Consider the following 82,232-nt stretch of genomic DNA (forward strand, 5'->3'; position numbering starts at 1 on the left):
GTAGGACCCGTCCTCACGTGTGCGACCAATCCACTCACGTACAACCTCACTCAGGAGTGTTGTGGTGAGGTCCACGACGGTCAGGCTTCTGTGGCTCCCGGAATGGTTCAAATAAGAAAAGAAGCCATAGATAAGGTTGTGCAGGTGCGCTTCCTTTGTCCGGAGCCGTTGCCCCGCGCAGGCAGCAACTGACGCCTCCGCAAACGTTAGCGCGAGCTCCGGAGCAACCAACCACGAACTGCAGTCGACTATGACGCTGCTGCTCGTGCGCCGATCAACCAGTTGGACGAGCAGCGATACCTTCGCCGTGTCGTACATGACAACGTCACTTACCGGTGCCGATGTTCCGATGTCACGTGGTAGTTGCGCGCCGGTCGCGTCCTGTTTGACATGCCGTGATTTCGCCGACCCGCTCCTAGCCATCGAGGTCGCCTTCGAACATGTCAGTCATCAGCCTTCTCGCGTCCAGATAGACGTCGTAGAGTCTTGACTCGGCCAGAAGCGCGTACTTCAGGTAGGTGTCAGCAGTGGTCGAATAGTGAGCGTGACCAAGCTGGGCCTGAATATATTTGATGGGGTCGGTGTCGCGGGCACGCTTGCGCTCGAGATAGGTGTACACCGCGTACGAGTGACGAAGCACATGGAATCCATACAGTGGCGCTTCGCCAGATCCTGCCTGCGCTCCGATGGCACATGTCGCATTTCGCCGCAGCTGAGCTTCGCGAAATATGCGATTAAGTGTCTTCGGCGTCACCTGAGCGCCTCGTCCGGTGCGCGCATCCGCGCGGTTCAGGAACACGCGGTTCGGCGCGACGTAGGCGGCATCTTGCTTGAGGGCTTTTGCGGCGACCTCCGCTCGTTCGGTCGCCGCGTAATACTGCAGGGACAGGATCAACCATGTGGGCACGTTGACCGTGCGCCACTTGTTGCCCTTACCGTGCACTAGGATTTTCTGCAGGGTAAAGGGGTGCGTGTCCTCCGCAACCCTGATTGCATTGAGCCTGTCCAGCTCGAGATCGCACACTTCCTCGCGACGCAGACCCACATAGAACCCGCACTGAGCCATGAGCCGATCGCGATGCAACGCTCCTTCAATCGGCGCCTCTGGCACCCCGAGGCACTTCAAGGGCACCGGGGGACCAAGTGCGTCGAGGATCCCCTTCACCTCCGCCGACGCGAGCACGGTGACTCTTTCCGAAGGATCCGGTGCCGAGGGCACATCGACAGCAGGGGCAAACCTTTCCGTCTTTCTTGTCGACGGGAGATGCGCCAAGAATCTCCTGTCCATCGACCGCCTGGCTTTGACCTCCTCGATCAGGAACCGATGGCGAAGCAACCCTCTGTCTTGCGCCCACGAACAAAACATCTTCACGGTGGACAGACGCCGGATGATCGTGTTGCTGCTGTAGGGCTGACCAGTGACCGGAGACGGCGTGGACTCCATGGTCGACACGTAGGTGTTCAACGCGCGGTCGTCGACCGCGTCGAGGGCGAGACCGTTCCCGTCCAGAAAGTCGTAAAAATCCTTCAGGTCGTCGGCAAGTGCCTTCCGGGTGTGAGGGCTTTTTTTGAGGTTGTTTGGTTTGTTCAGCAAGAGCCGCCGTACCAACTTCCCTTCGAGGAAGAGAAGGACGGGTTCCACGACCTGACCGGTCGACCGCGACACAAGGATGTGCAGGCCATTCGGGACAGGCTTGACGTTCAGACCGCGGAGTTGGTCTTGATCTGCAGCTTCCAGATAGGTGCACCGCACGTAAACGTTTAGCTCGCGAAAAGCCACCACCTGCCCGGAAGATTCGGGCTCTTGCCCGGGGGTAACACCATACTCGTCCATGACCTTGCCCCGCCGTGAGTGCATGGGGCAAAGCCTACGCGCGAGCACAGTGGGTGCGACGATCGAAACTACCCTCTTATTGCGCTAGTTTCTCCCGGTCTCTGTCCAATACTTACTGGAGAGCGGGAAGCGTCCAAGCCGGCCGCAGGCACCCAGCCTGTCGACATCGGCAGGGTGCCGCTTCCGGGGCGGGGTGTTCACAGAATCGACTGACCAGTGAGGAAGGTGTTCACTCTCTGATTCCGCCAAAGTACCGTTTTTAAGGCCTTCCGTGCTGGAATTGGGCTGAACACTTACCAGTACGTCATACCATGCTCGCAGCCGCGGTACGGGTTGATCGCCTGGCTGAAGGCGATGTCGGGCGAATCGTTGCGGCTGATCACGCTGCGCGCGCGCTCGTCGGCGACCTCGGTGCGCGGGCGCGGCGCGTCCTCGTCCAGCAGCGCGCTCTGCCAGCCGTCGTCCTCCGCGTGGTGGCGGACCGACTCGAAGCGCCCTTCCGGGTTGGAAGCGGCGCCGCGCCCCTTGAGCGCGTGGGGCGAGAACGGATCGAGGGGACGTGCTGGCATGACGCCAGCCTAGCGGGCGGAGGTCTCAGCCGACGCGACACCGGCGGCCGGCGGCGCGAGCTGGCGGTACAGCGCCTGCGCCATCGCGTCGAGCGGGTAATTGCGGCCGAGCTGGCGCCGCATCTCGTCGAACACCGGCGCGGAGATCGCCCAGCCCAGCGGGATCGGGTAGTCGCCGGCGCACAGGCGGAAGTGCCACAGCAGGTCGCCGCGGACGAGATCGCCCGCATCCGGATGCAGGGCGCCGAGCAGCTGCGCGCGGGCATAGCTTCCGCGCGCGCTGCGGGTGTCCAGCAACGCTTCCAGCGGTGCCGTCGCTTCGCCGCTGGGCGCGTTGCGCGACGGCGTCGCCGGCTGCGGGCAGGCGGTTGAGTAGAACGGCATGAAATGCGCGGGATCATGGTTGTCGATGAAATCCCCCAGCTGCGGATCGTTGCTGACGTGCAGCACGATGAAGCGCAGGTGCCGGCCGCGCGCCGCGGCGATCGCACGTAGCTGCCGCATCACTTCGAGCAAGGTGGTGGTGCCGGAGTTCTCGAAGTAGCCGCCGTCGACCAGTTGCAGCGTGGCGGGCAGCGGCCGCGCGTTGCCGGCGGTCTCCAGCGTGCCGGCCGGGCTGACGTAGGTGAAGCGCGCGCTGTTGAGCACCGCCTCGCTCAGCGGCACGCGCGGGTCGAGCCAGGCAGAGCCGTCGAAGGCGGCGGTCCACGGCTGCTCCCGCGGCGAGGCGATCGGGCGGAACGGATGCTCGATGAAGCGCTTGCCCTCGACCACCGTGGTGCTGTTGAGGAACAGCGCCGGCACATCGGTATCGAGGCTGCCGTCGGCGCGCCGGTAGAGCGCGCTGAACGGCTGCGCGAAGGCTTCCACGCCCTGCCTGCGCGCCGCGTCTTCCCAGGCCAGGGTCAAGGCGCGCGAGCGGTCGTCGAGCCAGGCGCCCGGCAGCCAGCGCTGGGTGAAGTCGACGAAGAACATGTTGGCCAGCGTCGGCGCGAGGAAATCGTGGCTGAGCATGGCCTGGGCGCGCGTTTCCAGCGCCTCCGCACCGGCGCTGGGCGACGGCTGCCGCAGCAGCGCGACGTAGCTGGCCAGGCCGAGGCTGCCGCCGGAGACGCCGCTGCCGGCGAACAGGTAGCGCGCCAGCAGCGGTTCGCCGGACGGCCCCGCCGGCCGCTGGCGCTCCACCTGGGCGGTGAGCCGGGCCAGCACCAGGGCCGTCCACGCCGCGCCGCGGATGCCGCCGCCCTCGGCCGAGGCCAGCACCACCGGGCACGGGTCGCGGCCGGTGCAGCGCTGCTCCAGCCAGGCGTCCGCATAGTCCGCGAACGCCGGCCGCGTGTCCGGCGGCGGCGCGGCCGGGTCCTGGTGCGTGCTCATCGCCGCGTACTGGCGCACGCGGTGGTTGTCGTTCAGATGCAGGGCATGCAGCAGGCCGCTGAGCAGCAGCAGCACGCTCAGCAGCGGCCAGCCGCGCCGGTCTGCGAGCATGCACAGGAAACCGCCGGACAGCGACATGAAGCCGGCCGCCAGCAGCAGGATCGCCAGCGGGCCGCTGCCGTCGAGCAGGGTCGGCCGCCACGCCACCAGCACGGTCGCCGCCACGTTCAGCGCGATCGCGCCGGCGAAGATGCGCAGCGGAACGCGTCCCAGCGCACGCACCCGCCGCAGGCGCGGCTCATCGGCCGGACGCGCAGCCAGCGACGGCGGCGCGCCACGACGGCGGCGCCAGCGGTTCACCATGCGCCGCCGGCCGACGAAGAAGGCGACCAGCGCGCCCGTCTCCAGCAGCAGGCCGAGCGTGCGGCCGTTGCGGCGCAGGCAGTCGTCGGCCGCGTGGCAGGCGCCGTGCGGCACCGACCACAGCGCGAGCAGGTAGCCCAGCAGCACCAGCGCCGGCACCGCCGCCCCGAGCACCCGCGGCAGCCAGGCGCGCAGGCCGGCGGCACGGGGGTCCTGCAGCGCCGGCCAGCGCGGGTAGGCCAGCCGGTAGGCGCTGCGCGCCGCGTACCACATCGACAGGCCGGCCAGGGCGCTGCCCGCCAGCAGCCAGGCATAGCGGGCGGTGCTGGGATCGGTCCACACCGCGATCAGGAACAGTTCCGCGGCCTGCTCCACGCCCACCGCGACGAACCCGGCCACCGCCAGGATCAGCAGCGGCACCCGGATCGGCCTGAGATGGTCGAGCACGATCGCCACCCAACTGCTGAAACGCAGCCCGGCCCGGTAGGCGCGGCGCCAGAGCGGCGCGCGGGGCTGCGGCGGGGGCGCGGCTTGCGGCATCTCGACCCTTGCGGCAATGGCGGTGTCCGATGCGCTCATCTTAGAGCCTGTTCAAAGGCTTCCAGGTATCCCTCTATGAAGCGTCATCCCAGAAACGTCATCCCAGCGAAGGCTGGGATCCAGCGTCGTTGGGTTTCCAGAGAAACAGTCGCTGGATTCCTGCTTGACCGGCCCTGCGGCCGTTGAAAGCCGCAGGAATGACGATGAAGCGGATGAACCGGCGGATGGATCGCGAACAAGCTCTTAGAGCGTGCTCCCGCTCGCTCCACGGCGCATTGCCCTGGCCCGATTGCCAGACTGCGGTGCCGCTCACGGAGTGGCGCCGGCCCGTCACCGGCCGCACGGAAGCTGGCTATGATGCGCGCGTCCGCCGGCCACCCGCCGCGGCATCGCCCACGAGGTCCGACATGCGCTGGTTCCTGCTCGCCGCCACCGTGCTGTCCCTGCTGCTGTGCTTCACCCGCCACAGCGGCGGCGCAATGGCGATCTGGCTGCTGCTGGGCCTGGCCGGCCTGTTCGCCACCGCGCTGGCCTTCGCGCAGGCGCGCATCGCCGCGCGGTCGCGCGAGGAAAGCCTGTCCGACTTCGACCTCGAACGGCTGCGCGCCGGCAAGCCGCCGCTGCGCGACCTCTGAGCCCGGCGGCCGGAAATCACGCACGCTGCACATCGCAATCCGGAAGCTGCCCCGGTACGGCCGCCTGGCGCGGCGTACGTTCCCGCAATGGACAGGAGTTGGGGCGATGACTGCTTCGGGCTTGATCGTTTTCCTTCTGGTGGGCGCGATTGCCGGCTGGCTGGCCGGGCTGATCGTGCGCGGTTTCGGCTTCGGCCTGCTCGGCAACATCGTGGTCGGCATCGTCGGCGCGTTCCTCGCCGGCTGGCTGCTGCCGATGGCGGGCATCGTCATCGGCGGCGGCATCGTCGCCGCGATCATCAATGCGCTGATCGGCGCGATCATCCTGCTGGTGATCATCGGCCTGATCCGAAGAGCATGATCCGGGCCTGACCGGAACCGCAGACGCAAGCGCACCGGCATCGCTGCCGGTGCGCTTTGCTTTGCCCCGGGCGGAACCCGCCCGGGCGGCCGGCCGTCAGGCGGTGATGTCGACGTCCTTGGTCTCGCGCACGAAGAACAGGCCGATCACGAAGGTCATCGCCGCGATCACCACCGGATACCACAGGCCCGAGTAGATGTTGCCGGTGGCCGCCACGATGCCGAACGACACCGAGGGCAGGAAGCCGCCGAACCAGCCGTTGCCGATGTGGTACGGCAGGCTCATCGAGGTGTAGCGGATGCGGGTGGGGAACATCTCCACCAGCCAGGCGGCGATCGGGCCGTAGACCATCGTCACGTAGATCACCAGGAGGGTCAGCAGCAGGAGCAGCATCGGCGTGTTGATCTTGGCCGGGTCGGCCTTCGCCGGGTAGCCCGCCTCGTTCAGTGCCGCCCCCAGCGTCTCGCCGAACACCTTGCCCTGCGCGGCGAAGTCGGCCTTGGACAGCGCGCCGCCCTCGAACGAGGCGATGTCCCTGCCGCCCACCGACACCACCGCCAGCGCGCCCGGGCCGGCGGCGACGTTGCCGTAGGGCACGCCGCGCTTGGCCAGGTAGCTCTTGGCGACGTCGCAGGAGCTGGTGAAGGTCTTCTTGCCGATCAGGTCGACCTGGAAGGTGCACGCGGCCGGGTCGGCCTGCACGCGCACCGGCGCTGCCGCGCTGGCCGCCTCGATCGCTGGGTTGCCGTAGTGGGTGATGCCCTTGAAGATCGGGAAGTAGGTCAGCACCGCGAGCAGGCAGCCGGCCAGCACCACCGGCTTGCGCCCGATCTTGTCCGACAGCCAGCCGAACACCACGAAGAACGGCGTGCCGATCAGCAGCGCGCCGGCGATCAGCAACTGCGCGGTGGTGGCGTCGATCTTCAGCGTGGTGCCGAGGAAGTACATCGCGTAGAACTGGCCGCAGTACCACACCACCGCCTGGCCCGCGGTGGCGCCGAGCAGGGCCAGGATCACCAGCTTGAGGTTGCTCCAGCGCGCGAACGACTCGGTCAGCGGCGCCTTCGACGCCTTGCCCTCGGCCTTCATCTGCTGGAACACCGGCGACTCGGCCAGTTGCATGCGGATGTACACCGACACCGCCAGCAGCAGCGAGGACAGCAGGAACGGCACGCGCCAGCCCCAGCTGTCGAACGCGTCGCCGAGCAGCCACTTGCAGCCGAGGATCACCAGCAGCGACAGGAACAGGCCGAAGGTCGCGGTGATCTGGATGAAGCTGGTGTACAGCCCGCGCCTGCCCGGCGGCGCGTGCTCGGCCACGTAGGTCGCCGCGCCGCCGTACTCGCCGCCGAGCGCGAGGCCCTGCAGCATGCGCAGCACGATCAGGATCACCGGCGCGGCGACGCCGATCGCGCCGTAGCCGGGCAGCACGCCGACCAGGAAGGTCGACAGGCCCATGATGATGATGGTGACCAGGAAAGTGTACTTGCGCCCGACCAGGTCGCCGACGCGGCCGAACACGATCGCGCCGAACGGCCGCACCGCGAAGCCGGCGGCGAACGCGAGCAGGGCGAACACCAGTTGGCTGGCCTCGTTCAGGCCGGAGAAGAACTGCTTGCCGATGATCACGGCGAGCGAGCCGTACAGGTAGAAGTCGTACCACTCGAACACGGTGCCCAGGCTCGATGCGAGCACGACCCGCTTGTGGCTGGTATCGAGCGCGGTGGACGCGCCGATCGCGGTGGTTGCCATGGTGATCTCTCCCCGAAGTGGTGGACCGGCCCGCCTGCCCTCGAAGCGGGCCCGGACCGGATGCGGCGGCGCCTTTCGCGCCATCGCACCCGCGCCCCGGCCCCGTGCCGGCGGCGCGCGAACTGCACGGCAGGCGGCGGGCCCTCGCCGGGCGCGCCGCCATGCGTCAGAACTTGTACAGGCCGCTCAGGCTGACCTGGTTGCCGCTGGTGGTGCGGCGGTTCTCGCCGTTGGTGGTGGAGTCGAGCTTGTCGTACATCCACTCCACGCCCAGCTCGTAGGCGCCGGCCGCGTACTGCAGGCTGAGCGCGGCCTGGCGGTTCTTCAGCAGGCCGCTGGAGCCGTTGCCGAGCCAGCGCACCACGTCGCCTTCCTTCGGCTTGCTCATGGCGTAGAACGCGTTGAGGCTCCAGTTCGGCGTGAAGCTGTAGCCGGCCTGCACGAAGCCGCCGGTTTCCTTGATGTCGCCGAACTGCGACAACCCGCCGAAGATCTGGCCCAGGCCGTTGCCGCTGTAGACCAGGCCCTTGAACATCCACGGGCCGGGCTTCCACTGGCCGCCCAGCTCGTAGCCCACGCTCTTGATGCTGTCCTTGATCGGCACCGGCGCGGTGCCGTCCACGCCGCGCAGGTCGATCTCGCTGTAGTGGCCGACCAGGTAGGCCACCCAGGTCTTGTCCTGCACGCGCAGGCGCGCCTCCACCTGCGGGCGGAAGCCGGCGTTGCCGGCGGTCTTGTAGTTGGTGTTGTTGACCGCGCCGTCGGGCCCGCTCCAGGAGCCGTCGAACGCGCCCAGGTCCAGCCGCCACTTGGCGCCGTCGCTGCCGTGGTTGAGGTCCTGCATCCACACCACGCCGGGGAAGCGCCAGCCGACGAAGCCGGCGGCGAAGCCCAGCGGGAAGGCGATGTGGGTCAGCGAGGTCGGCGTGTTGTCGACCGGGAACATCAGGTCCCACTGCTGGCCGATGCGCACCGTGCTGCCGGTGTTGGGGTTGGTCAGGTCCATGTAGGCCTGGCGCAGGCGCGGCGTCGGCTGCTGCCGGCTGTAGGCGCCGGTGCCGTTGAAGCCGCCGAAGAAGTCCATCTCGATGCGGCCGCCGCCGCCCCAGTCGCCGGCGAGCTTGGCGCCGCTGAAATCCAGCCAGAAGCGCGTGTTGCGCACGTCGAAGCCGCTGAGCGAGCCCTTCGAGCCGGGCACCGGATATTCGGCGTTCTGGCCGTTGCCGTAGGTGAAGCTCTTGTCCTGGCCGAACGCGCTGGCGCTGACGAAGCCGTGCAGGGCCACCGACACGCCCGGCGCGCTGGTGAACACCGGCTTGGCCGACGGCGCGGCCGCGACGGTCTGGGACGGCGCCTGCGGCGGCGCCGGCTGCTGCGCGGCGGCGGTCTTCTGCGCCTGGATCATGCCCTTCAGTTCGGCCAGTTGCTGTTCGAGCTGGGCGACCCGCTGTTCGAGCTGCTGCTCGCGGCTGTCCTGCGCATGGCCGGCCAGCGGCAACGCCAGCGCGCAGGCCACGCTCAGGGCCAGCAGCCGGCTGCGGCAGGTTGGTGATGGCGACGTCATGGCTTGCCTCTCCCCAGGTGAAGTCCAGGCGAGCATGGTCATGCTGCGGCGCGGGCGACTATTCGCCATTGGTCGAAACTCGACCAAAGTCGAAGCGGCGGGCGCCACGCAGGGCGCTGCGCGGGGCTACACTCGATGCGTGCCGGCGTTCCCGGCAACTTCCCCTTCTCCGCGTTGCCGCGCCCTATCTGCAGGAGGCATCCATGTCCAAGCTCTACCCCGTCAAGCCCGAGTTCGCCGCCAGCGCGCGCATCCGCGAGGACGACTACGCCCGGCTGTACGCCGAGTCGGTGGCCGATCCGGAAGGCTTCTGGGGCCGCGTCGGCCAGCGGCTGGACTGGACCCGGCCGCCGACGCGGATCAAGGACGTCTCGTTCGACCGCAACGACCTGCACATCCGCTGGTACGAAGACGGCGAGCTGAACGTCAGCGCCAACTGCCTCGACCGCCACCTGGCCAGGCGCGGCGACAAGCCGGCCATCGTGTTCGAGGGCGACGACCCGAAGGACTCGCGCACGATCACCTACCGCGAGCTGCACGCGGAAGTGTGCAAGTTCGCCAACACGCTGAAGAACCTCGGCGTGGCCAAGGGCGACCGCGTGGCGATCTACCTGCCGATGATCCCCGAGGCGGCGGTGGCGATGCTGGCCTGCGCCCGTCTCGGCGCCACCCATTCGGTGGTGTTCGGCGGCTTCTCGCCCGACTCGCTGGCCGGGCGCATCGCCGACTCGCAGGCCAAGGTGGTGGTCACCGCCGACGAGGGCCTGCGCGCCGGCAAGCGCATCCCGCTCAAGGTCAACGTGGACGCGGCGCTGGAGCGCCCCGGCACCAACAGCGTGGAAACCGTGATCGTGGTGCGCCACACCGGCGGCGCGGTGAACATGCAGTCGCCGCGCGACCGCTACTGGCACACCCTGATGGAAGGCCAGTCCGCCGACTGCCCGCCCACCCCGGTCGAGGCCGAGCACCCGCTGTTCGTGCTGTACACCTCCGGCTCCACCGGCAAGCCGAAGGGCGTGCAGCACAGCACCGGCGGCTACCTGGTGTACACCAGCTACACCCACGAGCTGGTGTTCGACCTGCGCGAGGACGACGTCTACTGGTGCACCGCCGACGTCGGCTGGGTCACCGGCCACAGCTACGTGGTGTACGGCCCGCTGTGCAACGGCGCCACCACGGTGATGTTCGAGGGCGTGCCGAACCATCCCGACCACAGCCGCTTCTGGCAGGTGGTCGACAAGCACAAGGTCACCCTGTTCTACACCGCGCCCACCGCGATCCGCGCGCTGATGCGCGAGGGCGAGGGCCCGGTGAAGAAGACCTCGCGCGCGTCGCTGCGCCTGCTCGGCTCGGTCGGCGAGCCGATCAACCCGGAGGCGTGGGAGTGGTACTACCACGTGGTCGGCGAAGGGCGCTGCCCGATCGTGGACACCTGGTGGCAGACCGAGACCGGCGGCATCCTGATTTCCCCGCTGCCGGGCGCCATCGACACCAAGCCCGGCTCGGCCACCCTGCCGTTCTTCGGCATCAAGCCGGCGATCGTGGACGCCGACGGTCGCGTGCTCGAAGGCGTGGCCGAGGGCAACCTGCTGATCACCGACTCCTGGCCCGGCCAGGTGCGCACCATCTACGGCGACCACCAGCGCTTCATCGACACCTATTTCAGCGCCTACCCCGGCAACTACTTCAGCGGCGATGGCGCACGCCGCGACGAGGACGGCTACTACTGGATCACCGGCCGCGTCGACGACGTCATCAACGTCTCCGGCCATCGCCTGGGTACCGCCGAGGTGGAGAGCGCGCTGGTGGCGCATCCCAAGGTCGCCGAGGCCGCCGTGGTCGGCTGCCCGCACGAGATCAAGGGCCAGGGCATCTACGCCTTCGTCACCCTGATCGCCGGCGAGAGCGGCAGCGACGAGCTGCGCAAGGAACTGATCGCCTGGGTGCGCAAGGAGATCGGCCCGATCGCCACGCCGGACCACCTGCAGTGGGCGCCCGGCCTGCCCAAGACCCGCTCCGGCAAGATCATGCGCCGCATCCTGCGCAAGATCGGCGAGAACCAGCCCGACCAGCTCGGCGACATCACCACCCTGGCCGACCCGGGCGTGGTGAAGAACCTGGTCGACGAGCGCTTGATCAAGTAGCGAGAAGCAAGAGTCGAGGAGTGAGAAAAGGAGAGAAGCCGCGCCACGCAGAGGCTCTCTCTCACTCCTCACTTCTCTCCCCTCGCTCCTGACCCTATGCCCGACGTCCTCATCGCCGACGACCACCCACTCTTCCGCGACGCCCTGCAGCGCGCCGTGCTGGCTGCCCTGCCGCAGGCGCGGGTGCACGCCGCCGACAGCGTGCACAGCCTGCTGGCGCTGGTCGAGCAGTTCCCGGAGGCGGACCTGCTGCTGCTCGACCTGCACATGCCGGGCGCGCGCGGGTATTCCGCGCTTGCGCACATCCGCGGCCAGTACCCGGGCCTGCCGACCATCGTGGTGTCCGGCCACGAAGAAGCGCAGGTGGCCCGCCGCGCGCTGGCCCACGGCGCCTCGGCCTACATTCCCAAGTCCACCGCGGGCGAGGACATCGTGCAGGCGATCCGCGCGGTGCTCGACGGCGACGTGTGGCTGCCGCACGAACTGCTCGGCGGCGAAGTGGCGCTGAAGACCGACGAGGCCGACGTCGCCGCGCGCGTCGCCTCGCTCACCCCGCAGCAGTTCCGCGTGCTGACGATGATCGCCGAGGGCCTGCTCAACAAGCAGATCGCCTACGACCTGGGCGTGTCCGAGGCGACGGTGAAGGCGCACATGACCGCGATCATGCGCAAGCTCGGCGTCAACAACCGCACCCAGGTCGCGCTGGCGGCCAGCCAGCTCGCGGTCGACCAGGGCGTGATGCAGTCGATGCCGCAGGACGAGGACTGAGCCGCCCGGCTCGCGGCTCGGAGCCTGCTCACGATCCTTTCATCAGCGCCACTCTATCTCGTCGTCGTTCCTGCGGCTTTCAACGGCCGCAGGGCCGGTCAAGCAGGACAAAAGCGAGCCTTGCGAGCGTTGAACAGCCAAAGGCTGGCCCCGCAGGGGCAAACGCAGCGAGTCATCCGGTGACTTTGATTGCCCCAAAGACGCTGGATCCCAGCTTGACCGGCCCTTCGGCCGTTGAAAGCCGCTGGGATGACGTTCATGTGGATACCCGCAAATCGTGGACGGGTCTAGGACCCGACCTTCTTGAACGAAAGGATGTTGTCCGAGCGCACCAGGTGGCCGGTGGCCTCGTTCAAGGTGTAGCTGCTCGGCACCTCGTCGTCCTGCACTTCGAGGAAGCCCTTCTCGACCACCGCCGGATGGGTCGATGCCCGCCCCGGCGTGCCGTCGTCGTCGGTCGGGTCGATCTCGCTCACCAGCAGCTTGCCGCCCTGGCGGACCACCTCGAGCCGGTAGCCGCTGCCGTCGGTGGCGATCCAGTGGCCGACGAAGGCGTCCGCCGCGTCCGCGGCGAAGCCGGACAGCAGCGGCAGGACGAGCAGCAGGGCGAGGAGACGTGCCGGGCCACGTTTCATGGGCGATCCCGTGTGGTTGGTTGTCCCCTGTCGCGCCCGAGCATACGTCGAGGCGCCGGTGGCGCGTCAAGCCGCCGGCGTCAGGACGCCGACTTGCGCAGGCGCGCGCTGAGCAGGGCGCGCAGGGCCGCCGGGCGCACCGGCTTGTGCAGCAGCGGATAGCCCAGCTCTCGCGCGCGCTGCTTCAGTTCGCTGCTGCCGTCGGCGGTGATCATCGCCACCGGCGGCAGCCGGCCCAGTACGCGGCGCAGGTGTTCGAGCGCCTGCAGGCCGTCCATGTCGTCGGCCAGGTGGTAGTCGGCCAGGATCAGGTCGACCGGGCCGCGCCCCAGTTCCGCCTGTGCCTGGGTCAGGTCCTCGGCGGTGCGGCAGTCCACGCCCCAGCGTTGCAGCAGGGCGCGCATGCCGTCCAGGATCGCCGCGTCGTTGTCCAGGCACAACACGGTCAACGGCAACTGTTCGAGCTGGGTCGGCAAGGTTGCGGTGCGCCGCCGCGGCACGCCCGCCTCGGCGCGCGGCACGACCACCGCGAAGCAACTGCCGTGGCCGACCCGCGAGGTCAGCGCCAGCCGGTGGCCGAGGATGTCGGCGATGCGCTCGCAGATCGACAGGCCGAGCCCCAGGCCCTTCTCGCCCCAGGGCGACGGCCGCTCCAGCCGCTGGAACTCGCCGAAGATGCGCGCACGCTGCTCTGGCGCGATGCCCGGGCCGCTGTCCCACACCTCGATGCGCACCGCGTTGCCGACCCGGCGCGCACCGAGCAGCACCCCGCCGCTGCGGGTGTAGCGCAGCGCGTTGGACAGGAAGTTCTGCACGATCCGGCGCAGCAGTTGCGGGTCGCTGTTCACCGCCAGGCGGGTCGAGGCCACGCGCAGGCGCAGGCCGCGCTGCTCGGCGAGCACGGCGAACTGCGCACGCAGCGAATCGAACAGGTCGGCCAGGGCGAAGCTGCCGACGTCGGCGTGGTAGCTGCCGGCGTCCAGCCGAGAGGTGTCCAGCAAGGTGTCGATGAGGTCCTCGGCGGCGCGGAACGAGGCGTCGATGCGCTCGGCCAACTGGCTCGCCTCGCCGTCCAGGCCCGGATGCTGGCGCAGCGCCGCGGTGAACAGCCGCGCCGCGTTCAGCGGCTGCAGCAGGTCGTGGCTGGCCGCGGCGAGGAAGCGCGTCTTCGATACGTTGGCGGTCTCGGCCACGCGCTGCGCCTGGGCGGTGGCGGCCAGCGCCTCGCTCAGCTCGGCGGTGCGCTGCCCCACGCGCTGCTCCAGGGTCTCGTTGGCCTCGATCAGCGCCTGTTCGGCATGCTTGTAGGCGGTGACGTCGCTGTAGGTGGTGACGTAGCCGCCGCCGGGCAGCGCGCGGCCGCGCAGCTCGATCACCGAGCCGTCCGGGCGGATGCGCTGGAACAGGTGCGGCGAGCCGGCCTGCATGTGGCCGATGCGCTTGGCCACGTGCGCCTCGACCTCGCCCGGGCCGCATTCGCCGTGCTCGGCGTTCCAGCGGATCAGGTCGGCCACCGGCACGCCCACGTAGACCATGCCGTCCGGGTAGCCGAACAGCTCCAGGTAGCGCCGGTTCCATGCCACCAGGCGCATCTGCGCATCGACCACGCTGATCCCCTGCGACACGTTCTCCAGCGTGGTGGAAAGCAGCTCGCGGTTGAAGCGCAGTTCCTGCGAGGCCTCGTCCATCAGCGCCATCGCCTCGGCGATGTCCAGGCCCGAACCCGACAGCGCGCCCATCAGGATGCGCCGCGCGCTGGCCGCGCCGACCGCGCCGGCGAGCAGGCGCTCGGTCGACTGGATCAGCGCGCGGTCGGCCGCCTCGCCCGGCAGCAGCGGCTTGCCGCGGCGCTGGCCGTAGTCGTCGAACGCGCGCTGCGTGCTGCGCTCGCCGACGATGCGCGTGGCGATCGTGCGCAGGTCGGCCACCGAGACGCGGCCGCGCCAGTCGCCGATGCCCTGGCGGCCCACCGCGTAGGGATCGACGAACACCGCCGCGTGCAGGCGCTCCTCCAGGCTCGGCCGGAAGCGTAGCGAAATGAACACCAGGCAGGCCACGTTGGCCAGCAGCGACCAGAACGTGCCGTGCATCACCGGGTCCCAGCCGCTGAGGTGGAACAGCGCCTGCGGGCGCAGCCAGTCGATGCCGAGCGGACCGTCGGCCAGCCAATGCCGGGAGCGGCTGACCGCCGGCAGCAGCAGGGTGTACAGCCACACCGCGAAGCCGCAGAACAGCCCCACCGCCACGCCGCGGCGGCTGGCCCCGCGCCAGTACAGCGCCGCCACGATCGCCGGCGCGAACTGCGCCACCGCGGCAAAGGCCAGCAGGCCGGTCGCGGCCAGGTTCTCCGCGTCGGCGGCGATGCGGTAGTACGCATAGGCCATCAGGGCCAGCAGCACGATGGCGATGCGGCGCACGCGCAGCACCAGTTGCGACAGATCGGCGCGCTGTTCCAGCCGCAGCCGGCGGATCCGCAGCAGGGCCGGCATCACCAGGTCGTTGCTGATCATGATCGACAGCGCCACCGCCGCCACGATCACCATGCCGGTCGCCGCCGAGAAGCCGCCGATGAAGGCCAGCACCGCCATGCCGCGGTCGCCGTGCGCCAGCGGCAGGTTCAGCAGCCACGCGTCGGCGGCGCCGTCGCGCACCCGCGGCAGATCGAGGCCGGCGGCGACGATCGGCAGCACCGCCAGGCTGATCAGCACCATGTACAGCGGGAACAGCCAGCGCGCGCGGCTCAGGTCGCGCGGGTCTTCGCACTCCACCACGCCGATCTGGAACTGGCGCGGCAGGCAGAACATCGCGCAGAACGCGAGCAGGGTCTGCGCCACGAATCCCGGCGAGGTCCCATGCGCGAGCTGCGTCGCCGGCAGTTGTACGGTGTGTTCCATGCCCGGGCCGCGCCATAGCGCGTAGCCGGCCAGCACCACGAACGCCACCAGCTTGATCAGCGATTCCAGCGCGATCGCCAGCATCATGCCGTGGTGGTGCTCGGTGGCGTCGATGCTGCGCGTGCCGAACAGGATCGCGAATACCGCCAGCAGCAGCGCGCACCACAGCGCGCTGTCGCCGGCGAGCGAAGGCGGTGCGATGCGCGCGTCGCCGAGCACGCCGAACGACATCGCCACCGCCTTGAACTGCAGTGCGATGTACGGCACCACGGCGGTCACCGCGATGATCGCCACCAGCGCGGCCAGCCCGTGCGAGCGGCCGAAGCGCGCGCCGATGAAATCGGCGATCGAGATGATGTTGCGCTGCCCTGCCACCAGCACCAGCCGGCGCAGCAGGCCGAAGCCGAACACGAACAGCAGCACCGGGCCGAGGTAGATCGGCAGGTAGCCGAGCCCGTCGCGCGCCGCCGTGCCCACCGCGCCGTAGAACGTCCACGACGAGCAGTACACCGCCAGCGCCAGGCTGTACACCAGCGGCCGCAGCCGGGGCTGGCGCGGGTACAGCGGCCGGCGGTCGCCGGCGTAGGCGACCACGAACAGCAGGCCCACGTAGAGCAGCGCGACGAGCAGCAGCAGCCAGCCGGCGATCAAGGTTCCCCTCCCTCAGGCAGCCCGGCCCGGCGGCCGCGATCGGCTTGTGCGGATCGTCCCGTTCCCGGCACCATGCGCGGATGACCGCGACGCAAGGCCATGTGCCGGCGAAAGTAGCAGAGCGCCTGCGCGATGACGAGGTACACGTCTGGCAACTGCCCTACGACCATCGGCAGGGCCGCGCGCCGTTGCGCGCGATGCTGGCCGCCTATCTCGGCCTGCCGGCCGGGGCGGTCGCGCTGCGCGAGAACGCATACGGCCGCCCTAGCCTCGACGACGCGCAGGCACGGTCGCTCGGCTTCAACTGGTCGCACAGCGGCGACCGCGCGCTGATCGCGCTGGCGCGCGGCCTCGCACCCGGCATCGACCTGGAGCGCCTGCGCGAACGGCCGCGCGCCCTGGCGATCGCGCAACGCTATTTCGACGCGGCCGAGGCCGAACGCCTCGCCGCGCTCGCGCCGGACCTGCGCAGCCACGCCTTCCTGGAACTGTGGACCGCCAAGGAAGCCGTGCTGAAGGCGCTCGGCCGCGGCCTGGCCTTCGGCCTGCACCGGCTCAGCATCGCCGGCGGCGACGAGCCGCTGCAACTGCGCCGCCTGGACGGCGAGGATGCGGCCGGCTGGCAGTTGCAGCGGCTGCATCCCGACGCGGAGCACGTGGCCGCCGTGGCCTGGCGGGGCGAGGCGCGGCCGGTCCGCTGCTGGACACTTGCCGCCGCCGACTGATTGCCGCACTGTTTCCGACCCGGTCCGCTTGCGCGCAACGGATCGTGGCCCCGATCCCACCATGGCCCGTCGTCACGATGACCCTGCTCAGCGTCAACCTCAACAAGATCGCCGTGCTGCGCAACTCGCGCGGCGGCAACGAACCCGACATCGTCCGCGCCGCACAGACCTGCATCGACGCCGGCTGCGGCGGCATCACCGTGCATCCGCGGCCGGATCAGCGCCACGTGCGGCCGGACGACGTGCGCCGGCTCGCGGCGCTGCTGCGCGGCCGCCTCGAATACAACATCGAAGGCAATCCGTTCGCCGCCGCGCGCGGCGCCTATCCCGGCCTGATCGCGCTGGCGCGCGAGACCCGGCCCACCCAGGTCACCCTGGTGCCGGACGACGACGGCCAGATCACCTCCGACCATGGCTTCGACCTGGAACGCGATGGCGAGCGGCTGCGCCCGCTGGTCGCCGAACTGCGCGGACTCGGCTGCCGGGTCAGCCTGTTCGTCGACGCCGGCCCGCAGGATTTCGAGCGGGCCGTGGCGATCGGCGCCGAGCGCATCGAGATCTACACCGGCCCCTATGCCGAGGCGTTCGCCGCCGGCGACGTCCACGCCAGCCTGGCCCTGTGCGTGGACACGGCCCGCCGCGCCCAGCAGGCCGGGCTGGCGGTGAATGCCGGCCACGACCTCAGCCAGGCCAACCTCGGCACCCTGCGCGCCGCCATCCCCGGCCTGGCCGAGGTCTCGATCGGCCACGCGCTGATCGGCGAGGCGCTGTACGACGGGCTCGCCGCCACCGTGCGCAACTACCTGCAGATCCTGCGCTGACCGCAGGGTACGCGACTTCGCCGCCACCGCCGCAACGGCGGCGGCACGCAAACGAAAACCCCCGCTTCGAGCGGGGGTTTTCGTCGAACGGACCGCGATGGCGGGATTACTGGCCTTCGGTGAAACCGATTTTGGTGAGGCCGTAGCTCTTCGCATCGGCAAGCACCTTGGCCACCGACTCGTAGGCCGTACCGTCGGCCGCGCTGATCTGCACTTCCGGCTGCTTGGCCGCGTCGGCCTGGCCGCCAATCACCGCGAGCTGAGCCTTCAGGCCCAGCTCGTCGATCGGCGTGTCGTTCCAGTACATCGCCCCGGCCTGGTCGATCTTCAGGCGGATCGGCTCGAGCGGGGTGTCGGGCTGCTGGATGTTCGGATTCGGCTGCGGCAGGTCGATCTTCACCTTGTGGGTGAGCATCGGCGCCGTGATCATGAAGATGATCAGCAGCACCAGCATCACGTCGACCAGCGGCGTGACGTTGATGTCGGCCATCGGGCCGCTGGAATTTCCGGAACTGAAAGCCATCGTCGTTACTCCTTGCCGGTCGTCATGAAACCGACATGGACCATGCCAGCGCCCTTGGCATCAGTGAGCACCTTGCCGACGTACTTCCACTCGATGCCCTTGTCCGCGCGGATCTGCAGCTCGGGCTGCGGCGACTTGGCCGCCGCCACCGCGAACTGCGCCTTCAGGTCGGCCTCGGTCACTTCCGCGTCGTTGAGATACATCGTGCCGTCGCTCTTGACGGCCAGATCCATCGGTTCCACGTAACCCGAATCCGGAGTCTTCGGGTTGGCGTGGGGCAGCTCGACCGTGATCCGGTGCGACATCAGCGGCGCGGTGATCATGAAGATGATCAGCAGCACCAGCATCACGTCCACGAGAGGCGTGACGTTGATCTCCGACATCGGACCGCCGGAATTGCCTCCGGTGCTCATTGCCATGGGTCAATCCCTCACTTGCCTTCGACGCGCGCGCCGGTGGCGAAGAAGTCGTGCAGGTCATGCGCGAATTCGTCGAACTGGGCGTAGGTGAGGCGGTTCGAGCGATTGAAGAAGTTGTAGGCGAGCACGGCCGGGATCGCGGTGAACAGACCGAACGCGGTCATGATCAGCGATTCGCCCACCGGGCCGGCCACGGCTTCCATCGAGGCGTTGCCGGACGCGGAGATCGAGATCAGCGCGTGGTAGATGCCCCACACCGTACCGAGCAGACCGATGAACGGTGCCGAGGAGCCGACCGTGGCGAGCAGGGTCAGGCCGCCTTCCAGGCGCAGGCTCTCGCGGGCAACGGCCTGGCGCAGGGCGCGGTCGATGAACTCCGAGCGGCTCAGCGACTCGGCCAGGCGGCCGCCGCCGGCCGAAGCCTGCTGGTGGTGGGCCACCGCGGAAGCGGCGTCCAGGGCGATCTTCGAGAACGGTTCGCCCTTGGGCTGGGCTTCCAGCTCGCGGATCGCGTCCTGCGTCGACGCGGTGTTCCAGAAACCCTGGATGACCTTGTCGGCGCGACGACGCACCTGGGCGTTGCGGATGGCGTTGGCGATGATGAAGTACCAGGAGGCGAACGACATCACCACCAGGACGATGAAGACCACCCAGCCGAGGAAGTCGAAGTTGTGGAGAAGAGCCTCGAAGCCCATCTGCTTCATGGCTTGGGCGTTGGAGGTGCCGCCGGTCGGTGCAGGAGTCTGTTCGAAAAACATAACGCTACCTTTAGAGATGTGTCAGGCGTGAACTTATTAACTGTAATCGGAATTACAGCTGATTGAGATTCCAGGCAACTGGAACGCGGACATAACCCTCAGACTTCTGTCCGTTCTTGATACTCGGATTGAAGCGCCATTTCTGGGCCGCTTCAATGGCCGCACGATCCAGCTCGCGATAGCCGCTGGAGGTCTCGACCTTGATGTCCTTCGGCGTGCCATCCACGCCCACCAGGATCAGCAGCGTCGTCGTGCCCTCGTGGCGCTGGCGGATCGCCTGCGGCGGGTAGCGCGGCTGGATGCGGCTGTTGTAGCTGATGTCCTGGCTGGCCGTGATGTCCGCCGGAGGCGCCGGAGGCGCGGGCGGAGCCGGCGGCGGGGCCGGGATCGGGTTGGTCGTCGCTTCCTCGACGGCCGGCGGCGGGGCCGGCGGCGGCGGGGTCGGCGGCGGCGTCACCTGCTGGATGATCTTCGGCGGCGGCTGCTTCGGCGGTTCCGGCGGCGGCGGCGGCGGCGGCGGCGGCGGCGGCGGCGGTTCGATGAAGTTCACCTGGACGATACGCTCCTGCTTCTTCGCATCCTGCTTCGGCGGCGCCATCGGCGCGACGAGAAGCAGGAACGCAAAGGCATGCAGTGCGACGGCTACCGCCAACGCCCAGGTTCGCTTCCAATTGAACGGCTCGCGGCCGGTTTCATCGTTACTTGAGGCCATCTGTCACTTTCTTGGAGCTAGTCAATTGAAATGACGTGGTCGCAGCATTCTGCGGCAGACTTCACCAAAAGGGTGACATCTGCCACTGGACACGTGCAAGGGATAGGGTTCTCAACGGTACAACAGCACCTGGCATTTGTATAGCACCTGCATGGCGGCGAAATGGACGTCCATTCGTCGCCTTGCAGCGCCCCGTGCCGTGTGTTACTTCGCTCCCGCCTGCTTGAGCCAGGCGTTGGCCTTGGCGGACGTGGCGGGGTCCTGGGCGGCCTTCTTCATGGCGGCGATCGCGCCTGGCTTGTTCTTCAGGCCGCGCTCGGCCTCGGCCAGCAGCATGTAGGCCGAGCCCTTGTGCGCCACGCCCTTGTCGATGCCCTGCTGGATCAGGCCCTTCGCCTCGCTGTACTTGTTCTGGCTGATCAGCAGCTGGCCCGCGCGCACGGCGGCTTCGCCGTCCTTGGCCATCGGCATCGCCTTCTTGTAGGAGTCGATCGCCTTGGCCGGATTGTCGCCCACGTAGGCGGCGTCGCCGAGCAGCTTGTAGTTGTCGTAGTTGGCCGGCACGGCGCCCTTGCTCATGCCCTCGTCGAGCACCTGCACGGCCTTGACCGCGTTCGGCTTCGGATCCGCGCTGTCCTGGCCGGTGACCAGGTACAGCTTGGCGAGGTTCACGTAGTCCTTCTCGGTCTTGAACGCGCCGGCGCTGCGCGCCTTCTCCATCAGCTCGATCGCCTGCGGGTACTTCTGCGACTGCATCAGCACGGCGACGGCATTGTTCAGCGCGGTGGAATCGTTCGGATTGGCGGCGAGCTGCTGCTGCGCCAACTGCGCGGCCTGGTCGCCCTGGCCGGACTCGGCGTAGCTGGCCATCAGGATCTGGTTCCAGGAGGGCTGCGGCTTGTCGGTCAGCGACTGCGCCTTCTTGATCGCGGCGATCGCCTCCGGGTACTTCTCCAGGCGGTAGTAGGCGTTGCCTTCCAGCGCGTACGACTCGGCGGTTTCCTTCTTGCCCTCGGCGCGCCACTTCGCGATGGTGTCCAGCGCCGGCTGGTACTGCTCGGCGGCGAGCTGGAACTGCGCCAGCATGTACTCGAGCTGGAAGTAGGTGTCGTTCGGCATCACGCCGAGCGCCAGCGACTTCTGCAGGGTCTCGATCGCTCCCTTCACGTTGCCGTCGTTGTACTCCAGGCTGGCCAGGCCCTGCAGGGCCAGCGCCTGGGCGTACTTGCTCTTGCTGTTGTCGATCAGCGGCTGGAGGATCTGGGTCGCCTTCGCCTTGTCGCCCTCGTTGACGGCGTCGAGGCCTTCGTTGAGCGCCTTCTGATCCTTCTCGCTGGTCAGGTCGAGCTTCGGCTCGGTGCGCGTCGCGTTCGGATACTGCGATTCCTTCTTGTCCTTGGAAGGGGTATCGCGCGCGATCGCCGGGCTACTCGCCACGGTCAGCGCAAGTGCCGCGCCGGCCAGCATCTTGATCAGTGGGGCATGCTTCATGGCGATCCTCTATGTCAGGTTTCACGCACAGCCGTGCGGGGGATTTCTGAGCGTAACCCGAGCCGGCGATGGATAACAAGTCGCAGTGCCGCAAGCAAGTTTCTTGTTAATCAAAGACTTGCAACATACGCGCAATCATGTGAAGCACAAAACCGCTGGAATCGCAGGAAAGTGGTCGCGCGGGTGCGCGAATTTGCCCTACTAATAGTGTATTAGCGTGTTATTACACGCTTGCAAAGCGGCCCGCCGGCAGGCGCATGCCCCACGACCGGGGCACGCGCCTGGCCGCCTCAGATGTCCAGGTTGGCCACCTTCAGCGCATTCGCCTCGATGAAATCGCGCCGCGGCTCCACCGCCTCGCCCATCAGCATGGAGAACATCTGGTCGGCGGCGAACGCGTCCTCGATGCCCACCTGCAGCATGCGCCGGGTCTCCGGGTTCACCGTGGTCTCCCACAACTGTTCCGGGTTCATTTCGCCAAGGCCCTTGAAGCGCTGGATGGTGCGGCCCTTCTTCGCCTCCTCCAGCAGCCAGTTGCGCGCCTCGGCGAAGCTGGCGACGCCGCGCGTGGCGTTGCCGCGGCGTACCACCGCACCCTCCTGGACCAGCCCGGCGATCTGCTGGCTGACGTTGAGGATCGGCCGGAATTCGGCGCCGGCGAAGAACGGCTGCGGCAGCAGCAGCGTATGGGTCAGGCCGTGCTGGTCGCGCAGGATCTCGATCGCCGCCTGCTGCTCGCCCTGTGCGGGACGCAGCGAAAGCTTGTAGCGCGGCTTGCCCAGGCCGCTGGCGGCCAGGCGCAACGCGGCGCCGTCGAGCCACGCCTGCATCGCGGATGCGTCGGCCCACAGTTCCGGCTTGATCGGCTCGTGCTCGAGCAGCGCGGTGAGCACGCTGGTGTCGAAGCGGTGGCCCAGGCGCTCGATCTGGTCGACCGCCACCTGGTAGTCGCGCAGCAGCTTCTCCAGCGCCTCGCCGCTGACCGGCGGCGCCTCCGGGCTGTAGACCAGCTCGGCGTTGTCGACCGCGCTGGAGATCAGGTAGGTGTTCAGGACGGTGTCGTCCTTGATGTACAGCTCCTGCTTGCCCTGCTTGATCTTGTACAGCGGCGGCAGGCCGATATAGACGTGGCCGCGCTCGATCAGCTCGGGCATCTGGCGGTAGAAGAAGGTCAGCAGCAGGGTGCGGATGTGCGAGCCGTCCACGTCCGCGTCGGTCATGATGATGATGCGGTGGTAGCGCAGCTTGTCCGGGTTGTACTCCTCCTTGCCGATGCCGGTGCCGAGCGCGGTGATCAGCGTGCCGACCTCGGCCGAGGACAGCATCTTGTCGAAGCGCGCCTTCTCGACGTTGAGGATCTTGCCCTTCAGCGGCAGCACCGCCTGGGTCTTGCGGTTGCGGCCCTGCTTGGCCGAGCCGCCGGCGGAGTCACCCTCGACGAGGAACAGCTCGGACAGCGCCGGGTCCTTCTCCTGGCAGTCGGCCAGCTTGCCCGGCAGGCCGGCGATGTCCAGCGCGCCCTTGCGGCGGGTCATCTCGCGCGCCTTGCGCGCGGCCTCGCGGGCGCGGGCGGCGTCGACCACCTTGGAGGCGATCGCCTTGGCCTCGTTCGGATGCTCCAGCAGGAACTCGCCGAGCTTCTCGTTGACCGCCTGCTCCACCGCGGTCTTCACCTCGGAGGAAACCAGCTTGTCCTTGGTCTGCGAGGAGAACTTCGGATCCGGCACCTTTACCGACAGCACCGCGATCAGGCCCTCGCGCATGTCGTCGCCGGACAGCGCCACCTTGGCGTTCTTCGCCAGCCCTTCCTTCTCGATGTAGTTCTGCAGCGAGCGGGTCAGCGCGGCGCGGAAACCGGTGAGATGGGTGCCGCCGTCGCGCTGCGGGATGTTGTTGGTGAAGCAGAACATCGTCTCCTGGTAGGAGTCGGTCCACTGCATCGCCAGCTCCACCGTGATGCCGTCCTGTTCGGCGGACAGGCTGATCACGTTGGGATGCAGCGCGGTCTTCAACTGCGCCAGGTGCTGCACGAAGGAGCGGATGCCGCCCTCGTAGGCGAAGGTGTCGCGGCGGCCTTCGCCGCGTTCGTCGACCAGGTCGATGGCGACACCGGAATTGAGGAAGGCCAGCTCGCGCAGGCGCTTGGCCAGGATGTCGTAATGGAATTCGATGTTGGAGAAGGTTTCCGGGCTGGGCAGGAAGCGCACGATGGTGCCGCGCCGGCTCGACGGCCCTGCCTCCTTCAGCGGGTACAGCGGCTCGCCCAGCGAGTATTCCTGCTGGTACTCCTTGCCGTCGCGATGGATGGTCAGCCACAAGTGCGAGGACAGCGCATTGACCACCGACACGCCCACGCCATGCAGGCCGCCGGAGACTTTGTACGAGTTGTCGTCGAACTTGCCGCCCGCGTGCAGCACGGTCATCACCACCTCGGCGGTGGAGCGGCCCTCCTCCGGGTGGATGCCGACCGGGATACCGCGGCCGTTGTCGTCGACGCTGACCGAGCCGTCCTCGAGGATGGTGACGGTGACATGGTCGCAATAGCCGGCCAGCGCCTCGTCGATCGCGTTGTCGACGACTTCGAACACCATGTGGTGCAGGCCGGTGCCGTCATCGGTATCGCCGATGTACATGCCGGGGCGCTTGCGCACCGCTTCCAGGCCCTTCAAAACCTTGATGTTGCTCGAATCGTAGGATGCGTTCATGCGTTGACCATGTTCGACGCCGACGGCCTGCCCGGCTTGGCGTCATGGGCGCCGGGCGAGGTGATGCCTGCGGGCAGGCATCCTTTCGATTATAGCAGGGGTGTCGCCTGGCCCTGTTCCACGTGGAACACGGTGGCCGGGGTGTCACCGATGGCCAGGGGAACCTCGGTGCCGGTCAGCAGGACCTGGGCCTGGGCGAGCCGGAGATGCTCGACCACGGCCGCCTGATGGGCGACGTCCAGTTCCGAGGCGAGGTCGTCCAGGCAGATCACCGGCCACTCCCCGCGCAGTTCCGCATACAGCGAAGCCTGCGCCAGCACGCAGCCCAGGGCCACCAGCTTCTCCTGCCCTCGTGACAGGTGCTCGCGCTGGGGGGCCTGCTCGAAGCTCACCGACCAGTCGGCGCGGTGGGCTCCCTGCGAGGTGTGCCCACGCGCCAGATCCCTGCCGCGCTGCGCATGCAGCAAGTCATCCAGCGCCTCGTCGTCGGGCCAGCCACGGCGGTAACGCAATTCGACGGCACCGAGTTCCGGCAACAACTGACCCATGCTGGCCGCAAGGAACGGACGCAGTCGGGCAAGATAATGCGCGCGCTGCACATCGATAAGCGCGGCGCACTGGGCCAGCTCATGCTCCCAGGGCTGGAACAGGCCGGGATCGGCCGGACCCGCCAGCGAGCGCAACAGGCTGTTCCGCTGCTTCAACGCACGCTGGTAGCGTCGCCATGCCGACAGGAAGGCGTGTTCCACGTGGAACACGCCCCAATCGAGGTACCGGCGTCGTTCCTCTGCTCCACCCGCGATCAGGGCATGCGAGCCGGGTTCGAAGCAGGTCACCGCGCAATGCGTTACCAGGTCGCCCACCGTGACTGCGGCATGATCGAGTCGTGCGGTCCACCGGCCACCTTCCCTGCCCAGTCCCAGGCGATGCGCCTGCCCGTCGATCCCCTGCAATTCGGCGAAGATCGACAGGCTGCTGGCGCCACGTTGCAACAAGGCATCCTTCGCGCCGCTACGGAACGAACGTCCATGCGAAAGCAGGAAGGCCGCCTCCAGCAGGCTGGTCTTACCGGCGCCGTTCGCGCCGACGAACAGGTTGATGCCCGGTGCCAGTTCCAGCTTCACCTCGACCAGGCTGCGCAGGTGCTGCACCTGTAAGCGGAGCAGCCTCATGCGGTCCACAACGGACAACGCCGGAGCGTCTTGCGACATCTCCGGCGTTGCCGTTCCATCCAGGCTGTGGCGTCAGCCACGCGCATCCGGGTCAGAGCCGCAGGGGCATGATGACGTGGCGGGCCTGGTCGTTGTCGTCTTCCTGCACCAGGCAGCTCGACTGGGCATCGCGCAGGTTCAGGCGAGCCTTCTCGCCCCGCAGTGCCGCCAGCGCGTCCAGCAGGTAGCCCACGTTGAAGCCCACGGCCAGGTCGGAAACGCCGGTGTCGGCCTCGACCTCCTCCACGGCTTCTTCCTGCTCGGGGTTGTGCGCCACGATCTTCAGCCTGCCCGGCGAGAGTTCCAGCTTCACGCCGCGGTACTTCTCGTTGGAAAGGATCGCCGCACGCTGCAGGGCGCCGCGCAGCACCTCGCGGTCCAGCGTGGCCTGCTTGTCGGCGCCCAGCGGGATCACCGCCTCGTAGTCCGGGAAGCGGCCATCGATCAGCTTGGAGGTGAACACCACGTCGCCGCGCCGTACACGCAGGTGGTTGCGGCCGAATTCCAGCTCGATCTGGCCGTCGCCGGTCTCGAACAGGCCGATCAGCTCGTTCACGCCCTTGCGCGGGATGATGATCTGGCGGCGTGCGGCCACCGAGCTTTCGAGCTGGGTTTCCTTCAGTGCCAGGCGATGGCCGTCGGTCGCCACGCAACGCAGGGTGTGCTCCTGCAGGTCCAGCAGCATGCCGTTCAAGTAGTAGCGCACGTCCTGGTTGGCCATGGCGAAGGCGGTGCGCTCCATCAGGTCGCGCAGGACTTCTTCCGGCAGGCTTACGCGCTCGACCAGTTCGATCTCGTCGATGGTCGGGAACTCGCTGGCCGGCAGGGTCGCCAGGGTGAAGCGGCTGCGACCGGCGTGCAGGGCGACACGGTCGCCGTTGAGCTTGAGGTCGATGCGCACACCATCGGGCAGTGCGCGCACGATGTCGAACAGCTTGCGTGCGGGAATCGTGATCTCGCCGTCGGCCAACTGCTCGGCCGCGGTCGTGGCCACCATCTCCACTTCCAGGTCGGTGCCGGTGAAGGTCAGTTTGCCGTCGGCGATGCGCACCAGCAGGTTCGCCAGCACAGGAAGCGTCTGCCGGCGTTCGACGACACCAACCACTTGCTGCAGGGGTTTGAGCAGAACTTCGCGTTGGATGCTGAATTGCATGGTCTGTGCTTCCTTTACTGCTGTTCTGTTTTTTAAAAGAAGTTAGGTAGTGGTTGTTGGTGCCGTGGATAACTCAAAAAATCAAAATTTCCGTTTATAATCAATGGATTTCATGATTTCCTGGGTGTGCCTGAAGGGCATGGCTTGCTGTGGGCCGATTGTGGATAAGTCACGGCTTCAAGCCATCCACCTATTATCCACAGCTTACCCCGGTGCTTTTCAAGCGGTTGCCGCCGCCGGAGCCGAAATCAGCCGGTCAGGACGCGGATGAGCTGCTCCCAGTCCTGGCGCATCCGCGTATCCGTCTCGCACAGCTTCTTGATGGTGCGGCAGGCGTGCAGCACGGTGGTGTGGTCGCGCCCGCCGAAGGCGTCGCCGATTTCCGGCAGGCTGTGCTCGGTCAGCTCCTTGGACAGCGCCATCGCGATCTGCCGCGGCCGCGCCAGCGAACGCACGCGCCGCTTGGACAGCAGATCCTGCAGGCGGATGTTGAAGTACTCGGCGACGATCTTCTGGATGTTCGGCACCGTGACGGCCTGCGCGTGCGTGGCGAGCAGGTCGCGCAGGGTCTCCTCGGCGAAGTCGATGGTGATCGGCTTGCCGTAGAAGTTCGCCCGCGCCGCCAGCGTGTTCAGCGCCCCCTCGAGGTCGCGCACGTTGGAGCGGATGCGCTTGGCCAGCAGCATCGCCACGTTCTCGCCCACCGCCACGCCCTTGTCGTGGGCCTTGGACAGCAGGATCGCCGCGCGCGTCTCGAAGTCCGGCGGCTCGATCGCCACCGACAGGCCCCAGCCCAGGCGCGACTTCAGCCGCGGCTCGAGCTTGTCCACTTCCTTCGGATAGCGGTCGCAGGTCAGGATGATCTGCTGCTTGGACTCGAACAACGCATTGAAGGTATGGAAGAACTCCTCCTGCGTGGTGTCCTTGCCGGCGAAGAACTGGATGTCGTCGATCAGCAGCGCGTCCACCGAGCGGAAACGCTGCTTGAACTGGTCCATGTTCTTGGTGCGCAAGGCCTCGATCATCGCGCCCACGAACTGCTCCGAACGCAGGTACATCACCTTGCAGTGCGGGTTGCGCTCGCGCATCAGGTTGCCGGCCGCATGCATCAGGTGGGTCTTGCCCAGGCCGGTGCCGCCGTACAGCAGCAGCGGGTTGTAGGCGCGGCCCGGGTTCATCGCCACCTGCATGGCGGCGGCCTTGCCGAGCTGGTTGGACTTGCCCTCGACGAAGGTCTCGAAGGTGTAGTGCGGGTCCAGGTTGTGCGGGAAGGCCGCAGGGACCGCCGCGGGTTCGGCGACCGCGCCGCCGGGAACGCCTGCCCGGGCGGCGGGCGCCGCCTTGCCGCCCGGCGGCGTCGCGCGCGGCGCGCTGGAGCCCACTTCCAGCCGCACCGGCAGGGCATGTCCGGCGAGCAGGGCGAGTACCGCCTCGATACGCGCCAGGTAGCGTTCGCGCACGGTATCCAGGGTGTACGGATTGGGCGCGAACAGCTGCAGGCCGGCCTCGTCGTCGCGCGCCTGCAACGGCATCAGCCAGGTATGCACGTCTTCGGCGCTCAACTCGCTCTCGAGACGCTCCAGACAGCGCCGCCACAGATCACTCATGGATACTCTTCAACCACAGCAGGGGCGCTTGTCGCGCGGGGTGGACCGGCAAGTCTAGCAGCATGCCGCCTGCCATACGCCCAGGATATCCACACCGCTGTCCACAGGCCGGGAGGCCCGCGGCCCGCCGCCGCACCGGCGGCGGTTTGACAGGTGCCTCGCCGGCACCGCATAATTTCCAACCTTTTTATCCACATACCCTTCTCTGGAGCAAGCCATGAAGCGGACCTACCAGCCCAGCAAGCTCAAGCGCGCCCGCACCCACGGCTTCCGTGCCCGCATGGCCACCGCCGACGGCCGCAAGATCCTGAACGCGCGCCGCGCCAAGGGCCGCAAGCACCTGATCCCGTAAGCGGCACGCGGGTCATGCGTGCCGCCGGCCTGCCGCGCGATGCGCGGCTTCGCCGCGCCGCCGACTTCGCCGCCCTGCGTCATGTCAGCGGTCGCCTCGGCGGCCGCTGTTTTTCTGTGCGCTACCGTCCGAACGGGCTGGACCACGCCCGGCTCGGCCTGGCCATTTCCAAGCGCGTGTCCAAGCGCGCCGTCGAGCGCAACCGCATCAAGCGTCTGCTGCGCGAATCGTTCCGCCGCGCACGCGCGCAGTTGCCGCCGGTCGACCTGATGGTGATGGCGCGCGAACAGGCCGCCGGCCTGCCCGGCCCCGAACTGCTGGCCGAGATCGATGGTCTGTGGAGCCGGCTGTGCGCATTGAAGCGGCAGGACGGCGCCGGCACAATCGTGCGTTGACCTTCTCCCACCCATCCTTACTTGCGCGGCCCGTGGGCTGCGACGCTACCGGATCAGTCTCGCGATGAATCAAACGCGCACGTTTCTCCTGTTCGCCCTGATGGCGGTGGCCTACCTCTTGTGGATGGCCTGGGAAAAGGACTACGGCCCGCAGCCGCCGGCCGCGACCGCCGCGGCAACCGCCAGCAGCGCGCCCGCGCCGGCGGCCGATGCCAGCGTGCCCGGCGCCACCGCGTCGGCGGCAAGCGCGATACCGTCCGCCGCCTCGCCGGCCGCCACCGGCCCGGCGACGCCGGCGCAACTGGTCACCATCAGCACCGACGTGCTGCGCCTGACCGTGGATACCCGCGGCGGCAGCGTGGTGCGTTCGGAGCTGCTGCACTACCCGGCCGTGCCGCGCACGCGCAAGACGCCCGACCCGGCTCCGGTACGCCTGCTCGACGACGCGCAGGCGCAGTACTTCGTGGCGCAGAGCGGCCTGGTCAGCAACCACGGGCCGGCACCCGACCACCGCACGGTGTTCCAGGCCGCGCAGAGCAGCTACGCCCTCGCCGACGGCCAGAACGAGCTGAAGGTCGACCTGACCTGGCAGGATGCGGGCGGCCTCAAGGTCACCAAGAGCTACCTGCTCAAGCGCGGCAGCTACGTGGTCGAACTGGACCAGCGCATCGACAACGGCGGCGCCACCGCCTGGCAGGGCAACGCCTACGAGCAGTTGCAGCGTGCCGAGCCGCCGGCCTCGGCCAAGAAGGGCTGGCTGCAGAGCTTCACCGATCCGGCGGCGCACAGCTTCTTCGGCGCGGCGTGGTACAGCCCGGAGGAGAAGTTCGAATCGCTGCCGTTCGCCGAGTTCGGGAAGAAGCCGCTCAACCGCGCGATCACCGGCGGCTGGCTGGAAATGATGCAGCACTACTTCTTCGTCGCCTGGATTCCAGCCGCGGACCAGCCGGCCAACTACTCCACCAGCGTCGTCAATCCCGACACCGCGCAGCCGAGCTACCTGATCCGCGCGGTGAGCCCGGCGCTCAGCGTGGCGCCGGGGCAGAGCGCCACCAGCAGCGCGCGCCTGTACGTCGGGCCGAAGCTGCAGGGCACGCTGGACCAGGTGGCCCCGGGCCTGGAGCTGTCGACCAACTACGGCTGGCTCACCGCGATCGCGCAGCCGCTGCACTGGCTGCTGTCCAAACTGCACGCGGTCAGCGGCAACTGGGGCGTCGCGATCATCCTGCTGGTGCTGCTGCTCAAGGCCGCGCTGTGGAAGCTCACCGCCGCGCAGTTCCGCTCCGGCGCGCGCATGCGCAAGCTGCAGCCGCGCGTCGCCGCGCTCAAGGAGCGCTACGGCGACGACAAGATGAAGATGCAGCAGGCCATGATGGAGCTGTACAAGAAGGAGAAGGTGAACCCGATGGCCGGCTGCCTGCCGATCCTGGTCACCTTCCCGGTGTTCCTCGGCCTGTACCGCGTGCTGATGGAGAGCGTGGAGCTGCGCCAGGCACCGTTCTTCGGCTGGATCCACGACTTGTCCGCGCCCGATCCGTTCTTCGTGCTGCCGGCGATCTACGTCGCGGTGATGCTGGCCACGCAGTTCCTCACCCCCACCACCGGCATGGACCCGACCCAGGCCAAGATGATGAAGGTGATGCCGATCCTGTTCGCGGTGATGTTCGCGTTCTTCCCGTCCGGCCTGGTGCTGTACTGGGTGATCAACGGCGCCACCAGCCTGGCGCAGCAGTGGTTCATCACGCGCCAGGTCGACCAGGCCGAGCTGAAGGCCAAGAGCGCCTGACCTGCTCCGGCCGGCATCCGCGGCAACCGCAGCCGCGAGGGGCAACCCTCGCGGCTGATTCATTTAAAGTCCCGCCATGAACCACCCCGCCACCGACACCATCGCTGCGATCGCCAGCGCCCCGGGCGCCGCCGGGGTCGGCGTGGTGCGCGTGTCCGGACCGGCGGTGCCGGCGATCGCGCGAACACTGCTCGGTGCCGAACCGCAGCCGCGCCATGCGCATTTCGCCGTGTTCCGCGATGCCGGCGGCGAGCGGATCGACCACGGCCTGCTGCTGCACTTCCCTGCCCCGGCGTCCTATACCGGCGAGCACGTGCTCGAACTGCAGGGCCACGGCAGCGGCGTGCTGCTCGATGCCGTGCTGCGGCGCGTGTGCGAACTGGGTGCGCGGCTGGCGCGGCCGGGCGAGTTCACCGAGCGCGCCTTTCTCAACGGCAAGCTCGACCTGGCCCAGGCCGAAGCAGTCGCCGACCTCGTCGCCGCGCGCTCCGAGGCCGGCGCGCGCGCTGCGCTGCGCTCGCTCGACGGCGAATTCTCGCGGCGGGTCGAAGCGCTGCTGGCCGAGCTGATCGCGCTGCGCGTGCACATCGAGGCGGCGATCGATTTCCCCGAGGAGGAGATCGACTTCCTCGCCGATCCGGCGATCAACGCCAGGCTCGTCGCCCTGCGCGAAAAGCTCGCTGCCCTGCTGAAGCAAGCCGAGCGCGGCGTGCGCCTCAACGACGGCTTGCGCGTCGCCATCGTCGGCCGGCCGAATGCGGGCAAGTCCAGCCTGCTCAACGCGCTGGCCGGCAGCGACCGCGCCATCGTCACCGCCATCGCCGGCACCACCCGCGACGTGCTGCGCGAAAGCCTCAGCCTGGACGGCATCGCGCTGGAGCTGGCCGACACCGCCGGCCTGCGCGACACCGACGACGAGGTCGAGCGCGAAGGCGTGCGCCGCACCCACGGCGAACTGCGCCGCGCCGACGTCGCCCTGCTAGTCACCGACCAGGAACATGCCGTGGCCGACCTGGCCTTCTTCGAGGCGCTGTCGCCCGCCGTCGAGCGTGTGGTACTGGTCAACAAGATCGATCTTGCCCGGGCCGCACCGCACGGCGAGACCCGCGACGGCATCCGCTGGCTGTGGGCCTCGGCCAGGACCGGCGCCGGACTCGACGCCCTGCGCGACCGCCTCAAGCAGCTCGCCGGCGCCGGCAGCGGCGAAGGCGCCTTCAGCGCGCGGCGCCGCCACGTGCTGGCCCTGCAGCAGGTGGCCCGTCACCTCGAACAGGTGGCAATCGAGCTCGCTCGAAGCCGCGCCGGCGAACTCGCCGCCGAGGAGCTGCGCCAGGCCCAGCACGCACTGGGCGAGATCACCGGCAGCTACACCAGCGACGACCTGCTCGGGGCGATCTTCGGTTCGTTCTGCATCGGCAAGTGATCAGCCGGCCTGCCGGCCGAGCAAGGCCTCGACCTCGTGCAGCCGCGGCATGCCGCCCTGCGCGCCGAGGCGGGTGACCGACAGGGCGGCGGTGGCGCAGGCCTTGCGCACGGCGTGCGGCAGGCCTTCGCCGAGGAAGACGGCGAGGGCGCCGTTGAAGGTGTCGCCGGCGCCGGTGCTGTCGACGGCTTCGACGGCGAAGCCGGCCTGGTGGCTGGCCCGGTCGTGGCCCTGGTCGCGATACCACGCGCCTTCGGCGCCGCGGGTGAGCACGACGGGGCATGGCGCGCGCTGCATCAGGGCGTGGAAGTCTGCGTCGGGATCGGCGTCCAGCACGGTGGCCAGCTCGTGCTGGTTGGGGGTGAGGTAGCGCACCTGGCGCAGCCAGTCCGCCGGCAGCGGGCGGGCGGGCGCGGGATTGAGGATCACCGGCACGCCCAGCCGCTGGCCCAGGCGCAAGGTGGCTTCGACGGTTTCCAGCGGGATCTCCATTTGCACCAGCACGGCGTCGGCGCGGCCGATGGCGCCGGCCGCCCGCTCTACCTGGGCCGGCCTGAGCAGGGCGTTCGCCGCGGGCACCACGAGGATCTGGTTCTCGCCGCCGGCGACGGTGATCGAGGCGGTGCCGCTGGCGCTGTCGGCCAGTCGCTGGACATGGTCCAGCACGATGCCCTCGCGCAGCAGGCCCGCGTGCAACTGGTCGCCGAAGGCGTCCGCGCCGAGCGCGCCGACCAGGGCGACCTCGGCGCCGAGGCGGGCCGCGGCTACCGCCTGGTTGGCGCCCTTGCCGCCGGGCACGGTGACGAAGCGTTCGCCCAGCAGGGTTTCGCCCGGGCCGGGGAAACGCGGCGCCTGGGTCACCAGGTCCATGTTGATGCTGCCGACGACGACGATCCGTCTCATGAGGTGCTCCCGGGTTGCGTGGCGTACCTTGCCGATGGGCACGAGAGCTTAGCGGCTGCGGCGGCGTGCCGGGCGTTGCGCACGTCCCCGACCGGGGTCGGGAGCCGATCCGGGGCCGGGGGCACGCGGGATGCCAAGTGCCGGAAACGAAAAGCCCGCCGGGTCAGCGGCGGGCTTCGTATATTCCTCAATAGGATGCGCGGCTGCGCTGCTCAGTGCGCGTGGCCGATGCCCGAGTCGCCCTGCTCCAGCGGCGGCGGCGTGCCGGCCACGGCGAGCAGCGACTGCGCATAGCCGTCCTCGATGCTTACCGTGGACACCTCGTCCCAGCTGAAGAACGAGGCCTCGCGCAGCCATTCCGCGTCGGGGCTGATTTCCTGCATGCTGAAGCCGTCTTCCTCCACGCCGACCAAGCGGCCGATGTAGCAGACCTCGGCCTCTTCCTCGCTGTCCACATGCACGCCGATCACCGGCGACATCGCGCCGGCCGCCTGCACCACCTCGCGGATGCCGTCGAGCGGGAAGCCGCGCGGCGGCCGCGGCAGCAACTGCTTGAGCTTGAGTGCCTTTTCCATGAACACGTGATGCTTGTCCGGCGCCTCCAGCTCGGAGATGTCGCGGTGGCGCATCACGTACATGCCGTCGTAGGTGATGCCGTCGCCGACCACCCACAGCAGCAGGAACTCGCGGCCGACGCCGCCGACGTAGCCGCAGAAGCTGCCGTGCTCCAACTCGCTCCGCCACAACCGGATCAACTGCTGGTTCTGCTGCGCCTCGCGCAATTGAGCGCGCTGGCCCGTGGTCTTGAATTCGATGATCTTGCCCATGACAGCGATTTTACCAGAGCGGGTCCAACGGCTTGTTTACAGGATGCTAATTACAGGATGTAGCGGCTCAAATCCTCGTCCTTGACCAGCGTTCCGAGGTTTTTGTCTACATGTTCGGCGTCGATGACGTACTTTTCGCCGGACTTGTCCGCCGCCTCGTAGGAAATCCTTTCCAGCAGCCGTTCCATCACGGTATGCAGGCGGCGGGCGCCGATGTTCTCGGTGCGCTCGTTCACCTGGAAGGCCACCTCGGCCAGCCGGTCGATGCCCGAATCGGTGAATTCGATGCCGACCCCCTCGGTGCCGAGCAGGGCCACGTACTGCTTGGTCAGCGCGTTGTGCGGCTCGCGCAGGATCCGCTTGAAGTCGTCCACGCTGAGCGCGGACAGCTCCACCCGGATCGGCAGGCGACCCTGCAGCTCGGGGATGAGGTCCGACGGCTTGGCCAGCGAGAACGCGCCGGAGGCGATGAACAGCATGTGGTCGGTCTTGATCGGGCCGTACTTGGTCGACACGGTGGAGCCCTCCACCAGCGGCAGCAGGTCGCGCTGCACGCCCTCGCGGCTGACCCCGGCGCCGCCCCACTCGGAGCGCTGCGCCACCTTGTCGATCTCGTCGATGAAGACGATGCCGTTCTGCTCGGCCGCTTCCATCGCCTGCGTGCGGACCTCCTCGTCGTTGAGCAGCTTGCCCGCTTCCTCGTCGATCAGCAGCGGGCGGGCCGTCTTGATCGGCAGCTTGCGGCTCTGCGTCTTGGCGCCGCCGAGGTTCTGGAACATCTGGCGCAGCTGCGCGCCCATCTCCTCCATGCCCGGCGGCGACATGATCTCCACGCCGACGTTCATGGCGAAGTCCAGCTCGATCTCGCGCTCGTCCAGCGCGCCTTCGCGCAGCTGCTTGCGCAGCTTCTGGCGGGTATCGCTGTCGATCGCCGGGGTGGCCGCGGCGTCGTGGCTCCAGTCGGCGGGCGGCTGGCGGCGCGGCAGCAGGGCGTCGAGGATGCGGTCCTCGGCGCGGTCCTCGGCCTGCGAGCGTACGCGCTTCATCGCCTGCTCGCGGGTGAGCTTGTAGGCCACGTCGGCGAGGTCGCGCACGATCGATTCCACGTCCTTGCCGACGTAGCCCACCTCGGTGAACTTGGTCGCCTCCACCTTCACGAACGGCGCGTTGGCCAGCGTGGCGAGGCGCCGCGCGATCTCGGTCTTGCCCACGCCGGTGGGGCCGATCATCAGGATGTTCTTCGGCGTCACCTCCTCGCGCATGCCCGGCTCCAGCTGCATGCGGCGCCAGCGGTTGCGCAGCGCGATCGCCACGGCGCGCTTGGCGTCGTGCTGGCCGATGATGTAGCGGTCGAGTTCGTTGACGATTTCGCGGGGGGTGAGTTCGCTCATGGGCTTCGCCGGGAATAGGGAATGGGGAATGGGAAATGGGGAATCGGAAGGGCGCGGTTACCGGGAAGTGCTTTGACTATTCCCTACTCCCCATTCCCCATTCCCAGCTCCTCGATGGACACGTTGTGATTGGTATAGATGCAGATGTCGCCGGCGATCTTCAGCGCCTTCTCGACGACGGTGCGGGCGTCCAGTTCGGTGTTCTCCAGCAGCACCCGGGCGGCGGCCTGGGCGTACGGGCCGCCGGAGCCGATCGCGATCAGGCCGTGCTCGGGTTCGAGCACGTCGCCGTTGCCGGAGATCAGCAGCGAGGCGTCCTTGTCGGCCACCGCGAGCATCGCTTCCAGCCGGCCGAGGCGGCGGTCGGTGCGCCACTCCTTGGCCATCTCCACCGCGGCGCGGGTGAGGTTGCCGCCGTGCTTGTCGAGCTTCTGCTCGAACAGCTCGAACAGCGTGAACGCGTCGGCCGTGGAGCCGGCAAAGCCCGCCAGCACGTCGCCCTTGCCGAGCCGGCGCACCTTGCGCGCGTTCGATTTCATCACCGTGTTGCCGAGCGTGACCTGGCCGTCGCTGCCGATGACGACACGGCCGTCGCGGCGCACGCAGACGATGGTGGTGGCGTGAAACGATTCCATGGACGCTCCGCAGTCTTTGCCTGAACCGGTGAAGTGGGGACGGGCGGGAGGGGCTTCAATGCGTGGACGGGATTCGGGATTGGGGATTCGGGATTTGCAAAAACCGGGAGCCAAGTGCTGGCGGGCACTGCTCTTACGAATCCCCAATCCCGAATCCCTAATCCCGGCTTTTACGCCTGGCCCGCGGATGCGCCGCGTCGTACACCTTGGCCAGGTGCTGGAAGTCCAGATGGGTATAGATCTGCGTGGTGGCGATGTCGGCGTGGCCGAGCAGTTCCTGCACCGCGCGCAGGTCGCCGGAGGATTCGAGCATGTGGCTGGCGAAGGTGTGGCGCAGCAGGTGCGGATGCACGTGCCTGGCGAAGCCCTGGCGCAGCGCCAGCGTCTTCATCCGCGCCTGCACCGTGCGCGGGCTGATCGGCGCGCCGCCGCGGCCGCGGAACACCGGCGAACCGGCCTCGCGGCCCTCGGCCACGCCCAGCGCGCGCAGCGCGTCCACCGCGTGCCGGCCGACCGGCACGATGCGCGTCTTGCCGCCCTTGCCGAGCACGCGCACCTCGCCCTCGTCGAGGTTCAGGTCGATCCAGCGCAGGCCGACCAGTTCGGACAGGCGCAGGCCGGAGGAATAGAACAGTTCCAGCATGGCGCGGTCGCGCACGCCGAGCGCGCCGTCGCCGCCGTGCTCGACCAGCGCGGCGGCCTCGTCGACGTCGAGCACCTGCGGCAGCTTGCGGTGCACCTTGGGGCCGCGCACGCCGGCCGCCGGGTCGTGCGCCATGAGGCCCTCGCGCCGGAGCTGGCGGAACAGGCTGCGGCAGGACGACAGCAGGCGCTGCAGGCTTTTCGGGGCGAGTCCGGCGCGATGCTCGGCGGCGACGAAGGCGCGCATGCGGTTGGCATCGAGCGCCTCGAAGCGGTCCAGCCCCTGCGCTTCCATCCAGCGCAGCAGCTTTTCCAGGTCGCGGCGGTAGCCGGCCACCGTATGCGCCGACGCCTGGCGCTCGCCGGCGAGCCGGCCGAGCCAGGCGTCGAGCTGGTCGCGCGGGCTCATCGCTGCCTCAGCCGAGATCCTGCGAGCGCATCAGGGCGGCGGTGACGGTGGCGGCGATCATCTTCAGGAACAGCGTGCCCATGCCGGGCTGGAAGCGGTCGGCGTCGGCGCTGCCGATCGCGAGCAGGCCCAGTTCGCCCAGCGGCATCAGCGCGGCCGAGCGGATCTCGCCGGCATGGTCGCCGAACAGCCGCTGCAGGCGCTCGGGCGACAGCCGCCCGGTCACCGGCTCGTGGTGGGCCAGGAAATCGGCGAACTCCGGCAGCGTCGCGCGGCCGCCCGGCTCCACCGCCAGCCATTCGGCCGGCGGCAGCTCGAGATGGTTGCCGAACAGCAGCAGGCGAACCTGCTCGGTCTGGAACTCGGTGCCCAGCTTGGCGATCACGCCGCGCGCGGCGATCGCCGGGGTGTTGGCGCGCAGCATGGTCACGTTGAGATCGTGCACGCGCTGCATCAGCCGCTCGTTCTCGGCGGCGATCGCAATCAGTTCGGCCAGGCGGCGTTCCAGTTCGGCGTTCTTCTCGCGCAGGTTCTGCAACTGGTACGCCGCCAGCGAGGCCACCGCGCCCTGCTCGCGCGGCAGGGTGAGCTGGGCGGCCAGGTCCGGGTAGGCGCCGAGGAACTCCGGATGGCGGCGCAGGTAGGCGGCCACGTCCTGGGCTTGCAGGGTGTCGTCGAGCAGGGCGTCGGTCATGCGCGGGTTCCTCGGGTCGGGGGACGGCCGTGGGGCGGAATGCGGTGGCCTGTCCCGAGTGTGCGATGGACGCGCCCGGGCATCAATGCGCGGAGGGCGGGTCCAGCCATTCGCCCTCGAACACGAAGGCGGCCGGGCCGGTCATCCACAGCGTGTGGCCGGGGCCGGCCCAGTCGATCCGCAGGCGGCCGCCGGGCAGTTCCACCTGCACCCGGTCGTCCACCTCGCCGCGGCGGTGCAGCACCGCCATCGCGGCGCAGGCGCCGGTGCCGCAGGCCAGCGTCCAGCCGCTGCCGCGCTCGTGCACGCGCAGGCGCAGGCGGGCGCGGTCGAGCTTCTGCACGAACCCGGTGTTGGCGCCCTGCGGGAAGCGGGCATGCGCGGTCAGCGCCGGCCCGAGGCGGGCCAGGGACGGCGCGGCCAGGTCGGCGACTTCCACCACGGCGTGCGGGTTGCCCATCGATACCGCGCCGATCTCCAGCGCGTCGCCGTCGGCCTCGATCGCGTAGCGGTCCGCTTGGGCCTCGGCCCGGAACGGCACGCGCGCGGGCTCGAACACCGGCTCGCCCATGTCCACGGTGACCTCGTGCGGGCCGAGCAGGCGCACGGTGACCGGGCCGGACGGGCTCTCGATGCGCACGGTGTCGCCGATCGCCAGCGCGCCGGCGCGGTGCAGCCACGCGGCGACGCAGCGCACGCCGTTGCCGCACTGGCCCGAGGGGCTGCCGTCGGCGTTCCAGATGCCGTAGTAGAACGCGCAGCCGGGATCGCGCGGCGGCTCCACGCTCAGCAGTTGGTCGAAGCCGACGCCGGCGTGGCGGTCGGCGATCGCGCGGATCTGCGCGGGATCCAGCGCGAACGGCCGCTGCCGGCCATCGATCACCACGAAATCGTTGCCGATGCCGTGCATCTTGGAAAAGCGCAGCGCCATGCCCGGTGCCGCCGGCTCAAGGCTGGACGGCGACGGGAGCCGGTGCGGTACTGGCCGGCGCCGGCGCGGTGGCCGGCGTCGCGGGCTTGGCCGGCGGCAGCACCAGCGGGCCCTTGTTGCCGCAAGCGGCGAGCATGGCGAAGGCGAGGCACAGCACGAGCAGCGGGATCAGTCGGCGCATGGGGGGAGTGTCCTGAGCAGTGGTCCGGAGTATAGCGAGCCGCGCCGCCGCTATGATTCGCCTCGCGCATGGCGCGCGGCGAGCGAGTGTGAGCGATGGACTGGACCACCCTGATGCACCTGCCGATGACCCTGCTGTTCGTGCTGGCCGGGTGCGTCCTGCTGTTCGCGCTGGTGCAACTGGTGGCGATGCTGCAGCGGCGGCGCGACGGCCGCCCGCTGGCCGCGGCGTGGCGGATGCTGCTGTTGCTGCTGGGGCTGGGGCTGGCCCTGCTGCTGGGCGGCGCCGGCTACGCGCTGCGCGGCTATCGCCTGCTGGCCGAGGAAGCGCCGGTGGTGCAGATCGACGCGCGCATCCTGTCGCCGCAGCGCTGGGCGCTCACCCTGACCTGGCCCGACGGCGGCACCCGCAAGGTGGCGCTGTCCGGCGACGCGTTCCGCATCGAGGCGGTGGTGCTGAAGTGGAAGCTGCCCGCCCTGCTCGCCGGCGCGCCGCCGCTGTATCGGCTGGACCGGCTGGACGGCCGCTACGACGATGCCGCGCAGGAGGCCGAGGCGCCGCGCACGGTGCTCGGCTTCGACCAGGCCGGTGCGTTCGACCTGCTCAACCTGCGCAGGCAGTACCCGCAATGGCTGTCCGCGGTGGACACGGTCTACGGCAGCGGCGCCTTCCTGCCGCTGGTCGACGGGGGCCACTACAGCGTCAGCCTGATGCGCAGCGGCGCCTTGGTGGCGCGGCCGGACGAGGCCACGGCCGCCCGCCTCGTCGATCCGTTCTGACCGCAGCGCGTCGATCCGAACCCGCAGGGAATCACCGGCTATGGATGGCAAGACAGGATGGTCCTACGGCCCGCGCTGCTATCGCGTGACGATGCGGGTGCGGGTATTCGCCACGGTTCTGGCCCTGCTGGCCTGCCTGATCGCCTGGATCGTGCTGCGCATGGCCGGGCGGTTGCATATGGACTCCGTGCAAGTCGGAGGCATGCTGGGGGCGGCCCTGGCCCTGGGGTTCGCCTTGGTCGCCTGGACCAGCCGGCTGCGGCTGGACGGGACCCGGCTGGCCTTGCGCAGGCCATGGGGCCGGCGCGAGATCCTCATGGCCGAGCTGTCGGGCCTGCGCAGCCGGTATGCGAGGGACGGTCGCCGGATACCGGGTTTCCAGCCCCGCATCGGCCGTACGCTATGGCTGTTCCTGCCCTACGCCACCGACCCGGCGTACGAGCGTTGGCTGGCCTGCCTGCCGGACGTGGACGCCGCGGACAGGCAGGCCTCGATGGACGCCACGTTGTCCGACCGTCGCCTGGGTGCCGACCCGGTCCAGCGCGCCAGGCGCATGGCGCGCTGGGAAGGGGTTAAGCGCTGGGAGGAAATCTCCTTCCTGCTGCTGATGCTGTGGACGCTGGTGCTTCCGCTCCCCTATGCGTGGCTGATGCTCGTGCTGGCGGCCGGGCCGTGGCTCGAGCTGGCGCTGGTGCGTGGATCGCAAGGCGCCTTGCGCATCGACCTCAGGCGCAACGAGGCGCGCCCGCTGACGGCGACGTGGCTGCTGGGCGCGCCGATGCTGCTCGGCCTGCGCAGCGCCTTCGACCTGGACCTGCTCGAGCCGGGCCGGGCCGTCTGGCTGGGCGCATTGGCGGGGCTGCCGCTGCTGCTGGCGGTATTCGCGATGGTGCGGGATCGCGCGGGCACCGCCGCGAAAGTGTTCTATGCGGCGATGTGCTGGCTCTACGGCTACGGCGTGGTGGCGCAGGGCAATGTGCTGCTCGACCGCGCCGCGTCCGGGGCGATTCCGGTGCAGGTCGTCGCCCGGCAGGCCACCCATGGCAAGAGCACGAACCACAGGTTGCGCCTGGCCGGTGAACTGCCGGCAAGCCACGGCGAATGGTTCGACGTATCCGCAAGCCGTTACGAGGCCAGTCCGCCGGGAACGTCGTTGTGCGTGTTCCGGCATCCCGGCCGGTGGGGGCTTGGCTGGCTGTCGGTGGGCGATTGCCCGGGCAAGGCGAGCGGCGACCTATAGCGTCTTCTCGTAGCGCCAGGCGTCGGCGCCGTCCGCGTAGTAATGCGCGTAGCGGCCGATGCGGCCGTAGCCGAGCTGCTCGTAGAGCCGGATCGCACCGGCGTTGTCGGTGCGCACTTCCAGCCGCAGCGCGCGGCAGCGGCGTTGCCGCGCGACGGCCTCGCTGGCGGCGATGAGCGCGGTACCGACGCCTTTGCCGCGCGCTTCCGGCCGGCTGGCGATCGAGTACAGCCGCGCCACCGAACTGCCCGCGCGAAAGAACACCACGGCCGTACCGAGGAACTTGCGATGGTTGGCGCTGGCCACCAGCACCTGCGCCGACGCGCTGTCGAGGTGGCGGCGGTACTGGCTGCGGCTCATGCGGTCGCTGTCGAAGGTGGCCTGCTCCAGCGCGACCAGGTCGTCGAGGTCGGACAGTTCGGCGCGGCGCACGCGCACGGCGGCGCTGGCGGGCATGGGGCGCATCGGCGGGTTCCAGGGGATGGAAGCCGGGCGGGCCCGGCGGACGGCGGGAGCGTTCACGTGGGCTCGCACTCTAGTCCAGCGCCCCGGCGAAAGCATCCGGTGCCGGCGGCGCACATGCGGAGGCCGCCATCGGCATTCATGCCGGCTTCAGTGCCGGCGCTTGTGCGCCGCCGCCGCTATGCCAAACTGCGCGCCTTGCGCCGTGCCGCCCCGTCTCCCGCGTGACGACACCCCGATATTCCGCCCCTGAGGTGTCATGACCCGGCTCGTGATCGTCGTCGAGAAGGCCTCCGACTGGAGCTCCTACTACCCTTCCGTCGACGTGGTGAGCGCGATGGACTACCTGCGCGAACCGATCGGCGGCGACGACGAGCGCACCCACGTCATCAACCTGTGCCGCAGCTACAAGTACCTGGGCACCGGCTACTACGTGTCGCTGCTGGCCGAGGCGCGCGGGCACCGGGTGATGCCGTCGGTGCGCACGGTGAACGACCTGCGCCGGCGCTCGCTGTACGGCCTGGACATCGACGACCTCAACGCCAAGCTCACCCACTTCCTGCCGGCCGGCGGGCGCGACACCACCGACTTCGGCATCCTGGTGTACTTCGGCGAGACCGCCTACCCGGCGCTGCAGGACCTGGCGCGGCAGGTGTTCGAGATGTTCCCCTGCCCGCTGCTGCGCATCGAGTTCGAGCGCGACCGCGTGTGGCAGGTCAGCTCGATCAAGCCGGTCGGCCTGCACACGCTGGACGACGCGCAGGAAGACGCCTTCGCCGAGGAGCTCGACCGCTTCTCCAAGAAGCTGTGGCGCAAGCCGCGCGCGCGCCGGCGCTTCCGCTACGACCTGGCGATGCTGGTCGATCCGGCCGAGCAGATGCCGCCGTCGAACAAGAAGGCGCTCAAATCGTTCATCGCCGCCGGCAAGGAGCTGGGCATCGAGGTCGACCCGATCGGCAAGAACGACTACCAGCGACTGGCCGAGTACGACGGCCTGTTCATCCGCGAAACCACCGCCAGCGACAACCACACCTACCGCTTCGCGCACCGCGCGGAGAAGGAAGGCATGGTGGTGATCGACGACCCGACCTCGATCCTGCGCTGCACCAACAAGATCTTCCTCAACGACCTGATGGTGTCGCGCAAGCTGGCGGTGCCGCGCACCGAGATCCTGTACCGCGACAACGCCAAGGCGACCGGCGACGTGGCGGCCCGGCTCGGTTTCCCGCTGGTGCTGAAGATCCCCGACGGCTCGTTCTCGCGCGGGGTGGTCAAGGTGGAGAGCGCCGAGGCGCTGGACAAGGCATCCGGCGAGCTGTTCCAGCACAGCGCCCTGCTGCTGGCGCAGGAGTTCGTCTACACCGAGTTCGACTGGCGCATCGGCGTGCTCAACCGCGAGCCGCTGTATGCGTGCAAGTACTACATGTCGCGCGGCCACTGGCAGATCTACAACCACGGCGCCAAGGGCACCGCGAAGTCCGGCGGCTTCGAGACCATCCCCGTGCGCGACGCCCCCTCCGAGGTGGTGAAGCTGGCGCTGAAGGCGACCCAGCCGATCGGCGACGGCCTGTACGGCGTGGACCTGAAGCAGGTCGGCGACCGGCCGGTGGTGATCGAGGTGAACGACAACCCGTCGATCGACGCCGGGGTGGAGGACGCCTACCTCGGCGACGACCTGTACCTGCGCGTGATGCAGGAATTCCTGCGCCGGATGGAACACAAGCGCTTGGGGATAGGCCGCTAGCTAGGTTCATGGCTGCCTTGTGCGAAGGGCAAGCTTCTGGGCCCTGGCCTCAGAAGTTGTTCAAAATCCCCTGGGCATTCCTATGAAACGTCATCCCAGCGAAAGCTGGGATCCAGTGCCTTTAGGTTTTGGGGGAAGAAAGTCGCTGGATGACTCGCTGCGCTCGCCCCTTCGGGGCCAGCCTTCGGCTGTTCAACGCTCGCAAGGCTCGCTTTTGTCCTGCTTGAAAGCCGCAGGAATGACGAGCAGGGGAACATGAAGGGATTCCAGTCCGACAGGGAGATTTTGACAGGCTCTCATCTACACCATCGGTTGTGGCGCGGCGAAACAACCTCTTGAAACATCACAGCTAGCGCACGTCTTCGGCGGCGGACACGAACTCGCCGGCCAGCAGCGCCGGCACCCGCTCCGGCGGCAGCGGCGGCATGAACAGGTAGCCCTGGCCGACGTCGCAGCCGGCCCGCTGCAGCCATTCGACCTGCTCCTCGGTCTCGATGCCCTCGGCGATCGTCTGCAGCCGCAGCCGCCGGGCCAGCGCGATGATCGCCTCGGTGATGTCGCGGTCCTCCTGGCTGAGGCCGGCGCCCTGCACGAACGACTGGTCGATCTTGATCGACCGCGCCGGCAGGTGGCGCAGGTGGCTGAGGCTGGAGAAGCCGGTGCCGAAGTCGTCGATCGCCATGTGGAAGCCCAGCGTCTCCAGTTGGCGCAACTGGCGCAGGGTGTGCTCGGCGTTCTTCATCGCCGCTGATTCGGTGATCTCGAACTCGATCGCCTCGTGCGGCAGGTCGAGCGCGGCCATCGTGCGCAGCAGGCTCTCGGCGAAGTGGCTGTCCTGGATCTCCTGCGGCGACACGTTGATCGCCACCGGCACCAGCGGCAGCGCCTGCGCCCGCCACTGGGTGATCTGCTGCACCACCTGGCGCAGGATCACCGAGCCGAGCCGCGCGATCAGGCCGCTGGTCTCGGCCAGCGGCACGAAGCTCTTGGGCAGCAGCAGGCCGCGCTGCGGATGCGCCCAGCGCGCGAGTGCCTCCAGCCCGACCAGCCGGCGCGTGCGCAGGTCGACCTTGGGCTGGTAGTGCACCAGGATCTCGCCGTGCTGCAGGGCCTCGCGTAGCTCCGCCGACAGCACCAGCCGGTGCCGCGCCTCCTCGGTCATCCGCTGCTGGTAGAAGCAGTAGCCGGCCTTGCCCTGCTCCTTCGCCGCGTACATCGCCAGGTCGGCGTGGCGCAGCAGGCTGGCGGCGTCCTCGCCGTCGCGCGGGAACATCGCCACGCCGATGCTCGGCGTGGCGGTGACGTTGTGCTCGGCCACCTGCACCGGCCGCCCCACCAGGGCGAGGATCTTCTCGCAGATGATGATCAGGTTGGCCTCGCTGCGGTAGCGCTCCAGCACGATCACGAACTCGTCGCCGCCGAAGCGCGCCACCGTGTCGCGCGGGCGCACCGCCGCGCACAGCGCCGAGGCGACCGAGCGCAGGAACTGGTCGCCCGCCTCGTGGCCGAGGGTGTCGTTGATCGACTTGAAGCCGTCCAGGTCGATGAACATCACCGCCACCTCGAACCGCTCGCGCTGCGCCTGCGGCAGCAGCCGCTGCAGCAGGTCGAGCACGTTGGCGCGGTTCGGCAGCCGGGTCAGCGCGTCGTGGAAGGCCTGGTGGGCCAGCGCGTCGCGCGCCGCGCGCAGCTCGCGGTGGATGTCGTCGGCATGGCGCTCCATCCGCCGGTGCGCCAGGCTCGCGCAGAGGGTGAGCAGCAGCAGCAGGCCGGAGGCGAGGCTGACGGCCAGGCCGAGCGCCGACCCGTGCAGGCCACTGAACGCGGCCAGGCTGACCGCGCCGTCGGGCAGGCCGGCGGCGGCGGTGCCGAGGTAGTGCGCGGCGGCGATGCCGCCGCCGATCAGGCCGACCGCCCACAGCCGGGACGACGGCCGCCGGCCGCGCCGGGACCGGGCGTTGAGCCACAGGCCGGCAACCGGGCCGAGCATACCCAGCAGCAGCGCCAGCGTCGCCAGCCGGCCGTTCCATGCGAACCCCGGCTGCATGCGCAGCGCCAGCAACCCCAGGCAGTGCATGCCGGCGAGGCCGGCGCCGAGCACCGCGCCGGGCAGCCAGATCGCGGGCGCGGCGCGGGTGTGGCGGGCCACCAGCCAAAGCACGGCGGCGGCGGCCAGCACGATCGGCAGCATCGACAGCAGGGTCAGGCCGATGCCGTAGCCCAGCGGCGTGCCCGTCCTGGCCGCCAGCAGGCCGGTGAAGTGCATCGCCCATACGCCCGAGCCCGTCGCCAACGCGCCGGCGACGGTCCACAGCAGGGCGGCGGGCCCGCGCGTCCGGGCGATGCGGCCGACCACGCTGAAGGCGACATAGGCGTCGAACGCGGCCAGCGCGATCGATCCCCCGACCAGCCAGGCGTTGTAGGTCAGCGCCATCATTGTTGCTGCGGCCTTCCCCCGGCAGAGCGCTGTGCAAGAGCTGACAAGCCAGCCGAGCTTGCAGCACAAGCATGGGGGCAGGCAAGCGCCGGTTGATGCCGGCCGGCGTCAGCCCGGGCGCGTCGGCGCCGCGCGGCGCAACTGCATGCCGGCCAGCAGGCTGAGCGGTGCGACCAGCAGCCAGAACAGCGGCGACCAGCCCAGCCGCTCGGTGTGGACGGGCAGGGGCGTCAGCGCCAGCAGGAAGCCGCCGAGCAGCAGCCAGCCGCCCGCGGCGAGCGCGAGCCAGTGGAACAGGTCGCGGGAAAGGGTGGCCATGGCGGTGAGACTCCGAAATGGGCGGGAGGCCAGCGTCGCGGCTGGCCGTCTCAGCGGCTGCGACCACTACAATGCGCCAACCCCCGCTGGAGCCCGCAATGAGCGAACCTTCCCGTTATGCCGTGTTCGGCCATCCGATCGGCCACTCGCTGTCGCCGCAGATCCACCAGGCCTTCGCGCAGCAGTTCGGCATCGCCCTGGGCTACCGCGCGATCGATGCCGCGCCGGCGGCCTTCGCCGGAGCGGTCCGGGATTTCTTCGCCGACGGCGGCCACGGCGCCAACGTCACCCTGCCGCACAAGGCCGCCGCGTTCGCGCTCGCCGACCGGCGCAGCGAGGCGGCGCAGCGCGCCGGCACCGCCAACGTGCTGACCCGCCTGCCCGACGGCCGGCTGGCCGCGCACAACACCGACGGCACCGGCATGGTGCGCGACCTCACCGAGCGGCACCGGGTGGACCTGCGCGGCCACACCGCGCTGCTGCTGGGTGCCGGCGGCGCCGCCCGCGGCGTGGCGTGGAACCTGCTCGACGCCGGGGTGGAGACGCTGACCATCGTCAACCGCTCGCCCGCCGCGGCCGATGCGCTGGCCGACGCGATCGGCGAGCCGGCGCGCGCGCATACGCGCTACTGGGAAGACCTGGCCGACATCGGCAGCTACGACCTGATCGTCAACGCCACTTCGGCCGGCGTGCTGGGCAGCGCGCTCGACCTGCCGTTCGCGCTCGCCGGCGCGCGCGCGCTCTGCTACGACCTGTCCTACGGCGCCGCCGCCGCCGGCTTCCTCGCCTGGGCGAAGGCCGCCGGCGCGCGCTACGCCTTCGACGGCCTCGGCATGCTGGTGGAAACCGCTGCCGATGCGTTCGAGCTGTGGCACGGCCATCGCCCGGACACCGAGCCGGTGTACCGCACGCTGCGCGAGCGCTACTGAACCTCCGCGCCGGGGCGGCGGCAGCCACCCCGGCCGTCACCGGCCTGACATACGCCGGCGCTACGTTGGCGGCCTCGCCCGGCATTCCCCAGACGCACGGGCGGCCACCTTCCTCCCGTAGCGACGCCATGCCCCGATCCCGTCCCGCCGTGTCCGCCCGGCGCGCTTCCGCCCTCGCCGGCCTGCTGCTGGCGGCACTGCTGGCCGCCGGCGGCGCGGTCGGCCTGCGCCGGCACGCGTCCGCCGCGGAAGCCGCGGTGGCGGCGCCGGCCGACGACGACAGCGGAGGCGTCGCCATCCTGCTCGGCCTAGCCGGCACGGCGGTGCGGGAGAAGCGCCTGGTGGCGCCGGCCGGCAGCAACGCCTACGAGTTCTACCTGAGCGTGCTGCAACTGGAACCGGACAACCGGCCCGTGCAGGACGCCCTGCGCCAGCTGTTCCCCGCCGCCACGGCCGAGGTGGAGCGCGCGATCAATGCGCTCGAACTGGACGAGGCGCAGCGCGAGCTGCGCCTGCTGCGCGAGTTCGACAGCACCAACTTCACCCTGTCGCTGCTCGGCGGCAAGCTCGACGCCCAGCGCCAGATCGTGATCCGCCAGGACGAGGAACGCGCCGCGATCATCCAGGCGCAGGCGGCCGCGGCGGCGCGCTGAGGCCGTTGCTGTCCGGCGCGGCAGCGGCCCGGCCTTCTTCCGCAGCAGGGCGACCAGCCCGGGCTGCATGCAGCCGTAGTCGTCGGGAATGCCGAGCACCGCGATGCGCTTGCCGCGCAGCCGCTCGCGATGGCGCGCCAGCAAGTCGGCGGCGATGCGGGGTTTCCATCGCCAGGATCAGCTCGGCCCGGTCCAGTCGCTCGGCCGGCAGCGACGTGTCGGCCGAGCCGGCGAGCCCGGCCGGATCCGTCTCCAGGCCATTGCCGCGAGCACGCGTTCGGCGGCGGGGTTGCGCTGGCGCATTGCTGGCTGCACAGGAACGGCACGCGGCGAGGTGCCGTTGGCGTGCCTTCTCAGAGACTGTTCAAAATCTCCCGGTTATGCCCCACGAAGCGTCATCCCAGCGGAAGCTGGGATCCAGTGCCTTTGGGTTTTGGAGAAAGGGAAAGTCGCTGGATGACCAGCCCTGCGGCTGTTGAAAAGCGCCTCGCAGGAATGACGAATGGCGAGCATGAGGGGATTCCGGTTCGACAGGGAGACCTTGAACAGGCTCTCAAGCCGGGTCGAGATAGTCGTTCTTCAGCCGCACGTAGTGGTCGGCCGAATAGCGCAACTGCTCGACCTGCGCCTCGCTGAGCAGGCGCACGAACTTCGCCGGGTTGCCCAGCCACAGCTCGCGCTTGCCCACCGTCTTGCCCGGCGGCACCACCGCGCCGGCGCCGACGAAGCCGTACTTCTTCACCACCGCGCCGTCGAGCACGCAGGCGTGCATGCCGATCAGGCAGTAGTCCTCGATGGTGCAGGCATGCACCACCGCGGCGTGGCCTACGGTGACGCCCTCGCCGATCAGGCAGGGATAGCCGCCGATCGAGTACGGGCCGTCGTGCGCGACGTGCACGATGCTGCCGTCCTGGATGTTGGTGCGGGCGCCGACGCGGATGCGGTTGACGTCGCCGCGCAGCACCGCGCCGGGCCAGATCGAGACGTCGTCGCCCAGCACCACGTCGCCGATCACGCTGGCGGCCGGATCGACGTAGACGCGCTGGCCGAGACGCGGCGCGATGCCCTTGTAGCTGCGTAGGTGGTTCATCCGCGCATGGTAGCCGCGGGCGCCGCGGCCGGCGAACTTCCATGCGGGAGCGGCCGCTACGCGCCGGTGCGCGCCTGTGCCTCCAGCACCTCGAGCGCGTGCCGGTAGCCGGCGTCCACCGCGCGGCGCCAGTCCTTCCAGTCGAGCACGCCGATATGCTCCAGCGGCGGCGTCAGCAGCAGGTCGGCGCGGGCGCGGCGCTCGGCGCTGGCGTCCTCGCTGTTGACCATCGCCGCGCGCACCAGGGTGGACACCAGGCCCGGCCGGTGGACGTCGTGGCGGCGCTGCCACAGCAGCCGCCACAAGGGCGGCGTGGCGAACTCCTCCACGCCGGCCTGCAGGATGATGTCGGCGCGCACGTCCAGCGCGGTGAGGTGCGCGATGCCGTCGGCCGCCATCACGTCGGTGGGCAGGTTGTTCATCAGGGCGCCGTCGATGAACACGTGGCCGTGGTGCAGCACCGGCGGCAGCACGCCCGGGATCGCGCTGGAGGCGCGCAGCCACAGCCATAGCGGGCCGTGCCGGTGCACCATCATGCCGTCGCCGGACAGGCTGGTGGAGACGCAGAAGAACGGCAGCCGCAGGTCCTCGATGTCCAGCGCGCCGAACGCGCGGCGCAGCATCAGCGCGGCGCGGTGGCCGCGGGTCAGCGCCACCAGCGGCAGGGTCCAGTCCGACAGCGGCCGGCCGGCGACGAAGGCGCGCACGCAGCGCTCGGCCACTTCGTCCGTCGACCAGCCGGCGGCGACGCCGGCGCCGATGATCGCGCCGATGCTGGTGCCGCCGACCGCGTCGAACACGCGGCCGGCCTCGTGCAGCGCGCGCAGCGCGCCCAGGTGCGCCAGCCCGCGCGCGCCGCCGCCGGCCAGCACCAGGCCGCGGCCGTGGCCGCCGATCAGCCGCGCCAGCCGCTCGATGTCGGCGTCGTTGCAGAGGTGGTGGTGGCGCAGCTCGCCCTCGAACTGCGCGCGCCAGCGTTGCGCCGCGCCGAGGCTGGCGCCATGGCCGGCATGCAGCAGCAACAGGTGCCGCGGCCGGTGCCGGGCCAGCTCGGGCCGGTGCGGCGCCACCTCCGGCCACGGCCGCGCCGGCTGGGCCGCCTGCGCCGGCAGCAGCAGCACGTCGGCCTGCCGCAGGCAGCGCTGGCGCCAGGCCGGGTCGCTATCGGCGTCCAGGTAGATCACGAAATGCCGCTGCGCCTCGCGCTCGGCGAACCAGTCGCTGCCGCGCCCGGCGCCGTGCCCGGCATCGATCACCGCGCAACTGCCGTACGGCTCCAGGGCTTTGGCCAGCCGCATCGCCAGCGCGCGTGCCGGCACGCTGGCGTCCACCGGCAGCAGCGCGAAGGTGCGTGGATTGCCCGGCGGTTCGTGTTCGCGCTCGCGCTGCAGCAACCGCGCCAGCGCCGTCCGGGTGATCCCCAGCATGGCCTGCGGGTAGCGGCCGACCAGCGCCTCGAAGGCGGCGCGGTCCAGCCGCAGCAGCTCGGAGTCGCGCAGCGCGCGCACGCCGCGGTTGCGCGCGCTGCCGCCGAGCAGGCTGATCTCGCCCACGCACTCGCCGGCGGTGACCAGGTGCAGCGGTTCGCCGGGATGCGCGCCGTCGTCGCCGGCGAACACGCCCAGGCTGCCGCTCTTGAGCAGGTACAGCGCGTCGGCCGGTTCGCCCGGCTCGAACAGCGGCCGCCCGCCGGGCAGGCAGAACCAGCCAAGCTGCGCCGACAGGCCTTCGAGCGCCGCGCGGTCGAGCATCGCGAACAGGGGATTGCGGGCCAGCAGGCTGACGATGTCGGGGACGCTCACGCGCCGATGGTACGACGCGTTTGGTGACAATGCGGCACCAAACGCCGTCACGCCGCACAGCTTGATTTCGCCGCGGCCGCTCGCCACGCTGGCGGCCTCCAAGGAGCCCCGCATGAGTCACGACACCAACCCGCTGCTGGCCGACGACGCCCTGCCGGCGTTCTCGCGGATCCGTCCCGAGCACGTCGCCCCGGCGATCGACGCGATCCTCGACGACTACCGCGCCGGCATCGACGCCCTCACCGCGCCGGATGCGCCGCGCGATTTCGCCACGGTGATGCTGACCCAGGAGCGGCTGGAGCAGCGCCTGGCGCGCGCCTGGGCGCCGGTGGGCCACCTGCACGCGGTCGCCGACAGCGAGGCGCTGCGCGCGGTCTACGGCCCGGCCGAGGAAAAGCTCACCGAGCACGCGATCGAGCTGGGCCAGAACCGCGACCTGTACGCCGCCGTGCAGGCGCTGGCCGACGCGCCCGGCTTCGCCGCCCTGCCGCGTCCCGAGCGCGCCCTGGTCGGGCATGCGCTGCGCGATTTCCGGCTGTCCGGCGTGGCGCTGGAGGAACCGGCGCGCAGCCGCTTCCGCGAGATCGGCGTGGCGCTGTCGAAGCTTTCCACCGAATTCTCCAACGCCGTGCTGGACGCCAGCGAGGCGTGGCACGAGCACGTCACCGACGAGCGCGACCTCGCCGGCATTCCCGAATCCGGCCGTGCGGTGCTGCGCCAGTATGCCGAGGACCAGGAACTGGACGGCTTCCTGGTCACCCTGAAGCAGCCCAGCGTGCAGGCGGTGCTCACCTACGCCGGCAACCGCGGCCTGCGCGAGCGCGTGTACTGGGCCTACCAGACCCGCGCCTCCGACCAGGGGCCCGACGCCGGCAAGTACGACAACGGCGCGCGCATCGAGCAGATCATGGCGCTGCGCCACGAGGCGGCGCGGCTGCTCGGCTTCGCCAACGCGGCGGAGGAATCGCTGGCGACCAAGATGGCCGTCTCGCCGACCGAGGTGATGGAGTTCCTGCACGATCTGGCGAAGCGCGCCCGGCCGGTGGCGCAGCGCGAGCTGGCCGAGCTGCGCGCGTTCGCCCAGCAGGAACTGAAGCTGGACAACCTCGAACCCTGGGACGTCGGCTACGCCGCCGAGAAACTGCGCCAGCAGCGGTACGCGCTGGACGAGGAGCAGCTCAAGTCCTACTTCCCGCTGCCCGCGGTGATCGACGGCCTGTTCGCGATCACCAGCCGGCTCTACGGCATCACCCTCGCCGCGCGCGACGGCGTCGACGTGTGGCATCCGGACGTGCGCTACTACGACGTGCGCGATGCCGACGGCCGCGTGTTCGCCGGCGCCTACGTCGACCTGTACGCGCGCAACGGCAAGCGCGGCGGCGCGTGGATGGACGTTTGCCGCGCGCGCTTCGACGACGGCGGGCAGCGGCAATTGCCGGTGGCCTTCCTCACCTGCAACTTCGCGCCGCCCACCGCGGGCAAGCCGGCCCTGCTCACCCACGACGACGTGCTCACCCTGTTCCACGAGTTCGGCCACGGCCTGCACCACCTGCTCACCGAGATCGCGCTGCCCTCGATCGGCGGCATCGAGGGCGTCGAGTGGGACGCGGTGGAACTGCCCAGCCAGTTCATGGAGAACTTCGGCTGGAACCGGCAGGCGCTGGACCTGTTCGCGCGGCACTGGCAGACCGACGAGAAGCTGCCGGACGAGCTGTTCGAGCGGATGCTCGCCGCGCGGCACTTCCATGCCGGCCTGTTCCTGGTGCGCCAGCTCGAGTTCGCGCTGTTCGACTTCACCCTGCACCTGGACTACGACCCGGCCGAGGGCGCGCGCACTCTGGCGGTGCTGGAGAACGTGCGGCGGCAGGTCGCCGTGCTGCATCCGCCGGCGTGGCAGCGCTTCCCGCATGCGTTCAGCCACATCTTCGCGGGCGGCTACGCGGCCGGCTACTACAGCTACCTGTGGGCCGAGCTGCTCAGCGCCGACGCGTTCGGCGCGTTCGAGGACGCCGCGGCGAACGGCGCCAGCGTGATCGACCGCGCCACCGGCGAGCGCTTCCGCCGCGAAGTGCTTTCGGTCGGCGCCAGCCGCCCGGCGCTGGAGAGCTTCGTCGCCTTCCGCGGCCGCCGGCCCGAGCCGGACGCGCTGCTGCGCAGCTACGGGCTGGATGCGTGAGCGCATGAAGCCGGCCGCCAGCCCGTGCGTCGTTCGGCCGGCCCGCATCGGCGATGCGGCGCAGGCGGTGCCCCTGCTGGTCGAGGCGCTCGACCACCTGGCGCTGCAACTGGCCGGCGTGTCCGCGCACGCGGAGGCGGTGCCGTTCTTCGCGCGGCTGTTCGAGGCGCGCGGCAACCGCTACAGCCACGAGCACGTGCTGGTGCTGGAATGCGATGGCGAGATCGCCGCGGCGATCCTGGCCTACCCGGGCGACGACGAGGCCGCGCTGGCCGCGCCCGTGCTCGCCGCGCGCCGCCGGGGCGAGCCGTCGGCGACGCACCGGCACGAGCCGGAAAGCGCGCCGGGCGAGTTCTACCTCGACGCCCTGGCGGTGGCGCCGCGGCATCGCGGCGCGGGCCTCGCCGCGCGCCTGATCGACGCCGCCTGCGCCCGCGCGGCGGCGGCCGGGTTCGATCGCGCCGGCCTGCTGGTGGATCTCGACAAGCCCGGCGTGAAGCGGCTCTACGCCCGCCTGGGCTTCACGGTGGACGGCGAGCGCGTGCTGGCCGGGCATCGCTACGAGCACATGAGCCGCGCGCTGCGGTAATCCCGCGACGTCCTCACAGCTGCGAACGTGACGCCTGCGGGCGGCGCCGGGGCGAACGGAAGGAACGCCGAGCGCGAAGCGGCCCCGCATTCGCGCCGACCCGCCGTCGCCAGGCCGGCATCCCGCCGGCGCATCCCGGAGGAACCGCTGCGTCCGTCGCGACGGCGTCCGCCGCCGCTGGCCTGCGTCGCCTCCGGGCGCCCGCGACGCCATCCTGCGACGCCGCGCCGTGCCGATCCGGTGCCGTCGCCCTACAATGCGCCGATGAAAATCGCCTCCTGGAACGTGAACTCGCTGAAGGTGCGCCTGCCCCAACTGACCCAGTGGATGGCCGAGGCACGGCCGGACATCGTGGCGCTGCAGGAAACCAAGCTGGAGGACGCCAAGTTCCCGGTGGACGAGATCGCCGCCGCCGGCTACCGCGCGGTGTTCTCCGGGCAGAAGACCTACAACGGCGTGGCGATCCTGGCGCATGCCGACGTCGCGGGCGGCTTCGACGACGTGGTCACCGACATCCCGGGGCTGGACGACCCGCAGCGGCGCATCCTCGCCGCCACCGTCGGCGGGCTGCGCATCGTCGACCTGTACGTGGTCAACGGCAAGGCGGTCGGCGACGAGAAATACGCCTACAAGCTGGACTGGCTGGCGAAGGTGCGCGAGTTCCTCGCGCGCGAGCGCGAGCGCCATCCGCACCTGGTGGTGCTGGGCGACTTCAACATCGCGCCGGACGACCGCGACGTGTACGACCCGGTCGCCTGGGGCGAGGACGTCCTGTGCTCGCCGCCGGAGCGCGCCGCGCTGAAGGCGATCACCGAGCTGGGCCTGCACGACAGCTTCCGCCTGTTCGAATCGGCCGGCGAGCACTATAGCTGGTGGGATTACCGGCAGGCGGCGTTCCGGCGCAACATGGGCCTGCGCATCGACCTGATCCTGCTCGCCGACGCGCTGAAGCCGGCCGCGCAGGCCGCCGCGATCGACCGCACGCCGCGCCGCTGGGAGCGCCCCTCCGATCACACCCCGGTAACGCTGGATCTGGATATCTAGGTCCCCTTTTTCCACGGACGACCGCCATTCCCACAGGCTGCCGATGAATACCACCAAGACCGACTGGCCCAGCTCGCTGGACGACAACGAACTGGACGAACTGGACCGCTACCTGCGTGCCCACGCCGACGACGGCCACCTGCTGCTGGACGGCGTGCACGGCCTGCTCTCGGCGCTCGCCGTGGGGCCGCTGCAGGTGCTGCCGGACGAGTGGCTGCCCGAAGTGCTGCACGACCCGTTCAGCGACGAGGACGAGGGCAACCGCGTGCTCGCCCTGCTGGCCAAGCTCAACGACTCGATCAGCGCGGAGCTGGACGTGGACGCCTACGAGCCGATCCTCGGCGAGGTCGATACCGAGACCGGCCCGGTGCTGTCCGCGGCCGGCTGGTGCGAGGGCTTCAGCCGCGGCATCGACCTGCGCGCGCAGCTCTGGGAAAAGCGCCTCGCCGACGACCCGCAACTGATGGAACTGCTCGGCCCGGTGATGGCGCTGGCGGTGGACGAGGGCGTGCTCACCGCCGACACCGACTTCGACAAGCTCAGCGACGAGGAATACGACGAATGCCTGGCCCAGGTATCCGCCGTGCTCGCCGCGGTGGCGCAGTACTGGGACGAGCATCCGGCCACCGAAGCCGAACTGGACGCCATCGCCCAGGCACCCGCCGCCGGCGACGACCACGACGGCCCGCCGCGCCAGCGCAGCGGGCATTGGGTGCATTGACGGCTGCTTGCTTTCCCCGAGCGATGGCGTCCGGCCCTCGCCCGGGGAAACCCGGCGCGAAGATTCAGAACGAGATGGCGAGCTGCGCTCTGGCGCCGTGGCTGCGTGAAGAGCCGGCGAACAGGCCTTCGTAGCCGAACGAGGCGCGGGCGTGCCTGCCGACCTTGAAGCTGGCGTCGAGCCCGACCTGCGCCGCGTTCCTCAGCATCGGCAAGCCTTGCATGGCGAATCCCTGGCCGCCCTCGGCGAATTGCTCTTGCGCGGTGGCGCGGCCGAGGCTGAAGGCATGGCGCCAGCCCAGCATGCCGGACCATCGCGCCGCGCCGGTGGCAACCGACCAGCGCCAACCTGCCGTGCCGAACGTGGCCTTGCTGGTGTCCTGGGCGATATCCAGCCGCGTGACGGCACCGTGTTCGTGCGCGGCACCGCTGTGCAGTCGTACGTGCGCCAAGGCCAGGAAAGGCTCCGACCTGCGGTTGGCGTCATCCCCCATGCGGTAGCCGACGTCGACGAATGCCTGCCCGGTGCGCGCGTTACTGTCGCTGACCAACTGCTGCGGGGCGGTGCCGACCGCATAGCTGCGACGCGTGCTCACGCTGTGCCAGCCTAAGCCCAACCCATAGCCGATGTCGAAGTGGCCTGTGGTGCTGCTTCCGTAGAGAGCCAGGTGGCGATCCTTCGTGTGCGCGGAAGCATTCTGGCCGAGTGCGCGATAGGACGTCCGGCCCAGACCCGCGGCGATACCCAGCCGCGTGGCGTCAGAGGTCATCGCGTCTACGCCGACCAGGCTGCCGGAGCTGTCGGAACGCACGTTCGCGAGGCCGTCGGGGCCATTCGTGCGGTTCCAGTCGCCTAGCGCATGGACCCACCAGGTCGTCGCCTGGGTGTCGGCGTCGGCGTTCCACAGCCGCTGTTCGAGTGCGTCGCGGGTCAGCCGGCTGTTGTCCAGCATCACACGGCGCAGGTCGGGGTGCAGGGTATCGGCCATCTGCTGGAACGTGGCCGCGGCCTGCTCGGTGGTGCTCAGTTGTCCATACAGCAACTGGCCCAGCGAGCCGCCTGCCGGCACGCTGTCCAGCGCGGCGCCCAGCGCCCGTACCTGCGGGGTACCGGCGACGCTGGCGAAGGAAACCGGGCTGCGCGTGAGGTCGAGCACAAGCTGACCGTTCCGGTAGCTGACGTCGTATCCCAGGAATGCCGTGATCTCGCCTTCGACGTTGTCGAACTGGCCCTGCACGTCGCCGCTGGCCTGCAAAAGCTCGATCTGCATGCCCGGGGTCAGGGGCTGATTGCCGATGTTCTGCACTTCCAGCTTGCTGCCAGGTTCGATAGTGACGTTGCCCGCCACGCGCACGCTGTCCGAGGTGCCTGCCGCCGGGTCGATCTGCGCTTCGTAGATCGACCCGCTGCGCATCCACAGATCGCCTGCCACGTTCAGGGTGCCGGGCGAATTGCCAGGTGCCAGCGTGCCGTCGACAGTGACGTTGTTGACCGTGCCCGTTCCCTGCAGGCGGCCGCCGGGCAGGACGTCGAGATCGCCGCCCAGGTTGCCGTTGACGCTCAGCGTGGCGCCCTGCTGCACGTCCACGTGGCCGGCGAACGCGCTGCTGTCGCCGGTGAGCATGGTGAAGCCGCTGGCCACGTCGATGCTGCCGTGGCCCGTGATGGCAGGGGTGAACTTATAGTCGTCCTCCGCGTGCTGGAAAACCAGCGAATACGCCTGTGGCGAGGCGGCCAGCGCGAGCGAGGGCGTATCCAGCAGACCCGGCAGGAAAGGGTGCCCCTGGGCGTCCAGGCCGCCGATCATCACGGAGCCCCGCGCCCCCACGTCGATGCCGCCGGCGACAGTCGCGCCGGCGCCGTTGCGGATCGTCAGGACGCCCTGGCCGGCACTGCCCACCTGCATGCGGGTATCCACCGTGAACACCGAGCCGGTGCCATCGACGGTCAGCCAGCCCGCGCCGGTGGCGGCGTGGCCCAGCAGTGCGCCGATGCCGTCGGCATCGCTGCCGTGGACAGCCAGGGTGCCACCTGCCGAAACCATGGCGATGCCTTTTGCCTGGTCGCCCAGGACGAGCCTCCCGCTCGCATCGAAGGCGCCATGATCGTCCACCTGCAATGTGCCGTCGCCTTCCCTGCCGACGATCAACTGGCCCGACCGGTAGATTGCAGTGTCGTCCGCCGCCGCGAGCGTCAACCGCGAGCCGGCGCCCGCCACGCGGACGCTGCCGGAGCCGGTGCGGGTCAGGCCCATCGGCTGGTGATTGAGGTCGTACAGTTCAGCCGTGCCGCCGAGCACCATTTCGCCGAGAAAGGATGCCGTACCGCCGTCCAGTACCTCCAGCGAGCCGTCGCCACCCTCGCCGACATGCAGACCGTTGACGCTGCTCCACTGCGAGCCCGCGCCCGCTACCGTCGCCTTGCCCGCGCCACGCATCTCGGGGAAAGTGGCGCCGTCCGCCGGCAGGCCATAGCCGAGCACGTCGAGCCAGAACGCTCCCTGGTCCGCCGCGCGGACGCGGCTTGCCAGCCGTCCGCCGCCGCTGACGGCCAGGGTGCCGTTGAGCACGTTCAGGCCGCCGGCGTAGTTCAGCGTCGAGCCGGCGCCATCGACCGCGATGGCACCGCTGCCTTGGGCGACCTCGGCGCCGCCCCAGCCGTAATAGCCCAGTCCCGCCACGATTTCGGCTAGCGCGGTGTCCAGGCCGAGGTTCGCCGTGCCACCCTGCTGGATCGCCAGCGAGCCGTGGCCGCCGCGACCCACCTGCGTACCGGCGCCGACGACGAGGGTCGAGCCGGCGCCGCCGACGGTCAGCCCGCCTTCGCTGTCGGCGGCGTAGCCCAGTGTCGAACCGATGCCGTCGGCATTATGGCCGTGGATGGTGAGGGTGCCTCCGCCTGAAACCGTGGCGATGCCTTTGGCTTGGTCGCCGAGAATGAGCTGGCCGGCGACGTCCACGGCGCCTTGATCGTCCACGGCCAGGCTGCCTTTGCCGCTGCCGCCGATCGACAGGTTGCCGTCGCCGGTCCGACCCGCCGTCACCGCGAGCGCCGAGCCTTGCCCGGATACCAGGATGGCGCCGTCGCCTTCCTTGCTGCCAGCCACCGATGTCGAAGTGCCGACGTCGTAGGTCATCCGGGTATAGCCGGCCTGTACGAATCCCTGGAAGCCGGCGGTGGCGCCGTTGAGGATCGACAGCAGCCCCGTTCCTCCATCGCCGATCCCCAGGCCGTTGACGCTGTTCCAGCGCGAACCCGCATCGGTGATCGTCACCACGCCATGGCCGTCGAAGGCCTGCACCGGGAACTGGCTGGAGGGGCTGCTGGCTACCCAGCCGACACCGATCATATCCAGCCAGGTATAGCTGCCGCCCCGGTCGTGGCTCGCCAACTGGCCGCCTTGGCTCACCGTGAGGCTGCCGTTGGCCACATTGAAGCCGCCGGCGTAGTTCAGGGTCGATCCGTCTCCGTCGACGACTACCGTGCCGCTGCCTGCGCCGGCGTCCGGACCGGTATAAGCACCCATGCCGAGGTAGAGCTCCGCGAAGCTGTTGGCGAGGCCAAGGTTGGCCGTGGCTCCCCCCGTCAGGCGCAGCGTGCCGTTGCCGGCACCGCCGATCTGGGTGGTCTGGTCGACGGTCAGCACCGTACCGCCGCGATGGATCGTCATCTCACCCTGGCTGCCGGCGGAAGCGCCCAGCAACAAGCCGATGCCGTCATTGTCGGAAGCGGTGATCCGCAGCGTGCCGCCCATGTCCATCGTAACGGCGCCGGAGGCAGCGTCACCGACGCGCAGGGTGCCGATCAGGAAATTGCCGCTGTCCAGCAGCGCCGGGTTGGGCGAGATGGCGTCGACGACTACCTGCTGGTCCCCGCCCGGCGAAACGCCTCTGGACCAGTTGGCAGGATCGTTCCAGTACGTCGAATGTGTGCCCAGCCAGCGATTTTCCAGCGCACTGGCGGGAGCGGAGGCGGCGCCCAATAACGTGGCGACGGCGATCGCCGCCGCGAGGGGGCGGCGGCGGGCGTTGGTGTTGGCCCGCAATGTATGGAGGTCAGCCATGTTGATTCCCCTGTAGTCCATTGAATCAAGTTCCGGATCGCGCGTGCTCGCGCGGCGTTTCGGGAGTGCGCGCCCGGGCTGGCTGTATGAAGGCGGCCGGGTCGAGCCGGCGCGCGGCTCGTTCGAGTCGCTTCGGGCGGAAGGCATTCCTGCCGCAAAGCTAGGCCGGGCGGCTTGGGGAATTCATGAGGTTTTCTTGAGAAAGCGGCCGGCAATCGTTGAAATGGCCGTCATCGCCGGTTATCCGCACCGGTGGCCAGGGCGGTCGCCGGTGCGTCGCTGAGGGCATCACGCCGTACCGGGGCACGGAGCCTTGAGCATCCAGGCAGCCCTGAAAGACAATCCGCCGGGGGATCATGGATACGCCGGTCCATGAACGACAGGGGGCAGGATTGCCGATGGACAAGTCGAGCGGGCAGGTCGTCTCGATCTGCTTCGACAACGTACGGATCGATCCGCAGCGACATGCGCTGTACGTATCCGATCGAGCCGTCCACCTGGAGCCCAAGGCATTCGCCGTGCTGTGGCTGCTGGCCAGCAGGGCGAACCAGATCGTCGGCAGGGACGAGATCCTCGATACCGTGTGGAAACACCGGCATGTCACGCCGGCGGTATTGAGCAGAGTCATCGTCGTGCTGCGCCGGTCGCTGGGCGAAGGCGGGCGCAAGTCGCAGTTGATTCGGACCATCCATGGCGTCGGCTACCGGCTGGACATTCCGGCCGATGCCGGAGGGCCGTCACCCACCGCAGCGGCGGAAGAGGCCATGCCCCAGGCAACTGCGCTGCCGGCGCCACCGCTGGTCCGGCCCGCGCCGGCCTGGCGGTGGCGTGGCGCACGCATGGCGGGCGCCTCTGTTCTCGCCGGGCTGATCGCCCTGGGGGGCTGGTTCCTAGTCCCACGGCCTCCAGCCATCACGGAGCCGCGGGTGGCTCTGGCGATACTGCCGTTGCGCACCGATACGGACAATGCCGAGCTTCGCATGAGGACCGAGGCCTTCACCGACAGCCTGATCGAAGGGCTTGCCGCCGTGCCCGCGCTGAAGGTGGCGAGCCGGGATGCGGTGCTTGCGCTTGGTCGCAGTGCCACCGACATGCGGCAAACCGCCGTGCGACTGAATGCGGACTACGTGCTGGCTGGTCAGGTCGTGCCGGCAGGCAAGGAGCTCAGACTGCACGCGGAGCTGTGGCGCAGCGACCGTCCCGCTCCGGTGTGGGTATTCGACCGCGATACGTCGCAGGCGGGCCTGTACGCACTCGAGGGGCCGCTGATGGAACGCGTCCACAGCACCCTGACATCGGCCGGGAGCGATCCCGTGCGGTCGACCGTCTCAGATGCGGCGCAGCGCCTGTACTGGATCGGCCGGCACTACTGGTACCAGCGGACGCCCGAATCGCTGGTGCAGGCACTGGACTATTTCCAGCGCGCGATCGCCGAGGACCCGCATTTTGCCCTGGCCTATTGCGGCCTGTCCGACACCTACATGCTGCTCTACCTCTATGCGGACCTCACGCTGGACGAGGCCGCTTCCAAGGCCGAGGCCGCTTTGGCCAAGGCGCGTGCCGCCGATCCGGGGCTGGTCGACATCCTGGTCTCGGAAAGCGAGGTGCTGAACGAGACGGGCCGCCCGCGACAGGCCATCGCCACCGTGGAAAAGGCCCTGCGCGCGAGCCCGCGACATCCGTTGGCGATCCTTTGGTACGGCTACTACCTGGAAGGCATGGGACGTATCCGCGATGCCGTGGATTGGTACCGGCATTTCGAGGGCGAACCGGGCAATGCCGCCTATTTCGCCAATTTCGGCAGTGCGCTGACGATGATGGGAATGCGCACCGAGGCAGAGACGGCCCTGCGACGTGCCATCGAGCTCAACCCCGAGCACGCCAGCATCTATTGGGACCTGGCGCTGTTCTACCGGATGCATGGCGATTTCGACCGGGCCATGGCCGTGTACGCCGATGAACAGCGCCGGCCGGACCACAATGGCTGGACCCCCATCATGGTCGCCCATACATGGCTGCAGCGTGGCGACGGTGCCAAGGCACTGGCCAGCCTGCAAGGCAAGGCCGGGCTATCGGCGATCGACCGGCTGGAAGTGCAGACGCGGGCTTGGTGCCTGCTGGGCCGCTGTGATAAAGCGCAGCAGCTCGTCGACGGTTTCGGATTCGACCCGGGCGACAAGGAGAACTACGAAACCATCCGCGCCTGGGTCTACCTGCTCACCGGCCGGCCGAATGACGCCAGACAGGTCTACGCCACGCTGTTCTCAAGCCCGGAGCGGGATATCCGGCGTTTCATGCGACTGTGGAAGTCGGACCTCAACCTGTCCGTGTACTCGGGCTGGGTGGCGGCCCAGCCGGCGGCTTCCCCTGAGCGTGCGGCTTCCCTGCGGGCCTTCGGCAACCTGCTGGACCGGCTCGACGAAGGCGGCCTGAAGCTGCCGCTGATGAGCTACGAGCGGTCAGTGCAGGCGGCGCTCGATGGTCGCGCGTCCGATGCCGGGAAGTTGCTGCGTTCGGCGATGGATGCCGGCTGGGTGGACCTGGGCACGCTCGATCTGGACCCGGCGTGGGTACCGTACCGCAGCGAGGCGTGGTTTCGCGCGTTGCGCGAGCGCATCGACATCCGCTCGCAGATGGCCAAGCCGCCGGAGTTGGCTGGTATCGGCCGGGAACCTTCTGCTGCCGCGAAGGACCGTCTTCGCCGCTGAAATCGGCGGCCGCAGCCGCAGGCGCGGAACGCACCGTTTCGCCGGTGCGCCATTGCGACCGCCGGCGCGGCGCCCATGTAGTTGGACACCACCAACAGCAGGGCTTTGCCATGAGCGATCGCCACATCACCCGCCGCATCCGCGGCATGGACACGTCCGATGGCGCCGGCGTGAAGCTGAAGCGGATCATCGGCCAGCCCGGGCTGGACATGCTCGACCCGTTCCTGCTGCTGGACGAGTTCCGTTCCGACAGCGCCGACGACTACCTCGCCGGCTTTCCCGAGCATCCGCACCGCGGCTTCGAGACCGTCACCTACATGCTGGCCGGCCACATGCGCCACGGCGACAACCACGGCAACCGCGGCGACCTCACGCCGGGCAGCGTGCAGTGGATGACCGCCGGCCGCGGCATCCTGCATTCGGAGATGCCGCAGCAGGAGAACGGCCTGATGTGGGGCTTCCAGTTGTGGATGAACCTGCCGGCGAAGGACAAGATGACCGCGCCGCGCTACCAGGACATCGGGCCGGAGCGGATCCCGGTGCTGCATCCGGCCGACGGCGTCGAGGTGAAGCTGATCGCCGGCTCGCTGGCCGGCGCCAGCGGCCCGGTCGAGGGCATCGCCACCGCGCCGGTGTACCTGGACATCGGCTTGCAGCCGGGCGCGCAGTACGCGTTGGACCTGCCGGCCGGTCACCATGGCTTCGCCTACGTGTTCGACGGCGAGTCGGCCCTGGTCGGCGGCGAGGCGCTGCGACGCAGCGAGCTGGGCGTGCTGTCCGAGGGCGAGCGGCTGCAACTGGCCGGCGGCGACAAGCCGTCGCGCCTGCTGGTGGTGGCCGGCCAGCCGCTGAAGGAAAGCGTGGCGCGCTACGGGCCGTTCGTGATGAACACGCCCGAGCAGATCCACGAGGCGATCGCCGATTTCCGCGCGGGCAAGTTCTGAGCGGGGAAGCCGGGTATTGCGTTGGCTCCCCCCGCCCCCTGAGAGGAGACGCTCGGGGTGGGTGGGAGCATCCGGCATTCGGCGCGAATCCGTCATTCCACCGCGCCGTCATCCCGGCGAAGGCCGGGGTCCAGCGCCTTCGAGGGCCATCGGAGCGCAAAATCGCTGGATGACCGGCCCTTCGGCTGTCGAAAAGCGCCTCCGGCTTGCGCTGGAATGACCGCCGGTTGGATGCATGCCGGAGGCTTCGGGGCAGCGGTGCGGCGATATGGGTCGACTGTCCGGTCGCAGGTCCCGCATCCCGGCGCGAATTCGTCATTGCACCGTGCCGTCATCCCGGCGAAGGCCGGGATCCAGCGCCTTCGAGGGCCATCGAAGCGCAAAGGCGCTGGATGACCGGCCCTTCGGCTGTCGAAAAGCGCCTCCGGCTTGCGCTGGAATGGCGGTAAGTGTGTGCGGGGCTTCGAAGCGCGCTTTGCAGCGCCGGTGCGCGGCTCACTCGCCGCGCAGGTCCTTGCCGGCGAGGCGCAGGTTGCGTTCCAGGTAGCCGCGCAGCAAGGCGTCCGGCGCGTCCGGGGCGGGGCCGCCGAGGTGGCGTTGCAGCATGCGCTCGGTCAGGTAGAAGATGGCCTCCTTGGCAAGCGGGTCCTCGTTGGTGTGGCCGGCTTCGGCGTCCACCAGCAGGCTGACGTCCCGGCCCAGCAGCTTCAGTTGCGCGGCGTAGCCGAGCACGCCGCGGATCGCCACCCGGTGGTCGGCGCCGCCGGCGATCAGCAGCAGCGGACGCGTCATCCGGTCGGCGTTGGCCAGCGGCGACTGCGCATGCAGGCGCGCCATCGCGGCGACGTCGTCCAGGTCCAGCGACATCATGCGCAGCCGGGCTTCGAACGGGATGTAGCGCGACAGGTTCAGCGCCTCGTCGCTGCGCGATACCCAGCGCAGGTCCAAGCCGAAATCCGGTGGCGGCACGATGGCGACGCCCACCTTGAACAGCTCCGGCTCGAAGGTGACGCCGAGCAGGGTCGCATAGCCGCCGAACGAGGCGCCGGCGATGCCGACCCGCCGCGCGTCGCCGATGCCCTGCGCGAGCAGGTAGCGCGTGCCTTCCACGATGTCCTGCTGCACGCGGCCGTTGCCGAAGTCGCCGCGCGCGGCGAGCACGTAGTCGCGGCCGTAGCCGGTGGAGCCGCGGAACTGCGGCTGGAACACCGCGTAGCCGCGGTTGACCAGGAACTGCGCGATGCTGCCGTAGTCGGGGCGGTCGTGGTTCCACGGGCCGCCGTGCGGCACCACCACCAGCGGCCGCGTGGCCGGGTCGGCGCCCGGCGGCAGCAGCACGAAGCCGTGCAGGCGCATGCCGTCGCTGGCCTCCCAGGCCACCGGGATCTTCGGCGCCAGCGCCGACTCCGGCAGCGGCGCCAGCGGCTTGCCGCTGCGTTGCTGCCGCAGGCCTTCGTCGAGTACCTGGCGGAACCGGCCGCTGCGCGGGTCGTAGAGATGCCAGCGCGCGGCCTGCAGGGTCGGGCCGCGTTCGCCGACCAGCCATGGCGCCTGCGGGCCGCGTCCGGCCTGGATGTCCAGCATGCGCCGGGGAAAGCGTTGCGCGATCGCCTCGACCGCGCGTTGCGCCGCGGCGGTCAGGCCGCGGTCCGTCGCCGTGCCGCTGCGCCAGCCGGCGACCAGCGGCTGGCCGCTGTCCGGATCGAGCGCGAGGGTGTCGAGGTCGGCTTCGCCGGCGGGATCGGCCAGCAGCGTGTGCAGCGTGCCGTGCGCGTCCAGCCGCGCCAGCCGCAACAGGTTGCCGTCGCGGTCGCTGCGCAGCAGGAGGTCGCCGCCCGCGCCGGTCACCGGCAGCGGCGAGCAGCGTTCCAGCCGCGTGCAACGCAGCGCCTCGTGCAGGCGGCCGGCCGCATCGACGCGATGGATCGCCAGGGCATCGCCCTCGACCCGTTCGACGAAGGCCAGCCGTCCGTCCGGATCGAACGCGAAGCCGGCGAGCCGGTGCGCATCCCGGTGCAGCAGCGTGCGCTCGCCATGCATGTCCACCCGCAGCAGGCGCCACGGCTGTCCTTGGGCGTCGGCGTCGGGCAGCCGTTCGAGCAGGATCGCCGCCGCCGGCCGCAGCGGGTCGACCGCCCGCACCTCGCGCCGCTCGCGCCCGCCGAGCGTACTGACGATGCCGGAGCCGCCCTGGCCGTCGACCGCCAGCGCGAACAGTTGGCGCGGCGATTCGAGCAGCAGCCAGCGGCCGTCGTGCGACCAGTACGCCTGCCGCGCATCGGTCTGCGACAGCAACTGCCGCGGCGCACCGCCCGCGGTCGACTGCAGCCAGACGCTGCGCCGGCCGTCCTGCACGCGCAGCCAGGCAAGCCGCCGGCCGTCGGGCGACAGGCTCACGCTGTCGATCGCGCGGTCGACCAGGAAGGCGCTGCGCGGGAAGCGCGGCGCCGGCGCTCGCGCGCGCTCGGCGGCGACGGCGAGGCGCAGGGCCGCATCGTCCGCCGCGCCGGCACGGGCCGCGGCCGTCGCCAGGGCGAGCGCGACGGCGCACAGCGTCCCAACGCATTTCGGGAACGTGGACATGGGTTTCTCCGGCTTGGGCCTGCCGTGCGGGCAGGCCGACGAACGGTGGGTGGCGCGGTTGGAGTGGCGCGGCTCCGGCCGCGAGCCGTCAGGCGGCGGCGGGCTGCAGTTGCCGCTGCGGCTCGGCCTGCCCGCGGGCGGGATACAGCAGCCACAGGCTCGCCAGCGCCGGCAGCCCGATGACGCCGCAGGCGAGCACCCAGGCCATCCGCGCCGGTGTCGACAGCGCGCGCCGCAGGGACATCGGGATCGCGGCCAGCAGCGACAGCAGCATCAGCGCACCGGCAAAGACCTGGATGCCGCGCGGCATCGGCGCCGGCGCGGTGGCCTGCAGCGGATCGGCCGGCGCGAACAGGCCGATCGCGCCGACGCGCAGGGCGTACAGCGCCGGCGACGGCCACCATGCCTTGTAGCGGTACGGCGCGGAGTAGTCGTATGCCATGGCGCGGTGCGCGACCGGCGTGACGCGGCCGCCGTCGTCCACCCACAGCACGTTCTGGTACGGCGTCGCGCCGGTGAGTTCGTGCGCGTACGAGGTGAAGGAGAACGACACCAGGTAGCCGTCCACCAGCTCGATCAGCTCGACGCTGCGCAGGTCGCCGCTGCGGCCGGGAATGGGCAGGCGCTGGCGCGGTCGCAGAAGGGCATCGCCGGTGGCCGCGTCGCGTCCGTCGAAGAAGTACAGCGCGCGGTCGCTGGTCACCACCAGGCTCTCGCCCACCGGGGTCACCCCGGCGAGGATCTCGCCGGCGGGCAGCACGATGCGCGGCAGCGCCTGGCCGGCGGCGCCGTCGTAGCGGTAGAGCACGTTGCCGGCGACCAGCGTGCCGTCGCCCTTCGGCAGCCCGGGCAGGCCGCCCGCGGCCTGTGCCGGTGCCGGAAAGGGCGCGTCGCCGCCGCCCACGCCCAGCTCGCCGGCGCGGCGGCCGTCGGTGAGGCGATAGCCCTCGAAGCGCATGCGGTCGTGGCTGAACACCCAGCGCACGCGGCGCTCGTCGTCGTCGAACTCCGTCTGCTCGGCGGCGGCGTGGGTCAGCTCGTTGCGCACCGGCGTCGCCACGACCTGCACGCCGATCGGCTGCACTTCCGACAGCGCCACCTGCTCGCGCCACAGCGGCGCCTGCGGGGCGCGGCTCGCCGCCAGGCCGGCGAGCATGCGCTGCTGCGGCGTCATGCGCTCGGTCTCGTTGTGGCCGCCGGGCGGCGGCACGCCCGTGTTGTTCGGGTGCGTGCCCTGCATGATCCACAGCATTTCCATGCCGAAGCCCAGCAGCAGCATGAGCGAATAGACGCCCATCTGCAGCGGCAGGGCGGTGACCGCCGTGGCCGCCGGCGAGCGCGGCGGCGCGCTGAGATCGGGCTTGAACGCGGCCAGTACCATCGCCGCCAGCCACAGCAGGGCGATGGCCTGCAGCAACAGCACCCGCGGGCCGGTGGCCTGGCTCACCGCGAGCAGCGCCAGGAACACCAGCGCGCAGGCCGAATAACGGCGGCCGCCGAGCATGCAGAACGCGCCGGCCAGGTAGCCGCAGGCGGCGATCAGCAGCGCGGCCAGCGGGAACAGCCAGTGGCGCAGGTCGACCACGCGCGCGGTCATGCCCGCCTGGTAGCCGGCGATCAGCAGCACCGGCAGCGCGGCCGCCACGGCCAGCAGCAGGATTCCCGCACCGAGCAGCGCCGCGGCGATGCGCCAGTCGGGCAGCGGCCGGTGCAGCAGGTTCAGCCACACGTTCGGGCGCCGGTAGCTGCCCATCTGGTACAGCCCCAGCAGCAGGCCGGCGAGCGCGTACACGCCGCCGAACACGCGGTAGACCAGCAGCGGCTGCTGCGCCAGGTCGACCACCCGGGCCAGGAAGCCCAGCACCAGCAGGTGCAGCGCGGCGCCGGCGATGGCCCAGCCGCGGAAGCGCAGCAGTTCGGCCTTGAAGAGATCGCGCATGGTGTTCCCCTTGGATGTGGCGCCGCTCAGGCGGCCGCCGGCATGGCGTGGTTCTTGGCCAGGAAGCCGTTGACCGCGCGGTCCAGGCTCACCGGCATGCTCTGCACCGAGCGCGCGCCGCTCGCGCGCAGGAAGGCGGCGAAGTCCTCGTCCTGGTCGAGCACCAGGTAGTGGTGCAGGCCGTCGATGCGCTGCGCCTGCAGCAGCCCGGGCACGCTGGCGGGCGGCGGGCCGGCGAACGGGATGTCGGCCACCCAGTGCGTCACGCGCGCGCAGAAGTCGTCGGGGGCGGACATGTTCGCCAGCCGGCCACGCTCCAGGATGATCAGGTTGTCGGCGACCCGCTCGACCTCCTCCATCTGGTGCGAGCAGTAGATCACCGTGCACTGCCCGGCCGCGTTGGAATACAGCAGCGATTCCAGGAAGGCGCGCTTGGCGACCACGTCCAGGCCCAGCGTGGGCTCGTCCAGCACCAGCAGTTCCGGCCCCTGCGCCAGGGTCAGGGCGAGGTTGAAGCCGGCGCGCTCGCCGCGCGAGAGCTGGCCGACCTTCTGCTCCGGCAGCACGTGGTAGTGGCCGATCACCTCGTCGAACGCGCGCTGGTTCCAGCGCGGGTAGTGGCGGCGCTGCATCGCGGTCACCGCGGACACGCGCATCCAGTTCGGCAGCGTGTGCTCCTCGTTGACGAAGCCGATGCGACCACGATCGGTTGGCGTCAGCTGCTGGCTGTCGCGGCCGAGGATGCGCGCCTGGCCCGAGCTCGGTGGCAGGAAGCCGAGCAGGATGCGGAACAGGGTGGACTTGCCCGCGCCGTTCGCGCCGACGATGGCGTGGATGCGGCTGCTGGCGATGCGCAGGTCGAGCTGGTCCAGCGCCAGCTTGGCACCGTAGCGCTTGCACAGCGCCTCGGTCTCGACCACGTATTCGGAAGGTGTGGTGTCAGTCATGCGGGTCGTTCGCCTCCGGATCGGGCGCAGGTGTCGGGGTCAGGCGGTTTTTTTCGGAGCGAGCACGCGCAGCGCGCGCTCCAGCCGCGTCAGCGCGCGATCGGGCGGATAGTCGAGCGCGGCCACCTCGTGCACGAAGCTCTGCACGGCATCGTCGAGGCGGCGGTCGCGCTCGGCATTGCTGAGCCGCTGGCGCGGCGTGGCGACATACAGGCCCAGGCCCTGGCGCGCCTCCAGCCAGCCCTCGCCAGTAAGCTCGGCGTAGGCCTTGGCCACGGTGTTCGGGTTGATCGTCAGCTGCTGCGCCAGCCCACGCACGCTGGGCAGCTGCGCGCCGACGGCGAGTTCGCCGGTGGCGATCTTCATGCGCACGCCGTCGACGATCTGCTTGCTGATCGGCCGCGGATCGCCGGTGGCGATCTGGATCAGCAGGGCTTGGGTTCGGGCCATCGGGACTCTCCGCTCGACTGTACCTTGTGTACTATGAGTATTAGTACAGTACGAATTGCGGATACCCGTCAAGAGGGCCGAAGGTCATGCCGGTGGCGTGGGCCGGATGGCTTTGAGGCGGCGGCCTGCGATGAGTAACGGTCATCCCCGCCGAACGGTGCCGGATGGCCTCGTTCGATGGGCGTATGCGTGCAGGCTCGCTGGCTGCGATCGTGCAATCCGATGGCGCATCCGTTGGACCCGATCGGAGGTCGCGATCTGAGAGCCTGTTCAAAGTCTCCTTGTCGAACTGGAATCGCCCTCCTGTTTCACGATCGTCATTCCTGCGAACCCCGAAAGGGGCCAAGAGTAGGAATCAAGCGACTTTCCCCTTCCCTGTTAAAGGCACTGGATCCCAGCCTTCGCTGGGATGACGCTTCATGGGAGATACCTGGGAGACTTTGAACAGGCTCCAAGGCTTGGTCCGATGGCCCGGTCGGCCAGGGCGATCAGTCGTCGTGGACAATGCCGGCGTGGTTGTCGTGCAGATGGTTGCCCGACGCCTGCAAGCCAGCGCGCTGGCCGACCTTGATCGCGGCGCCCGCGCTGTAGGCGATCTCGCTGTCCCGCACCGTCGCGGTGGCGCCGGGGAACAGGCCCACGCCGCCGCCGGCCACGCCACCGGCCTGCCCGGCATAGGTCACCCGGGCGTGCTGCAGCCGGTTGCGCGGGCTGTGCGAATCGAAGGTGATGCCGTCCCAGTAGCCTGGCGCCTGCTCCGCGCCGGTCAGCGTGACGGGACGATCGGCGGTGCCGTTGATCGCGAGCGAGCCGTCGCCGCCGGTCTTCAGCCCGCGATCGGAAGAGAACACCAGCCGCGCACCCGCCTCGATGTCGACGTGCGCTTCGATGCCGGGGCTGCACAGGAAGAAGTACGGCACGGCCAGCGCATGCCAGGTCGCATCGTCGGTCACCGTGTCGTCGGCGAAGCGCACCTGCACCATGTCGTGCCGGTTGTCCTGGAAACGGCTGGCCGCGTCGAGCGCCGGCAGGTCGGTGGCCTTGACCGCCAGCGGCCAGCCGGTGTGTTCGAAGCGGTTGGCGGCAAAGCCGGCCAGCACGCCACGCTGCAGCACGTTGAGGCCATGGCCTTCGGTGTTGCGGATGGTGGTGTGGTCGATCGCCAGGCGCGCGCCGACGCCGACCACCACCACGCCCGAATCGGTGCTCTTGCTGCTGTCGCCGTCCTGCACGACGGCGTGGCTGAGGACGTTGCGCGGGCTGCTGGAGTTGAACTGCAAGCCTTCCCAGTAGCCCGGTGCCGCTTCCAGGCCGCGGAAGGTCACAGGCGCTTCCGCCGTGCCGCGCGCGTCGAGCGAACCGCCCTCGTCGAGCACCAAGCCCGCGCCCGCGCCGAAAACCACGGTGGTGCCGGCCCTCACGGTGACCGGCGCATGCACGATGGCGAACTGGTCGATGCGGTAGCACGGCGCGTCGAGCGTGACCGGCTGCTGCAACTGCGCCTCGGTCAGCGCATGGCAGGCGGGATCGGTAGTGGCGGCGGCGAGCAGGGCTGCGGCAAGCGGAATCAACATCCATGTCTCCTTGGTAGAAGTGCGGGGAAGGTCCGATCGATCGGCCTCGTGCTCGTCATTCCTGCGCAAGCAGGAATCCAGTGCCTTTGCGCCCAATGATGCACAGGCACTGGATCCCAGCATTCGCTGGGATGACGAGCAAGACCTGATGATGGCCTTTGGCGAAGCCGACAGTCTGCATGCACTGCGGGTGGATTGTCGAAATGCGGCGCACGGTCATCCATTGTGGGTGGATTGTCGAAACGTGGCGCAGCGCTCATCGCTGCGGCGGCCTCGTTCATGCGGGCGGACGCAGCCAGCGGCGCAGTTGCGCGAGCGTGGCGTGGATCGGCGCGCTGCCGTCGAGGTAAAGCGCATGCTCGTCCGGCGCAGGTTCTTCCAGGGTCGCAAGCTGGCTGTCCAGCAAGGACGGCGGCATGAAGTGCGAGCGCGTGCGCATGCGTTGCGCCAGTTCCGCGCGCGGCACTTGCAGGTAGGCCAGCCGCAACTGCGGATCGGCGGCGCGCAGGCGGTCGCGGTAGGGGCGCCGCAGGGCCGAGCAGGCAATCACGCCGCTGCGCCGCGCCTGCTTCTGGCCGGCGATCCAGTGGGCCAGCGCCTCCAGCCAGGGGCCGCGATCGGCATCGGTGAGCGCGATCCCGGCCTTCATCTTGGCGATGTTCGCGGCCGGGTGCAGGTCGTCGCCTTCGAGGAAATCCCAGCCCTCGGCCTTCGCCAGCCGGCTGCCCAGCGTGCTCTTGCCGCTGGCGGAAACGCCCATCACCACGACCAGGGTGGGCGACGGGGCGGATGGCGTAGGCGTGCTGGCGGACATGGCCTGCCCGAGGGTGCCGCCTGCGGCCGCCGACGGCAAGCCTCAGCCCTTCACGCTGCCCAGCAGCAGGCCTTCGAGGTAGTAGCGCTGCAACGCCAGGAACAGCGCCAGCACCGGCACCACGGTGACCACCGAGCCGGCCATCATCAGCTCGCTGTCCTGCCAGTGCTCGCGCGCCAGCGAGGCCAGCCCGATCGGCAATGTGTAGTGCTCCTGCCCGGTCAGCACGATCAGCGGCCACAGGAAATCGTTCCACGCGGCGAGGAAGGTGAAGATCGCCAGCGTCACCATGATCGGCTTCAAGAGCGGCAGCACGATCTGCACGAAGATGCGCCCCTCGCCGGCGCCGTCGATGCGCGCCGCCTCCAGCAGCTCGTCGGGAATCGCGCGGGCGTACTGGCGCACCAGGAAGATGCCGAACACGCTGGCCATCGCCGGCACGACCACGCCGGCGTAGCTGTTGACCAGGCCGAGGTACTTCAGCAGCAGGAACAGCGGCAGCATCGCCACCTGCGCGGGGATCACCAGCGCGCCGATCAGTGCCTGGAACAGCCGTTCGCGGCCGGCGAAGCGCAGCTTGGCGAAGGCGTAGCCGGCCATCAGGTTGAACGCCAGCGCCAGCACGGTGATCGCGGACGACACCAGCAGGCTGTTGAGCAGGTAGCGGCCCATGCCGGCGTGCACGAACAGCTCGCGGTAGTTGTGCAGCGTGGGATGCGCGGGCAGCAGCGGCGGCGGCAAGGCGCTGGCCTCGCCCGGCGCCATGAACGACACCGACAGCATCCACAGCAGCGGGAACAGCGCCACCGCGGCGCCGCCGGCCAGCAGGCCGTTCACCACCGCGCGGGCGAAGCGCGGGCTCATGCGGCCTCCCCGTCGGCGTGCGCGCCGCGCCGCGCCAGCCGCAGCATCAGCGCGGTCACCGCGAACATGATCGCGAACAGCAGGAACGCCACCGCCGAGGCGGAGCCGAGGTTCCACCACTTGAAGCCTTCCTCGTACATCAGGTACAGCACGCTGGTGGTGCTCTGCAGCGGGCCGCCCTCGGTCATCACGTAGGGCTCGGCGAACAACTGGAAATAGCCCGACACGGTGAGGATGCCCACCATCAGCAACGTCGGCCCGAGCATCGGCAGGGTGATGTGGCGGAACTGCCGCCATGCCGAGGCGCCGTCGATGCGCGCCGCTTCGTACAGGTCGGCGGGAATCGCCTGCAACCCGGCCAGGAAGATGACCATGTTGTAGCCGAAGTTCTTCCACACCGCGAACGCGATGATCGTCGGCATCGCCCAATGCGGGTCGCCCAGCCAGTCCACCGGATGCACGCCGAGCAGGCCGAGCGCGTAGTTCGCCATGCCGTACTTGGTGTTGAACAGGTAGCGCCAGATCACCGCCACCGCCACCACCGTGGTCACCACCGGCGCGAACAGCGCGGTGCGGAAGAACGGCTTGCAGCGCGCCAGCGGCGAGTTCAGCAGCAGCGCGGCGCCCAGCGAGGCGGCCATCGACAACGGCACGCCGACCGCGACGAAGTAGACGGTATGGCCCAGCGCCGACCAGAACAGCGGCCGTTGCAGCAGCGCCCAGTAGTTGCCCAGCGCGACGAAGCGCAGGTTGCGGACGTCCGCCAGCGCGTAGAGGTCGTAGTCGGTGAGGCTGAGCGCCAGCGCCGCGATCACCGGCAGCAGGAAGAACACGCCCAGCACCAGCAGCGCCGGGGCGAGGAACAGCCAGGCGGCGTGGCGCGGGTTCACGGCTTCGACCCCGCATGGTCGAGCACCCAGCGGCGCTTCTCCAGGATCGCGTCGGCGCGCCGGTCGATCTCGGCCGCGGCCTGGTCGATCGTCAGCTCGCCGGCGATCGCCTGCGCGGCGACCAGCTGCATCTCGGTGGCGATGCGCTCCCACTCGGCCACCGGCGGCGTCGGCTTCACCCGTTCGAGCTGTTCGCGGAACGCGCGCGCCTGCGGGTCGTCGCGCAGGGCGCCGCCGTCCCATGAGGAGCGCCGCGGCGGCATGTCGCCGAGCAGGTCGTAGAAGCGCTGCTGCACGGCCGGCTGCGACAGGTATTCGATCAATGCCCAGGCCGCGTCCTTGTGCGGCGAGTTGCGGAAGATCACCAGGCTGGAACCGCCCGCGCCGGAGGCGCCGGGGCCGTGCGGCCCGGGCAGCGGCGCGGTGGACCAGTCGCCCTGCTGCGCGGCCGGCAGGCGCTTGCGGAACTCGCCGATGTTCCACGGGCCGGACAGGTAGAACGCATACACGCCGCGGCCGAACTCGGTCCACGGGTTGCCGGCCTCGGCGTTGGTGATCGCCGGCGCCTGGCGCAGGCGGAACGTATCCACGTAGAACGCCAGCGCCTGCCGGAAGCCGGCGCTGCGGAAATTGCCGTAGCGGTTGCCGTCGCGCAGCAGGGGTTCGTCCTGCTGCAGCGCCAGCGACATCAGTTGCTCGTACTCGTTGGTGGGCAGCAGGATGCCGTAGACGCGGCGTTCGGGATGGCTCAGCGCGGCCAGCATGCGCCGCCATGCGTTCCAGTCGCGCGGCGGCGCGGCGAAGCCGGCCTGGCGCAGCAGGTCGGTGCGGTAGAACAGCAACCGCGTATCGACGTACCACGGCACGCCGTACAACCGGCCGTCGATCACGTTGGTGGCCCAGATGCTGGCGAAGTAGTCGTCCGGGCGCACCACGGCCGAGCGGTCGACCCGCGCCTGCAGCGGCTCCAGCGCGTCCAGCGCGACGAACTCGGGCAGCCAGGTGTTGCCGAGCTGGGTGAGGTCCGGCGTGGAGCCGCCGGCGTAGGCGGTGAGCAGCTTCTGGTGCGCGGCGGTCAGCGGCAACTGCTGCACCCGCACGCGGATGCCCGGGTGCGCGCGCTCGAAATCCGGCAGCAGCCGGGTGATCGCCTCGCCTTCGCGGCCGATCGTCCAGAACGTCAGCGTGTCGCGTTCGGTGGCCGCCTTGCCGCAGCCGCCGAGCACGGCGGCGCCGGTCAGCAGGCACGCCGCCAGCAACCTGTGCGGCGGCATGCGCCGGCCCGGGCGATGCGGGCGCGCGCCGCGGCTCACGGCGTCGCGGCCGCCTGCTCCAGCCAGCCGCCGGTGAAGCCGGCGCGTCGCAGGCCCTTGCGGATGTACGGGTTTTCCTTCATCACGTTCCACACGAAACCGCTGCGCCAGTTCTCGATCATCAGCACGATCGGCCCCTGGTCGATGCCCAGTTGCACGGTATCTACCCAGCCCAGCTCCGGCGCCAGCCGGCCGGTACGCAGCGCGGTGCGGGCGTGGAAGCTGGGATTGAACGCATCGACGAAGCCGTAGCGATCGTAGATGGTTTTGCCGTAGCGGCGCTTCATCTCGGCCAGCGCGGGTATCGCGATTTCCGGCGCGAAGGCGATCGAGCCGCCGGCTGCGGTGGGCGCGATGGTGCCGTCGTCGCTGACGTAGTCGAGCCCCGCGCCGCGCGCCGTATAGCCGTGGAATTCGCGCCGCTGCGCGCCGCTGCCGATCGCCACGTCGCCGGGACCGTTGCTGGCGGTGAGGCCCCACACGTTGGCGCCGTAGCCGGTCCAGCCGCCGGGATTGGCGATCGCGTAGCTGCGCTGCGCATAGGCGGCGCGGCGGCTGTTCTCGAAGTAGTCCAGGTCGTGGGCGCGGTTCCAGTCGTCGCGGATGCCGCGGAAGTCGATCCACGCGTGGCTGTACTGGTGGCCGAACAGCGGCGCGAAGTTGAGGAAGGTCTGGCCGTGGAAGGTGCCCCAGGTGCGGTCGTTGGTGGACAGCCAGGCCTTCCACGCGTCGCAGCCGACCGGATGGGTGGGCGAGCCCAGCGCGAGCACGTAGACCAGCATGCCCTCGTCGTAGCCCTTCCAGTCGGCCGGTATGAACTGGCCGCCGGGCGTCCAGCCCATGCTGATGAGCGGCGGGCGCGCCTGCATCCAGGGCCAGTCCACCGCGCGGTAGATGGCGTCGGCGAGCCGGCGGATCTCCTGTTCCCGCGGCGTATCGCGGTCGTAGTACGACTGCGCGAACAGCACCCCGCCGAGCAGCAGGGTGGTGTCCACGCTGGACAGCTCGATGCTGCGGTCGAAGCGCCTGCCGGTCTTCATGTCGAGGAAGTGGTAGAAGAAGCCGCGATAGCCGGCGGCATCGTCCTCGCTGGCGTTCTGCGGGGCCCGGTGGAAGAAGCGCAGCGTGGCGAGGGTGCGCTCGGCCGCCTGGTCGCGGGTGACGTAGCCGCGCTCCGCGCCGATGCCGTAGGCGGTCAGGCCGAAGCCCACCGCGGCGATGCTGGAGAACGATTCGCCCGGGTAGTGGTCCGGCACCAGCCCCGTCGTCGGGTCGGCGCTGTCCCAGAACCAGCGGAAGGTGCGCTGCTCCAGCTCGTCGAGCATGGCCTGCTGCTGCGGCGTCGGCCGTGCCGGCGCCGCCGCGCGCGCGGGCAGGTGCCAGCCGACGGCGCAGGTCAGCAGCAGGGCGAAAAGGCGGAGGCCGATGGCGCGCGGGAAGGAATGGGTCATCGTCGCTTGCTCGATCCTCTGGCCGGTGGGCCGTGAAAGGTCAGCCGTGAACGGCGCGGGGCGGCGCAGCCGCCGCGCGTGAGCCCCGTCGCCGCGCCGTCTCCGGCGCGGCAGGGACGGCTAGAACCTCAGCCCCACCTCGAACTTGAAGGTGCGCGGCGCGAAGGTGATGTTGCCGGTGCGGTTGTAGGACACCTGCACCGGATAGGTCGCGCCCGAGAGGGCGTTGTAGTCGACCAGGTTGTCCCAGTTGAATACGTTGAGCACGTCGAAGCGCCCGTAGAGGACCATGCCGTTGCCCAGGTCGAAGTTCTTGGTGGCCTGGAAATCCAGGTCGCGGTAGCCCCAGATCCTGCCGCCGAAGAGGAACTTCGAGCCGCCGGGGGTCACCGCCGTCGCCCGGCAACTGGACCCGTTGTCGAACACCACGTTGTCGTAGCACGGGATGCCGTTGTAGGGCAGCGGCGTGGCCAGGGTCAGCTTGGCCGAGAGGGTGATGCCCCACGGGCCGTCCATGTTGCCGGTGGCCACGAAGCGGTGCTTGGCGGCCGCGTTGGAGGCGATGAACGGGTAGTCGCCGATGGTGGCGTAGTCGAACGAGTAGTGCTCGTTGATGTCGCGGTTCTGCTTGGCGTGGGTGAAGGTGTAGGCGAACGTGGCGCCCCAGCCGGATTCCTTCGTGTACGGCTTCTCGGCCGACAGCAGCACCTGGGTGGTGCGGGTGGAGATGCCGTTGTTGCCGACGATCAGGCCGCCGAAGCCCGGCACCGGGCAATCCCAGGGCTGCTGCACGTGGGTGGAGTTGTTGCACACGTTGGGCCCGAAGAACGAGCCGTCCGGATAGCGGTTGCCCAGGGTGAAGGCGAAGCCGTCGTAGCTGAGCACGCGCGCGACGGTGGCGTCGGTCAGCCACTGGCCGAACTGGTTGGACATGCCGATGCTGAACTGGTCCGAATACGGCGCCTTGAGCCTGTTGTTGAGCATGTCCACCTCGGCGCCGGTGTTGCTGGCGGCGACCAGCGCCTGCAGGTTCTGGATGCCGTTGAGATAGCGCGGGTCCCAGTCGTAGCAGTTGTTGGTGGCGCTGCCGCGATGGCACTGGCCGGTGGCCGGGTCGCGGAAGTAGATCGTGTACTGCGGCAGCGCGGCCTTGGTGGTTTCCAGTTGCAGGTAGTCGAACAGGTCGCGATCGTAGGAGCGGCCCGCGCCGCCGTGCAGCACGTGCGCCTGGTCGCCCAGGAAATCGTAGGAGAAGCCCAGCCGCGGCTGCCATTCGCCCTTGTAGGCATGGCGGTTGCGGCCGTTGCTGATGTAGTCGTCGATGTTGATGCCGCCCATCGCCAGCGACTGCGCGTAGGTCTGCCCGGCCGGCGCGTTCGGGTCCTGGCCGTGGAGCGCGGCCACCACGTTGGCGGGGGTCACGAAGTCGGTGTACGAGGGCGTGCGCTCGTAGTCCCAGCGCACGCCCAGGTTCAGCGTGAGCTTGTCGGTGACGTCCCAGTCGTCCTGGATGTAGGCGCCGAACTGGTGGCTCTTGGTCTTCACCGACGGGGTCAGGCCCAGGCCGGTCACCGGCTTGGTGAAGAACGCCTTGTACGGGATCGCGTCGGTGCCGTCCGGGGTGACGTTGTAGGTGAACTGCGGGTTGATGTCGGCCGCGTCGGCCGCCTCCAGGTTGATGTTCTTCTTCTTGATGCCGAGCTTGACCACGTGGTTGCCGTGCCACTCCAGGTCGTTGAAGGTGAGGTTGTCCTCGAACGAAGGGCCCTTCTGGCCCTTGTTCTGCGTCGCCAGCGGGCTGGCTGCGCCGGTGTTGATCAGCGCCGGGTCGGAATTGGGCAGCGCCCAGGTGTAGTCGATGCCGTTGCCCAGGTTGCGCGCGGTGGGTGCGTTGAACGAGTCCTCGTAGGTGGCGATCAGCTCGTTGTAGAACGCCTCGCCGCTGTGCTGCCAGCGCACGGAGTAGCGCTTGTCGTTGTTCTTGGTGACGTAGGCGGCCGAGGGCGCGTCCTGGTCGCCGATGCCGCCGTACTGGTCTTCCTTGCGGATCTGCGCGCTCGCCTCGAAGCGGTCGCGGTCGGTCGGCTCCCAGTCGATCTTGCCGAAGTACAGGTTCTCCTTGAACGGCAGGTTGGCCGAGCCGAACTGCGAGCGGACCTCGGGCGGCAGGTAGGGCACGCCCGGGGTGGCGTCCGCCGCCGGGATCACCGCGATCGGCGTGGTGAAGCGCTTGCCCTCGTAGGTGACGAAGAAGTGCGCCTTGTCCTTCACGATCGGGCCGCCCAGGGCGAAGCCGAATTCCTTCTCCTCCGACGTGGCCTTGTTGTGGTTGGCGCGTTCGTTCGGGGTGCGCTCGCGGAAGGCGTCGTTGGTGTAGCGGTCGAACGCCTCGCCGTGGAATTCGTTGGTGCCCGACTTGGTCTGCGCGGTCACCGCGGCCGAGGAGATCTGGTCGTACTCGGCCTTGTAGTTGGAGGTGATGACCTTGTACTCGCCGATCGCCAGTTGCGGGAACGGATTGCCCTGGCTGCCGATCTGGCCGGCCACGCCGCCTTCCTTCACGTAGCTCTTCTGGCCGACGCCGTCGATGAACACGTTGACCGAGCTGTTGTTCATCGCGCCGCCGCGCAGCGAGGTGTTGCCGTCCTTGTCCGAGGTGAACACCATGCCCGGCACGGTGTCGGCGAACTCCAGGAAGTTGCGCGAGATCTGCGGCACCGTCTGGATCTGGCGCAGCGAGATGGTGCCGCCGACTTCCGGCGTCTTCACCTCGCGCAGGGTGGTGGCCGAGACCGACACGCCGCCCAGCGTCTTCGCGCCCGCGGGCGTGACGGCGGTGCCGGCGGCCGCCGCCGGCTTCAGGTCGAGCGTGGCGGTCGACGCCACGGTGAGGGTGACGGTCTTGGAGACGCCGCCGGCATCCACCTGGTAGGTGCCGGGCGGCAGGCCCACGAGGGTGTAGCTGCCGTCGGCACCGCTCCTGGCGCGGCGGGTGCTGCCGGTGGCGGTGTTCCTGGCGACGACGTCGATGCCGGGCGCGGCCTTGCCGCGCAGGTTGGCGTTGGCGGTCTGCGCCCACGACGGCGCGGGCGCCACGGCTACGGCGGCCATGGCGCCGCCGATCAGGCCGGCGAGCAGTTTCTGTCTGAGATGCAGAGGCGTTTTCATGTTGTCCCTCCCCGGGCGCATGAGCTTTACTGGCGGAAATGGAAACGTTTACATGCAATGCCGCGATGAATCCGGGCCGTCGTTGCAGCGGCCTCGTTATGGTTTTGGCTTGGCGTGGGGCGCGTGCCCCGGGCGGACCGTCGATTCGCGCACCATCAGTTCCACCTGGACGCGGTGGTGCGCGAACGGCACCGGCCCGGCGCTTTCGAGCTGCTCGTCGAGCATGCCCAGGGCCTGTGCGCCCAGTTCGGCGATGCGCACGCGCACCGTGGTCAGCGCCGGGGTGACGTAGCGCGCCATCGGCACGTCGTCGAAGCCGGCCACCGCGATGTCGTCAGGCACCCGGACGCCGGCTTCGCGCAGCGCCGACATGCAGCCGATCGCCATCATGTCGTTGGCGGCGAACACGGCGTCCGGCCGCGACGCCTGCGCCAGCAGCGCCTGCCCGGCGGCATGGCCGGACTGCTCGCTGAAGTCGCCCGGCCACACCTGCGCCTCGGCGCCGGGCAGGTGCGCGGCAAGGGCTTCCCGGTATGCCTGCTCGCGCTCGGCGACGTCGTGGTTGGCCGCCGGGCCGCGGATGAAGGCGATCCGCCGGCGGCCGCTGGCCAGCAGGTGCTCCATCACCAGCCGCGTGCCGCCGCGGTTGTCGATCGACAGCGCGGCGTAGTCGGGACAGGCTTCCAGCGCGGTGTTCATCAGCACGGTGGGCAGGCCGGCCGGCAGGTTGCTGCGCAGGAAGTCGGCGTCGGCATGCGGCGACATCACCAGCAGGCCGTCCACCCGCCCCTGCATCGCGCGCATCGCGGCGGCGGCCTCGAGCGCGTCGTCGTGCGAGCTGGACACCAGCAGGTGCAGGCCGCGCGAGCGCGCCGCCAGGTCGATGCCGCGGATCAGCTCGGAAAAGAACTCGCCGTGCAGGTCCGGCAGCAGGGCACCGATGGTGTGGGTGCGGCGGGTGATCAGGCTGCGCGCGGCGCCGTGCGGGATGTAGCGCAGGCGGGTGGCGGCCTCGCGGATGCGCTGCTGGGTCTGCTCGGTGACGCCGGCCTGGCCGTTGAGCGCGCGCGATACCGAGGCGACCGACACCCGCGCCTCGCGTGCCACGTCTTTGATCGTCGCCATCGCGCCCAGCCTCGCCCTTGCGTCCGCTCCGGTATCGAAACGTAAACGTTTTCATGCCGGCTTGTAAAGCTCCGCTGCGTGACGTCCCCGGGAGCATCCCGGCGGACCTGGTGCGGCCGGCGGCGCATCGGCTCGCCTGCCGGCCGCGCCGAACGGCTAGTGCGAAAGAGGGATTGAATCGCCACGCGGATCGTCGTTAAATAAAAATTAATCTACGCAGGCTCAAACGGCTGTAGTCTGCTTGTTACGACCACCGAAGAAACATCGGATAACCAACTGTTTCCTTGACCATGTTTGCCCTGATCTCCCTCGTCCTGCTGTGCCTGCCGCTGCTTGCCGCCAGCGCGTTGCGGCGCGTGCCGGCGGGCCAGGTGCATAGCCTGTACCGTCATGGCCGGCCGGTGCGCCTGCTGCAGCCGGGCACGCACTGGGTGCTGCCGCTGGTGGACCGGGTGGCGCACCGGATCGACCTGGGCGGGCAGGTCCTGCGCTTCCAGGAGCCGCTGGCCGGCGCCGCCGACGTGCACGGCACGGTGTACTGGCAGGTGCTGGAGCCGGAACGGGCCGACGCGGTGATCGACCAGGTCGACCAGTTGATCCGCCGCGGCGCGCTCGAAGCGCTGCGCGAGGAGCCGGCCGCGACCGCCGCCAATCCCCGCGACCTCGGCAGCCGCCTGAAGCAGGCGCTGAACGGCGCCCTGCGCGAGCGCGGCATGATGGTGACCCGGGTCGAGCTGGATTTCGCCTGACCCGGATTCCCGCCCCGCCGCTAGCCGGGAAAGCCCCCAGAGACCTCGAACTCGCCGCGGCGGGTTTTCTTTCGGCTGGCATCGCGGCCGCGCGATCCGGATACTGGCCGGCCGTCCGCACGCAGCCCAGAGGATCCGCCATGACCGCCCGCGCCGCCTTGCAAGCCCGACTGGAACAGGGCATCGCCGCGCTGGACCTGCGGCTGCCGGCCGACGCGGTGCCGCGGCTGCTCGACTACCAGGCGCTGCTGGAGCGCTGGAACGCCGCCTACAACCTCACCGCGGTGCGCGATCCGGCGGAGATGGTGACCCGCCACCTGCTCGATTCGCTGGCGATCCTGCCCTACGTGCAAGGCGCCAGCCTGGCCGACCTCGGCACCGGCCCCGGCCTGCCCGGCATCGTGCTGGCGATCGCGGCGCCGGGGCGCGAAATCCTGCTGGTCGACTCCAACGGCAAGAAGGTGCGCTTCCTGCGCGAGGCGATCCGCGCGCTGAAGCTCGAAGGCGTGCGCGCGCTGCAGTCGAGGGTCGAGGACGTCGAGGGCCGGTTCGACTGCGTCACCGCGCGCGCCTTCGCCAGCCTGGCCGACATGCTCGCCTGGGGCGGCCACCTGCTGGCGCCGGAAGGCGTGTGGCTGGCGATGAAGGGCAAGCCGTCCGACGACGAACTGCCCGGCATCCCGCCCGGTTTCGCCCTGCGCGGGCGCCACGCGCTCGACGTGCCCGGGCTCGACGCCGAACGGCACCTGCTGGTGCTCGGCCGCGCGTGAAAGCCGATATTGATCGGCAGCATTCGACTATCAATACCTTCCATAGCAATGACCTGAAAGAGGGCTGGTCAGGGCATAGCGACTACGCTGTACTACTTGATTTCTGTGGCCATGACCATGGAGCATGGGATGCCATCAGCAGGGGCAGCTATGAAAAAGGAATTTGGCTGGTTTGCTTTGCCGTTGTCGTTGATGCTTGGTTTCGCCCATGCGCAACCAGGGGAGGTGACCTATGTGTATACCGATCCCCAAGGCACGCCTCTCGTTGAGGCGGATGCGAATGGGAACATCATGCAACCTTTGACTACAAGCCTTATGGAAGCCAGGCCATGGGCGGTCCTCCCGCCGGCCTTGGATATACGGGGCATGTGAACGATCCGGATACCGGACTCATTTACATGCAGGCGAGGTATTACGATCCAGAGATCGGGCGGTTCCTGAGTGTCGATCCGATCGCACCCAGTCCGAGTGCATTGTTTGGGTTCAATCGATATGACTACGTCAACGATAACCCAGTCAACAACATTGATCCTGATGGCCGTGACAACTGCCCAGGCCAAAGCCGGGCTCAGTGTGTGCGCTCCGATTCGGGAGCGGCTCGCGATCTTCAGTCAACTCGGCAGCAAGATACTGCCGCGGTGGAAAGTAGATCCAAGGTAGAGACATCTCAAAAACCCGAAAAAGCTTTAGCCCTGATAGGAACCACAAATGTTACGGTTCAATCGATAAATGGCCAGATCATCCGGACAACCGCTAAAGATAAAGACGGTATCAATCTGAATAATCTGCCACACGGAACGGCAGCAATAGAGCACAGCCATATTGATGGAAAGACCCACGGCGTATCATCGGATGGCTTCATTAGTCCCGGCGATGCACAGCCATTGGGACATGGGATTATCAATTATGCAGTAAGCGAGCGGCGTGTAGCAAAATATGAAGTCGTAGGTGGGCGAATTCAGGTTACCGCAATTAAAGGTTCGTTTACGTCTCGTGAGGCGCATGCGCTTGAGCAGTCTGCGAATGCTCAACAGTTGGCGATCGATAGTCTGAGAGCCTGTTCACGATCTCCGAAGCAGCAGGGTGAGGAAGGCCAAGTGAATGAACTGCAGGCT

The 82,232-nt window shown here is 69.4% G+C and carries 65 protein-coding genes and 2 pseudogenes; 24 read left to right on the top strand and 43 right to left on the bottom strand.

Annotation, left to right across the window (positions count from 1 at the left end):
• From ASG87_RS20760 to ASG87_RS02470, 4 genes and pseudogenes are all read right to left on the bottom strand, one after another.
• Positions 1–318: hypothetical protein (locus tag ASG87_RS20760; protein WP_235499552.1), on the bottom strand; the 318-nt coding region annotated here is incomplete at its 3' end.
• Positions 319–415: 97 nt separating this feature from the next.
• On the bottom strand, positions 416–1,834 hold the full coding sequence (locus tag ASG87_RS02460) for a tyrosine-type recombinase/integrase (RefSeq protein WP_056000321.1): 1,419 nt from the start codon (positions 1,832–1,834) through the stop codon (positions 416–418).
• A 308-nt stretch (positions 1,835–2,142) separates the two neighbouring features.
• Positions 2,143–2,403: pseudogene (locus tag ASG87_RS02465) on the bottom strand (radical SAM protein); the annotation flags it as partial.
• A gap of 9 nt (positions 2,404–2,412) precedes the next feature.
• The gene (locus tag ASG87_RS02470; RefSeq protein WP_157510856.1) at positions 2,413–4,722 is read right to left on the bottom strand and encodes a hypothetical protein; all 2,310 of its coding nucleotides are present in this window, start codon (positions 4,720–4,722) and stop codon (positions 2,413–2,415) included.
• A gap of 368 nt (positions 4,723–5,090) precedes the next feature.
• Between ASG87_RS02470 and ASG87_RS02475 the strand changes: the two genes are divergently transcribed.
• Positions 5,091–5,318 carry a hypothetical protein gene (locus tag ASG87_RS02475; protein ID WP_056000329.1) on the top strand — a complete coding sequence of 76 codons (228 nt, stop codon included), beginning with the start codon at positions 5,091–5,093 and terminating at the stop codon, positions 5,316–5,318.
• A gap of 106 nt (positions 5,319–5,424) precedes the next feature.
• On the top strand, positions 5,425–5,679 hold the full coding sequence (locus ASG87_RS02480; RefSeq protein WP_056000332.1) for a GlsB/YeaQ/YmgE family stress response membrane protein: 255 nt from the start codon (positions 5,425–5,427) through the stop codon (positions 5,677–5,679).
• Positions 5,680–5,775: 96 nt separating this feature from the next.
• Here ASG87_RS02480 and ASG87_RS02485 read toward each other — a convergent pair whose 3' ends face one another.
• Entirely contained in the window at positions 5,776–7,431 is a 1,656-nt protein-coding gene (locus ASG87_RS02485; protein WP_056000335.1) for an MFS transporter, read from the bottom strand.
• Positions 7,432–7,597: 166 nt separating this feature from the next.
• Positions 7,598–8,995: a hypothetical protein gene (locus ASG87_RS02490; protein ID WP_056000339.1), complete on the bottom strand. Its 1,398-nt coding sequence runs from the start codon at positions 8,993–8,995 to the stop codon at positions 7,598–7,600.
• 203 nt (positions 8,996–9,198) lie between these two features.
• Here ASG87_RS02490 and acs point away from each other — a divergent pair, with 203 nt between their 5' ends.
• Positions 9,199–11,139: an acetate--CoA ligase gene (gene acs / locus ASG87_RS02495; protein WP_056000342.1), complete on the top strand. Its 1,941-nt coding sequence runs from the start codon at positions 9,199–9,201 to the stop codon at positions 11,137–11,139.
• Positions 11,140–11,235: 96 nt separating this feature from the next.
• Positions 11,236–11,907, top strand: a complete 672-nt coding sequence (locus tag ASG87_RS02500) for a response regulator transcription factor (RefSeq protein WP_056000344.1) — start codon at positions 11,236–11,238, stop codon at positions 11,905–11,907.
• Between the two features lie 287 nt (positions 11,908–12,194).
• Here ASG87_RS02500 and ASG87_RS02505 read toward each other — a convergent pair whose 3' ends face one another.
• On the bottom strand, positions 12,195–12,542 hold the full coding sequence (locus tag ASG87_RS02505) for a hypothetical protein (protein ID WP_056000346.1): 348 nt from the start codon (positions 12,540–12,542) through the stop codon (positions 12,195–12,197).
• Between the two features lie 80 nt (positions 12,543–12,622).
• Complete coding sequence (locus ASG87_RS02510; protein ID WP_200948974.1) at positions 12,623–16,087, bottom strand: PAS domain-containing hybrid sensor histidine kinase/response regulator; 3,465 nt, start codon at positions 16,085–16,087, stop codon at positions 12,623–12,625.
• Between the two features lie 80 nt (positions 16,088–16,167).
• On the opposite strand from ASG87_RS02510, the gene ASG87_RS02515 reads away from it, so the two are divergent.
• Both ASG87_RS02515 and ASG87_RS02520 read left to right on the top strand, forming a co-directional pair.
• Positions 16,168–16,812 carry a 4'-phosphopantetheinyl transferase superfamily protein gene (locus ASG87_RS02515; RefSeq protein WP_056000349.1) on the top strand — a complete coding sequence of 215 codons (645 nt, stop codon included), beginning with the start codon at positions 16,168–16,170 and terminating at the stop codon, positions 16,810–16,812.
• 77 nt (positions 16,813–16,889) lie between these two features.
• Positions 16,890–17,633 carry a pyridoxine 5'-phosphate synthase gene (locus ASG87_RS02520; protein ID WP_056000354.1) on the top strand — a complete coding sequence of 248 codons (744 nt, stop codon included), beginning with the start codon at positions 16,890–16,892 and terminating at the stop codon, positions 17,631–17,633.
• A 106-nt stretch (positions 17,634–17,739) separates the two neighbouring features.
• Here the strand turns inward: ASG87_RS02520 and ASG87_RS02525 are convergent, their stop codons facing one another.
• From ASG87_RS02525 to dnaA, 9 genes are all read right to left on the bottom strand, one after another.
• Positions 17,740–18,156, bottom strand: coding sequence for a biopolymer transporter ExbD (locus ASG87_RS02525; protein ID WP_056000357.1), 417 nt, complete (start codon positions 18,154–18,156; stop codon positions 17,740–17,742).
• A 5-nt stretch (positions 18,157–18,161) separates the two neighbouring features.
• Complete coding sequence (locus ASG87_RS02530) at positions 18,162–18,575, bottom strand: biopolymer transporter ExbD (protein WP_056000360.1); 414 nt, start codon at positions 18,573–18,575, stop codon at positions 18,162–18,164.
• Positions 18,576–18,586: 11 nt separating this feature from the next.
• Positions 18,587–19,333 (bottom strand): MotA/TolQ/ExbB proton channel family protein, encoded by a 747-nt coding sequence (locus ASG87_RS02535; protein WP_056000364.1) that lies wholly within the window; start codon positions 19,331–19,333, stop codon positions 18,587–18,589.
• Positions 19,334–19,385: 52 nt separating this feature from the next.
• The gene (locus ASG87_RS02540; RefSeq protein WP_056000367.1) at positions 19,386–20,045 is read right to left on the bottom strand and encodes an energy transducer TonB; all 660 of its coding nucleotides are present in this window, start codon (positions 20,043–20,045) and stop codon (positions 19,386–19,388) included.
• Between the two features lie 204 nt (positions 20,046–20,249).
• Positions 20,250–21,536 carry a tetratricopeptide repeat protein gene (locus ASG87_RS02545; RefSeq protein WP_200948975.1) on the bottom strand — a complete coding sequence of 429 codons (1,287 nt, stop codon included), beginning with the start codon at positions 21,534–21,536 and terminating at the stop codon, positions 20,250–20,252.
• Positions 21,537–21,826: 290 nt separating this feature from the next.
• On the bottom strand, positions 21,827–24,241 hold the full coding sequence (gene gyrB, locus ASG87_RS02550; protein WP_056000370.1) for a DNA topoisomerase (ATP-hydrolyzing) subunit B: 2,415 nt from the start codon (positions 24,239–24,241) through the stop codon (positions 21,827–21,829).
• A gap of 89 nt (positions 24,242–24,330) precedes the next feature.
• The gene (gene recF, locus ASG87_RS02555) at positions 24,331–25,413 is read right to left on the bottom strand and encodes a DNA replication/repair protein RecF (RefSeq protein ID WP_056000503.1); all 1,083 of its coding nucleotides are present in this window, start codon (positions 25,411–25,413) and stop codon (positions 24,331–24,333) included.
• Between the two features lie 91 nt (positions 25,414–25,504).
• Entirely contained in the window at positions 25,505–26,605 is a 1,101-nt protein-coding gene (gene dnaN, locus ASG87_RS02560) for a DNA polymerase III subunit beta (RefSeq protein WP_056000373.1), read from the bottom strand.
• 248 nt (positions 26,606–26,853) lie between these two features.
• Positions 26,854–28,212, bottom strand: coding sequence for a chromosomal replication initiator protein DnaA (gene dnaA / locus ASG87_RS02565; RefSeq protein WP_056000376.1), 1,359 nt, complete (start codon positions 28,210–28,212; stop codon positions 26,854–26,856).
• Between the two features lie 217 nt (positions 28,213–28,429).
• Here dnaA and rpmH point away from each other — a divergent pair, with 217 nt between their 5' ends.
• From rpmH to mnmE, 4 genes are all read left to right on the top strand, one after another.
• On the top strand, positions 28,430–28,564 hold the full coding sequence (gene rpmH / locus ASG87_RS02570; protein WP_056000379.1) for a 50S ribosomal protein L34: 135 nt from the start codon (positions 28,430–28,432) through the stop codon (positions 28,562–28,564).
• A gap of 14 nt (positions 28,565–28,578) precedes the next feature.
• Positions 28,579–28,959, top strand: coding sequence for a ribonuclease P protein component (gene rnpA / locus ASG87_RS02575; protein WP_082582708.1), 381 nt, complete (start codon positions 28,579–28,581; stop codon positions 28,957–28,959).
• A gap of 64 nt (positions 28,960–29,023) precedes the next feature.
• The gene (gene yidC, locus ASG87_RS02580) at positions 29,024–30,745 is read left to right on the top strand and encodes a membrane protein insertase YidC (protein ID WP_056000382.1); all 1,722 of its coding nucleotides are present in this window, start codon (positions 29,024–29,026) and stop codon (positions 30,743–30,745) included.
• Between the two features lie 76 nt (positions 30,746–30,821).
• The gene (mnmE, locus tag ASG87_RS02585; RefSeq protein ID WP_056000385.1) at positions 30,822–32,168 is read left to right on the top strand and encodes a tRNA uridine-5-carboxymethylaminomethyl(34) synthesis GTPase MnmE; all 1,347 of its coding nucleotides are present in this window, start codon (positions 30,822–30,824) and stop codon (positions 32,166–32,168) included.
• Here mnmE and rbsK read toward each other — a convergent pair whose 3' ends face one another.
• The 8 genes from rbsK to ASG87_RS02625 all read right to left on the bottom strand — a co-directional run bounded on the left by rbsK (position 32,169) and on the right by ASG87_RS02625 (position 38,781).
• Entirely contained in the window at positions 32,169–33,071 is a 903-nt protein-coding gene (gene rbsK, locus ASG87_RS02590; protein WP_056000388.1) for a ribokinase, read from the bottom strand.
• A 212-nt stretch (positions 33,072–33,283) separates the two neighbouring features.
• Positions 33,284–33,898 (bottom strand): hypothetical protein, encoded by a 615-nt coding sequence (locus ASG87_RS02595; RefSeq protein ID WP_056000391.1) that lies wholly within the window; start codon positions 33,896–33,898, stop codon positions 33,284–33,286.
• A gap of 50 nt (positions 33,899–33,948) precedes the next feature.
• The gene (hslU, locus tag ASG87_RS02600; protein WP_056000394.1) at positions 33,949–35,289 is read right to left on the bottom strand and encodes an ATP-dependent protease ATPase subunit HslU; all 1,341 of its coding nucleotides are present in this window, start codon (positions 35,287–35,289) and stop codon (positions 33,949–33,951) included.
• An 83-nt stretch (positions 35,290–35,372) separates the two neighbouring features.
• On the bottom strand, positions 35,373–35,924 hold the full coding sequence (hslV, locus tag ASG87_RS02605) for an ATP-dependent protease subunit HslV (RefSeq protein WP_056000397.1): 552 nt from the start codon (positions 35,922–35,924) through the stop codon (positions 35,373–35,375).
• A 157-nt stretch (positions 35,925–36,081) separates the two neighbouring features.
• Positions 36,082–36,975: a tyrosine recombinase XerC gene (gene xerC, locus ASG87_RS02610; RefSeq protein ID WP_056000400.1), complete on the bottom strand. Its 894-nt coding sequence runs from the start codon at positions 36,973–36,975 to the stop codon at positions 36,082–36,084.
• 7 nt (positions 36,976–36,982) lie between these two features.
• Positions 36,983–37,669, bottom strand: coding sequence for a DUF484 family protein (locus ASG87_RS02615; RefSeq protein WP_056000403.1), 687 nt, complete (start codon positions 37,667–37,669; stop codon positions 36,983–36,985).
• An 82-nt stretch (positions 37,670–37,751) separates the two neighbouring features.
• A complete protein-coding gene (dapF, locus tag ASG87_RS02620) occupies positions 37,752–38,600 on the bottom strand; it encodes a diaminopimelate epimerase (RefSeq protein ID WP_056000406.1) in 849 nt (282 codons plus the stop codon).
• 16 nt (positions 38,601–38,616) lie between these two features.
• Positions 38,617–38,781 carry a lipoprotein gene (locus ASG87_RS02625; RefSeq protein ID WP_056000409.1) on the bottom strand — a complete coding sequence of 55 codons (165 nt, stop codon included), beginning with the start codon at positions 38,779–38,781 and terminating at the stop codon, positions 38,617–38,619.
• A gap of 95 nt (positions 38,782–38,876) precedes the next feature.
• Here ASG87_RS02625 and ASG87_RS02630 point away from each other — a divergent pair, with 95 nt between their 5' ends.
• Positions 38,877–39,560: a hypothetical protein gene (locus ASG87_RS02630; protein WP_056000412.1), complete on the top strand. Its 684-nt coding sequence runs from the start codon at positions 38,877–38,879 to the stop codon at positions 39,558–39,560.
• 40 nt (positions 39,561–39,600) lie between these two features.
• The gene (locus ASG87_RS02635; protein ID WP_056000415.1) at positions 39,601–40,800 is read left to right on the top strand and encodes a hypothetical protein; all 1,200 of its coding nucleotides are present in this window, start codon (positions 39,601–39,603) and stop codon (positions 40,798–40,800) included.
• Here ASG87_RS02635 and ASG87_RS02640 read toward each other — a convergent pair.
• The gene (locus ASG87_RS02640) at positions 40,795–41,265 is read right to left on the bottom strand and encodes a GNAT family N-acetyltransferase (protein ID WP_056000418.1); all 471 of its coding nucleotides are present in this window, start codon (positions 41,263–41,265) and stop codon (positions 40,795–40,797) included. The genes ASG87_RS02635 and ASG87_RS02640 overlap by 6 nt on opposite strands.
• A gap of 256 nt (positions 41,266–41,521) precedes the next feature.
• Between ASG87_RS02640 and ASG87_RS02645 the strand changes: the two genes are divergently transcribed.
• Positions 41,522–43,006, top strand: coding sequence for a RimK family protein (locus ASG87_RS02645; RefSeq protein ID WP_056000421.1), 1,485 nt, complete (start codon positions 41,522–41,524; stop codon positions 43,004–43,006).
• A gap of 349 nt (positions 43,007–43,355) precedes the next feature.
• On the opposite strand, the gene ASG87_RS02650 is transcribed toward ASG87_RS02645, so the two are convergent.
• Together ASG87_RS02650 and ASG87_RS02655 are read right to left on the bottom strand one after the other, a co-directional pair.
• Positions 43,356–45,440: an EAL domain-containing protein gene (locus tag ASG87_RS02650; RefSeq protein WP_162258301.1), complete on the bottom strand. Its 2,085-nt coding sequence runs from the start codon at positions 45,438–45,440 to the stop codon at positions 43,356–43,358.
• Positions 45,441–45,551: 111 nt separating this feature from the next.
• Positions 45,552–45,761, bottom strand: a complete 210-nt coding sequence (locus ASG87_RS02655) for a hypothetical protein (protein WP_056000426.1) — start codon at positions 45,759–45,761, stop codon at positions 45,552–45,554.
• 98 nt (positions 45,762–45,859) lie between these two features.
• Between ASG87_RS02655 and aroE the strand changes: the two genes are divergently transcribed.
• Positions 45,860–46,690 carry a shikimate dehydrogenase gene (gene aroE, locus ASG87_RS02660; protein WP_056000430.1) on the top strand — a complete coding sequence of 277 codons (831 nt, stop codon included), beginning with the start codon at positions 45,860–45,862 and terminating at the stop codon, positions 46,688–46,690.
• Positions 46,691–46,818: 128 nt separating this feature from the next.
• On the top strand, positions 46,819–47,343 hold the full coding sequence (locus tag ASG87_RS02665) for a hypothetical protein (RefSeq protein ID WP_056000433.1): 525 nt from the start codon (positions 46,819–46,821) through the stop codon (positions 47,341–47,343).
• A gap of 553 nt (positions 47,344–47,896) precedes the next feature.
• Here the strand turns inward: ASG87_RS02665 and ASG87_RS02670 are convergent.
• Complete coding sequence (locus ASG87_RS02670; protein ID WP_056000436.1) at positions 47,897–48,433, bottom strand: gamma carbonic anhydrase family protein; 537 nt, start codon at positions 48,431–48,433, stop codon at positions 47,897–47,899.
• 56 nt (positions 48,434–48,489) lie between these two features.
• Positions 48,490–50,235 carry a patatin-like phospholipase family protein gene (locus ASG87_RS02675; RefSeq protein WP_056000439.1) on the bottom strand — a complete coding sequence of 582 codons (1,746 nt, stop codon included), beginning with the start codon at positions 50,233–50,235 and terminating at the stop codon, positions 48,490–48,492.
• Between the two features lie 112 nt (positions 50,236–50,347).
• On the opposite strand from ASG87_RS02675, the gene ASG87_RS02680 reads away from it, so the two are divergent.
• From ASG87_RS02680 to ASG87_RS02695, 4 genes are all read left to right on the top strand, one after another.
• A complete protein-coding gene (locus tag ASG87_RS02680) occupies positions 50,348–52,411 on the top strand; it encodes a M3 family metallopeptidase (protein WP_056000509.1) in 2,064 nt (687 codons plus the stop codon).
• A 4-nt stretch (positions 52,412–52,415) separates the two neighbouring features.
• The gene (locus ASG87_RS02685; protein WP_056000442.1) at positions 52,416–53,000 is read left to right on the top strand and encodes a GNAT family N-acetyltransferase; all 585 of its coding nucleotides are present in this window, start codon (positions 52,416–52,418) and stop codon (positions 52,998–53,000) included.
• 264 nt (positions 53,001–53,264) lie between these two features.
• Positions 53,265–54,044 carry an exodeoxyribonuclease III gene (gene xth / locus ASG87_RS02690; RefSeq protein ID WP_056000512.1) on the top strand — a complete coding sequence of 260 codons (780 nt, stop codon included), beginning with the start codon at positions 53,265–53,267 and terminating at the stop codon, positions 54,042–54,044.
• A 43-nt stretch (positions 54,045–54,087) separates the two neighbouring features.
• Entirely contained in the window at positions 54,088–54,765 is a 678-nt protein-coding gene (locus ASG87_RS02695; protein WP_056000444.1) for a YecA family protein, read from the top strand.
• A 64-nt stretch (positions 54,766–54,829) separates the two neighbouring features.
• Here the strand turns inward: ASG87_RS02695 and ASG87_RS02700 are convergent, their stop codons facing one another.
• Positions 54,830–58,828, bottom strand: a complete 3,999-nt coding sequence (locus ASG87_RS02700) for an autotransporter domain-containing protein (protein ID WP_162258302.1) — start codon at positions 58,826–58,828, stop codon at positions 54,830–54,832.
• A gap of 398 nt (positions 58,829–59,226) precedes the next feature.
• Between ASG87_RS02700 and ASG87_RS02705 the strand changes: the two genes are divergently transcribed.
• Positions 59,227–61,536 carry a winged helix-turn-helix domain-containing protein gene (locus ASG87_RS02705; RefSeq protein WP_056000450.1) on the top strand — a complete coding sequence of 770 codons (2,310 nt, stop codon included), beginning with the start codon at positions 59,227–59,229 and terminating at the stop codon, positions 61,534–61,536.
• A gap of 110 nt (positions 61,537–61,646) precedes the next feature.
• Positions 61,647–62,480, top strand: coding sequence for a pirin family protein (locus ASG87_RS02710; protein WP_056000453.1), 834 nt, complete (start codon positions 61,647–61,649; stop codon positions 62,478–62,480).
• A gap of 495 nt (positions 62,481–62,975) precedes the next feature.
• Here ASG87_RS02710 and ASG87_RS02715 read toward each other — a convergent pair whose 3' ends face one another.
• The 12 genes from ASG87_RS02715 to ASG87_RS02770 all read right to left on the bottom strand — a co-directional run bounded on the left by ASG87_RS02715 (position 62,976) and on the right by ASG87_RS02770 (position 79,598).
• Positions 62,976–65,063, bottom strand: a complete 2,088-nt coding sequence (locus tag ASG87_RS02715; RefSeq protein ID WP_056000456.1) for a prolyl oligopeptidase family serine peptidase — start codon at positions 65,061–65,063, stop codon at positions 62,976–62,978.
• A gap of 88 nt (positions 65,064–65,151) precedes the next feature.
• On the bottom strand, positions 65,152–67,002 hold the full coding sequence (locus tag ASG87_RS02720; RefSeq protein WP_056000459.1) for a hypothetical protein: 1,851 nt from the start codon (positions 67,000–67,002) through the stop codon (positions 65,152–65,154).
• Between the two features lie 26 nt (positions 67,003–67,028).
• Positions 67,029–67,949 carry an ABC transporter ATP-binding protein gene (locus tag ASG87_RS02725; protein WP_056000460.1) on the bottom strand — a complete coding sequence of 307 codons (921 nt, stop codon included), beginning with the start codon at positions 67,947–67,949 and terminating at the stop codon, positions 67,029–67,031.
• A 39-nt stretch (positions 67,950–67,988) separates the two neighbouring features.
• Entirely contained in the window at positions 67,989–68,399 is a 411-nt protein-coding gene (locus ASG87_RS02730; protein ID WP_056000463.1) for a GntR family transcriptional regulator, read from the bottom strand.
• Between the two features lie 488 nt (positions 68,400–68,887).
• Positions 68,888–69,973 (bottom strand): hypothetical protein, encoded by a 1,086-nt coding sequence (locus tag ASG87_RS02735; protein ID WP_056000466.1) that lies wholly within the window; start codon positions 69,971–69,973, stop codon positions 68,888–68,890.
• Positions 69,974–70,250: 277 nt separating this feature from the next.
• Complete coding sequence (locus ASG87_RS02740) at positions 70,251–70,787, bottom strand: gluconokinase (RefSeq protein ID WP_235499553.1); 537 nt, start codon at positions 70,785–70,787, stop codon at positions 70,251–70,253.
• A 42-nt stretch (positions 70,788–70,829) separates the two neighbouring features.
• Positions 70,830–71,651 (bottom strand): carbohydrate ABC transporter permease, encoded by an 822-nt coding sequence (locus tag ASG87_RS02745; RefSeq protein WP_056000474.1) that lies wholly within the window; start codon positions 71,649–71,651, stop codon positions 70,830–70,832.
• Positions 71,648–72,541 (bottom strand): sugar ABC transporter permease, encoded by an 894-nt coding sequence (locus ASG87_RS02750; RefSeq protein WP_056000477.1) that lies wholly within the window; start codon positions 72,539–72,541, stop codon positions 71,648–71,650. The genes ASG87_RS02745 and ASG87_RS02750 overlap by 4 nt, the downstream gene beginning before the upstream one ends.
• Complete coding sequence (locus tag ASG87_RS02755; RefSeq protein ID WP_056000480.1) at positions 72,538–73,815, bottom strand: sugar ABC transporter substrate-binding protein; 1,278 nt, start codon at positions 73,813–73,815, stop codon at positions 72,538–72,540. Before ASG87_RS02755 ends, ASG87_RS02750 begins: the two co-directional genes overlap by 4 nt.
• Before the next feature lie 35 nt (positions 73,816–73,850).
• Positions 73,851–75,305 (bottom strand): glucoamylase family protein, encoded by a 1,455-nt coding sequence (locus ASG87_RS02760; RefSeq protein WP_056000483.1) that lies wholly within the window; start codon positions 75,303–75,305, stop codon positions 73,851–73,853.
• Between the two features lie 120 nt (positions 75,306–75,425).
• The gene (locus tag ASG87_RS02765; RefSeq protein WP_056000486.1) at positions 75,426–78,473 is read right to left on the bottom strand and encodes a TonB-dependent receptor; all 3,048 of its coding nucleotides are present in this window, start codon (positions 78,471–78,473) and stop codon (positions 75,426–75,428) included.
• A 96-nt stretch (positions 78,474–78,569) separates the two neighbouring features.
• Positions 78,570–79,598 carry a LacI family DNA-binding transcriptional regulator gene (locus ASG87_RS02770; protein ID WP_056000489.1) on the bottom strand — a complete coding sequence of 343 codons (1,029 nt, stop codon included), beginning with the start codon at positions 79,596–79,598 and terminating at the stop codon, positions 78,570–78,572.
• Positions 79,599–79,888: 290 nt separating this feature from the next.
• On the opposite strand from ASG87_RS02770, the gene ASG87_RS02775 reads away from it, so the two are divergent.
• From ASG87_RS02775 to ASG87_RS19075, 3 genes and pseudogenes are all read left to right on the top strand, one after another.
• The gene (locus ASG87_RS02775) at positions 79,889–80,347 is read left to right on the top strand and encodes an SPFH domain-containing protein (RefSeq protein WP_056000491.1); all 459 of its coding nucleotides are present in this window, start codon (positions 79,889–79,891) and stop codon (positions 80,345–80,347) included.
• A gap of 140 nt (positions 80,348–80,487) precedes the next feature.
• Positions 80,488–81,117 carry a 16S rRNA (guanine(527)-N(7))-methyltransferase RsmG gene (gene rsmG, locus ASG87_RS02780; protein ID WP_056000494.1) on the top strand — a complete coding sequence of 210 codons (630 nt, stop codon included), beginning with the start codon at positions 80,488–80,490 and terminating at the stop codon, positions 81,115–81,117.
• A gap of 317 nt (positions 81,118–81,434) precedes the next feature.
• Positions 81,435–82,232 (top strand): annotated as a pseudogene (locus tag ASG87_RS19075) (RHS repeat-associated core domain-containing protein); the annotation flags it as partial.

It is taken from the genome of Frateuria sp. Soil773, assembly GCF_001428405.1.
Lineage (GTDB): Bacteria > Pseudomonadota > Gammaproteobacteria > Xanthomonadales > Rhodanobacteraceae > LMSL01.

Bases quoted from the DNA above. Each gene is read 5' to 3' on its own strand.
- gyrB (WP_056000370.1), bottom strand. From the start codon at position 24,241: ATGAACGCATCCTACGATTCGAGCAACATCAAGGTTTTGAAGGGCCTG.
- dnaA (WP_056000376.1), bottom strand. From the start codon at position 28,212: ATGAGTGATCTGTGGCGGCGCTGTCTGGAGCGTCTCGAGAGCGAGTTG.
- ASG87_RS02710 (WP_056000453.1), top strand. From the start codon at position 61,647: ATGAGCGATCGCCACATCACCCGCCGCATCCGCGGCATGGACACGTCC.
- ASG87_RS02460 (WP_056000321.1), bottom strand. From the start codon at position 1,834: ATGGACGAGTATGGTGTTACCCCCGGGCAAGAGCCCGAATCTTCCGGG.
- ASG87_RS02725 (WP_056000460.1), bottom strand. From the start codon at position 67,949: ATGACTGACACCACACCTTCCGAATACGTGGTCGAGACCGAGGCGCTG.
- ASG87_RS02540 (WP_056000367.1), bottom strand. From the start codon at position 20,045: ATGGCCTCAAGTAACGATGAAACCGGCCGCGAGCCGTTCAATTGGAAG.
- ASG87_RS02625 (WP_056000409.1), bottom strand. From the start codon at position 38,781: ATGCGCCGACTGATCCCGCTGCTCGTGCTGTGCCTCGCCTTCGCCATG.
- ASG87_RS02745 (WP_056000474.1), bottom strand. From the start codon at position 71,651: ATGAGCCCGCGCTTCGCCCGCGCGGTGGTGAACGGCCTGCTGGCCGGC.
- ASG87_RS02740 (WP_235499553.1), bottom strand. From the start codon at position 70,787: ATGTCCGCCAGCACGCCTACGCCATCCGCCCCGTCGCCCACCCTGGTC.
- ASG87_RS02685 (WP_056000442.1), top strand. From the start codon at position 52,416: ATGAAGCCGGCCGCCAGCCCGTGCGTCGTTCGGCCGGCCCGCATCGGC.
- ASG87_RS02475 (WP_056000329.1), top strand. From the start codon at position 5,091: ATGCGCTGGTTCCTGCTCGCCGCCACCGTGCTGTCCCTGCTGCTGTGC.
- ASG87_RS02640 (WP_056000418.1), bottom strand. From the start codon at position 41,265: ATGCGCCCCATGCCCGCCAGCGCCGCCGTGCGCGTGCGCCGCGCCGAA.
- ASG87_RS02635 (WP_056000415.1), top strand. From the start codon at position 39,601: ATGGATGGCAAGACAGGATGGTCCTACGGCCCGCGCTGCTATCGCGTG.
- ASG87_RS02520 (WP_056000354.1), top strand. From the start codon at position 16,890: ATGACCCTGCTCAGCGTCAACCTCAACAAGATCGCCGTGCTGCGCAAC.
- ASG87_RS02470 (WP_157510856.1), bottom strand. From the start codon at position 4,722: ATGAGCGCATCGGACACCGCCATTGCCGCAAGGGTCGAGATGCCGCAA.
- ASG87_RS02530 (WP_056000360.1), bottom strand. From the start codon at position 18,575: ATGGCAATGAGCACCGGAGGCAATTCCGGCGGTCCGATGTCGGAGATC.
- ASG87_RS02595 (WP_056000391.1), bottom strand. From the start codon at position 33,898: ATGGGCAAGATCATCGAATTCAAGACCACGGGCCAGCGCGCTCAATTG.
- xth (WP_056000512.1), top strand. From the start codon at position 53,265: ATGAAAATCGCCTCCTGGAACGTGAACTCGCTGAAGGTGCGCCTGCCC.
- ASG87_RS02490 (WP_056000339.1), bottom strand. From the start codon at position 8,995: ATGACGTCGCCATCACCAACCTGCCGCAGCCGGCTGCTGGCCCTGAGC.
- hslV (WP_056000397.1), bottom strand. From the start codon at position 35,924: ATGGAATCGTTTCACGCCACCACCATCGTCTGCGTGCGCCGCGACGGC.
- rnpA (WP_082582708.1), top strand. From the start codon at position 28,579: ATGCGTGCCGCCGGCCTGCCGCGCGATGCGCGGCTTCGCCGCGCCGCC.
- hslU (WP_056000394.1), bottom strand. From the start codon at position 35,289: ATGAGCGAACTCACCCCCCGCGAAATCGTCAACGAACTCGACCGCTAC.
- ASG87_RS02730 (WP_056000463.1), bottom strand. From the start codon at position 68,399: ATGGCCCGAACCCAAGCCCTGCTGATCCAGATCGCCACCGGCGATCCG.
- dnaN (WP_056000373.1), bottom strand. From the start codon at position 26,605: ATGCAATTCAGCATCCAACGCGAAGTTCTGCTCAAACCCCTGCAGCAA.
- ASG87_RS02775 (WP_056000491.1), top strand. From the start codon at position 79,889: ATGTTTGCCCTGATCTCCCTCGTCCTGCTGTGCCTGCCGCTGCTTGCC.
- recF (WP_056000503.1), bottom strand. From the start codon at position 25,413: ATGAGGCTGCTCCGCTTACAGGTGCAGCACCTGCGCAGCCTGGTCGAG.
- ASG87_RS02650 (WP_162258301.1), bottom strand. From the start codon at position 45,440: ATGGCGCTGACCTACAACGCCTGGCTGGTCGGGGGATCGATCGCGCTG.
- ASG87_RS02735 (WP_056000466.1), bottom strand. From the start codon at position 69,973: ATGTTGATTCCGCTTGCCGCAGCCCTGCTCGCCGCCGCCACTACCGAT.
- ASG87_RS02500 (WP_056000344.1), top strand. From the start codon at position 11,236: ATGCCCGACGTCCTCATCGCCGACGACCACCCACTCTTCCGCGACGCC.
- rpmH (WP_056000379.1), top strand. From the start codon at position 28,430: ATGAAGCGGACCTACCAGCCCAGCAAGCTCAAGCGCGCCCGCACCCAC.
- ASG87_RS02615 (WP_056000403.1), bottom strand. From the start codon at position 37,669: ATGACCGACGCCCTGCTCGACGACACCCTGCAAGCCCAGGACGTGGCC.
- ASG87_RS02680 (WP_056000509.1), top strand. From the start codon at position 50,348: ATGAGTCACGACACCAACCCGCTGCTGGCCGACGACGCCCTGCCGGCG.
- ASG87_RS02545 (WP_200948975.1), bottom strand. From the start codon at position 21,536: ATGAAGCATGCCCCACTGATCAAGATGCTGGCCGGCGCGGCACTTGCG.
- ASG87_RS02535 (WP_056000364.1), bottom strand. From the start codon at position 19,333: ATGTTTTTCGAACAGACTCCTGCACCGACCGGCGGCACCTCCAACGCC.
- rbsK (WP_056000388.1), bottom strand. From the start codon at position 33,071: ATGAGACGGATCGTCGTCGTCGGCAGCATCAACATGGACCTGGTGACC.
- acs (WP_056000342.1), top strand. From the start codon at position 9,199: ATGTCCAAGCTCTACCCCGTCAAGCCCGAGTTCGCCGCCAGCGCGCGC.
- ASG87_RS02505 (WP_056000346.1), bottom strand. From the start codon at position 12,542: ATGAAACGTGGCCCGGCACGTCTCCTCGCCCTGCTGCTCGTCCTGCCG.
- ASG87_RS02765 (WP_056000486.1), bottom strand. From the start codon at position 78,473: ATGAAAACGCCTCTGCATCTCAGACAGAAACTGCTCGCCGGCCTGATC.
- ASG87_RS02695 (WP_056000444.1), top strand. From the start codon at position 54,088: ATGAATACCACCAAGACCGACTGGCCCAGCTCGCTGGACGACAACGAA.
- ASG87_RS02515 (WP_056000349.1), top strand. From the start codon at position 16,168: ATGACCGCGACGCAAGGCCATGTGCCGGCGAAAGTAGCAGAGCGCCTG.
- dapF (WP_056000406.1), bottom strand. From the start codon at position 38,600: ATGGCGCTGCGCTTTTCCAAGATGCACGGCATCGGCAACGATTTCGTG.
- ASG87_RS02755 (WP_056000480.1), bottom strand. From the start codon at position 73,815: ATGCCGCCGCACAGGTTGCTGGCGGCGTGCCTGCTGACCGGCGCCGCC.
- aroE (WP_056000430.1), top strand. From the start codon at position 45,860: ATGAGCGAACCTTCCCGTTATGCCGTGTTCGGCCATCCGATCGGCCAC.
- ASG87_RS02630 (WP_056000412.1), top strand. From the start codon at position 38,877: ATGGACTGGACCACCCTGATGCACCTGCCGATGACCCTGCTGTTCGTG.
- rsmG (WP_056000494.1), top strand. From the start codon at position 80,488: ATGACCGCCCGCGCCGCCTTGCAAGCCCGACTGGAACAGGGCATCGCC.
- ASG87_RS02760 (WP_056000483.1), bottom strand. From the start codon at position 75,305: ATGACCCATTCCTTCCCGCGCGCCATCGGCCTCCGCCTTTTCGCCCTG.
- ASG87_RS02525 (WP_056000357.1), bottom strand. From the start codon at position 18,156: ATGGCTTTCAGTTCCGGAAATTCCAGCGGCCCGATGGCCGACATCAAC.
- ASG87_RS02665 (WP_056000433.1), top strand. From the start codon at position 46,819: ATGCCCCGATCCCGTCCCGCCGTGTCCGCCCGGCGCGCTTCCGCCCTC.
- ASG87_RS02770 (WP_056000489.1), bottom strand. From the start codon at position 79,598: ATGGCGACGATCAAAGACGTGGCACGCGAGGCGCGGGTGTCGGTCGCC.
- ASG87_RS02700 (WP_162258302.1), bottom strand. From the start codon at position 58,828: ATGGCTGACCTCCATACATTGCGGGCCAACACCAACGCCCGCCGCCGC.
- ASG87_RS02720 (WP_056000459.1), bottom strand. From the start codon at position 67,002: ATGCGCGATCTCTTCAAGGCCGAACTGCTGCGCTTCCGCGGCTGGGCC.
- xerC (WP_056000400.1), bottom strand. From the start codon at position 36,975: ATGAGCCCGCGCGACCAGCTCGACGCCTGGCTCGGCCGGCTCGCCGGC.
- ASG87_RS02655 (WP_056000426.1), bottom strand. From the start codon at position 45,761: ATGGCCACCCTTTCCCGCGACCTGTTCCACTGGCTCGCGCTCGCCGCG.
- mnmE (WP_056000385.1), top strand. From the start codon at position 30,822: ATGAACCACCCCGCCACCGACACCATCGCTGCGATCGCCAGCGCCCCG.
- ASG87_RS02485 (WP_056000335.1), bottom strand. From the start codon at position 7,431: ATGGCAACCACCGCGATCGGCGCGTCCACCGCGCTCGATACCAGCCAC.
- ASG87_RS02480 (WP_056000332.1), top strand. From the start codon at position 5,425: ATGACTGCTTCGGGCTTGATCGTTTTCCTTCTGGTGGGCGCGATTGCC.
- ASG87_RS02715 (WP_056000456.1), bottom strand. From the start codon at position 65,063: ATGTCCACGTTCCCGAAATGCGTTGGGACGCTGTGCGCCGTCGCGCTC.
- ASG87_RS02705 (WP_056000450.1), top strand. From the start codon at position 59,227: ATGGACAAGTCGAGCGGGCAGGTCGTCTCGATCTGCTTCGACAACGTA.
- ASG87_RS02670 (WP_056000436.1), bottom strand. From the start codon at position 48,433: ATGAACCACCTACGCAGCTACAAGGGCATCGCGCCGCGTCTCGGCCAG.
- yidC (WP_056000382.1), top strand. From the start codon at position 29,024: ATGAATCAAACGCGCACGTTTCTCCTGTTCGCCCTGATGGCGGTGGCC.
- ASG87_RS02645 (WP_056000421.1), top strand. From the start codon at position 41,522: ATGACCCGGCTCGTGATCGTCGTCGAGAAGGCCTCCGACTGGAGCTCC.